Origin of the sequence: Methylobacterium sp. J-030, from assembly GCF_022829545.1 — a bacterium.
In the GTDB taxonomy this organism is placed as follows: Bacteria; Pseudomonadota; Alphaproteobacteria; order Rhizobiales; family Beijerinckiaceae; genus Methylobacterium.
In genome coordinates this window covers 56,622-149,631 of sequence record NZ_JAKSYM010000225.1, presented here as the reverse complement: position 1 = coordinate 149,631, position 93,010 = coordinate 56,622, and the positions used below count along the sequence as shown (strand labels likewise).

Here is a 93,010-nt window from a genome sequence, read left to right as displayed (position 1 = left end):
CACCGTCAGCTCGACCACGCCGAGCCCCGAGCCGAGATGGCCGCCGGTGATCGAGACCGCGTCGATCATCTCGGCGCGCACCGCCTCCGCCACCGCCGGCAGCTCCGATTCGGAAAGACGCCGCAGCGCGGCCGGGTTCGGAATGCGGTCGAGAAGCGCGCTCTGCTCAGGGGTCATCGTCACGGCATCAACCTCTATCGGACGGGATCGGTCGCACCGCCGAGCCTCAGGACATATCGAGCGGGGCCACGCCCTCGGGCCGCCCGTCAGAGCCGAGGGTGATCCGCTGGATCCGCGCCTCGGCCCGCTTGAGAAGCGCCTCGCAGTGCTTCTTCAGCACCTCGCCGCGCTCGTAGATCGCCACCGATTCGTCGAGCGGCACGTCGCCCCGTTCGAGCCGGCGGACGATTTCCTCCAGCTGCTCCAGGGCCTTCTCGAAGGGTAGGTCGCCGGCGGCCTGGGCCACCTCGGGTCTGCTCGCACTCATTCCAGATCCGTCCTTTGAACCGGTTCTACGGTGCCAGCCCCCGGCGCCACAACCCAGGGGACCAGGATGCCGGGCCGTTTTGAAGCGGCGCGGCGGCCTTTCCGCCACACCAAAACCGAACTCACGTCAGCGCGAGGCAGAACGGCACGCCCTCGAAGGCCTCCGCGCCGCGGCCGATCCGCGCGACAGCCGCCACCATGCGGCCGTCCCGTCCGAGCATCCGGTCGGCGATGGCCACGAACAGGGGATTGGGCGTCGCCGAGGGGGAGGCCGCCCGCAGGGCCTCGGCGATCGCGCCCTCGTCGCGCTCCGGCGCCAGCGCGCAGGCCGCGATGTAGGCCGCCGCGGTCGACCGGCTGATCCCGGCATAGCAGTGAATCACCAGCGGCTTCTCCCGGGGCCAGGCCCGGGTGAAGGCCAGGATGCCCTCGACGTGTTCCTCAGCCGGCAAATCGTGACCGTCCCGCGGTTCCGCGATGTCGCTGACCCCGATGACGGCGTGATTGTCGGCCGCGATCAAGGCGGGCCGTTCGAGGGGCGTGCCGACATTGACGAGCGTGAGCACGTGGCTCGCGCCGGTGGCGGCGACGGTCTCGGGCAGGCGCGCGAGCGGGCAGACATGGATGGTTGGCATCGTGGGCGCCTGTGCCGTGCGATCGTGACGGATCGAGGGCGGCCGGTCAGTTCGCGTGCAGCGCCTCGAACCGCGCCAGGAACCGCGCCTCGGCCACGGCGGTGGGCCAGGGCTCGGTCAGGGCGACGACCGCCTCGGGCAGGTCCGCAGGGTGGCCGAAATAGCGCTCGGCCTCCTCCGGCGCGAAGCCCGCCAGCCGCACGGCCTCCAGATGGGCGGCGGCCCGATCGGCCTGCTTCACGAGGTGGGCTAGGGCGGGGGCGGGGGCGGGCAGGTCGAAGCGGCGGCGCATGGCATCGAGCAGGCGCAGCTCGACGCCGCGATAGGCGTCGCCGATCACGGCCTTCAGGGGGGAGATGATGTCGCCGACGACATATTCGGGCGCGTCGTGGAGCAGCAGTTCCAAACCTTCGGTCTCGGTGCAGCCGGGCGAGAGATGGCGGCCCGCCGCCTCGACCAGAAGGCTGTGCTGGGCCACCGAGAACACGTGCGGCCCCCGGGTCTGGCCGTTCCAGCGCGCGACCCGGGCGAGGCCGTGGGCGATGTCGGCGATCTCGATGTCGCGGGGTGCCGGATCGAGGAGGTCGAGGCGGCGGCCGGAGAGCATCCGTTGCCACGCGCGCGGGGCCGGGGGGTTCACCGCGGCCCTCCCAGTTCGGCGCAGGGCCGGTGCCGGTGGCAGCCGACGAGGTGGTCGTTGACCATGCCGACCGCCTGCATGAAGGCGTGCACGATGGTCGGCCCGCAGAAGGAAAACCCCTCCGCCTTGAGGGCCTTGCCGATCGCCCGGGAGACCGGCGTCTCGGTCCGGATCTCGGCCCGGCTCCGGGCGCTGCCCTGGATCGGCTGCCCGTCCACGAAGTCCCAGAGGAAGCGCGCGAAGCCGGGGCCGCGCTCCTCGATCCGCAGCCACGCGCGGGCGCCCGCGATCGTCCCGACGATCTTGGCGCGGTTGCGGATGATGCGGGTGTCCTGCATCAGCCGGGCAACGTCGTCCTGCGTGAAGCGGGCGATCCGCTCCGGGTCGAAACCCGCGAAGGCGTCGCGAAACCCCTCGCGGCGGCGCAGGATGGTGATCCACGACAGCCCGGCCTGGAAGCCGTCGAGGATCAGCTTCTCGTAGAGCGCCCGGCCGTCATGCTCGGGCACGCCCCATTCGGTGTCGTGATAGGCGACGTAGAGCGGATCGAGGCCCGCCCACCAGCAGCGGGGGCAGCCGTCGGGATGATCGATCAGGCCGGTCTCTGTCATCGGACCGGTTTAATGAGAACAGGTGCGGAACGCCATCGCGGGAAGCGCTGTCGAGCCGCTGCGCGGCGCCCGTTGAACTCATCCGGCCGCGCCCGCGGCAACCTCCGGCATCGCGAAGGTCGCGTAGCCCGGCCGTTCGAGCCGCACCGGGCATTCGCCGGCCCGCGGCGTCTCGCCGGCGGCCAGCGCATCGCCCAGACGGTCGATCCGCACCAGGGCGAGGCCCCGCCTGCCGGCGGCGCTGCCGGTGGTGCCCAGAACCTTGCCGGCCGCCGTGATCTCGGTGCCCGGCGCGGGGGCGCCGTCCGGGTAGGCGGCCGCCAGGATGCGGGTCCGGGCCGTGCCCCGGTGCTGCATGCGCGACACCACCTCCTGACCGACGTAGCAGCCCTTCTTGAAGTCGACGCCGCCGAGCTGGTCCATCAGCGCCTCGTGCGGGAAGGCATCGCCGAAGGCGTAGTCGCGCCCGCCCTCGGGGATGCCGAGGGCGATCCGATGCGCGTGGTAATCGGCCTCCGCGGCATCGGCCGAGAAGGCGCCCTCGGCGGCGTAGAGCCGGGCGCCGAGATCGACATGGCGGGCATCGGCGACCGCCTCGGCGGCGGCCGGGGCGGCGCCATCCCAGGCGGCCGCGACCGCCACGGTCGGGTCGGCTGCGATCGTCGCCTGCGCGCGCAGGCGGTAGAGCGTCAGGCGCTTGGCGAGGTCGCCCGCGCGGTCCATCAGCACGTCGAACCGGAAGCCGTCCGGCAGACGCGACACGAGGAAGTCGAACAGGATCTTGCCCTGCGGCGTCAGCAGCGCGCCGAGGCGGGCCTCCGAATCCTGGAGCGTCTCGACATTGCAGGTCAGCACGCCCTGGAGCAGCGCGGCGGCGTCCGGCCCGGTGACGGTGACGAGGGCGCGGTCCGGCAGCAGGGCGACGGGCATGGCAGGCGGTTCCTCAACGACGGGGCGGCGAGCCGGGAGGTAAGGGCTCCCCGCCCGCGTCTCAACCGCTCCCGACGCCGGCCTTCCTATGTCATCGATGTCCGAGAAGCCGCAGACACCACGTACCGTACACGACACGACACCGAAGCGCTTTGGGTGAGATCACGCTAAGCCGCGTCATCGAACCCCGTCGTGCACCGTGACCAACTCGGCGGAGCGCGCCCTAATGCTGGAGCGTCGTGGTGAAGGCGCCCCCGCGGATGCGCTCGGGAAAACCTTCCGCGTAGCGCGCCGTGGCCTCCTCACCGTAGGTCATCACCAGTTCCTGGAAGGCCGCGAACAGGGCGGCCTGGGCCATGCAGTCTCCATCGAGCCCGTCCAGACAGCCTTCCGCGAAGGCTTCCGAGACGTAACTCAGCGCGACGCGCTTCTCCTCGACATCGACCTCGAGAGGGGCGGTGTGAGAGATGTGCTGCATGACAGATACTTCCGTTGCGCCGGGCACGCGACCCGGTGGACCAACGGATGATAGGCGGGTCCCGGCGGCTCGGCCAGCCGGGAATTTCGGATCGGTTAACGCCAGGGCTCAAATCCGAGGCTTCCCCGGCATCGCCGCGGGGTGTGTCGTGTGTGCATCACCCCTCTGCATCACCCGCCGAAGCGTCCGGCCAGGGCGTGCGACAGCCTGTCGCCCTCGGCGACGTAGTGGGCAGCCGCCTCGTGCGCGGCCGGGGTGCAGACCCGGTAGGTCAGCGCGTAGCCGCGATAGCCGCGGTTGTAGGCGCCGGCCAGCCGGTCGCGGCGGGCCGGCGTCACCCCCTCGGACTCGATCAGCGCCTTCATGCGGGCCGGCCAATCCGCGGCGTCCGGCGCCGCGCAGAGGCCGCGCAGGAAGGCGAGCGCCCCGATGATCTCGGACATGCGCATCAGGTCGCGGTCGTAGGGTGCGGGGATGTCGGCGGGGGCGCTCGTCTCCTTGGGCGCTTCCTTCGAGGCCTCCTTGGCCGGTGCGGGCGCCCGCCCGGTGCGCTGCTGGGCCAGGGCGGGCGCGGCGGCCGTCCCGGCGACGAGCGCCAGCAGGCACAGGATCGCCGCCGATCGCCTCACGCCGTCGCCTCCCCGTCCCGCGCGCCGATCCGCGCAAACGCCTCGCGCAGGGTGCCGATCAGGCCCGGGGTGGTCGGCAGGGTGGCGACCTCGTCCAGGCTGGCCCAGCGGGTGCCGAGCGCCTCCGGGCCGGCCACCGGCTCGCCGCCGCGCCAGAGGGCGGCGTGCGGATGGACGACGTAATGATGCCGGGCGCGGCCGGCCTCGTCCCGCACGATGATCTCGGTGGGCGAGAGCACGCCGACCACCTCCGCCGAGAGGCCGACTTCCTCGGACAATTCGCGCAACGCCGCCTCGGCCAGGGATTCGCCGGTCTCCACGAGGCCGCCCGGCAGAGTCCAGACGCCCCGCATCGGCTCGTTGGCCCGCGCCGCGAGCAGGACCCGGTCGTCCCGGATCACCGCGATCGAGGCGCCCACGAAGGGCCGCGCGGGGAACAGGCGGCTGTCGGATTCCGCGCTCACGGCGTCCCCCCGTCGGGTGCGACGACCGCCACCCGCCCGTCGGCGAGGCCGACCAGCAGCCGGGCCGCGTTCCCCTCGCCCAGAACGACGATGCCGGTCGCGGCCGGAGCCGGCAGCGTGACGCGCAGGCGCTCGTGCACGGAACCCTTCGCGGAGACGAGGGCGATCTCAGGGCGGCCCGCCACCGGCAGCACCAGCTCGGGCGGTGCCCCCCCGGCCGGAGCGGTGACGGCGAGGTCCGAATCGCCATCGCCGGCCGCGTAGCCCGTGGCCTCCCCGGCGGCCTCGATCGTGTCGGGCTGCAGCGTCCAGAGCTGGAGCCGGCCGCGCGCATCGACCGTCGCGGCCTGGGGCGTGCCGGATCCGGAGAAATCGGCGATGCCGGCGATCTTCAGGGGTGGGCCGGGCTGCGGCGGCGTGCGCGCCGCGACACGCCAGCTTGCCTCGGCGCCCGGGCGGGTGATCAGCGCGAGCCCGCCCGAATCGGCGCCCGACAGGGTCGCGGCCAGCAGGGCCGGCCGGCCGGCGAGGCGCAGCAGGCGCGGCCGCAGGGGCGCGAACACCGCCGCGTCCCCCGCCGGCACCGTCGCGGTGGCGACCGGCACCGGCTTCGGATCGGTGCTGACCGCCAGGGGCTGGCGCTCGCGGATCGTCAGGACGGCGGCGGCCGCGCTGCCGTCGGGGGCGCGGGCGCGGCCTGTGAGATAGGCGCTGAGCGGCCCGGAGAGAGCCCGCCGCGTGCCCGGCAGGGCGCCGCGCGGCGTCTCAGCGGCGCTCAGGCCCTCCACGGCCTCGCGCCCGATCGGCTTCACCGTGACCGTGCCGTCCGCCAGCGTGAGCACGGCGCCGCCCTCGTCGCCCCAGACCACGGCGACCGGCGCGCTCTCCTCGTCGCCCGCCTCGCGGCCGGTCCTCGCGCCGGCGATCGGCAGCAGCCCCGAGGTCGCGACCGACACCGCAATCTCGCTGCGGGGGCCGCGCAGCGTCCGCACCGTGAAGGGCAGATCGAGGATCCGGACACCGGGCTCCGCCCGCGCACCCGCGGGGGCCGCGCACAGGAGCAGGAGCAGGAGGAGCGCCCGGCTCCGCCCGCCCGATCGCGCCGCGCGACCGGCGTCCGAGGGGGGACGGGCTCCGGTCAAACGTGCTGGCCGCCGTTGATGTGGAGTTCGGCCCCGTTCACGTAGGAGGAGGCCTCGGTGCACAGGAAGTAGATCGCCTTGGCGACCTCGTCCGGCGTGCCGAGCCGGCGCTGCGGGATCTGCTCGACGAGCTTCTCGGTGCCGGGCGACAGGATCGAGGTGTCGATCTCGCCCGGCGAGATCGCGTTCACCCGCACGCCCAGGGGCCCGAAATCGGCGGCCATCTCCCGGGTGAGGCCGGCGAGCGCGGCCTTGGAGGTGCCGTAGGCCGCCCCCGCGAAGGGGTGGACGCGCGAGCCCGCGATCGAGGTCACGTTGACGATCGAGCCCCTGGCCCGGGCGAGCTCGTCGCACAGGCCGCGGGCCAGCAGGATCGTCGCGAAGAGGTTGACCTGAAACACCCGCTGCCACGTGGCGAACTCGGTCGCCAGGGCGCCCAGGCGCTCGCCCTCGGACCCCTTGGGCGAGATCCCGGCATTGTTGACGAGCGCGTGCAGCACACCGCCCTCGGCGGCGAGCCGGCCCCGGACCTCCTCGACGGCGCGCATCGTGTCCTGCGCGTCCGCGAGGTCGACCTGGAGATGGTCCTCGGGACCCATCTCCCAGGGGCAGTTCTCCGGGAAGGGGTGGCGCGAGCAGGTGATCACGCGCCAGCCCGCGGCGGAGAATCGTTTCACGGTGGCGTGGCCGATGCCCCGGCTCGCGCCCGTGAGCAGCATGATGCGCCGGCGATCGTTGACGGGGAGGGCCAAAGCCGTAAGCCTCGCTGGCGTGTCGGGATCGCGATCCGGTCGCGGGTCGTGCCGTTGAGCCTGAATGGTCTAGGCGCAGTGGGGCCGGAAATCCAGAGCGTGCTGCGGCGCGGGAAGCGGGGGGCGGTCATGGCCGGGGAGCAGGACAGCACGGAGCGCATGCCGGTGATCCCGGCCGAGGGACTGACCACGGCGCAAGCCGAGGCCGCAGCGGCGTTCGAGGCCGAGCGCGGCGTGCCGGTCTTCGGGCCGTTCGTGCCGCTCCTGCGCAGCCCCGAGCTGATGCTCTGCGCGAGCCGGATGGGACTCTACCTGCGCTACGGCAGCGCCCTGCCGCTGCGCATCAGCGAGTTCACGATCCTGATCGTCGCCCAGGCCTGGAGCCAGCCGGTCGAGTGGGCGATCCATCACCCGATCGCCCTGAAGGCCGGGGTCGCCCCCGAGACCGCGCAGGCGCTCTCCGAGGGGCGCCGCCCCGACACGATGAGCGCCGACGAGGCGCTGGCCTACGATTTTTCGACCGAGCTGACGCACCACCGCGCGGTGGGCGATGCCACCTACGCGGCCGCGGCGGCGCGCTTCGGCGAGCAGGGCGTGATCGATCTGGCCGGGATCAACGGCTATTACGCCTTGCTGGCCATGGTGATGAACGTCGCCCGCACGGCGGTGCCAGACGAGTGTTGATACCCTCTTGGGCCGAAGACGTCTCCGCGCGTCTCCCTCCCCCGCAGAGGGGGGAGGGCGCGTGGGTCCGGCGCTGGGCGGGAAGTTTTGGATAAGTGCTGCGCGACGGCCCCATGTCGGGCCGCCCGAAAACCTCACTCGTCGTCGTCGTGTCCGTTCGCGCCGTTCAGGCCGTTGATCCTGGCCTTGAGCACGTTCGAGGGCTTGAACACCATCACCTGGCGCGGCTCGATCGCCACCTCGACCCCGGTCTTCGGGTTGCGGCCGACGCGCTTGCCCTTGCTGCGCACCACGAAGGAACCGAACGAGGACAGCTTCACCGTCTCGCCGCTCGCCAGGCAACTGCAGATCTCCGACAGCACCGTCTCGACGAGGGCGGCCGACTCGGTCCGCGACAGGCCCACCTGATGGTAGACGGCCTCGCTCAAGTCGGCGCGCGTCACCGTCTTGCCTGCCATGCCGTATCCCCCTGCCAGCGTCTCTTATCCCACGGCGCCGGGCGCGGCGAACTGTACCGCACCCGATGCCGAAGACGTATCCCTATGATCCGGCACGCTAATCGGCGCTCCGCCCCCGGTCAACCGCGTGGGCCCATCGAATTGTTTCGGGGGCGTTACCAGCGGATCAGAGCCGCCCCCCAACTGAAGCCGCCGCCGATCGCCTCGATCATCACCAGATCGCCCGTCCGGATGCGCCCGTCCCGCCGGGCCACGTCCAGGGCCAGGGGGATCGAGGCCGCCGAGGTGTTGCCGTGGCGATCCACCGTGAGCACGATCTTCTCGCGGCTGATCCCGAGCTTGTCGGCCGAGGCCTCGATGATCCGCCGGTTGGCCTGATGCGGCACGAACCACGTCAGGTCGTCGGCCGCGAGGCCGGCCTGCGCGAAGGCCTCGACGATCACGTCGGTGACTTGGCCCACGGCGAAGCGGAACACGTCGCGCCCTTCCATGCGCAGGTGGCCCACGGTGCCGGTGGAGCCCGGACCGCCATCGACGTACAGCTTCCCGCGATGCCGCCCGTCCGAGCGCAGGCTGGTGCTCAGGACGCCCCGGCCTTCCGCATCGTCCCGCGCCTCCAGCACGATCGCCCCGGCCCCGTCGCCGAACAGCACGCAGGTGGTGCGATCCTCCCAGTCAAGGATCCGCGAAAACGTCTCGGCGCCGATCACCAGCGCCCGGCGGGCCGCCCCGGTGGTGAGGAACTTGTCGGCGGTCGAGACCCCGAACACGAAGCCGGCGCAGACCGCCTGCAGGTCGAACGCCGCCCCCTGGTGGATGCCGAGCGCCGCCTGGATCTGGGTCGCGGTCGCCGGGAAGGTGTGGTCCGGCGTCGAGGTCGCGCAGATCACGAGGTCGATGTCGTCGCCCGTCAGCCCGGCATCGTCGAGCGCCGCCCAGGCGGCCCGGGTCCCGAGCACCGCGGTGGTCTCGCCGGCCGACGCGATGTGGCGCTGGCGGATGCCCGTGCGCTGGACGATCCAGTCGTCGGAGGTGTCGATCCGCGCGGCGAGATCGGCGTTGGTCACCACCTGTTCGGGCAGGCACGAGCCGGTCCCGACCACCACCGAGCGCCGCTGGGGCGCACGCCGGCTCTGGTCGGGGTCAGTGCGGAGGGTTACCATCTCTGTCCTTCCCGGACTGCTCCAGCATCACAACCGTCAGGCGTGGCGCCGGAGCGATCCGTTTTCCATCCTGAACGGCGTCAGGCCGGCGCCAGGGCCGCCGTCTGGTCGAGCATCTCGCGGATCGTGCGGATCATGTCGTGCCGGGCCATGTCGTGCGCGAGATCGACCGCCGCAGCGAAGCCCTGCGCGTTCTCGGAGCCGTGGCTCTTGATGACGATGCCCTCCAGCCCGAGGAACACGCCGCCGTTGGACCGGCTCGGATTCATCTTGTCCCTGAGCGCCCGGAAGGCCTGCCGGGCGAAGAACGCGCCGATCTTGGCCGACAGCGTCCGGGTCATGGCGGCGCGCAGATAGGTGCCGATCTGCTTGGCGGTGCCCTCGGCGGTCTTGAGGGCGATGTTGCCCGTGAAACCCTCGGTCACCACCACGTCGACCGTGCCGCGGCCGAGATCCGTGCCCTCGACGAAGCCGTGATAGGCGAGCCCCGGGCTCTCCATCTCGCGCAGCATCCGGGCGGCCTCCTTGACCGCCTCGTTGCCCTTCATCTCCTCGGTGCCGACGTTGAGCAGGCCGACGGTCGGCCGGTCGAGGTCGAACACGATGCGGGCCATGGCCGAGCCCATCACCGCCATCTCGACGAGGTGCTCGGCATCGGTGCCGATCGTCGCGCCGACGTCGAGCACGACGCTCTCGCCGCGCACGGTCGGCCACAGGCAGGCGATGGCCGGCCGCTCGATGCCCGACATGGTCTTCAGGCAGATCTTCGACATGGCCATCAGGGCGCCGGTGTTGCCGGCCGACACGCAGGCCTGGGCCTGCCCGTCGCGCACCGCCTGGATGGCCTGCCACATGGAGGACTTGCCCCGCCCCTGGCGCACCGCCTGGCTCGGCTTGTCGTCCATGGAAACCGCCACGCTGGTATGGCGGATCTCGACGCAGTCCTTGAGCCGGGGCTCCTTGGCGACCAGCGGTGCGATCACCGCCTCGTCGCCGAACATCAGGAAGGTGGTGTCGGGATGGCGCTCGCGGGCCAGCGCCGCCCCGGGCACGACCGTGGAGGGCCCGTGGTCGCCGCCCATGGCGTCGAGCGAGATGCACACGCGTTGGGACATGTCGGTAGCGGGTCGCGGGTCTCGGCGGGGGAACAGGCGGGAGGGGTCCCGCCGGGCGCGGCGGACCATAGCGATACCGGCCCGGCGGGCAAATGAAATCGGGCGCCGGACGGTTCCGTCATTCGCCGGCGGGGGTGGAGGCAGCCTTGTCGGGGTGTTCGGCTGCGGGCGTCACGCACCCTCACTGCCCGCGCTTCTCAAGCAGACCCTTTTCCTGGACAGGTGGAGCGAAGCGGAACCTGATCCGGGATCCAGCACCAAAAGCGCCGCGCCAGCGGCACAGGTTGATCCCGTTAGACGCTTCGCGACGTCTCGTGCTGGATCCCGGGTCGCATTCCGCTGGCGCTCCATGCGCCCGGGAAAGGGCCGGCGCGCCGCGCCGCGAAAGATCAGCCCTCGCCGTCGCGCAGCTTGGCCAGGGCGGCGAGCGGACCCGCATCGTCGCCCGCCACCACCGGCTCGAAGGCGGTGCCGGGCTTGCGCGGATACGGATCGAGGCCCAGCGCCAGGAACTCCGCGGTGAGCGCGCCGAAATCGATGCGGCCGCCGACCAGGGGATCGGGGATATCGGCATCCTCGGCATCGGTGCCGGCGAGCTGGTCGGTATCGGTGAAGACGACCTCCACCGGCTCATGCACAGGTCCCTCGAAGGGTTCGAGGCTCACGGTGCAGATCTGCGTCACAAGGGCCTCCACGGTCCCGGTCACGACGAGGCGGCTGGTGGGACCCGAGATGGCGAAGTGCCCGACCAGATCGCGGATGCCCGGGATCTTGAAATCCGCCGCGAGCGCCGCGCACTCCGCCGGGCTCGCCTCCACGGTCACCGCGCCCCGCCCCTGGGGCAGGCGCTCGACATTGACCCAGCGCGCGAGCGGAAAGCTGTCCTGGGTACTCTCCCGGCGGCCGTCCCGGCTCATGCGATGGCTCCTTCTGCTTCTCTGTCCGGTGCGAAACCATCCGGCTCCGGGAAGGGCGGTCCGGCCCCGAGCAGCGCGTCGAGATCCGCCCCGGCGAGCGCTCCATCGGAGGCCTGCACGTAGGCGGCGAGCCCCGCCCCATCCCCTGCGCCGCCGAGAACGTTGCGGACGAGGGCCGTGCGCAGTGCGTCCGTGTCGCCCGCATCCAGGGCGGAATCGTAGCCGGCGGCCCGGCCGTAGAAGGCCGCGCCGAGCTTCTTCATCCGCTTCGCCACGCCCATGTCGCCGACGCCCAGTTCGCGCAGGGACGCGTCGAGCTGGGTGAAGATGGAATTCACGAGATCCTGCGCCACCTCGGCGGCCGGGGCCGGCAGATGGTTCAGCCGGCGCAGGACCAGGATGGCGTGCAGGCACAGGGCCTCGAACCGGCCCTCCACGGTGTCGGGTACGCCGAGCCGGGTGTAGAGGCCCGGGCGGCGGGCCGCCATGCTGAGCGCCACGTGCAGGTCCTCGACGGCCTGCCGCCGCGCATTCGCCCGTCGGAACAACCGCCCGATCATCGATGCCACGCTCCGTGCCAGTGTGGCCAAGCTTGCCTTGTCAAAGCCATAACCCCGCGGTACGGCAACCCACGCCCAGGGCGCAAGCGTCGCCGGAATTCTGTGCCGGCGGCATCGGTTGCGCCCCGTCCGTCCACACGTTTCCTGGGGTCCCGATGCGGCGCCGTCTCGTCCAGTCCTTCGCGCGCCTCGCCCTGCTCGGCCTCGCGGGAGCCGGCCTGTCCGGCTGCATCGGCGAGGAGCTGCGCCACGGCTATCAGGTCGATCAGGCGGCGCTCGCCACGATCAAGCCCGGCATGACCCCCGAGCAGGTGCTGCAGATCCTGGGCACCCCCTCCACGGTCTCCACGGTCGGCAACAAGTCCTGGTACTACATCTCCCAGAACACCCGCCGCACGATCATGTTCATGGGCGAGCAGGTCGAGGACCAGAAGGTCACGGCCGTCTACTTCACCCCCGCCTTCAAGGTCGAGCGCGTGGCGCTCTACGGCCTGCAGGACGGGCGCGTGTTCGACTTCATCGAGCGCACCACCCCGACGAGCGGCGCCGACCGGGCCTTCCTCAGCCAGCTGTTCCGCGGCCTGACCCGCTACGAGCCGTTCGGCAGCGGCAACGGTGCCAGCGTCGTGCCGGGCGCCAACCGCGGCCTGTGAGCCGGGGCGCCCGCCAGCAGGCGGGCGATCTCTTCGGGATCCGAGAACAGGTAGTCCGGCCTCTGCGCGGTCAGCGCCTTGGGGTCGGTATAGCCCCACGCGACCGCGCCGAACGGGCAGCCGAGGGCGCGGGCCGCCTCAAGATCGCGAATCTCGTCGCCGATGCATAGGGCCTGCGCCGGCGCCACCCCCCGGCGCGCCAGGAGCTGCCGCAGCCGCCGCGCCTTGCCGAACAAGGAAGCCCCGCAGGCATAGGCATCGATGCGGGCGGCGTTGTCCGGCCCGAGCACCCGCCGCACCGTGTCGGCCCGATTCGACGACAGGACCGCCATCGGCACGCCGGCCTGCGCGATCCCGGCCAGCATCTCGGGCACGCCCGGAAACAGCGCGATCTGCCCCGCGTCGCGAGCCGCGAGCATGTGCATGTGGCGGGCGATCAGCGGCAGCTTCCAGCGCGGGATACCGAGATGGGCGACGATCGCGCGTGCGCCCTGGAGGCGCAGGCCCTCGACCTCATGCGCCTCGACCTGGCGGAAGCGGTAGCGCGCGGCGACGCCGTTCATGACCGAGCAGAACCAGTCGAAGCTGTCGGCCAGGGTCCCGTCGAAATCGAGCACGACGAGGCGCGGCCCGGCACCCTCCGTCCGACCGGCCATCTCAGGCCCGGAGATTCTCGATCGGCACGCTGAGCCGCATCAGGAGGCCGCCGGGCGTCCAGTCGTGCTCCAGCACGCCGTCGAGCTGGCCGGCCACGCTGCGCTCGGCCAGCACCGTCCCGAACCCTTTTCGCGTGGGGGCGGCGGTGATCGGGGGGCCGCCGGCCTCCCGCCATGTCAGGGTGTAGCGCCCCGCCTCCCGCAGCCCGCTCAGGGACACGCCGCCCTCCTTGGTGGAGAGGCCGCCGTACTTCATCGCGTTGGTGGCCTGCTCGTGCATGATCAGCGCCAGCGCGGTCGCGGTGCGCTCGCCGATCTCGGTATCGTCCCCCGAGATGGCGACCCGCGCCTGCCCGCCCTCCTCGTAGGCGGCCATGATCAGGCGCATCAGGCCCAGCACCGTCTGCCCCGCGACCGCCGGGGCGCTGTCGGGGGAATGCGGCCGGACGTATTCGTGGGCCCGCGCCAGGGCGCCGAGGCGCTCGCGGAACGCCTTGGCGAAGGGCTGGGCCGCGGGGTCGCTCCGGGCGGTGAGGGCGGCGAGCCCGCCCACCACCGCGAAGATATTCTTGATCCGGTGCGACAACTCGCGGATCAGCAGATCGCGGGCCTCCTCGGCGCGCTTGGCCTCGCGCAGGTCGCGGGTGACGGTGGCGTAGCCGATCTCGGCCCCGGTCGGGTCTCGCACCGGGAAGATGTTGTAGGCCACCGCCACCGGCTCGCCGGTGCCGAAATGCCGGAAGGCCAATTCGCCCTCCCAGAACCCGTCCCGGCGCATCGCCGGCATCGCCGTCTCCTCCAGGATACGGCGGCTGTCCGCGGTGAAGAAGTCGGGGATCCGGTGCCGGCGGGCGGCGGCGAGGTCGGGCAGGCCGACAAGCGTCAGGGCCGCCTCGTTGAGATGGGTGATGGCGCCGTCGAGGGTGCAGAGGCCGATGAAGTCCTTCGAGGTCTCCACGATGGCGGCGAGCTTGCGCGCCTCGGCCTCGGCCCGCTTCAGGTCGTCGATGTCGGTGCAGGTGCCGAACCAGCGCTCGATCCGCCCTTCGGCATCGCGGATCGGCATGGCGCGGCCCAGCGTCCAGCGATAGGCACCGCTGTTGTGGCGCAGGCGGTACTCGATCTCGTAGGGCTCGCCGGTGGCCAGCGAGTGGCGCCACCGCGCCCAGGCCCGCTCCTGATCGTCGCGGTGGAACATGTCGTTCCAGCCCTCGCCGTCGGTCGAGCCGTAGGGCACGCCGGTGAACTCGTACCAGCGGTCGTTGTAGTAGTCGTGGAACCCGTCCGGCCGGGTGGTCCAGACCATCTGGGGCATCGCCGACGTCATCACTCGGAAGCGGCGCTCGCTCGCGGCGATCTCCGCCTCGCGGCTCGCCACCTGCGCCAGGGTCCGGCGGTGCTCCAGCAGGCTGGAGATCTGGCGCGCCAGGGCGGTGAGGGTGGCTTCCTGCTCCGAATCGAGCCCGTCCGGCCGTGTCGTCCGGTCGAGCACGCAGAGAGCGCCGAGGGGGATACCCTGGGCCCCCCGGATCACCGCCCCCGCGTAGAAGCGGAAGCCCTCGGGCCCGGTCACCAGCGGATTCTCGACCGTGCGTGAATCGGCGGTCAGGTCGGGGATGACGAGCAGCGCCCCCGCCTCGATCGTGTGGGCGCAGACCGAGCAGGTGATCGGCAGCTCGCGCTTGCCGAGCCCGACCTCCGACTTGAACCATTGCCGCTCGGCATCCACGAGGCTGACGAGGGCGACGGGCGCCCGGCAGACATGGGCGGCGACCCGGACGAGATCGTCGTAGAGCGGCTCAGGCTCCGTGTCGAGGATCGCGAGGTCACGCAGTTCCGCGATCCGTTCCGCGGTGCTCCAGGCGCCGCCGGTCGGTTGGGAAGCCGCGAGCGCGTGAGGTGCCGGCACATCCATGGTTCGGCCGTCACATAGGCTCGTTGGGGTCCCCTGCCTAGAGCGCGCTCTGTGCTGACGTGGATACCGGTTCGGTACCAGAGTGCGTCACCACAAAGACTGACGCGCCGCGCCCGCGACGGGCGCGGCGGCCGATCAAGCCGGGCCCTACGCGGCGCGGGCCTGCCCCAGCGTCGGGTAATCGATGTAGCCCTTCGGGCCCTGGCTGTACCAGGTGGCCGCCTCGTCGGTGTTGAGCGGTGCGCCCTTGGCGATCCGCTCGACGAGATCGGGGTTGGCGATGAAGGTGCGCCCGAACGCGATGGCGTCCGCCTGCCCGGCATCCAGCGCCTTCTGGCCGCTGATGCCGTCATAGTCGGCGTTGAGGATCATCGGGTTGCGGAACACGCGCCGCATCGCCGGGGCGATCGGCGGATGATCGGCCTTGCCGAAGGTCCCGTCCGGACCCGGCTCGCGCATCTCCAGGAACGCGATGTCGAGATCCGCCAGCGCCTGGGCGGCGGCCACGAACAGCGGCTCGGGGTTCGAATCGTTGCACCCCTGGATCGCGCCGTTGGGCGACAGGCGCACGCCGGTGCGCTCAGACCCCGCCACCTTCGACACCGCCTCGGTCACCTCGCGCAGCAGCCGCACGCGGTTCTCGATGGAGCCGCCGTACTGGTCGGTGCGGTGGTTGGTGCCGTCGCGCAGGAACTCGTCGATCAGGTAGCCGTTCGCCGCGTGGATCTGCACCCCGTCGAAGCCGGCCGCCAGGGCGTTGGCGGTGGCGCGCTCGTAATCGGCCAGCAGCCGCGGGATCTCGGCGACCTCCAGGGCGCGGGCCTCGGCGTAGGGCTTCTTGCCCGCGTAGGTGTGGGCCTGATCCGGCGCCGTCGTGGCGGAAGACGAGACGGGCTTGGCGCCGCCCAGAAAGTCCGGATGGACCATCCGGCCCATGTGCCAGATCTGGCAGACGATCTTGCCGCCCTTGTCGTGGACGGCCTTCACGATCGGCCGCCACGCATCGACCTGGGCGTCGGACCAGATGCCCGGGGCGTAGGGCCAGCCGAGGCCCTCCTGGGAGATGCCGGTGGCCTCGGTGAGGATCAGGCCGGCGCTGGCGCGCTGGGCGTAATACTCGGCCATGATCGGGGTCGGCACGTGCTCGCGTGTGCCGCGGCCGCGGGTGAGCGGGGCCATGAAGATCCGGTTCTTCGCCTCGATGGCGCCGATGCGGATCGGGTCGAGCAGGGACGGCATGGGATACCTCGTGCTGGTGCGGCGCGGGCCGCGTCCGTTTCGTTCCGGCGCCGAGGTGGCGCTGCGGCGCGGCGATGCCAAGGTGCAGCGCAATAACGCCGGCGGCGCCGTGCGGGGGCGCACATGGCGGAACCGCCGCTGAACTCAGCAGGTCACCACGTTGGATCGAACGGCAGCGCGCATTCCGCGGCGAGCCACCCGAGCCGGCGCTTCATTTCGGCCGATCCGGGAGCGGACGGGGGCATCCGAGGAAGATGGGCCGCCATCGCGTCGAGCGCGAAGAGCTTCGACCGGAGGCCGGATGCCAGCCAAGTCCGGTCCTTCTCCCTCCAGGCCACAGCCTTGGCCAGGGCCACGTCGGTGGGATCCGGTACGGTCACCGAGATGCCGGGACAGCCGGCACTTTCGTACAGGGTGGCGCGCTCCACCCAGTCCATCGGCATCACGGCCGTTCCGGCGGAGACGCCGTCACAATAGTAGCCGTACTTCTGGTGGAAGCTCGATCCCTGGCCGATATTGGCCTCGATGGTGTCGGACAACGCCTCCGCATCCAGCACGTCGGGCACGTAGAGATCCGCCTCGGGGGTCAGCAGCATGTCACCGGGGATGTTCCGGCATCGAATCAGGACGACGGCTGAACCGACCAGCACGAACCGATGCTGGCCCGTCACTGCGCCGGCCGCTCGCAGGATGTGGTCGAGCCTGTCTCTGCGCATCATCTGAGGAGATCCCCGGCACGCTCCCTCAACGCCGTTCTATGTCGCGAGGCGGCCTCCGCTCCTCGGGTGAGATCACGACGAAGACCGGCTGCGTGTCGCGCAGCAGGTCTCCCTGCGGGGTATCCTCCAGCATCTGCCGGACGATCTGCCGGACATCCCGACGGAGGAGTTCCACCCACAGGGCGTAATAACGAGCCTGCGCAGGGTCGGGGCGCACGCATCGCTCGAGGTAAGCCCTGCCGTGCTCGACCAGAGCGGGATTGTCGACGAGGTGGGCAGCGACACGCCGCGTCACATCATACGACCGACGCTTGCTGCGATCGTGGAAGTCCAGCTTCACCGGTAGGCTGCCGACGAAGCGTTCTCCCTCAGTCATGACAGGATCCCGAAGCGCAGGCCGTGACGCCCGCCGAGCATAGCGCGACTCCCCGGGACCACGAAGCCCGCCGGTCATCCGTCGTCGTCGATCCCGGCACGGTCGATGTTCCGGGCAAGGCGGCCGCCGCGGCGGGGTCCGAGAACCCCGCCGCGGGCGACATCTCTCTCAGCTATGCGCCAGCACCGCCAGCAGCAGCAGGGCGATGATGTTGGTGATCTTGATCGCCGGGTTCACGGCGGGGCCGGCGGTGTCCTTGTAGGGGTCGCCGACCGTGTCGCCGGTCACGGCGGCCTTGTGGGCGTCGGAGCCCTTGCCGCCGTGGTGGCCGTCCTCGATGTACTTCTTGGCGTTGTCCCAGGCGCCGCCGCCCGAGGTCATCGAGATCGCCACGTAGAGGCCGGTCAGGATCACGCCGAGCAGGCTCGCGCCCACCGTGGCGAAGGCCTGGTTCTTGCCCGCGATGAGCTGGATCACGAAGAACAGCACCACCGGCGACAGGACCGGCAGCAGCGAGGGCACGATCATCTCCTTGATCGCCGCGCGGGTCAGCATGTCGACCGCCCGGCCGTAATCCGGCCTATCCGTGCCCTGCATGATCCCGGGCTTCTCCCGGAACTGGCGGCGCACCTCCTCGACCACCGCGCCGGCCGCGCGGCCGACCGCCGTCATGGCGATGCCGGCGAACAGGAACGGGATCAGGCCGCCGAGCAGCAGCCCCACAACCACGTACGGATTCGAGAGCGAGAAATCGACGCTGACGCCCTGGAAGAAGCGGTACTGCGTCGGGCTCGCATTGGCGATGAAGTAGTTCAGGTCGGACGTGTAGGCGGCAAACAGCACCAGCGCGCCGAGGCCCGCCGAGCCGATCGCGTAGCCCTTGGTCACCGCCTTGGTGGTGTTGCCGACCGCATCCAGCGCGTCGGTCGACTTGCGCACGTCCTTGGGCAGGCCCGCCATCTCGGCGATGCCGCCGGCGTTGTCGGTGACCGGCCCGAAGGCGTCGAGGGCCACGATGAAGCCCGCGAGCGCCAGCATGGCGGTGACCGCGATGGCGATGCCGAACAGGCCGGCGAGCGCGTAGGTGCTGATGATGCCGGCCACGATCACGATCGCCGGCAGCGCCGTGGATTCCAGCGAGATCGCCAGCCCCTGGATCACGTTGGTGCCGTGCCCGGTCACCGAGGCGTCGGCGATCGACTTCACCGGCCGGAAGTTGGTGCCGGTGTAGTACTCGGTGATCACCACGATCAGCGCCGTGATGGCGAGCCCGATCACCGCGCAGCCGAACAGGCCGGCCGAGGTGAAGGTGACGCCGGTCGAGGTGGTGAAGGTGGTGGAGAAGCCGCCGAGCAGCGTCATGTTGACGGCGGCGATGGCCGCGATCGACAGCACGCCCGCGGCGATCAGGCCCTTGTAGAGCGCGCCCATGATCGACTGGTTGGCGCCGAGCCGCACCGCGTAGGTGCCCGCGATGGAGGTGAGGATGCAGGCCGACCCGATGGCCAGCGGGTAGAGCATCATCGGTTCCAGCACGTCCCGGCCGCTGCCGGTGGGGCCGGAGAAGAAGATCGCGGCCAGCACCATGGTGGCCACGATCGTCACCGCGTAGGTCTCGAACAGGTCGGCCGCCATGCCGGCGCAGTCGCCGACATTGTCGCCGACGTTGTCGGCGATGGTGGCGGGGTTGCGCGGGTCGTCCTCCGGGATCCCGGCCTCGACCTTGCCGACGAGGTCGCCGCCGACATCCGCCCCCTTGGTGAAGATGCCGCCGCCCAGCCGCGCGAAGATCGAGATCAGCGAGGCGCCGAAGCCCAGAGCCACCAGCGCGTCGATCACCTCGCGGCTCGACGGGTCGAGGCCGGCGCCGCGGGTGAGGACGAGGTAGTAGAGGGCGACGCCGAGCAGCGCGAGGCCGGCGACCAGCATCCCGGTCACCGCCCCCGACTTGAAGGCCACGTCGAGGCCGCCGCCCAGCGAGGTCGAGGCGGCTTGGGCGGTGCGGACGTTGGCCCGTACCGAGACGTTCATGCCGATGAAGCCGGCCGCGCCCGACAGGACGGCGCCGATCAGGAAGCCGATGGCGACCTTCAGGCCGAGGAACACGGCAAGGAGGACGAACAGGACGACGCCGACGAGGCCGATGGTCGTGTACTGCCGCCGGAGATAGGCCTGGGCGCCCTCCGCGATGGCGGCGGCGATCTCCTGCATGCGCTGGGTGCCGGCATCGCGCCGCATCACGTCGAGGATCGTGACGATGCCGTAGGCGATGGCGCAGAGCCCGCCCACGATGATCAGACTCAGGGGAATCATGCGACCGTCCTTGTTATTATCGTGCCTGGCGTGGGCTTGTGCTTGTCGAGCTTGACCGCCGAACGACGGCCATGGGACGCGGTGCTCGGATCCGGGGCTTTCCTTCCCAGAACAAGGCCTTGATTGCCAAACTTCGCCGCAGAGCGCAAACGCCACGTTTGGGGCGTGGCAGCTCGGACCGTGCCGTCTGCATGGTTCGACGCGGCCAACTTGGAATTATCGTGCAAATGCGGGGTTGGCCGAGGCGGGATATGTGTCTGTGCGCGGGTCCACCACGGGGCGGGTCATCCGGTGGATGTCGTGGAGCCCGCGTGGGCGGCTGGCTCCCGACTCGACGATATCGACTGTGGAAGGCCAATCCGATTCGTAGGTTTCAGCATGGCCGGGATCGAGGTCCCGAACGGAGATCACGACGATATCGGTGACCGGCGCGTCGTCGCGCGCGGGACGATTCCCCCGTGTCCGGGCGGCGTCCGTGACCCTTTCGCGGAACTCGTCGCAGCAGCCGAGGAGGCGCGTGCGGAGTTCGGCGTCAGCTGCTTCTGGAACGCCCCCGTCCTGCCCGATCCGATCGAGAACGCCCGATTGGTGGTCGGCAGGCTGCGCACATACGGTGGCCGCCGGGGATGGACCGTCGCAGCCCGCATCGAAAAAGCACTCCGCGAGGCCTCGGGAGCGAGCGATGGCGTTGACACCGTTCCAGCGCAAGGTGCTGACCCATCTCGCAGGCAACCGGTCGCCGGATAGCGTCTTCACCGGAGGCACTGTCGCGAATCGAGATGGGGCCCGCATCTCCAGTGACTTCGTATCGAGCATCAGACGGCCGATGCCGTACGGGTCTCCTTCGGCGAAGATGCAGCCACCTTGAAGGCTGCGGGCTACGTCGTGACCCCGACCTCCGCCAGCCGGCTCCAGACCGGCTTCGTAGAGGCCGTGGCCGAGCGGGACGGAGAGTCGGTTCTCCTCGACTGGACGCACGACACCGCGGTCCGATTCTTCCCGGCGATCCAGGATGCCGATTTCGGCTGGCGGCTTCACGACATCGATGTCGCTCTGAACAAACTCCTGGCGCTGGCTGGGCGCCGCGCGCCCCGCGACTACTACGATGTCGTTCGATTCCACGAGCGGGGTTTTCCGCGCGTGACACTTGCCTGGGCGGTGCTCGGGAAGGATGCCGGGATGACACCCGAGCTCGTGTTGGACGAGGCGGTCAGGAACTCCGGCTACAGCTTGGCGGAACTTCGTGCCGGCATCGTCCTTGAGGGCGAACTCGATCCGGTCGCCCTCAAGCGCAGCTTCCTCCAGGCTGTGGCTGAAGCGCGAGATCTTCTCCCGCGCCTTGTGTCCGAGATACCCGAGACCGTAGGCTGCATGGCCCTCGGGCCGGACGGCCGACTGGTCGTGCCGGATCCCGATGCCCGCGCCCACGGCGAGGTCACGTTCCGTCCCGCCTCCGTCGGTGGGGCTTGGCCAGAAGTGGACGACGGCAGCCCCAACCGTCCCTGATGGCGGTGGCACTCAGAAGTGGCTGAACGACCCGGCGGCGAACGCGCGCGCCGCGCCATCCGCCGTCTCGAACCGGGGCGGATCCTCCCCCGCGGTGACGGTGCCGATGGCGGTCAGCGGCACCCCGGCGGACTCCGCCTCGGCGCGGAACGCACCGAGGCCCCCCGGCGCCACCGTGCAGAGGATCTCGTAATCGTCGCCGCCCGTCAGAGCGACGTCGACCAAACCCGGATCCGCCGCGCAGGCGCGCCGCGCCGCCTCCGAGAGCGGCACCGCGGCCACGTCGATCCGGGCGCTTCGCCCCTCGCCCAGCATCTTGGCGAGGTCGCCCGCGAGCCCGTCCGACACGTCCATGGCGGCGGTGGCGTGGCGGCGCACCGCCGCGGCCGCGGCGAGGCGCGGGCGCGGGTGCAGGTATCGGTCGGCGAGCACCGCCCGCAGCCCCGGATCGAGGCCGGCCGCCCAGGACGCCTGCGGTTCCAGGCGCAGCCGCAGGCCGAGGGCCGCGTCGCCGATCGTGCCGGTGACGCAGATCCGGTCGCCGATGCGCGCGGTCTGGCGCCGGACGATCGCGCCGGTCGGCACCTCGCCGATCAGGGTGACGCCGATCAGCGCCGGGCCGCCGGAGCGCACCGTGTCGCCGCCGAGCAGCGGGCAGTCCGCCTCCGCGGCCGCCGCGCCGAGCCCGGCCGAGAAACCGGCGAGCCAGTCCTCGGTCCAGTCGTCGGGCAGCGCCAACGTCAGGAGAAAGCCCCGCGGCACCGCGCCCTTGGCGGCGATGTCGGACAAATTCACGCCGAGCGCCTTGCGGGCGATCGAGGCGGGCGGATCGTCCGGGAAAAAGTGGATCCTCGCCACGATGGCGTCCGCGGTGAGGACGAGGTCGTGGCCCGGGGAGGGGGTGAGCGTCGCGGCGTCGTCCCGGAGCCCGTCGGCGCCCGGCCCGGCCAGCGGGGCGAAGTAGCGGGCGATCAGCCCCTCCTCGGAGGCGCGGACCGGGCCGGCCACGGGTCAGGCCTTCCCGGGCGCCGGCTTTCCGGGCAGCGGCCGGGACGAGCCCGGCTTGCCGGAGGTCTTCGGGGCTCCGACCTCGCCGGGCCGAACCTCCCGGGCGAGCCGGTCGAGCACCGCGTTGACGAGGCCCGGCTCGTCGCCGGGATAGAAGCTGTGGGCGACGTCGACATATTCCGAGATCGCCGCCGCCGCCGGCACGTCCGGCCGGAACATCAGCTCGTAGGCCCCCGCCCGCAGGATCGCCCGGAGCACGATCTCGATCCGCCGGAGCGGCCAGCCCTGGGCCAAGGCCTGATCGAGCTTCGGGTCGATCGCCCGCTGTTCCGCGACGGCCCCGCGCAGGAGGTCGCGGAAGAAGGCGGTCTCGGCCTGGGGATGCGTGATCCCGTCGACCTCCTGGCCGATCCAGAACGCCTCGAACTCGGCGAGCGCGTCGAGGACGCCCTTGCCGGACACGTCCATCTCGTAGAGCGCCTGCACCACGGCGAGGCGGGCTCCGGTGCGCGGGCTGATCGCCTTGGCCGTCTCGGGCTTCGTGTCGGTGGTCCCGGTCATGGTGGTATCCGTCATCGCGGGCGCGCGGCGTCCGCGGCGCGCTTGAGGGCGAGCACCCCGAGCGCCGCCTCGGCCGCGCCGCCGCCCTTGTTCATCTCGGCCACCCGGGCGCGGGCGAGCGCCTGCGCCTCGGTTTCCACCGTGAGAATGCCGTTGCCGAGGGGGATCCGGCGGTCGACCGAGAGATCCATCAGCGCCCGGGCGCTCTCGCCGGCCACGATGTCGTAGTGCCCGGTCTCGCCGCGGATCACGCAGCCCAGCGCCACCACGGCGTCGTAGGCCTGCGCGTCGAGCAGGATCGCCACGGTGGCGGGGATCTCCAGGGCGCCCGCCACCGTCACCACGGTCGCGCGCGCGCCGGCCGCCTCGATCGCCGCGCGGGCGCCGGCCAGGAGCTCATCCGCGATGGACTCGTAGTAGCGCGCCTCGACCACGAGGATGCGGGCCCCGGCGAGCGCCGGGTCCTGGAGCTTCTGCGCCGCGTCGGCGCGGATATGGGCGACCATGGCTCTCGTCCGGCCGGGTTTTCGGGGGTCGGCAGGCGGCACGGGGCGCCCGCGAGGGGAGGACGGTTAGACCGAAGCGGCCGGCGCCACAAGCGGCGCGATCCGCTTGTGGCGCCGAACAGGCTTGAGCTTGGCCCCGTGACCCGGCAAGATCGGGCGATCCGCCGGACCGCCGCTGAACCCCCATGCCGCCAGCCCTCGCCGCCGCACACATCCCGGAAACCGGCGAGAAGAGCGCCCACGCGTTCCGCACGATCAGCGAGGTCGCCGAGGAACTCGACGTGCCCCAGCACGTGCTGCGCTTCTGGGAGACCCGCTTCGGCCAGATCCGCCCGGTCAAGCGCGCGGGCGGGCGGCGCTACTACCGGCCGCAGGATATCGAACTCGTCGCCGGCATCCGCCAGCTCCTGCACGTGCAGCGCTACACCATCGCGGGGGCGCAGCGGGTGCTCAAGGAGAACGGCGTCCGATTCGTCCAGGCGGTGGGCCGCGGCGAGGCCGTGGCGGCCGAGCCCCTGGTCCAGGAGGCGGATACCGGCGCCTTCGCGGATTCGGACCGCGCGGCCCTGGCCTCAGCCCTGGAGGAGATGCGCGCCTGCCGCGCCCTGCTGGACACGCTGTGCACGCCCCCGGATCCGGAGGCCTAAAGCGCCGCGCGCGGGCACGGCCGAAGCCTTGCAGGGCCCGGGCGAACTTTCGCCAGGACCCCGCGTTGTCGCCCGCATGGCCACGCCCCCATCCAAGCTGTCGCCCAGCCAGGAACTGATGGCCCGTCTCATGCGGATCGTCCGCACCTGCCCGCAGGCGGCCGGGGAGATGCTGGACCTCATGTTCCTCGTTAGCCAGATCGAGGCCGCCACCAGCGTCGACCGGGAGTACCGCGACGCCAAACGCGTGATCAGCCGCCTGCGCCATCCGCTCTGGGAGATGGGACCGGCCGACCGGGCGAAGCTGCTCACGGCCGCGGAGGCGATCCGCCGCGTCTGCCGCCTCGCCGAGGACGAGATCCCCTCCGCGCCGATCGCCGATGCCGGCGAGCGCGCCCGCGTCGAGGCGCGCCTCCACGCCGCCCTGGCGGGCGAGTTCGATGCCGCGCAGATCGCCCGCGTCACCGGGATCGTGGCGGCGGTGCTCCAGAATTAGGCAGAGTGCATCCGTGTCCCGGGGCTCTCGACGCCCGCGCCGGGCGTCCCCACATGCTCTGAACCGACGCAAGGGGCACCCGGAGCGTTTTCCGGAGATCGCGCCCGCCTCGGCACCGGAGAGACGCTGCCATGATCGCCCTTCGTCCGCTCGCCGCGCTGCTCGCAGGGAGTCTGGCCTTGGCCGGGCCGGCGCTGGCTGAAAATTCGACGAACCGATCCAAGACCGTCGCCCCCGGCAAGACGGTGCGGCTCGAGATCGCCCCCAACCTCAAGAAGGACTGCTCCCCCGGCCCGATGCCCGAGTTCAAGGTCTCCGGCCCGCCGAAGAACGGCTCGGTGATCACCAAGGTCGGCAAGCTGAAGACGCCGGCGAGCTATCGCTGCCCTAACAAGGAGGCCGCGGTCCAGGCGCTGTTCTACCAGCCCAACGCCGGCTTCACCGGCACCGACGAAGTCACCTTCGAGGTGAAGGCCTCCGACGGGCAAGTCCAGACGCAGACCGTGAAAATCACGGTCGGTGCAAACGGTGCCAAATCCGGAGACGATGCCAAGAAAGAGGGCACCGATTTGTGAGTCGCTGCGAACATCCGCGCGGCTTGCGCAGTTTTGCAGGTCTCGACACGCGCTCGGAGGCGGCTCAAGCTCTCGTTCGCGCCGCCTTCAGGCGCGAAGAGTGTTGCATGCAATCGACATGCCGGGCGCCAAGCTCGCCGCACTGCGACAAAAGCGGGCCTGTCGGTTGCATCCGAGCCGAGACAGGATGAAGCTGTCACGGTCTGAGAGGGTTATCGAATGCCGATGCATGCGACGAACGACCTTTTCCAGAGCTTCGCCCGAGGCTACGAGGCCCGCCGCGACACGGAGATGACACTCTCCGAGTATCTCGAAGCCTGTCGCGACGAGCCGCTGATGTATGCCTCGGCCGCCGAGCGCATCCTGGCGGCGATCGGCGAGCCGGAATTCGTGGACACCGCCAAGGATTCGCGCCTCGGCCGGATCTTCATGAACCGGACGATCCGGACCTACCCGGCCTTCCGCGAATTCTACGGGATGGAGGAGACGATCGAGCGGATCGTCTCGTTCTTCCGCCACGCCGCGCAGGGGCTGGAGGAGCGCAAGCAGATCCTCTACCTGCTGGGTCCGGTGGGCGGCGGCAAGTCGTCGCTCGCCGAGCGGCTGAAGCTCCTGATGGAGGTCCATCCGGTCTACGTCCTGAAGGCCGGGGATGAGGTCTCGCCGGTTTTCGAGAGCCCGCTCGGGCTGTTCGACCCCGAGACCATGGGCGAGGAGATCCAGCGGCGCTACGGCGTTCCGCGCCGGCGCCTCACCGGCCTGATGAGCCCCTGGGCGCTCAAGCGCCTCGACGAGTTCAACGGCGACATCTCGCGCTTCAAGGTGATCAAGGTCCGGCCCTCGCGCCTGCGCCAGATCGCCATCGCCAAGACCGAGCCGGGCGACGAGAACAACCAGGACATCTCCTCGCTCGTCGGCAAGGTCGATATCCGCCGGCTGGAGACCCTGTCGCAGGCCGATCCCGACGCCTACTCCTACTCGGGCGGGCTGAACCGGGCGAACCAGGGCATCCTCGAATTCGTCGAGATGTTCAAGGCGCCGATCAAGATGCTGCACCCGCTGCTCACCGCGACGCAGGAGGGCAACTATGTCGGCACCGAGAATATCGGCGCGATCCCCTTCACCGGCGTGATCCTGGCCCACTCGAACGAGGCCGAGTGGCAGACCTTCAAGACCAACAAGAACAACGAGGCCTTCATCGACCGGATCTACGTGATCAAGGTCCCGTACTGCCTGCGCGTCACCGAGGAGCAGCGGATCTACGAGAAGCTGATCTCCGGCTCGGAGCTGTCGGACGCGGCCTGCGCCCCCGGCACGCTGGAGATGCTGGCGCGGTTCTCCGTGCTGTCCCGCCTGCGCGAGCACGCCAATTCCAACGTCTTCTCGAAGATGCGGGTCTATGACGGCGAAAGCTTGCGCGAGGTCGATCCCCGCGCCCGCTCGATGCAGGAATACAAGGACACGGCCGGCGTCGACGAGGGCATGGACGGGATCTCGACCCGCTTCGCCTTCAAGGTCCTGGCCGCGACCTTCAACCACGACACCACCGAGGTCTCGGCCGACCCGGTGCACCTGATGTACGTGCTTGAGCAGTCGCTGCGCCGCGAGCAGCTCCCGCCCGAGACTGAAAAGAAGTACCTGGAATTCATCAAGACCGAGCTGGCCCCGCGCTACGCGGAGTTCATCGGTCACGAGATCCAGAAGGCCTACCTCGAATCGTACCACGATTACGGACAGAACCTGTTCGACCGGTACATCGATTACGCCGACGCCTGGATCGAGGACCAGGACTTCAAGGACGCCGAGACTGGCCAGCTGATGAACCGGGAGCTCCTCAACCAGGAGCTGACCAAGATCGAGAAGCCGGCGGGCATCGCCAACCCGAAGGATTTCCGCAACGAGGTGGTGAAGTTCGCCCTGCGCTCCCGGGCGCAGCACGGCGGCCGCAACCCGAGCTGGACCAGCTACGAGAAGCTGCGCGAGGTGATCGAGCGGCGGATGTTCTCCCAGGTGGAGGAACTGCTGCCGGTGATCTCCTTCGGCTCCAAGAAGGACGGTGACACCGAGAAGAAGCACGGCGAGTTCGTCGAGCGCATGGTGGCGCGCGGCTATACCGAGCGGCAGGTCCGCCGCCTGGTGGAATGGTACATGCGGGTGAAGCAGGCCGGCTGAGGGCTGACGGGGCTCGGTCTGGCCGGGCCCCGTTCCGACCCTCCGCCGCCACAGTTTCGGACGACCGGCCGGTGAGGATGTCGGCCTTGCTGCAAGGGAAGGATCCATTCCTTCCGCAACAGCATGGTACGACAAGGGTCGGGACCCGGCCGGCACACGCGGACGAGGGTTTTCGCAGCGGATGCACATCGTCGACCGACGCTTGAATCCGGGCGGCAAGAGCCTCCCGAACCGCCAGCGCTTCCTGCGCCGCGTCAAGGACGTGGCCCAGCGGGCGGTGCGCGAATCCGCCCGCGAGAAGGACATCAAGGATCTGGGCAAGGACGGCCGGGTGACCGTGCCGGCCGACGGCGTGCGCGAGCCGCGCTTCTCCCGCCAGCCCGGCACCGGCCTGCAGGACCACATCCTGCCGGGCAACAAGACCTACGTGGAGGGCGACACGATCGAGCGCCCGCCCGGCGGCGGGGGCGGGCGCGGCTCCGGCGAGGGCGGGGAGGGCGGCGAGAACAGCGAGGACGCGTTCCGCTTCGTGCTGACCCGCGAGGAGTTCCTGGAACTCTTCCTGGAGGATCTCGAACTGCCGGATCTGGCCAAGCGCCGCCTCGCCGTCGTGGAGACCGAGGGATTGCGCCGGGCCGGCTACACGGTGACCGGGTCGCCCGCGAACCTCGCCCTCACCCGCACCCTGCGCAACTCGATGTCCCGGCGGATCGCCCTCAAGCGGCCGAAGCCCGACGAGGTCGCCGCGCTGGAGGCGCGGATCGAGGCTCTGGCCGAGGGCGACACGGAGCGTTCGGAGCTGGAGGAGGCCCTGTTCCGGTTGCGCGAGCGCTCGAAGCGCATCCCCTATGTCGATCCGATCGACCTGCGCTTCCGCCGGTTCGAGCCCTATCCGCGGCCGATCGCGCAGGCGGTGATGTTCTGCCTGATGGACGTGTCCGGCTCGATGACCGAGCACATGAAGGATCTCGCCAAACGGTTCTACATCCTGCTGCACATCTTCCTGACGCGCCGCTACCGTCACGTGGAGATCGTGTTCATCCGCCACACCGACCGGGCGACCGAGGTGGACGAGGAGACGTTCTTCGGCTCCCGGGAGACCGGCGGCACGCTGGTGTCGTCGGCGCTGGTCGAGATGAAGCGCATCATCGCCGAGCGCTACGACCCGAACGACTGGAACATCTACGCCGCCCAGGCGTCCGACGGCGACAACGTCTCCTCGGACGGGCCGACCTCGACGGAACTCCTGCGCGCGCACATCCTGCCGGCCTGCCAGCACTTCGCCTATCTGGAGGTCGGCGACGAGAACGGCCCCCGCGCCGGCTTCGTGGAGCACCGCACCACCCTGTGGCGGACCTACGAGGCGATCGCCAAGGCGGGCGGGCCGATCGCCATGCGCAAGGTCAACCACCGCCGGGAGATCTACCCGGTCTTCCGCGAGCTGTTCGGCCGCAAGGACGCGAAGGCCGAGGCGGAGGCGTGAAGGCTCGCCACGGCCGAAGGCACACAATCGATCGGGAGGCCGCATGACGCTCGTCAAGGCACGCACGCCCCAGATCATCTCGGGTGGCCAGAAACCCCTGTTCACCGGGAACGACTGGGACTTCGACACCATCCGCCGCATCCACGACGCCTGCGAGGCTGTCGCCGGGCCCCAACTCGGCCTGTCGTGGTATCCGAACCAGATCGAGATCATCACGGCCGAGCAGATGCTCGACGCCTACGCGTCGATCGGCATGCCACTGTTCTACAAGCACTGGTCCTTCGGCAAGCACTTCGCCCAGCACGAGGCCGGCTATCGCCGCGGCCTGATGGGGCTCGCCTACGAGATCGTCATCAACTCCGACCCGTGCATCTCCTACGTGATGGAGGAGAACACGGCGACCATGCAGACGCTGGTCATCGCGCACGCCGCCTTCGGCCACAACCACTTCTTCAAGAACAATTATCTGTTTCGGCAGTGGACCGACGCGGAAGGTATCCTGGACTACCTGGATTTTGCGAAAGGCTTCATCGCGCGCTGCGAGGAGCGCTACGGCCACCAGGCGGTGGAGCAGGTGCTCGACGCCGCCCACGCACTGATGAGCCAGGGCGTCCACCGCTACCCGCGCAAGAAGCGGCCCGACCTCGCCTCCGAGCAGCGGCGCGAGCGCGAGCGGATCGAGCACGGCGAGCAGATCTACAACGACCTCTGGCGGACCCTGCCGCAGAAGATCGGCACGGTCCGGCCGGACGTGGCGGCGGAACGGCGCAAGGCGCTGCTCGAACTGCCGCAGGAGAATATTCTCTATTTCCTGGAGAAGGTCGCGCCCAGGCTTCGCCCCTGGCAGCGGGAGATCCTGCGGATCGTGCGCTTGGTCGCCCAGTACTTCTATCCTCAGCGGCAGACCAAGGTGATGAACGAGGGCTGCGCCACCTACTGCCACTACCGGATCATGAACGCCCTCTCGGAATCCGGGCAGATCACCGAGGCCGCCTATCTCGAGTTCCTGCAGTCGCACACCAACGTCATCCGGCAGCCGAACTACGACGATCGTTCCTACGGCGGCCACAACCCCTACGCGATCGGCTTCGCGATGATGCAGGACATCGCCCGCATCGTCGAGCAGCCCACCGACGAGGACCGGGCGTGGTTCCCCGACATCGCCGGCACCGGCGATCCCATGGCGGTGTTGCGCGATTGCTGGGAGAATTACCGCGATGAGAGCTTCATCCAGCAGTTCCTGTCGCCCAAGCTGATGCGCGACCTGCGCCTGTTCCACGTGGTCGACGACCCGGAGGAGCCGGAGCTGCGGGTGGAGGCGATCCACGACGAGCGCGGCTACCGCAAGATGCGCCGGTCCTTCGCACGCCAGTACGACGTGGCGTGGCTCGATCCCGACATCGAGGTGGTGGACGTCGATCTCGAAGGCGACCGGCGCCTGATCCTGCACCACAAGGCGATCAACAAGATCACCCTTCAGAAGGACGATGCCAAGCGGGTGCTCCAGCACCTCGCCGACCTCTGGGGCTACGACGTGGTGCTCAAGGAGATCGAGCCGGCCACCGGCACGGTGCTCGGTGAGATCACCGCCAGCGCGCGGCCGATCTTCTTCTGATCGGTTCGGCAAGCCGATCGTCCAACCCGCACCCCTCATCCTGAGATGCCCGCGTCAGCGGGCCTCGAAGGAGCCCTCCAGCCGGCCGCGCGATCCCTGGAGCCCTCCTTCGAGGCCTGCGCTGCGCTCCGGCACCTCAGGATGAGGAGGTGGGATGGGAGGCCCGACGATGGCCCCGCACCTCAACCCACGCTGCAAACAAGCATGACCGCCACGATCCTGACCCTCGCCGAAACGCAGGACTTCCTCGACCGCGAATTCCCGCAGATGCAGGCGGGCGGCCGCGCCTATCATCTCGAAGAGGTCGGCCCGCTCTCGGCGCGGATGCGGCTGGAGGCGCACGAGCGCTTCCTGCGCCCGGGCGCGACGGTCTCGGGGCCGGCCATGATGGCGCTGGCCGATTACGCGCTCTACGCGGCGATCCTCGCCAATATCGGCCCGGTGGCGCTGGCCGTGACCACCAGCCTGACCTTCAACTTCCTGCGCAAGCCCGTCTCGGGCGATCTCCTGGCGGAGTGCCGGCTGCTCAAGCTCGGCCGGCGGCTTGCGGTCGGCGAGGTTCTGATCTCCGCCGCGGGTAACCCCGATCTCGTCTGCCACGCCACCGGCACCTACTCGATCCCGCCGCGCTGAATGCCTGTTCGACGGGAGCGCGTGGTCTTGCGCATCTCAAGTCGTGGTGTCTGAAGGTCGAGACCTTTCGCGGGTCCAGGGCGGAGCCGGGGTGAACATCTCAGGGCTCTGCCCTGAACACCCGCCAAAGGGCTTCAGCCCTTTGGAAACCCTGGTCGATCAGGCCCGCGCCTCGGCGAGCCGGGCGGCGTAGCGGGCGATCAGATCGACCTCCAGGTTGAGCCGATCCCCCGCGCGCCGCGCGCCCCAGGTGGTGACCTGGAGCGTGTGCGGGATCAGCAGCACCGAGAACAGGTCGTCCTGAACCACGTTCACCGTGAGCGAGGTGCCGTCGAGGCAGACCGAGCCCTTCTCGGCGATGAATTTCTTCAGACCGGCCGGCGCCTGCAGGGTGAAGCGCTCGCTCGGCCCCCAGGCCCCCGCGGTGACGCTCGTGCGCTCCACGATCTCGGCGAGGCCGTCCACGTGGCCGGTGACCAGATGGCCGCCGAGCTCGTCGCCGACCTTCAGCGAGCGTTCGAGGTTGATCCGTGCCCCCGCGGTCCAAGAGCCTACGGTGGTCCGCGCCAGGGTCTCGGCGGCGGCATCTACCGCGAAGACGCAGCCGCCCTCGGCCGGCTCGACCGAGACCGCCGTGAGGCACGGGCCGGAACACGCGATCGAGGCGCCGAGCGCGATGCCGGCCGGATCGTAGGACGCCCGAATGGCGATCCGGCGCAGGTCGCCTTCGCCTGCGACCGAGACCACCGTGCCGACATCGCTGACCAACCCCGTGAACATCGCTCAGATCCTGTTGCGTTCGTAGGTCACGGCCTCGTCGGGGCCGCATTGCGCCCGTTCGGCCTCGCGGAAGCGGTCGCTTGCCAGCGCCTCCGCCAGGGCCGGCCCCAGCGCCGGGAGGCCGCCGGCCGGTCCGAGCGCGACCGGCCCGGTGATCAGCGTGCAGGTATCGATCAGATCGGCCCGCGCCAGCGCGTCCGCAAGGCGGGGGCCGCCCTCGCTGCACAGGCGGGTCAGGCCGCGGCTGCCGAGATAGGCCAGCGCCGCCGGCAGATCGATCCCGCCGGCCGCATCCGCCGGCACGGTCGCGGCCTCGACGCCCAGGGCCTCCAGCGCGCGCCGGGCATGGGCCGGGGCGGAGCGGGTGGTCAGCACCAGGGTCGGCGTGTCGCGGGCGGTCCGCGCCAGCACGCTGGCCGGCGAGAGCCGCAGATGCGTGTCGAGGACGATCCGCAGGGGCGAGCGCCCGGACAAGCCCGGCAGCCGCACGGTCAGCGACGGATCGTCGGCCCGGGCGGTGCCGATGCCCACCAGGATCGCGTCGGCATGGGCCCGCCAGAGATGGACCGCCCCGTCCGCCACCGGCCCGGTGATCCGCAGGCGTTCCGGCCCGGCCGCCGCGCAGAAGCCGTCCCGGGTGCGGGCGAGCTTCAGATGCAGGGCCGGGCGCCCCCGGGTCACCCGGGTGACGTGGCCGATATGGTCGCGGGCCGCCGCCGCGCGCATCAGCCCGGTCTCGACCGCCACGCCCCCCTGACGCAGGAGATCGTGGCCGCGGCCCGCCACCCGCGGATCGGGATCCTCCAGGGCGCTGACCACCCGGGCGATCCCGGCCGCCAGGATCGCGTCCGTGCAGGGCGGCGTCCGGCCGTGATGCGAGCAGGGTTCGAGCGTCACGTAGAGGGTCGCGCCGCGGGCGGCCTCTCCCGCGGCGGCGAGCGCCAGGGGTTCCCCGTGCGGGCGCCCGCCCGGCGCGGTCGCTCCGGTCCCGCGGATGCGCCCCGTGCCCGGCTCGACCACGACGGCGCCCACCGACGGGTTCGGCCAGGTGGTGCCGAGTCCCCGCTGGCCGAGCGCCAGGGCGAGGCGCATGAACGTGCCGTCATCGCTCATGTGCGTCCGGCGCGGCGGCGCGGCGGTTCGGGCTCGGGCTCGACCTGCGGCGCCTTCGCCGCCAGCAGCGGGCTGCCGCCGAGGGTGCCGAGCAGATCCTCGAAGTCCTTGGCCTCGCGGAAATTCTTGTAGACCGAGGCAAAGCGCACGTAGGCGACATCGTCGAGACCCTTCAGCCCCGCCATCACCAGTTCGCCGATCGCCTCGGAGGTCACCTCCGGCTCGCCCGCGCTCTCGAGCTGCCGGGTGATGCCGCTGACCAGCCGCTCGACCCGCTCCGGATCGACGGCGCGCTTGCGCAGAGCCACGTCGATGGAGCGCTGGAGCTTGTCCCGGTCGAAGGGCACGCGCTTGCCCGAGCGCTTGAGTACCACGACCTCGCGCAACTGCACCCGCTCGAAGGTGGTGAAGCGGCCGGCGCAGTCCGGGCAGACCCGGCGGCGCCGGATCGCGGCGCCGTCCTCGGAGGGCCGCGAGTCCTTCACCTGGGTCTCGGAGCCGCCGCAATAGGGACAGCGCATGGATCTGATACTCGGATATGGAAACAGCCGCGGACCGTTCGGATCCGCGGCTGTTTCCTAATCCACCGGAGGCCGGCCCGAAAGACCGGCCCCGCTCACGCCTCAGCCGTAGATCGGGAACCGGTCGGTCAGTGCGTGGACGCGGCGCTTGACGTCGGCCTCGACCGCGCTGTCGCCCGCCTCGCCCTTGGCGGCGAGCCCGTCCAGCACCTCGACGATGAAGCCGCCGATCTGCTTGAACTCGGCGACGCCGAAGCCGCGCGACGTGCCGGCCGGGGTGCCCAGCCGGATGCCCGACGTGATGGTCGGCTTCTGCGTGTCGAACGGCACGCCGTTCTTGTTGCAGGTGATATCGGCCCGCGACAAGGCGGCCTCCGCGGCCTTGCCGGTGAGCCCCTTACGCTGCAGGTCGACCAGCATCAGGTGGTTGTCGGTACCGCCCGAGGTGATGTCGTAGCCCCCGGACATCAGCGTGTCGGCGAGCGCCTTGGCGTTCTCCACCACCTGACGGGCGTAGATCTTGAACTCGGGCTTCAGCGCCTCGCCGAAGGCCACCGCCTTGCCGGCGATGACGTGCATCAGCGGGCCGCCCTGGAGGCCGGGGAAGATCGCCGAGTTGAACTTCTTCGCCAGCGCCTCGTCGTTGGTGAGGATCATGCCGCCGCGCGGGCCGCGGAGCGTCTTGTGCGTGGTGGTGGTGACCACGTGGGCGTGCGGGAACGGCGACGGATGGACGCCGGCCGCGATCAGACCGGCGAAGTGCGCCGCGTCGACCATGAAGTAGGCGCCGACCGAGTCGGCGATCTCGCGGAACTTGGCGAAGTCCCAGTGGCGCGGGTAGCCCGAGCCGCCGGCGATGATCACCTTCGGCTTGTGCTCCTGCGCGAGCTGGGCGACCTGATCCATGTCGATGCGCTGGTCATCCCGGCGCACCGTGTAGGAGACCGGCTTGAACCACTTGCCCGAGACGTTCGGCGGGGCGCCGTGCGTCAGGTGGCCGCCGGCCGCGAGGTCGAGGCCGAGGAACGTGTCGCCGGGCTGCATCAGGGCCAGGAACACGCCCTGGTTGGCCTGGGAGCCCGAGTTCGGCTGCACGTTGGCGAAGCCGCAGTCGAACAGGCGCTTGGCGCGCTCGATGGCGAGGTCTTCGGCGATGTCCACGAACTGACAGCCGCCGTAGTAGCGCCGGCCCGGATAGCCTTCCGCGTACTTGTTGGTCAGCACCGAGCCCTGCGCTTCGAGCACGGCGCGGGAGACGATGTTCTCCGAGGCGATCAGCTCGATCTCGTGCTGCTGGCGGCCGAGTTCCTTGGCGACCGCCTCGGCGATCTCGGGATCGGCCTCGGTCAGGGGGGCGGCGAAGAAGCTGTTGGAGAAGTGCTTGTCGGCGGCGGTACCGGCGCTCATGGTCTGCCTCTGTTCTGGTAGGGGCGATGCCCGGCCTTTCGTCGGCGTGCACGGGCGGGCGTTCGAACGGCGATTTCTACACGCGCCCGGCGTTCTGGCCAAGCACAGGCATTTTGGCCGGCGCCCAAGAATAATTTGCCGCAGGTCGGGGAACTTCGTCTCTGACCGATCAGGGACGCGCTGCTAAGCATCCCTCGAATCGCTTGACAATAAGAAAAAATTCATAGAATAAAAGGTGAACGTTCGGCAGACGAGGTCACCATGCAAAGTCAAGACCGTGATCTGGCTTTGAATTATGCCATTGCTGAACTAAGACTTAGTATTGCTTTCATCACCTTGCATTTTCTTGAGGTAAAGGCCGGCTTCAGGGAGGATCAGCCGCGCGGCAGTGATGGCCGATGGTCTGGAGGCGCCGGAACTGTTATCGTTACGCGAAAGGATAAGACGGGCGATCCAAAGATCGATAGAAATACGGATACGATAATTGACGTTGTGAGAGAAATTGTTGAAATTACTAATCCTGGTCGGGGCGCCCTGTACGGAGTTATCATTCACACAAAGGTTGCGGCGCGGTTGCGAGAACTTAATCTGCCTGGCATCGGAAGGCATGGGATCGAGCAAAGCTTCAGCGCTGGCGACCTTGTACGATACGGGCTGGATGGAAGCGTCCGCACTGATGTAATCCTTCGTGATGGCCGAACAGCGGCGGCACCCATCCGAGCGATTTGGGATCTCAAGACCGGCAATGCGCGATTGACACCTGCTCGTGCGCGCGAGTTGAGAGAAGCTGCCGGAGTCGATGATAGCGTTCCCGTGATAGAAGTACATGTGAGCCGTGGAATCACGGTCAAGAACTTGTCGCTCTCTTCAGCCATGATTGAGGTCGTTATCCCATGACCATGGAAGCTTACGCACTCTGTGCAAGACCAATGTCTAGCGTCACAGAATGGCAGAACGCTATCAATGCACTCGGTTTTGACTTGACGCTCCAAGTAAAACAAATCCCGCCGGTCACACATGGCCATTTGCCGGCCACATGGCAGGGTCGCCAAGCCGGTTTCGAATGCTCGGTGATCCCACTCTCGGATCTGACCGAAACCTATCCGGAGATAAGCTTCGGCGGCCCATGGGCTTGTATCTACGCGTTTTATTTCGCAACATTTTCCAGCTGCGCCGGTGTTTGGATTGCGGTTGCTGCCTGCGTACGACAGTTGGGTGGCATAGCCTTTGACCCGCAAGAGGGCCATCTACTCGTCGGCGAAGACGCCATTCGTTATGCCCACGAGACATTGGACAGTGTCACGAGGCTTGAGGCACAACTCGGCGGGCCGCCGGCTGGTTAGCGCCGGATGCACTCCGCAGTTGCCCGGACCTTTGTCAGCCCTGCGTTGAGAGGTTCGTCTCGATCAGCACCGTCTCGGTCTCAAATGTGGCAGCATGCCACGTTCCGGCCGGAAAGTGGAACACGCTGCCGGTGGTGAACGGCTTGCGACCCTGTTCGGTCTCCAGGGTTCCGGAGCCCGAGACGACCTGCACGAACTGCTCGTGGTCATGGCTGTGGCGCGGCGCCGCGACGCCCGCCGGCACCACCACCCGCACGAGGCTCACCCCCGCGCCCGGGATCGCGCGCTTGGCGACGCCGTTGGCTGCGACGCTCTCCTCCCGGTCGTCCCAGGCGGTCAGGTGGTTGGTCATCGTTGCCTCTCACGGGCGACAGAACGCAGCCGGTCGGCGACGAGATGCGGCGTGGATCCGCCGGGTCAACGGCCGCGGCGGCTTTGCCCCTGCGTCACCCGGTCCCGCCCTGCGGCGGGCGCCCGCGCTTGGCCTTCGCGGCCTGCGGCTCGGACGGCGGGGAGGCCTGCCTGTCCCGGGGGTCTTCGGCCGGCGTGCCTTTCGTCGGCCAAAAGGTCTCGAACAGGTCCTGCATCGCCCGGATGTTGTTGCCCTGCACCTCGGCCCCGGTGCGCAGCATCTGCTGGAGCATGTCCGAGCCGGCCTCGCCCGGCTTCGCCGCGGGTTTGGGCGCCGGCTTGGGGGGCGGGGGCTCGGCGGGCAGGAAGGTCCGGGCCATCTCGGCCCAGGCCGGTCCGAAGGGGAACGGCCCAGGTGCGGGCGGCGCGCTGGCCCGCGCCTGAGTGGGCGCGGGCTGCGGCTGGTTCAGCAGCACGTGGACGATGCTGGCCACCACGGCGCCCGCCATCATCGGCAGCATCTGGCGCAGCACCTGCGCGCCGACGCCGCTCGTGGCCGAGGCCTGCTGCAGCACCCCCTGCAGCAACTGGGCCGAACCGAACATCTGGCTGAGGGCATCGAGCCCCTGCGGTGCCGCGGGGCGCGACGCGTCGGGCAGGCCGAACATCCGGGCGAGGCCGGCCGGATCCATGCCGACGCTGCGTTGGAGGCCGAGGGTCAGGGCCGGCATCAGGGCCTCGAAGGCGCGGGTCGTCTGCTCGGTCGTCAGGCCGAAGGGCTGACCCAAAGCCTGGAACCCGGCATCGCCCTGGGCCTGGAACATCTCGAGCGGGTTGAACATGACGCCATGATCCTGGCCCGGTCAGACCGGCCGGGGAGAGCATCGTGACCCGTTGCGCGGGGAAATACCAGTTCCTACCCGGTTTACTTGTGCTCAGTGCAGCCCGACCGTCGCGTTCAGCTCGCCGGGCCGGGATGGGCATGGCCCACCGGCAGGGGCGCGGCGCGGTGGGGCGCCTCCGGCGTGCCCGAGGTCGGCAGGAGGTTCGGCCCTGCGCCCTCCAGCCGGTCGACCGTGCGGCGCGCGAGCAGGAATCCCAGCACCCCGAAGACCAGCGAGCCGAGCCCCATGCCGGCGACCACGCCCCGGGGACCGTAGAGCGCCGCGCCGAGCAGGCCGGGCGGGATCGTGCCCAGCGTCGCCCGGCCCCAGTTCAGCAGCGTCGAGCGCAAGGGGAAGCCGAGGTTGTTGAAGGCGGCGTTGCCCAGGAACAGCAGGCCGTTGAAGAACCAGATCGCGCCGCCGACCTGGCAGAAGAAGCCGAACAGATCGGCCGCGACGCCGTGCAGGCCGAACAGGGTGGCGATCGGGCCGCGGCCGAGCGCCAGGGCGAGCCAGACCACGCTCGCGTAGGCGAGCGTCACCCCGGCGGCATTGCGCAGGACGCCGCGCATCCGGTCGAACCGGCCCGCCCCCCAGTTCTGCGCGAGGATCGGCCCGATCGCCCCCGATAGGGCGAACAGGCCGCAGAACGCCACCGGCGTCAGGCGGTCGATCACCGAGGCGGCCGCGACCGCTTCGGCCCCGTAGCCGGCATAGAGACGCGCCAGGAAGGCGCTGGCCGCCGAGGGCGCGAGGTTGGTGAGGATGGCCGGCCCCGCGACGACCGCCAGGGCGAGGGCATCGGCCCGGAGGTCCGCGCCGCGGGGCCGGCCCAGGAGCCCGTGCCGGGCGACGTCGCGCAGGCCCACCGCCACGAAGGTCACCCGCGCGACGCAGACTGTGATCGCCGCGCCCTCCACGCCGAGGCCGGCGGCGAAGATCAGCAGCGGGTCAAGGAACGCGGTGACCATAGCGCCGGCGAGCGTAACCAGCATCGCCTGCCCGGCCGCGCCGACCGCCCGGAGCAGGCCGGTGAACAGCATGCCGGCGGCGAGCAGCGGGTTCGACGGCAGGGTGATGTGCAGGAACAGGGTGGCGACCCGCAGGGCCTCGCCCCGGGCGCCGATCAGGGTCAGGAGCGGCTCGGCGCAGAGCGCGATCAGAACCGCGATCAGGGTGGAGACGAGGGTGCCCAGCGCCAGCGCCGAGGTCGACAGGCGGCGCGCCGAGGCCGGATCGTGCGCGCCCACCGCCTTGCCCACCAGGGCGCCCGCGGCGATCATCAGGCCGATATTCACCGCGGTGGCGAAGAACTGCACGATGCCGGCGAAGCCGACCGCCGCGGTGAGGTTCGGATCGCCCAAAGTCGAGACGTAGAGCAGCGACAGCAGGTCGACGGCGAAGATCGCCATCAGCCCCACCGAGCCGGTGGCGCCCATCACCACCACGTGCCGGAGGATCGAGCCCGTGACGAAGCGGCCCGTCTCGGACGGGCTTGCGGAGTCACTCGTCTCGGTCGGGGAAGGCAGGCGCGCGCGGCTCCGCGGCTCCCCCTCCCCCCTCTGCGGGGGAGGGAGGGCGTGGCCGTCATGCATCCCGGATGCTGCCTTCCGTCTCCAGCTCCGCCTCCGGATCGCCCTCGATCTCCACCGTCTGCGGGGCGAGCGCCGGCTTCTCGAGCACACGCTCGGCCGCCTCGCGCCGGTCGCTGCCCACGAGGTCGCGGGTCTCGGTGCTGAGCGCCCGGGCGGGCCGGATCGGCACGGTCAGCGGCTCCGGCTTCAGCTCGGCCGCGGCCCCGCGCATCCAGCTGGACCCGTCCGGCAGGGCGCCCGCCTGCTGCAGGACGAGGCGGGCGATGTCGCGCTTGCGCACGTCGTCGGTCCGGGCCGCCGCGGCCTCCGGCGACAGGCCGAGCGCCTCCAGCGCCGCGCGCCCGAAGGCGAGGGCGGATTCCGCGGTCTCGCGGATCTGGTAGTCGACGTCCCGGTTCATCAGCTCCACCGCGTGCAGGCGGTCGTAGGCCCGCACGTAGGTGCGCACCTCGGAAAATTCCTCGTGCACGATGTCGACGATCTTCAGGGCCCCCTCCCGATCGTCGACGCAGATGCAGACCAGCTCGACCCGGCCGATCCCGGCGGCGCGCAGCACGTCGAGCCGCGTGCCGTCGCCGTAATAGATGCGGAAGCCGAAACGCGACGCCGCGCGCAGCTGTTCCACGTCCTTGTCGATGACGGTGGCGTTGATGCCCTCGGCGAGGAGCACCTGGGTCAGCAACTGCCCGAACCGCCCGAAGCCGATCACCAGGACCCGCGCGTCGCCGCTCTCTGCCAGCTCGGTGGAGGGCTCCTCCAGCGCCTGGGTGCTGCGCGTGTTGCGGCGCTCGATCAGCTTGTCGAGGCCCTTGGCGGCGATCGGCCCGATCAGCATGGTGAGCGCGGCGAGCGCCACCGCGAAGCGCGTCGCGGTGGCGCCGGTGAGGCCGAGATCCTCCGCCTGCGGCAGCAGCACGAAGGCGAATTCGCCCGCCGGCGCCAGGACCGCCGCACCCCGCAGGGCGCCCAGCGTATCCGAGCCGAACAGCCGGAACAGGCCCGCCACCAGGGCGACCTTCACCAGGATGGCGGCGAGCGTCGCCCCGAACAGCGCCGGCCAGACCTCGCGCACGAGGTGGCCGTCGATCGACATGCCGACGCTCATGAAGAACAGGCCGAGCAGCATGCCGCGGAACGGCTCGATATCGGCCTCGAGCTGATGGCGGAAATTCGACTCGGCGAGCAGGATCCCGGCGAGGAACGCGCCCATCGCCATCGACAGGCCGACCTGCTCCATCAGCAGGGCCGTGCCGAGCACGACCAGCAGGGCGGCGGCGGTCATCACCTCGCGGGCGCCGCTGGCGGCCAGCAGCCGGAAGAACGGGTTCAGGCCGTAGCGGCCGACCAGCACCACGGTCAGGATCGCCCCGAGCGCCTTGCCGGTGGAGAGCGCGGCCTCCCCCAGCCAGGACGCGTCGGTCCCCCCGCCGGCCGAGGCGAGCAGCGGCATCAGGGCCAGGATGCCCACCACCGAGAGGTCCTGGAACAGCAGCACCGCGAAGGCGCGCCCCCCGTAGGCGCTGTTCAGATCGCCCCGCTCCTCCAGGAGCTGCAGCGCCACCGCGGTGGCCGAGAGGGCGAGCGCGAGGCCGATCACCGCGGCCGCCCCGAAGCTCAGGCCGGCCAGCATGCCGGCACCGCCGAGCACCAGGGCGCAGACGACGAGCTGCGCGGTGCCCAGGCCGAAGATGTCGCGCCGCATCGAGACGAGCTGCGACAGGTGCAGCTCCAGCCCGACGATGAACAGCAGCAGCACCACGCCGATCTCGGCGACGCTGGCGGCGGTCTCCGGTTCGGCGATCAGCGACAGGCCGGAGGGCCCGATCAGCACGCCGGCCACGAGGTAGCCCAGCACGGCGCTCTGGCCGATCAGCCGGAAGATCGGCACGCCGATCACCGCCGCCGACAGGAAGGTCAGGACCGGCGGCAGGAAGCTCGCATGTTCGACGGGGCTCGCCATGAAGATCGTCCCGGCGTTTTTTTGGAAGGATCGCGCGCGAAGCCCTCGCTTAGCGCGGCCGGAGCCGGGATGCGAGCCGCAACCGGGTGCCGTTCGACACTGAAAGGGGGACCGGGCGGCCCGGATCAGCCCAGCAGCCGCGGCCGGGCCGGGCGCGAGCCGTCGATGAATTCCAGGCCGCCCGCCGCGCTCAGCATGTGCAGGCGCGAGCCCGGCCAGGCCGCACCGGGCCCGAGCCGGGTCTCGACCCGCTGGGCGTAGCCCTCCTCGTCGAGGCGTAGGATCCGGGCGAGCCCGAGCGCCGCGCCGTAGCCGCCGCGGCAATCCTGCACCGGCCGGATCAGGGCGCCGTCCCGCGCCACGACCGGTCCGGCGGCCCGGGCCGAGCCGACATCGATCAGCACCGGGTTGCGCTGGTGCGGCGTCCAGGGGCCGCGGAAATGCGGCGCGTGCCAGAGGTGCAGGGTGTCGGAATAGCTGCCCCCGCCGGCCCGGACCGTGGCGAACAGCCACCAGCGGCCGCCGTGGCGCAGCAGCGTCGCGTCGCTGGCCACGACCCCGTCCACCAGCACCGCCTCGTGGACCCAGCCCCGCGGGAAGGCTGTGGCCCGGTAGAGGTCGATCGTGCCGGAGGCGTGGGATTCCGGGATCATCCAGACCTGCCCGTCCGCCTCGAAGACGAAGGGGTAGGAGAGGTGCGTCTCGAGTTCGAGCACCGGCTCCGGCCGCCCCCGGGGGCCGCCCGCTTCGAACCCCACCGCCGAGATCACCCCCTTGCCCCGGCGATAGTCGAACTCCTCGACGAACAGGGTCACGGCCCCGTCCCGGGCGATGGCGAAGGGGTCGGCGTAGAAGCGGCGCCCGTCGTCGGGCAGGTCGTTCCAGCCGCCCTCCGGGTGGCGGCGCAGGTCGATCAGGTCGGGGCCGACGACCTGCCGCCAGCCCACCCGCCATTGCGGGCCCTGGAAGCAGAGCGCGTAGAGCCGTCGGGCGATCTGCCGGGCGAGCCCCCCGGCGGCGCGCCGCCCGGCTCCGAACCCGTCGAGGTCGAAGGCGCGGCCCGGCTGCAGCGGCGCCTCGGCGCCGTCGGGCAGCACCGGCGACCCGGCCCCGTCGAGGGCGGCGGCGATCAGCGTGATCGTCCGCGCGAGGTAATCCTCGAAGGCGGCGAGCATCACGGTGTGCGATTCCGCCCCGAGGCGGCCCACCGCCACCGGGGCGCCGTCCGGTCCGCGCAGGGCCGCCACCGGCGCTCGGCGGGCGAACAGGGCGGCGAGCAGGCCCGCCTCCCCGGGCAGGCCATCGAAGTCGAGCCGCCAGACTGGCCCGGCCGCCGGCGCCGTCGGCGCGCCCGCGAGGTCGAGGACGATGTCGTCCCCGATTTTCACAGGCTCGTCCGGCCCGGCCTCGTAGGGCGCGAGGGCGACGGGCTCGGCCGCGGTGGCCAGCCCCGGGCGCGGCAACCCGTGGATCGCCGCCTCCAGGCGGAACAGCAGTTCCGCATTCGCCGGCAGACCCCCGCTCTGGGTCACCCAGGCGATCCGGACGCGCCGGTCGGGCCGCTGGGCGATCTGGTCGAGGAGGCGGATATGCCAGCCGCGCAGGGACCGGCGGTCGAGGCGCACGGTCACGGACCGCGCAACGGCGCCCTGGCCGGTCGCGTGAGGTCCCGGCCCGGGCGGAGCCCGGCCGCCGGCCGCTGGCCGGTCCGGGCCGCCGATCACCCGCTCCATCAGCCGCTCGGCCTCGCGCTCGGCCTATCGTATTGCGTCACGACGCGCACGGTGAAGGGCCCTGAACAGTGCCGCCAGACGACCGGCAATACGATCGATGCGGGCTTGGAAGCTGTTTCTTGGAGGTACGATCCAGCAAGACCGATCTGTTGTCTACCGGAACAGGGCACCTGCACAGCGCGATTCCTGTCGACGTCATCAAAAATTGATGCGTTTCGTCCGGCATCGTAAATCTCTGTTGCGTGTCCGTGATACCGTGTCGCGCGAGAGTCCGGGGCCGCCCGGGAACTCCCTGTTCGGCTGAGCCGTTCGCTCAGTCAGAGGTTTTGGAGACGGGACATGACGCGCAAGACGCTGACGATACCGCTGGCCGCGATGCTGCTCGTCGCCGCCCCGGGTGCGGCCTTCGCGTTCGGTGGCGGCGGTGGCGGCGACAGTGGCAGCGGGCTCTCGCCCTACGCGGCGCTCAGCGGCAACGACCGCTCGGCCGGCGTGAACAACGGCAATTACCGCGACCCGGCGCTCGATCCCTACATCCGGGCCTACGATCCCGAGGCCGCCGCCCGCTACGTCGCCCCGCCGGCCGCCCAGCCGCGGCTGCGCATGCGGCCCTATTACGGCTATCCCTACTGAGGAGCTGCGCCGGCCCCGGCATGGGGCCGGTTGTCGTCCGGGGCGTTCGGAGCCTTCGCAGTCCGGATGCGCGTGAGCGCCCAGGCGCCGCCCGAGGGCTTGCAGCCGGTGCCGCGCACGAAGCGGCTGCGCTGCGGGCCGACCACGGAGGCCAGGAAGTTGCGGCAGATCAGGTCGTCGGCCACGTAAGGCAGGCCGGTGGGATTGATCGTGCCGTGCAGTCCGGTCTCCGGGTTGTCCCACTTCACGGGGCGCCCATTGCCCTGCGGATCCAGCGCGACCGCCAGGGCCGCCCGGGCCCGCCGCCAATCCTCCTCGACAAGGTCCTTGCCGAAGCTCAGGGGCCGCTTCTCGATGCTGCCGGTGACGGTGGGCTCCGCGATGATGGGCGGTGCCTCCGCCTCCCCGCGGAAGACGAGCAGCGGCTGGCTGCAGCCGCACAGGACCAGCATCATCGCGAGCGACAGCACGGGCGCGCCGAAGCGTGACCCTCGCCGTGACCCTTTACACGCGCATCGCCGCATTACACCTGACTCACGACGGGCTTTCCGCTCGACCGAACATGCCGATGTCGGTGCCCCCTCAGGCCCTGGACGCGGCAGGCAGGAGTCTTGGCGTGGATCAGTTAAGGACCGATGACCCGCAGGCTGCGGATTTCACCCGGAGCGACGACCCCGTCGCGCTGTTCTCCGCCTGGATGAAGGAGGCGGAGGCCGCCGAGCCGGAGGATCCGAACGCGATGGCGCTCGCCACCGCGGGATCCGACGGGCTGCCCGATGTCCGCGTCGTGCTGCTGAAGGGTTTTGACGCGCGCGGCTTCGTTTTCTACACCAACGCGCAATCCGCCAAGGGGGAGGAGCTTGCGCAGAACCCGCAGGCGGCCCTGGTGCTGCACTGGAAGAGCCTGCGGCGGCAGGTGCGCGCCCGGGGCGCGGTCTCGCCGGTAACCCCGGAGGAGGCGGATGCCTATTTCGCGAGTCGGCATCCGGAGAGCCGCCTCGGCGCCATCGCCAGCCAGCAATCCCGCCCGCTCGCCGACCGCGCCACGCTGATGCGAGCCGTGGCCGCGTTGTCCGAGCGCTACGGCGACGGGCCGATCCCCCGGCCTGCGCACTGGACCGGCTTCCGCATCGCGCCGGTGAGCATCGAGTTCTGGCAGAACGGCGATTACCGCCTGCACGACCGGGTCCGCTTCACCCGGGCCGGCGACGGCTGGAGCCGCGCCCGGCTCTACCCGTGAGTGCCCTTCCCCGAAACGAAGAGAGCCCCGGCAGGGCCGGGGCTCTCGGTCTGGCTGGACGGTGCGTCGAGGCTCAGGCCTCCGCATCGTCCTTCTTCTCGTCCTCGGCGGCCCCGGCTTCGGCTTCGGCCTTCTCCTCGGCAGCCTCGGTCGCCTGCGCCTCGGCGATGGCGGCCTCCTCGGCCTCCACCTCGGCGCCGAGCACGGTCGGCGGCACGATGTTGGCGACGGGATCGGTCTGCTCGCCGGTGTAGGTGCCGGCCGGGATCTTGATGTCGGAGACGTGGATCACGTCGCCGATCGCGCGGCCGGTGAGGTCGACCTCGATCGCGTCCGGGATCTGGTCGGGGGCGACGTCGAGGCTCAGGGTGTGGGCCACGATGTTGAGGGTGCCGCCGAGCTTCTTGATGCCGGGAGCCGCGTCCTCGTTGACGAAGTGCACCGGCACCTCGACCGTGACGGTCTGGCCCGAGACGACGCGCAGGAAGTCGACGTGCAGCGGCACGCCGCTGACCGGGTCGAGCTGGAAGTCGCGCGGAATCGCGCGGATCTTCTTGCCGCCGGCGTTGATCTCGAACAGCGTGGTCTTGAAGCCGCCGGCGTAGATCAGGGTGCGGGCGCGGATGAGGTCGACCGCGATGGATTGCGGCGGCTGGCCGCCCCCGTAGATGACGGCGGGAACTTGGCCCTGGCGACGAACGGCCCGGGCGGCCCCCTTGCCGACCCGGTCGCGTGCCACGGCCTCAAGCGTCTTCACAGCGCTCATGGCGTGATCCTTCAGATGATGACGGGATCCGGAAAACGAAAAAGCCGCCCGACGCGGACGGCTGTGACCTTCCCGGTGCGCCCCTGCCTCCAAGGGTGTCGGGGGGCGCGCCGTGCGCATACACGGATGGGGCGGGGTTGGCAATGTTCGGGCCGTGCCGCTACGCGGCCGCGAGGCCTCGGCGGAGGATGATGCCGATCGCCTCCTCCCGGCTCGGCGGTTCCGGCCTCGACAAGCGCCATGAGTCGATCGCGCGCAGCACATCACCGGGGATCGTGGGCGCATCGTCCGGCTGCGGCGCGGACGCGGCCACACCGAAGTTGCCGAGGGCGAATGGCGAGTAGCCATCGGGCGTCAGGTGCAGGATCACGGAAACCCGTTCGCCCCTCGCAAGGCGATCAACGGTGTCGTGCGCGTCTGGCAAGTCCAGGCCGAACGTCATCAGCGCCCGCACGAGGTCGACAGGTCGCTCGATCGGGGCGGAAACCTGAAGCACGAGTTCAACGGGAATACCGGAAGGGCGGTGGTCGGCGCCCGCGTTTCGGTCCCGCCCCCGTCGTTCGAGCGCCTCCTTCAATGACGACCGCATCGACTTCAGCCTCTCTCAGGATCTCGGCACCGATCGCGTTGAGCCCCGCCCGCCCGAGGGCGCCCTTGCGCAGCCCCTGAATATGGGCACGGCGAAAATACAGGGTTTGGCCGATCTGCTCCAGTTCGCCGACCGCCTCCAGGCGCCCGACAGGTGTCTCGATCTCGATCAGAACGGTATTTCCGCGGCCGTAATCGAGGATCGCGATCGAACCGGCCGGCCACATCCGTGAACCTCGTCGACTCGCATGCGATGGCGAGAGGGTAGGCTGCCTACCGCAACCCCGCCAGCGCCCGCCGCGCCCGGCGCTTCTGCAGCCACAGCGTCAAACCGAGGGCCGTCCCGATCACCAGCGCCGAGACCGCCGTGGTTACCGTGCCCAGCGCGTAGATCTCCGGCGTCGTCACCGTGGTGGTGAGGCCCTGGAGCTCCAGTGGCAGGGTGTTGCGGCCGCCGATCGCCTGGCTGGTGCGGGCGAGTTCGTCGAACGACAGGGTGAAGCCGAACAGCGCGACGCCGACGAGGGCCGGCGCCAGGATCGGCACAACCACGTGGCGGAGCGTCTGGGCGCCGCTGGCGCCGAGGTCGCGGGCCGCCTCCTCGTAGGCCGGGTCGAACCGGTTGAACACCGCGAACAGGATCAGCAGGTCGAAGGGCAGCGTCCAGGTGAGGTGCGCCCCCAGCGCCGAGCTGTAGAGGCCCATCAGCGTGCCGTGGTCCTGCAGGAACCCCCAGCCGGTGGCGGCGGCGAGGGCGTTGACGGCGTCGTCGAGCAGCCGGAATTCCAGCCCGATCCCGAGCGAGACCACGATGGAGGGCACGATCAGGCTCGACACCGCCAGGGCGAAGACGAGGCCGGCTCCCCAAAACCCCCTCCGGAAGGCGAGGCCGGCGTAGAAGGCGATTCCGACGGTGAGTGCCATCACCACGAGGCCGAGCGAGAGAGAGCGCCGGAACGCCGCCCAGATGTCGACCACCCCGACTCCCTCCCACAGCTTGGCGAACCAGTGGGTTGAGACGCCGTTCATCGGGAAGGTCAGGCCGCCGGACGGGCCCTGGAAGCTGAGCGCCAGGATCGTCAGCGTCGGCCCGTAGAGGAACAGGACGTAGAGGGCGAAGACCGCCGCCAGTAAGTAGAAGGCGAGGCCGCGGGGCTGGTCCATCCTAGAGTTCCCGGCGCAGGTCGATCATCCGGGTGAGCCCGAGGATCATCAGCAGCACGGCGGCGAGCAGCACCATGGCGTTGGCGGCGGCGGCCGGGAATTGCAGGTAGGCCATCTGCACCTGGATCACCTTGCCGACGCTGGCGATCTGCTGCCCGCCCATCACGCCGACCGTGACGAAGTCGCCCATCACCAGGGTGGTCACGAAGATGTTGCCGATGGCGAGGCCGGGCTTGGCCAGCGGCAGCACCACGTTCCAGAGGATCTGCGCGCCGGAGGCCCCGGCATCGCGCGCCGCCTCGATCAGCCGGCGGTCGATGCGGGCGAGGCTGTTGAAGATCGGCACGATCATGAACACCGTGTCGAGGTGCACGAAGGCCAGCACCACCGCGAAGTCGGAATAGAGCAGGCCCTCGATCGGCTGCCGGATCAGCCCGAGGGCGCGGAGCGTGTCGTTGACGAGGCCGTTGCGGCCGAGCAGCGGGATCCACGAGATCATGCGGATCACGTTCGAGGTCCAGAACGGGATCGTGCAGAGCAGGAACAGCCCCATCCGCACGGTGCCGGAGCGGATGTGGAAGGCCAGGAAATACGCGATCGCGAAGCCGAGCGGCAGGGTGACCGCCAGCGTCAGCACGACAAACTTCACCGTCGAGAGGTAGGTGCGGACCGTGGTGCAGAGATCGGCCGACAGGCAGCCGTCGAACAGGTCGGCGTAGTTCTGCAGGGTCAGCGCCGGGATGATCGCGTACTCGTTGTACTCCCAGAGCGAGACGATCCCGGTGAGCACCAGCGGCACCACCAGGAAGATCAGGAAGACGAGGGTGAGCGGCGCGGCCTGAAGATAGGCCAGGCTGCGGCGGCGCGGGGGCACGGCCGCGACTGGCGCGGCAACGGTTTCAGCGGTGTGGGGGAGGGCGAGGTCGTTCACCGGATGGCCCTCGACCCACGCGCGCCTCCCTCCCCCCTCTGCGGGGGAGGGTACCCTGCGAAGCAGGGGGGGAGAGGGGCGGCGCGACGGGTCAGGGTTTCACGCCTGTCGTGCCCTGTTCGGATGCGTCGCTCCCCTCTTGCGGGACGAAGTCCCGGCCCGACCCGCTCCGCGGGCCACCCTCCCCCGCAGAGGGGGGAGGGAGCGCGGGCGCGCAGACCGCTCACGCGGCGATGAACTCGTTCCACTTGCGCACCATGTAGGTGTTCTCGTCCATCACGGCGTTCCAGCAGGCGACCGCGCCCATGCGCTGGTCGAAGGAGCCGCCGTCGCGGGTGGCGCCGGCCTTCTCGATCAGCGTGCCGTCCGGGCCCAGGATGTCCTTCTCGGCGGGCTTGCCCTCCATCCAGAAGGCCCATTCGTAGGGCTGCATGTTCTCCCGGGCGGTCTCCAGCACCGCGGAATAGTAGCCCTGCCGGTTGAGGTAGGCCCCGGCCCAGCCGGACAGGAACCAGTTGATGAAGTCGTAGGCGGCGTCGAGCTTCCGGCCGCTCAGGGTCTTCGGGACGCCAAAGCCCTGGGCCCAGGCCCGGTAGCCCTCCTTCAGCGGCTGGTAGACGCACGGCACGCCCTGCGCGCGCACCTTGGTCACCGCCGGCGACCACATCGACTGGATCACCGTCTCGCCCGAGGCCATCAGGTTCACGGATTCGTTGAAGTCCTGCCAGAAGGCCCGGAACTGGCCGGCACGCTTGGCCTCGATCAGCACCTTGATGGTGCGGTCGATCTCGGGCTTGGTCATGTTGCCCTTGTCGCCGTAGGTGTAGTCGCCGCTGGCCTCCACCACCATGGCGGCGTCCATGATGCCGATCGACGGGATGTTGAGGATCGAGGCCTTGCCCTTGAACGCGGGGTCGAGGAGGTCCTTCCAGCTCGTGACCGGCCGCCTGATTAGGTCGGGCCGGATGCCGAGCGTGTCGGCGTTGTAGGTGGTGGGGATCAGGGTCAGCCACTCGGTCGGCGCGGCCGCGAAGGTCTTGGCGTTCTGCCCTTCGAGGTAGAACACTTTTCGCGGGGCGGTGCCCTGGTCGCCGATCCGCTTCCCGTTCACCTCGCCCTTGGTGAACACGCCGGTGATCCTGTCGGCGAGCTTGATCCGCTTGGCGTCCAGGCCGGCGAGGTTGCCCGAGGGGATGATCTTCTTCAGGCTGAAATACTCGGTGTCGATCAGGTCGAAGGAGTTCGGCTGCGTCACCGCGCGCTTCGTCACCTCGTCGGTCACGACCGGCATGTATTCGAGGGTGATGCCGAGATCCTCCTTCACCTTCCGGGCGATGTCGGACGATTGGCTCACCGCGGTGCCGAGGTAGCGCAAGGTCACGGGCTCGGCGGCGTGCACGGCCGGGAAGCCGGTCACCGGCATGGCGGCCAGCGCTCCGGCACCCTTCAGGAGCGTGCGCCGGCTCGGGGAAAGGTCCATCGTCGTCTCCGTGACTGTTACGCGTCGAGGCGGTGGGCGGCGGCCGTGTCCCACCCGACCGGGATCGTGTCGCCCAGGTGGAGCGGGCGGGCGGCGAACGCCGCGTCGCTGAGGATCGCCGTGAGGGCGGCCGGGCTCTCGGGCGGGCGCTCCAGCCCGTCGGCGTCGAGGCCGACATGGACGCTGGTGCCCTGATACTCGACCGCCACAACCCGGGCCGGCAGGGCGGCGGGGCCGGCCTCGGCGCCGAGGCGCATCCGGTCGGCCCGCACGGCGACGAGCCCCTCGGGCAGCCGGATCAGGTTGTGGCCGCCGATGAACCGGGCCACGAAGGCGGTCGCCGGCCGCTCGAACACGGTGCGCGGGTCGGCCGCCTGCTCGATCCGACCGGCATTCATCACCACCACGAGGTCGGACAGCGCCATCGCCTCCTCCTGGCTGTGGGTGACGTGGATGAAGGTGAGGCCGAGTTCGGTCTGGATCCGCTTCAGCTCCACCCGCATCCGCACCCGCAGGAACGGATCGAGGGCGGAGAGCGGCTCGTCGAGGAGCAGCACCTTCGGGCCGGTGACGAGGGCGCGGGCGAGCGCCACGCGCTGCTGCTGACCGCCGGAGAGCTGGGCCGGCAGGCGCGCGGCGAGGTGGCTCATCTGCACGAGGTCGAGCATCGCCATCGCCCTGGCGCGGCGCTCCGCCTTGCCGACCCCGCGCATCTTCAGACTGAAGGCGACGTTGTCGCGCGCGTCGAGATGCGGGAACAGCGCGTAGCTCTGGAACATCATGGCGGTGCCGCGTTCCGCCGGTGGCGCGTCGCCCACCGCCTTCGGGCCGATCACCACCGCGCCCCCGCTGGCGCGCTCGTGGCCGCCGATCATGCGCAGGGTCGTGGTCTTGCCGCAGCCGGAGGGGCCGAGCAGGCAGCAATAGGCCCCGGACGGCACCTTGAGGTCGATCGCATCGACCGCGAGAGCCGCGCCGTAGCGCTTGGTCAGGCCGATCAGCTCGACGTTCATGCGAAGCTCCCCCCGGAGTCCAGGCAAGCGGCGGGCCAGCGCGGCCGTCAGACGTCCCGTCGCTCGGCCGGGTCGACCGCCCGGTCGAGCACCCGCCCGCGGCCCGGCGCGGACAGGACCTTGCCGTCCTCGGCGATCACCTGCCCGCCCGCGATGGTCATCACCGGCCAGCCGGTGACGTCAAAACCCTCCCAGGGGGTGTAGTCCGAGCCGTGATGCAGGGTCTCCTGGCGGATGGTCTCGCGCCTGTTGGGGTCCCAGAGGGTCAGGTCGGCGTCGAAGCCCGGGGCGATCGAGCCCTTGCGCGGATACAGCCCGTAGAGCTTGGCGTGGTTCGTGGCGGTCAGCGCGGCGAACTGGTTGAGGCTGATCCGCCCCTTCGAGACGCCCTCCGAGAAGAACACCGGCAGCCGCGTCTCCACGCCCGGGATGCCGTTCGGGATCCAGCGGAACGAGGTCTTTCCGCGCGGGTTCAGCTTGCCCTGCGGGTCGTCGTAGCGGAACGGCGAGTGGTCGGAGGAGACCACGTCGAAGATCCCGCGTCGGATCCCCGACCAGACCGCCTCCTGGCTCTCTTGATCCCGGGGCGGCGGCGAGCAGACGTACTTCGCCCCGGCCATCGGATCGTCGAGGCCGAGCCCCTTCATGTGCTCGGCCGTGAGGGTCAGGTATTGCGGGCAGGTCTCGGCCCGGATCTTGAGCCCCCGTGCCTGCGCCCAGGCGATCTGCTCGGTGGCCTCGCGGCCCGAGACGTGGACGATCACGATCGGCAGGTCGATCAGCTCGGCGTGGCTGATCGCCCGGTGGGCGGCCTCCCGCTCGACCACCTCGGGCCGCGACAGGGCGTGGCCGTAGGGCTTGGTCTCGCCCGCCCGCTCCAGCCGGTCGCTGAGATAGCGGATCGCGTCGTAGCCCTCGGCGTGGACCATCACCCGGGCGCCCTGCCGCCGGGCGACGTGGAACACGTCGAGGAGCTGGCGGTCGTTCAGGACGAGGTCATCGTAGGTCATGAAGACCTTGAACGAGGTGTAGCCGTCGGCCACCAGCGCCGGCAGTTCCTGGCCGAGCACCGCCTCGCTCGGGTCGGAGATGATCATGTGGATCGCCACGTCCACGTGGCACTGGCCTTCGGCCTTGGCCCGATAGGCGTCGACGGCTTGGCGCAGCGAGCCGCCCCGCGGCTGGACCGCGAAGGGCATCACGCAGGTGTTGCCGCCCGCCGCCGCGGCCCGGGTGGCGCTGGCGAAGTCGTCGGCCATGACGATGCCCGGCCCCGGGTCCTGGGCGATGTGGACGTGGCTGTCGATCCCGCCGGGCAGGACGAGCAGGCCGGAGGCGTCGATCACCCGGGCGGCGTCGGCGATGCCCTCGGCCACCGCGACGATGCGGCCGCCGCACACGCCGATATCGGCCCGCACCGTGTCGCTGGCGGTGACCACAGTGCCGCCGCGGATCGCCAGGTCGAATTCGGGCATCCGGTTCCTCCTCTGCGCCGAGGGGCCGATGCACGGTCCGCGCCGATTCGGGCGGCCGTCATCGCGGCGGCAGGAGGTCACAGCCGGTCGTCGTGGTCCAGCGTTTCCCCGTCACGGGTTTCCAAAGGGCGCGGCCCCAGCCCTTTCAAGGTGTGTGACGCTGGACCTGGCCGCGACCGCTCGCCGTCATCGCGAGCGCAGCGTAGCGACCCAGGGCAGCGCGACCTCGGGGAGCGTGCGCCACCCTGGATTGCTTCGCTGGCGCTCGCCAGGACGACGGCAGCGCATAGGGCGTGATAACCCTTTGACTGATGTGAAGAAAACTTCACTCGGGGCGGCCGTCGGCAACACTTTAACAGGGCTGGGTCTGGACCTTTCGGATCCGATCTCTCGATACGAGGGTGAACGGTCGCCGTTCCGGAGAACCGGAGCTGGCGGGAACCCTGGACATCGAGGATCGGCGGCGCAACATCGGATCCGTCCGGATACCGGAGCACGCGCATGACGGAACAACCCAAAACCATCTTCGTGCTGACTGGGGCCGGCGTCTCGGCCGAGAGCGGGCTCGGCACGTTCCGGGACCGCGGCGGGATCTGGGCGCGGTTCGATCCCATGAAGCTCGCCACCCCGGAGGCCTATGCGGCGGATCCCGATACGGTGCTCGACTTCTACGACCATCGCCGCCGCGGCGTGATCGCGGCCGCGCCGAACGCCGCGCACGTCGCCCTGGCCCAGGCCGAGGCCCGGCTCGCCGCACGGGGCGGGCGGCTGTTCCTGTGCACGCAGAACGTCGACGACCTGCACGAGCGGGCCGGCTCCCGGGCGGTCGTCCATATGCACGGCGAGCTGCTCAAGGCCCGCTGCTGCGCCTGCGGGGCGGTGACGCCCTGGCGCGCGGACCTGACCCGGGCGGAGTCCTGCCCGGCCTGCGGCACGCTCGGCCGGATGCGGCCCGACGTGGTCTGGTTCGGCGAGATGCCGATGCACCGCGACGCGATCGAGGCGGCGCTCGCGGAGGCCGACCTGTTCGTGGCGGTCGGCACGTCGGGGGCGGTCTATCCGGCGGCCGGCTACGTGCGGCAGGCCCGGGCCCTCGGGATTCCGACCTGCGAGATCAACCTCGAACCCTCCGACAATGCCGACGCGTTCGACGACGCCCGGTACGGTCCGGCCAGCGAGGCGCTGCCGCGCTATCTGACCGATCTGGAGCTGTGACCGTATCTGAGCCGGCAAAGCCCTCAAAAGGTTGTGTATTTCGGCCTCAAAGGCATTGCGGCCGTCAAGGATCGATGTCCTAATTTTCGCGAATCACGTCCCTGCGAGCTGTCAAGAACTGTTCGGAGAGTTGCCGACCGGCTACAACGGTCAAGCTTGGGCTCGGCGTCGCGGCCCTCCCGAGCGTTCGTTGAAGCCACAAGGGGAAGCAACACCCATGCAGCACTTCACCGTAACCGACCGCGAGCGTGACACCGTCCTGGCGGCGTTGCGCTATTATCAATTCTACCGGATGCAGGGACATCCCTTCGACCCACGCCAGGACCACCTGATCAACACGATCGCCGGCCAGACCGGCGAGGCCCTGAACCTCACGGAGATCGACGATCTCTGCGCCGGCCTGAACGGCCACCGCCACGCCCTGGCGGCCAAAGCGGCCTGAGGCTGCCGGGAGCGGTTCGGCCGCCCCCATATCCCGGGCGCGGGGTACGTCCGGGACGATCCACTCCGAGACGAGCGGGAGCGCCGCCGGAGTCGGATCCTCGCCGATCCTCCTCTCCCCCGAAAGGTCGGTTTCACCGTGACTTGAAACGTGCCCTAACGATCCCGCGTGGCCCTCCGGCCGCGCGAGGTCCGGGGACACCCATGCCGAGGATGCGGACGGGTTCGGGATGGCTGTTCCGCGGCGCGGCGCGGGCGGCCGCCCCGATCCTCGCCCTCATCCTGGGCCTGCCGCCCGCCTCCGCGGCCGAGAGCGTGGCCACCGCGCTGGTGGTCTCCGTAGACGTCTCGCAATCCGTCGACGACACCCGCTTCCGGCTTCAGATGGAGGGCATCGCCGAGGCCCTGGAGGATCCCGCCGTGGTCGGCGCGATCACGGGCAATCCGGGCGGCATCCTGTTCGCGATGGTGACCTGGGCGGACCGGGCCAGTCTCGCTGTCGGCTGGCGGCGGATCGCCAGCCGGGTCGACGCCATCGCCACCGCGGCGCTGGTCCGGGCCACGCCCCGGCAGGCGGGCGAGTTCACCTGCCTCGGCCAGATGTTCCGGACTGTGACCGTGGGGGTGCTGCCGGCGCTGCCGGTCCCGGCCGAACGCGTGGTGATCGATGTCTCGGGCGACGGCATCGACAATTGCACCGACGCCGACAGCTTGACCGACGCGCACCGGGCCCTGCTCGACACCGGGGCGACGGTCAACGGCCTGCCGATCCTGGTGCCAGGGGAGAACGACGTGGTCGGGGCCGGCGCCTACCGGGCACCGGGCTACGGCCTGCTCCCGACCCCGCTGCCGCAGGAGCGCACGAGCCTGGAGCAATGGTATCGCGCCCACGTCCTCGGCGGTCCGGGCGCGTTCCTGCTGGCGGCGGCGGGCTATGGCGATTTCTCGCGGGCGCTGCGGCGGAAATTCGTGATCGAGATCAGCGCGCTTGGGCGATGAGGGCAGCCGGGGCGATCGTCATCCCACCCACGCCCTCATCCTGAGGCCTCCGCTTCGCGGCACCTCAGGATGAGGGCGCGGATTGGATCCGAGTGGCTGGCCAAGTCCGCGTACCGGTTCGACCGGGCCGGCTTTCCTCAAAGACCGGCCATTGGGCTATGCCTCAGGGCGCCTTCTTGAGCTGCTGCTCGGCCCGCGACACGGCCGCCTCGCAGGCCTTGGCGTCGCCCTTCGAATCCGCCGTGCGCGCCTCGTCCAGGGCGACCTTCGCCTGCTGGGCGGCATCCGCCCCCTGGCCGGCCTGGGCCGACTTCTCCGGCGGAGCCTGGGGCGCCTCGTTCGCGCGCTGGCCCTCCGTGCCGGTCAGCCCCTCGCCGCCGCGCTTGGCCGCGCTGCCCTGGCCGCTGGTCGAGGCGGAGATCGATTGCGTCACCTCGGACTGGACCCGCTTCGATACGCTGTCGATCCGGTCGCCACAGGGTGAGGCGAGGGCGGGGGCCGCCGTCAGGATCAGGCAGGCGGTCAGGGCGCAACGCATCATCGGATCGGGTCTCTTTCCAGAAAGAAGGGGCCGCGGGTTTCCCCACGGCCCCAACGTGTCGCGGCTGGCGACGGTTCAGGCGCTCAGCTGATCGCGGATCGGCAATTGCCGGACCCGCCGGCCGGTGGCCGCGAAGATCGCGTTGGCGATCGCCGGCGCCACCGGCGGCACGCCGGGCTCGCCGACGCCGCCGAGCGGCCCGTCCCAGGCGCCGGTCGGCACGAGGTGCACGCGGACCACCTTCGGGGCGGCGTCGATCCGGATGATCTCGTAGCCGTCGAAGTTGTTCTGCACCGCCCGGCCCTGCTTGAAGGTGATCTCGGAGGTGAGGGCGAGCCCCATCCCCATGACGACCGCGCCTTCCATCTGCGAACGGATGCGCTCCGGGTTCACCTGCGGGCCACAATCGACCGCGATGTCGATCGCCTTCACCTGGACCTGGCCCTTGTCGTCGACCTCCACCTCGGCCGCCACGGCCGTGTAGGTGACGAAGCTGTAATGGCCGGCGATGCCGAGGCCGCGTCCCTTCGGCATATCCCGACCCCAGCCGGCGCCCTTGGCGGCCGCCTCGATCACGCCGCGCAGGCGGCCGGTGTCGATCGGGTAGCGCTTCGGATCCTCGCCGTAGTTCCAGACATCGCCGATCTCGGTCGGGCTGATCTTGCGATCCGGGCCGATGAGTTCGAGCAGGTACGCCTTCGGCTCGCGGCCGGCGGCGTGCGCCAACTCCGACACGAAGGACTGGATCGCGAAGGCGTGCGGGATGTTCGACACCGAGCGGAACCAGCCGACCCGGACATGGGCGGCGGCCTCGGGGTTCTCCAGCCGCATGTTCGGGATGTTGAGCGGCGTGTTGACCAGCCCCATCCCGAGCTCGAACGGCAGCTCGTGCTTCGGATCGGGCGCGAAGATCGAGCCGATCGTCGGCGCCACCGAGCGGTGCAGCCACGCCACCGGCATGCCCTTCTCGTCGAGGCCGGCCTCTAGGTGCTCCACCGAGATCGTGTGGTAGAAGCCGTGGTGGATGTCGTCCTCGCGGGTCCAGGCGAGCTTCACCGGCGCGCCGCCCACGGCCTGCGAGCAGAGCGCCGCCTCGACCACGTAATCGGGCTTGGACTTGCGGCCGAACCCGCCACCGAGCAGCGTGACGTTCACCTTGACCTTGTCGTCGGGGAGCTTGAGCGCTTTCATCAGGCGGTCGTTGGCCGCCTGCGGACCCTGGACGCAGGCCCAGGCCTCGCAGAACCCGTCCTTCACGCGGGCCACCGCCGCCGGGGGCTCCATCGGCGCCTGGGCGAGGTGGGGCACGAAGTACTCGGCCTGGACCTTCGTCTTGGCCTTGGCCAGGGCGCCGTCGACGTCGCCCTGGTTGCGCACGACCTTGCCGGGCTTGCGCGCGGCGGCCTCCAGCTCCTTGCGGAACGCGTCGGTGTCGTAGCCGGCGTTCGGGCCGTCGTCCCAAGTGATCTTGAGGGCATCGCGCGCCTTCAGGGCCGCCCAGGTGTTCTTGGCCACCACGGCGACGCCGCCGAGCGGCATGAACTCCGTGGGAATCGGGGTGGCGTCGATCTTGAAGATCTTGACGACGCCCGGGACCTTCATGGCCGCGCTGTCGTCGAACGACTTCACCGTGCCGCCATAGACGGCAGGCCGCGCGACGACCGCGTACAGCATCCCGTCGAGCTTGGTGTCGAGGCCGTAGACGGCCCGGCCCGTGGTGATGTCGAAGTTATCGATCAGCCCGATCTTGCCGGTGCCGATGTAGCGGAAGTCCTTCGGGTCCTTCAGCGTGACGTCGGTCGGCACCGGCAGCTCGGCGGCGGCCTGCGCCACCGCGCCGTAGCCGAGGGTGCGGCCCGACTTGGCGTGCGTCAGCGTATGGTTGACAGCCGTGACCTCGGCGGCCGGCACGCCCCATTGCTTGGCCGCGGCCTGGATCAGCATCAGCCGCGCGGCGGCGCCGGCGTGGCGGAAATGCTGGAAGAAGTGCCGGGTCGAGCGCGAGCCGTCCGTGTCCTGGTTGCCGAAGCGGGTCTCGTCGCCCCAGGCCTGGACCACCTTCACCTTCGACCAGTCGGCCTCCAGCTCGTCGGCCACCGTGAAGGCCACCGAGGTGCGGATGCCCTGGCCCATGTCGGAGCGGTGATTGGTCACCGTGACGGTGCCGTCCGGCGCGATGGCGACGAACACCTTCGGATCGTCGCGCCAGCCGTGGGGCATGCCGTCGGCGCCGAATTTTTGTTGTTTCTGCTCCTCGGTCTGGGTCTCGTCGGCCTTCGCAGGACGCAGCGAAAGGGCCAGAACCAGGGCTCCGGCGCCGCCGAGGATGCCGCGGCGGCTGACGTTGTCGAGGGCCGGCTTGGTGCCGGCGGCGCGCTCGGCGGCGAGCTTGGCGTCGTGGATCACAGGCGCTCTCCCTTGCTGGCGGGCGCCGTCTGGCCGGCGGCCTGGTGGATCGCGGCGCGGATGCGCGGGTAGGTGCCGCAGCGGCAGATGTTGCCGCCCATCGTGGTGTCGATGTCCTCGTCGGAGGGTTTTGGCGTATCCTTGAGGAGGGCGGCGGCCTGCATGATCTGGCCGCACTGGCAGAAGCCGCACTGGGCGACGTTCTGGTCGCGCCACGCCACCTGCACCGGGTGGTTGCCGTCCGGCGACAGGCCCTCAATGGTGACGACCTCCTGGCCCTCGGCCGCCGAGACCGGCGTGATGCAGGCGCGGGTCGCGGCGCCGCCGAGGTGGATCGTGCAGGCCCCGCAGAGCGAGACGCCGCAGCCGAACTTGGTGCCGGTGAGCTGGAGCTCGTCCCGCAGGTACCACAGCAGCGGCATGTCGGGGTCGCCGTCGAAGCTGCGCGCAGCCCCGTTCACGGTGAGTTTGATCATCGTTGCGTCCTGTCTGGCGGCGCCGGAGCGGCGTTCAGTCGGGTCCGAGCCGGGCCTTGAAGCCGATGCCGGCTGTGCCGGCTCACGTCCGCCGGTGTCGTGTCGCGACCGGACCAACGCTCAAGCTCAGAATGATAAGTATTCTAAAGCAGGCCTCGGGCCCTGCGCAACGCAGGGATCCGGCTGGTCATCCTGCCATGGTTGCGTTCCGGGTATGCCACGTGCGGTGACGCACATAGTCGGATCACGGGGCGGCGGTCGCCACATCGAGGCTGAGCACCATCGTTGTCCGCCCACTGTGCTGAAGACCGCTCTTGAGAATCGATGTCTCTACGGGACGGTCTCCAGATCCGTCCTGCGAAATTCGTCGGCTGTGGCGAGGATCGGCATGCAGAAGAACCGCACCGCCGCGTCGTGGAGGCAATCGCCGAGATTGAGTCCGTGGCGGCCGGCCCGGTATCGATGCGCGGCCGACAGGGCGAGCGCCGTCGTCTCGCTGGCCGGCGGGAGATCGCAGATCTCGATGCCCCTGGCATCTAGAAATTCGAGGACGATTGGACCGACCGCCTCGACCGTCATGTCGAACTTGTCGGGCCGCGCGAGCGCCAGCACGGTTTCGAGAACCGCAACGGGTGAGGTTCTGCAATGGCTGGCCGAGGCGAGCGCTGCGGAGATCCGGTCGGCCTCCGGCTCGTCCGCCAGCAGGGCGACGATCGCGGAGGCATCCACGAACATCAGCGGCTTTCCCACATCGCGTCGTAGACCTCCCGCGGCAGAGGCTCCCGGGCGGTGTCGCCGAGCGTGATCCCATGCTGCGCGCGCAACCGGGCCGCGGTCTCCCGCGGCGTCTCTACCCGGTGCCTGTGCTCGATCGCCTCTCGCATGGCGATGACGATCGCCTCGGTGATGCCGACGCCCGCCATGGCTGCGAACCGACGCGTCAGCGCATCGGCTTCGGGATTGTTGACGTTGATCGGCATGCGGGTTCGCCTTGATCTGATGTAGATAACCAGTCGCACGGATCTACACCAGCGGAGCGCGCTACACCGTCACTTGCCTCACCCTTCGAAGACCTTGTCCATGCCGATCAGGAAATCGCGGCCGTTCTTCGGGATCGGAAAGCCGTATCCATCGCCGGGCTTGTCCCACATCAGGATGCCGGCCTTATGGGCTTCGCTGACATAGAGGTCGATGCCAATCTTCTGCATCGTCAAATGGAGCGCCTGCAACGCATCGACGCCCGCTCCGAAGCTGTCCCGCGGCTGTCCGGGCCAACCGATCGTGTAGCGGCAGATCCAGTGGCCGTCGTCGTACTCCGGCGCGCAGAGCCGGACCGGAACGGCGATGTCGCCGTCTGGACTCCGGATCGTCAGGATGCGCGTGCCGATAACCATGGCGGCGCACGCCTCACACCGTCACCTGCGTGCCCACCTCCACCACCCGTCCCGTGGGAATCTGGAAGAAGTCCGTGGCATCGTTGGCGTTCTTGGCCAGCGTTATAAAAATCCGATCCTGCCAGAGCGGCATGCCGGAATGCGCGGCCGGCCGAATCGAGCGGCGGGACAGGAAGAACGACGTCGCCATGATGTCGAACTTGAAGCCCTGGCGGCGCAGCAGCACCAGGGTCTTCGGAATGTTCGGCGTCTCCATGTAGCCGAACTTCATCACGACCTTGTAGAAATGCGGGCCCACCGGCTCGATCCGCACCTTGTCGGCCTCGTTGGAGCGGGGCGTGTCCACCGTCTCGACGGTGAGGATCACGTTCTTCTCGTGCAGCACCTTGTTGTGCTTGAGGTTGTGCAGGAGCGCGGCCGGCGCGATCTCGGGGTCGCTCGTCAGGAACACCGCGGTGCCGCGGACATGGTGGGGCGGGCTCTTCTCCAGCATGCCGACCAGCTCCACGAGGGGCACGTCGGTCTTGCGGGTCTTGTTGAACAGGATCGTGACCCCGCGCACCCAGGTCCACATCACGATGACGAGGGCGCCGGCGAGCAGCAGCGGCACGTAGCCCCCCTCCACCACCTTGATCAGGTTGGACAGCAGGAACAGGAACTCGAGCACGATGAAGGGCAGCATCACGGCCGCCGCCGCCACCGGCGACCACTTCCACATCCGCCACATCACCAGGAAGGTCAGCGAGGCGGTGAGCAGCATCGTCCCGGTCACCGCGATGCCGTAGGCCGAGGCGAGGGACGAGGAGGTCTTGAACAGCACCGCCAGCAGCACGACGCCGATCATCAGGAGCGAATTGATCTGCGGCAGGTAGATCTGGCCGGCATGCGATTCGGAGGTGTGGCGGATCTCCAGCCGCGGCAGCAGCCCGAGCTGGATCGCCTGCCGCGACAGCGAGAAGGCGCCGGTGATCACCGCCTGGCTCGCCACCACGGTGGCGATCGTGGCGAGCAGCACCATCGGCAGCAGGCCCCAGGCGGGCACGAGCTGGAAGAACGGATCGGCCGTATCGGGCTTCTCCAGCACCAGCGCGGCCTGTCCGAGATAGTTGAGGGCGAGGGCCGGGAAGACGAGGCCGATCCACGCCACCTGGATCGGCTTGCGGCCGAAATGCCCGAGATCGGCGAACAGGGCCTCGGCCCCGGTCACCGCCAGGAACACGGCGCCCAGCGCCACGAGCGCCCCGGTGCCGTGGCCGAGGAGGTAGACCACCGCGTGCCAGGGATTGACCGCCCGGAACACCTCCGGGTGCAGGGCGATGTGCGGCACCGCCGCCAGCGCCATCGCGACGAACCACACGACGGTCACCGGGCCGAAGAAGGCCGCGACCTTTCCGGTACCCCGGTTCTGCACGAGGAACAGGGCCACGATGATCACCACGGTGATCGGCAGGACGTAATCGTCGAAGGCGGGGGTGACGAGCTTCAGGCCCTCCACCGCCGACAGCACCGAGATCGCAGGCGTGATCACCGCGTCGCCGTAGAACAGCGAGGCGCCGAGCAGCCCCAGCATGAACACGATGCGGGACCCGCCCAGCGCCTTCCGGGCGAGCGCCATCAGCGAAAGGATGCCGCCCTCACCGTTGTTGTCCATGCGCAGCAGGATCGCGACGTACTTGATCGTCACGATCATGAAGAGCGCCCAGAGGATCAGGGAGACGGTGCCGATCACCTCCTCGGGCAGCAGGATGCCGTCGGTCCGGGCCGGGACCAGGGCCTCGCGGAACGCGTAGAGCGGGCTGGTGCCGATATCGCCGTAGACGACGCCGACGGAGCCGACGAGCAGCGTCCAGAAGCCCGCGTGCCCGTGCCGGGTCTCGGCCTTCTCGGGGGAATCGAGGGTGCCGGAGGTCGCCGGCCCCTGGACGGGGCCCTCACCCTCGGCCACCGGGGCGGCTTCGCGCGCGGTGTCGGACGCTGCGGGCGCGGGCTGGGCGGCTACGCCGGGTGCGAAGGTGTGGCTCATGCGGATGTCGGAAGCTCGGGCGTGGCCGGCGCTTCGCGGTTCGGCTCAGGGGCCAATCGGGCCGGGCAGAAAACGCGAACACTCCGCCGAACCGCGCGGGCCGGCCACCCGGCCGACCACTCACGGGATCGTGCCGCGTTGCTATCACGGTCGCGGGCGGGCGGAAACCGTGTGCAGATGCGAAGACCGGGGGGCTGGGTCTCGGCTTGGGGAGGTTGATTGACGCGGATTACGAGACGCGAGCTCTCCCTCTTCCCTCTGCGGGGGAGGGGGAGCCTCGCGCCTCACTCCGCCGCGGTGCGCGTCCCGCCGCCCTGGCCGAAGCGGCGCTGGATGTAGTCGATCACGATGCCCTCGAAGTCCTTGGCGAGCGTCGCGCCGCGCAACGTCATCGCCTTCTTGCCGTCGATGAAGACCGGGGCGGTCGGGGTCTCGCCGGTGCCGGGCAGCGAGATGCCGATATCGGCGTGCTTCGATTCGCCCGGGCCGTTCACGATGCAGCCCATCACGGCGACGTTCAGCCCCTCGACGCCCGGATAGGTCTTCTTCCACTCCGGCATGGAGGTGACGATCCAGTTCTGGATGTCGCGGGCGAGCTCCTGGAACGTGGTCGAGGTCGTGCGGCCGCAGCCCGGGCAGGCCGCGACCATCGGCACGAAGGTCCGGAACCCCATGGTCTGCAGGAGTTCCTGGCTGGCCTTCACCTCCACGCTCCGGTCACCGCCCGGCTCGGGCGTCAGCGAGTAGCGGATCGTGTCGCCGATCCCCTCCTGGAGGAGCACGCCGATGGCGGCCGAGGCGGCGACCAGACCCTTCGAGCCCATGCCGGCCTCGGTGAGGCCGAGATGGATCGCGTAGTCCGAGCGGCGCGCCACCTCGCGGTAGACCGCGATCAGATCCTGCACCGCCGAGACTTTGGCCGAGAGGATGATCTTGTTCTGTGGCAGGCCGAGCTCCACCGCGCGGTCGGCCGAACTGATCGCCGAGCGGACCATCGCCTCGCGCATCACCGCGCGGGCATCGATCGGCCGGGGCAACTTGGCGTTCTCGTCCATCAGGTGGGTAAGCAACTCGCCGTCGAGCGAGCCCCAGTTGGCGCCGATCCGCACGGTCTTGTCGTGCTTGATCGCCTGCTCGATGATCGCCGAGAACTGCGTGTCCTTCTTGTCCTTGAAGCCGACGTTGCCGGGGTTGATCCGGTACTTGGCCAGTGCCTCGGCGCAGGCCGGATGGTCGGCGAGGAGCTTGTGGCCGATATAGTGGAAGTCGCCGACCAGCGGCACGTGGACGCCGATCCGGTCCAGGCGCTCGCGGATCTTCGGCACCGCGGCGGCCGCCTCGTCCCGGTCGACGGTGATGCGCACCAGCTCCGAGCCAACGCGGGCGAGCTGGGCCACCTGCGCCACCGTCCCGTCGATGTCGGCGGTGTCGGTGTTGGTCATCGACTGGACGACGATCGGCGCGCCGCCGCCGACCATGACGGCGCCTTCACCCTCGCCAACCATGACGCCGACCGTGCGGTGGCGCGGTGCGGGGCCTGCGATCTCCGGGCCGCCCGCGGCCAGGGGGTTCTCGGCGGCGGGGATCTCGGAGCGGGTGGTGGCTTCCATGACTTCCATCGTGGACCTTCGCGTGCGCGCCTCGCGAGGCGCCGGCGCCCACCGGGGCTGCCGGGCCTGTCCCGGGGACACGCCTCGCCGGAACTTCGGGTCTGCCGCGGGTTAGCTGCGGACGACCCGGCGCCGCGTCAAGCGGGCGCCGCGCAGGGCAGCGTCGCGCAGGGCAGCATCGCGGCTGTCATGTCGTATCCGGATGCGGATGTCGAGTTTGGCGTGCGGCATGTCGGGTTTTCGTGCGTCGCTGTTGCCGATCCGCTCCGCTCGGTTCAGCGCGCCATGCGGTGGGACGCAACAACCCTGCCGTGCAGTTGATGCTGCACCGCAACATGCCCATCTTGTCGCCTCGACACAGGAGGCCGAGATGAGCGAGCACTTCGGCGGCACCGAGCCGCACAATCCCGTCACCGCGGTACCGGAGACCCCCGTCTCCGACGCGATCGACGCCCAGCCGGCCTCCACGCCGAACCACATGCTCGCGGGGCCCCGGGCCGAGAAGCCGGTCGCCCTCGCACTTCAGGGCGGCGGCGCGCACGGCGCCTTCACCTGGGGCGTGCTCGACGCCCTGATCGAGGACGGGCGGCTCGGCTTCGAGGCGGTGACCGGCGCGAGCGCGGGGGCGATGAACGCCGTCGTCCTGGTGGACGGCTGGCTCAAGGGCGGCCCGGACGGGGCCCGGGAGGGCCTGGAGCGCTTCTGGCGCGAGGTCAGCCTCGACGGCGATCTCGGGCCCGCCCAGCGCCACGTCGTCAGCGGCCTGTTCAGCCTGTGGAAGGGCAATCCGGTGGCCGAGTTCTGGGCCAAGATGCTGTCGCCGAGCCCCTACGTGTCGAACCCGCTCAACATCAACCCGCTGCGCAGGGCGCTCGCCGAACAGGTCGATTTCGAGCGCCTGCGCGAGGCCGAGACCGCGGGCCTGTACGTCTCCGCCACCAATGTCTGGACCGGCAAGCTCGCGGTGTTCGAGCGCGAGCGCCTGACCGTCGATCACCTGATGGCCTCGGCCTGCCTGCCCACGGTGTTCCAGGCGGTGGAGATCGACGGCGTGCCCTATTGGGACGGCGGCTATCTCGGCAATCCGCCGCTCTATCCGCTGCACCGGGGCGCCCAGACCCGGGACATCCTGCTCGTGCAGATCAACCCGGTGGAGCGGCGCGAGACCCCGCGCACGGAGAGCGAGATCCGTGATCGCCTCAACGAGATCACCTTCAACGCCAACCTGATGCGGGAACTGCGCGCCATCGATTTCCTGGACGGGCTGATCGAGGAGGGAACCCTCGGCCAGGGGCAGTACCGGCGCGTGCTGGTGCACCGGATCGACGGCACCGACGCCCTGGAGGCGTATAACGCCGCCTCCAAGCTCGACGCGCGCTGGACCGTGTTCAAGCGCCTGCGCGACAAGGGCCGCGCCGCGGCGCAGTCCTGGCTCGCCGAGAACTATGACGCGATCGGCCGGGATTGCACGATCGACTTGCAGCAGGCGTATCAGTGAGCGGCCGATCCGAAGCCCGCGCCGCGGCGATCGGGTATCGAGTCATCGTACCGATCGCGACTCACAACTGAAAGTAAATACGACGGCGTGGAGAAAAAGATTCACGACCCGGGCCGCGCGCAGGGGGCGGCCAATGTGAAGTTCAATGTCAATTATAAGACCTTCATGTGCGGACTCTATGAGTCTCGATCCGGATTCAAGATCGATAGACTCGATGGGATCCGTGCCGGAGGGACGTGTCATGCCGTTTCGTTTGGTAAAGATGAGGATCAGCATCAAGATCGCGCTCGTCATGAGTGCATTGCTCGCTGTCATGCTGGTCGTCTCCGCTGTCTCGATCGCCAACATCGACCGGATCCGGGAGGCCGAGGAATGGAACCTGCACACGCAGGCGTTGCTGGCCGAGGTCGAGCGTATGAGCGCCGCGATGATCGACCGCGAGACCGGGCTGCGCGGCTACCTGATCTCCGGTGATCCGCACTTCCTCGAGCCCGAGACGGCGGGTCGACAGACTTTCTCGACCGCGTTGGCGGCGGTCCAGCGCCTGACCGCGGACAATCCGGTGCAACAGGCGCGCCTCGCCGCCCTGAGGAGCGCGGCCGAACGGTGGAGCCGTGAGATCGCTGACAGGGAGATCGCGCTCATGAGCGATGCCGCGACCCGGGACGAGGCCCGCCGTATGGCGGGCGCGGGGACGGGCAAGGCGTTGATGGACATCGTCCGCGCGCAGACGGCGGAGATCGCGCAGACCGAGCGGGCCTTGATGCAGGCGCGCGCCGCCGCCTCCGCGGACGCCATCGCGGCGTCGCGCCTGGCCAGTTTGGGCGGCCTCGGCACGATGGCGGTGATCGCCCTGATCGGGTTGGTGCTCCTCCAGCTCGGCATCGCCAAGCCGATCCGCGCCATAACGGCGGCGATGGGCAAATTCGCCGCGGGCGACCTCTCGGCCGCGGTGCCCGGCGTGGGCCGGGGCGACGAGATCGGGGCCATGGCCGATGCCGTGCAGGTGTTCCGGGACGGACTGGCCCGCGCGAAGGCCCTGGAGGATGAGGCCGCCCAGGCGCGTGCGGCCCACGAGGCGCAGCGCAAGGCCGCGATGCGCGCGATGGCCGACAGTTTCGAGGCGGCGGTCGGGGGTGTGGTGCGCGCCGTCGGCGCCGCGGCGACCGAACTCCAAGCCACCGCCGAGACCATGAGCGCGGCCGCCGCCGAGACGGCGAGCCAATCCACCTCGGTGGCCAGCGCGGCCGAGCAGGCGGCCGCGAATGTCGGGACGGTGGCGGCCGCCGCCGAGGAACTCGGCGCGACGGTCGGGGAGATCGGCCGTCAGGTGCAGGCTTCGACCGACGTCGCCAACGCGGCCGTGACGGAGGCCGGGAAATCCTCCGACCTGATGCGGAGCCTGCAGGCGAGCGCGGCACGGATCGGCGACGTCGTGGGTCTCATCTCGGGCATCGCGGCGCAGACGAACCTCCTGGCGCTCAACGCGACCATCGAGGCGGCGCGTGCCGGCGAGTCCGGCCGCGGCTTCGCCGTGGTGGCGACAGAGGTCAAGGAACTGGCGGCCCAGACCGCCAGGGCGACCGAGGAGGTGGCGCGCCAGATCGAGGAGATCCGATCCTGCACCGGAGACGCCTCCGGAGCGCTCGTCGCGGTCGTCGCCCGCATCAACGAGATCAGCCGATTGGCCGATGGAATCGCCGCCGCGATCGAGCAGCAGGGCTCGGCGACTCAGGAGATCGTCCGGAACGTCGGGCAGGCGGCGACCGGCACCGGCGCGGTGACCCACAACATCGCGGGCGTCGCCCGGTCGGCACAGGGGGCGGGGGAAGCCGCCGCGCACGTGCTCGGCTCGGCCTCGGACCTTTCGATCCAGGCGCGGCGGCTCGACGCGGAGGTCCGCGGCTTCCTCGACACGGTCCGGGCGGCCTGAGCCGATTCCCTGAGCCGGGCCTGCGACGAAGCCGCCGTGTCGGCGCACGAAACCTGGGCGGGCACGGCACGTTTTGGCTTGGCCGGGGTGCCGAACCCGCACTCCGCGCGAACCGAGGCCGCTGTCATGACGCTGCTGCGCCGCGAGGCCCTGATCCTGATCGGCGCCGGTCTGGCCGGAAGCGCCCGCGCCGCCGGGGCCGCGCGGGCCACCGACTTCGCCTTCGAGACGCCGGAGGGCGGACCGATGCCGCTCTCGGCCTATGCGGGCAAGCCGATCCTCGTGGTCAACACCGCCACGGCCTGCGGCTATGCCGGGCAGCTCGCCGGTCTTCAGACCCTGTGGACCCGCTTCGGCGACCGGGGCCTGACGGTGCTCGGCGTGCCGTCGCCCGATTTCGGCAACCAGGAGCCGCTCGACGGGCCCGCCATCGCGGAGGCCGCCCGGAAGAATCACGGCGTCACCTTCCCGCTCACCGCCAAGACGCACGTGAAGATGCCGGCGGCCCATCCGTTCTATCGCTGGGCCGCCTCCGAGCGCCCGGCCGAGACGCCGCGCTGGAACTTCCACAAGTACCTGATCGCCCGCGACGGCACGCTCGCGGCCGCCTTCGCCACGCAGGTTGAGCCCACCGACCCGCGGGTGATTTCCGGCATCGCCGCCACCCTCGACCAGACCTGAATAACGCCGCCTCGGCGGGCGGGATTAAAGCGCCGGGCCGCCGCGTTCACGCTTCATGGCATCGGACAAGCACAAGCGCGCTGACCTCCTCGACCTGCTGGTGCCCCTGCGGCGCTACGCCCGGTCGCTCACCCGCGATGCGCTGCGGGCCGACGATCTCGTGCACGACACGCTGGTGCGCGCCCTGGAGATGCAGGGCACGCTCCGCCCGAACACCAATCTGCGCACCTGGATGATGACGGTGCTGCACAACGCCTTCATCGACGAGCAGCGCCGCCGGCAGGTGGAGGCGCGCCATGCCGACACGCTGGTGCGGATGGCCGACGACATGGCGCCCCCGGCCCAGGAGGGACAGGTCCGCCTCTCTCAGATCCGGAAGGCGTTCCTCACCCTGCCCGAGGAGCAGCGCGCCGCCCTGCACCTCGTGACCCTGGAGGGCATGGCCTATGCCGACGCGGCGGCCGTGCTCGGCATCCCGATCGGGACGCTGATGTCCCGCCTCGGCCGCGGCCGGGCCGCCCTGCGGGCCTTCGAGGAGGGCGCGCGGGGCGATCGGGCCTCCGGAGAGGATGCCGGTGGCCAAGCATCCGGCAGGGCGGCGGAGACGCGGCGCGGGCCGCCCTCCGCCCTCAGGCTCGTCGTGTCGGACGCGCCGCAGGGCCGGTCCGCGTGGCCCCTCCGGCGTGCCGCAGGGGAGTCTTGAGGACGGCTCAGGCCGATCGGTCAGTCCCCGGCGTCGGCGCGGACTGACGACGACGACCGGCGGATCGCTCTGCGGCATGGTGCGGGAAAGCGGCCTCCGATCGTCCGAATCCCCCATGCGGGAACACAGGCCCCGGGCCACGACCGTTGTAGGGCGGCGCGATCCGGGGCACGCTGGCACCGAGGACTTCACGATGATTGATCCGATCACAGACGACGATCTCATCGCCTTCGTCGACGGGCAGATCGACCCGATGCGCCGCCTGGACGTCGAGGCTCATCTGGCGGCCGATCCCGCCTCCGCCGCCCGGGTGATGGCCGAGATGCACGACCGCGATGCGCTACGGGCCTGTTTCGAACGCGTCCCGGGCCCGGGGCCGGACCGGACCGTCGCGCTCGCCCGCCGCTTCGACCGGAACCTGCGCTGGCGCCGGGTCGCCTCGCGCCTCAAGCGGGCCGCCGCCATCGCGGTGCTGGTCGGCGCGGGCTGGCTCGCCCATGACGAGATCGGCCGCTTCGGCGTGCCCGACACCCTGGCGGCGACGCCGGACCCGGCGCTGATCGCCGATGCCCGGCAGGCCAGGGCCGTGGCGCTGCTGCGCAAGAGCATCAGCGGCGCGGCCGACGGGCCGGTCTACGACCGGACGCGCCTGCATACCGTGACCGGCATCGACCTGCCGGCCTTGCCGGAGGGCTGGCGGGTGCGCGACATCCAGATCTTCCCGGCCCGTCACGGCACCGGCATCGAGATCGCGCTGGAGGCCGGGGGCTACGGCGAGGCATCGCTGTTCGCCACCCGGGGCATCCACGGCGGCCCGGCGGTGCTCACCGGCTCCGAGGACGGCGACATCGTCTCCTGGAACGCGGGCGACACCGCCTACGCGTTGATCGGCCCGCGGGACGACGCGGCGCTGCGGCAGGTGGCGGGGCTCCTCGGCGCGGGGCCGGCGTCGCGCTGAGGCGGCGCAATCCGACGCCCGGAGCCATTCGCGACCGAAGAGCGAGAGGCCGCGCCCGGCTCAATCGTCATAGTGCCAGCGGCACTGAGCGATCTCAAGGACTTGATCCTCCCCGACGCCCGTGACGCGATACACGAGGCGGTGGTTCCCCGTGATCCTGCGCGACCACCACCCTTTGAGATTGCCGCGCAAAGGCTCGACCTTCCCGATGCCCGCGAACGGCGTTCGCATGCTGGCGTTGATCAGATCATTGATGCGAACGAGCGTGTCCCGGTCGGTCGCCTGCCAGTGCAGGTATTCCTGCCAGGCGCTCGCCGCCCAGACGAGCTTCACGGCTCGATGAGGCCATGCTCCGTGCCGGCGCCGGTATCGAGCTGTGCGACACTGTCGAGGAGACGCTTGGCGTTCGCCGGCGTCGAGAGCAGGTGCAGCGTCTCGCGGAGGCTGTTCAGCTCGGCCAGCGGCATGACCACCATGTCCGGGCGGTTCTGCCGGGTCACGATCAACTCCGCCCGATCCGCCTCGACACGGTCCAGTGGGTCGCGAGGTGCGCACGGAATTCCGTGTAACTGACCGGACCCATCCGTATCCTCGGCTGTACAGACGGCGGGCGCATATCCGCCGCAAGACGGATGACTGCCGGCCTCCCCAACCTCCAAGGCGCCTCGACATCCCGCCCCGGCGGGTGCCAAAGATCGGTCATGCGAGCTGCGGATTCGGCACGGGCGGATGACGGGGCGGCGCTGCTGGCGGCCGCCCGGGCGGTCCGCGAGCGGGCGCACGCGCCCTATTCCCGCTTCCGCGTCGGGGCGGCGCTCCGGGACGAGAACGGCGCCATCCATGCCGGCTGCAACGTCGAGAACGCCGCCTACCCGGTCGGGACCTGCGCGGAGGCCGGGGCGATCGCCGCCATGGTGGCGGCCGGGGGGCGGCGCATCGCGGCGATCCTCGTCTGCGGGGAGGGCGCGGGCCTCGTGACGCCCTGCGGCGCCTGCCGGCAGCGCATCCGGGAATTCGCCGCGCCGGACACGCCGATCCACGCCGCCACCCCGGAGGCCATCGCGAAAACCTTCACCCTCGCCGAGCTGCTGCCGGCCTCCTTCGGCCCGGAGACGCTGACGTGAGCGAGGCCGCCGCCCTCGACGCGCTGCACGCCGCCGGCTTCGCGGGGGACTACGCCTGCGCCCTCGTGACCGGCACCGGGCTCGGCGGGATCGCGGGTGCCCTGGAGGATCCCGTCACCCTCGCCTATGCGGCGATTCCCGGCTTCCCGGGGGCGGGGGTCAGCGGCCATGCCGGGCGTCTGCACCGCGGATCCCTGGCGGGGCGGCCGGTCCTGATCTTCGAGGGGCGGGCGCACGCCTACGAGCGGGGCGATCCGGCGGTGATGCGCGTGCCGCTGGCCTGCGCGCGACAACTCGGGGCGCGGCGCCTGCTGCTCACCAACGCCTCCGGATCCCTGCGGCCGGAGACCGGCCCGGGACGCCTGGTCCTGCTCGCCGACCACATCAACCTGTCGGGCCTCAACCCGCTGATCGGCGAGGCGAGCGACGCCCGCTTCGTGCCGATGACCGAGGCCTACGACCCCGACCTGCGGGCGCGCCTGCGCGCGGCGGCCGAGACCTGCGGCGTGCCCCTGGGGGAGGGGGTCTACGCGTGGTTCCCGGGCCCGAGCTTCGAGACGCCCGCCGAGGTCCGGATGGCCGGCATCCTGGGGGCCGACCTCGTCGGCATGTCGACGGTGCCGGAGGTGATCCTCGCCCGCTTCCTCGGCCTGCCGGTGGCGGCCATCTCGGTGGTGACCAACCTCGCCGCCGGGATCGCCGGGGGCGCCCCGCACCATGCGGAGACGAAGGCGGTGGCGGCCCGGGCCGCGCAGGATCTCGGCCGCCTGATCCGGGCCTTCGTGGCCGATCTGCCCGACGGAGATGCGCCGTGATGGATTCGGAGATGGACGCGGTCGCCCGCCGGGCGCTGCCGCTCCTCGACCTCACCGATCTCGGCGAGACCTGCACCGAGACGAGGATCGACGCCCTGTGCCGGGACGCGAAGGCCGGCCCGGTGGCGGCGATCTGCGTCTGGCCGCGCTTCGTCACGCAGGGGGCCCGGGCGCTGTCCGGCACCGGCATCCGGATCGCCACGGTGATCAATTTCCCCGACGGCGGCGAGGATTGCGCCCGGGCCACCGACGACACCGCCGAGGCCCTGCGCGACGGCGCCGACGAGATCGACCTCGTCCTGCCCTACCGCGCCCTGAAGCGGGGCGACGCGGCGCTCGCCCGCGACATGGTGGAGGCCGTGCGCGACGTCTGCGGCAGCGTGACCCTCAAGGTGATCCTGGAGACGGGCGAGCTCGGCAACCCCGAAAGGATCCGGGCGGCGAGCCGGATCGCCCTGGAGGCGGGCGCCGATTTCCTGAAGACCTCCACGGGCAAGAGCCCGGTCTCGGCGACCCCCGAGGCCGCGGACCTGATGCTGACCGAGATCAAGGCGAGCGGCCGTCCCGCCGGCCTGAAGGTGTCGGGCGGCCTGCGCAGCGTCGCCGACGCGGCCAGCTATCTCGCCCTGGCCGACCGGATCATGGGTCCCGACTGGGCGACTCCAAGAACCTTCCGGCTCGGGGCGAGCAGCTTGTACGGCGCCCTGATGCAGGCGCGGGGGCTCTGAGCATGCGGCTGCCGCAGGAGATCATCCGAGCCAAGCGCGACGGCCTGCCGCTCGATCCGGAGGCGATCACGGCCTTCGTCCGGGGCCTCACGGACGGCACCGTGGGGGAGGGGCAGGCGGCGGCCTTCGCCATGGCGGTGTTCTTCCGCGGGCTCGCGCTGCCCGAGCGGGTCGCGCTCACCCGGGCGATGGCGGACTCGGGCACGGTGCTGACCTGGGCGCTGCCGGGCCCGGTGCTCGACAAGCACTCCACCGGCGGCATCGGCGACACCGTGAGCCTCGTGCTGGCCCCGATGGTGGCGGCCTGCGGCGGCTACGTGCCGATGATCTCAGGGCGCGGCCTCGGCCATACCGGCGGGACCCTCGACAAGCTCGGCAGCATCCCGGGCTACGACGCGACGCCGGGGCTCGACAGCTTCCGGCAGGTCGTCCGTCGCGTCGGCTGCGCGATCATCGGCCAGACCGCAGACCTCGCTCCCGCCGACCGGCGCCTCTACGCGATCCGCGATGTGACCGGGACGGTCGAGTCGCTGGATCTCATCACCGCCTCGATCCTCTCGAAGAAACTCGCGGCCGGGCTCGACGGGCTGGTGATGGACGTCAAGCAGGGCTCCGGCGCGTTCATGGCGAGCCTGCCCGAAGCGCGGGCGCTGGCCGAGAGCATCGTCACGGTGGCGGAGGGCGCGGGCCTGCGCACGGCGGCGCTCATCACCGACATGGACGCGCCGCTGGCGAGCGCCGCCGGCAACGCCGTCGAGGTCGCCTACGCGATCGACTACCTGAAGGGCCTGCGCCGGGAGCCGCGCTTCCACGCGGTGACGCTGGCCCTGGCCTCGGAGATGCTGGTGGCCGGGGGGCTCGCGCGGCACGCCGACGGCGCCGCGGAGCGGCTCGAAGCGGTCCTGGCCTCGGGCCGGGCGGCCGAGATCTTTGCGGAGATGGTGGCGGCGCTGGGCGGCCCGACCGATCTGCTGGACGAGCCCGAGAAGCACCTGCCCGTCGCGCCGGTGCGGCGGCCGGTCCATCAGGCCGGAACGGTCGCGCGCATCGAGACCCGGGCGCTCGGCCTCGCGGTGATCGAGCTCGGCGGCGGCCGCACCCACCCCGAGGATGCCATCGATCCCCGGGTCGGCTTCACGGATCTCGCCGCCCCGGGATCCTCCGGCGGCCTGCTCGGGATCGTCCACGCGGCCGACGAGGCCGCCGCCGATCGGGCGGAGGCGGCCCTGCGGGCGGCCTACCGGATGGGCGCGGCGCCCGCCGAACGGCCGGCGATCCTCGAATCCGTGCGGGGCGAGGGGACGGCCGCGCCCTGACGCATCGGCCGAAGCGGATTTCTGCGCACTCGGTCTTACGATCGCCGCGAAGCGCTGCAACGTCCATCCATAAGCCGCACGCGGCGCGCAGATCCCGCGCTCCGGACGCAGCGGCACAGCCCCGGGGCGGAGGATAAGATGGCTCGAACGTTCCGCCGTGTCGCGGACCTTGCGCGTGCGCTGACGCGGCCAAACCAGATCCCAGTGCGCGATCCCGCGGCGCCGCCCCCGCCCACCCCCTTCGTGGTCGATGCCGACGTCCCCGTGGATATCGGCTGCATCAAGGTGTTCCGGGCCGAGAATTTCCCGGAATCCGGGCCGAGCCCGTGGCTCGACCAGCCGGACGCGCAGGCGATCATCGCGCGGCGCGTGGCGCGGCGGGAGATCACCCCGCGGCAGGCCGAGATCTGCCGGTCCTGGGAGGCGCACGGCTACTACGTCCTGCGCGGCGCCATCGACGCGGAGACGATCGACGAGGCCTGGGGCGCCTACGAGGCGGCGATCGCCCGGGGCGACGTGACCCTCGCCCCCGAGAAGGCCGCCGAGGACGATCCGCATCCCGGCCGCTATCTCAACCCGCACCTGAAGGTCGAGGAGATCGAGCGGCTCCTGAAGCACCCGGTCTTGGTCAACTTCAGCAGCATGGTGCTGGGCCGCCCGGCGATCCCGTTCCAGACCATCGCGTCGCACAAGGGCAGCCAGCAGGCCGAGCACTCGGACTCGATCCACATGACGACCTACCCGGTCGGCTACCTCGCCGCCTGCTGGATCGCCATGGAGGACATCCACGCGGATTCGGGGCCGCTGGTCTATTACCCCGGCACGCACCGCCTACCGTACCTGTTCAGCCACGATGTCGGCATCTCGCCGGAGGATTTTAAGCAGCGCGGCTACGGCGCCTATGTCGATCACTACGAGCCGGCGATCCAGCGGGAGATCCGGGACCACGGGGCGAAGCCGGAACACTTCACGGCCCGCAAGGGCGACGTGCTGTTCTGGCACGCGAACCTGCTGCACGGGGGCTCGGCTCGGGCCGACATCCGGCGGTCCCGCAAGGCGCTCGTGCATCATTACTTCGCCGAGGGCTGCGTCTGCTACCATGATCTGTCGGCGACGACCTCGGCGGTCCACGGCCCGGTCGAGAGCCTGCCGACCTGCGGGGCATCGAACCCGGATATCCAGATCCGCGATCGGATCGCCTCATAGGGCGGGCCGGGCAAGCCGTGGAGGCGGCTGCCGGGCCCAGACGAACGGGGACGCGTTACCAGCGGCCGTAACCGTGGCGCGGGCCGAAGCCGCCGTGATGATGGTGACGCGGCCCGAAGCCGTGATGGCGCCAGCCGTCATGGTGTCCGCGGCCCCAGCCGTGATGGTGGTGGCGTGGGCCGAAACCGCCGAAGCCGTGGTGGCGGGGGCCGTAACCGTGGCCATAGCCGTACTGAACCGCCATCACGTCGTCTGCGCCGCGGCGCAGCCCGGCATCGACCCCGAGGGGCGCGGCCATCGCCGGCGCCACGACGACCAAGCCCCCGAATGCCAGGGCGGCAGCCGCGAGGTGTGTACGGACGGTCTTGATGAACATCGGCGTCCTCCTGCTCCAGCCCGGTCGCTGTGCCGCGACCGGCGATGGCCCAGGTGTGACACCCAGCAGTTGACGCAAATGTGAGCCGTTCGCTCAGGCCGCGTTCAGCTCAGGGCCGGCGGTAGACCCAGACCCGGGCCGGTGGCAGGTTCAGCCAGACCCGGTTCGAGCGGTCGGCCGTGTAGCTGCCGGCCTCGCAGCGGGCGGGGATCGGCGGCACCACCGCGTAGGTGAACTGCACGAACGGCGCGCCCGGCTGCATCAGGTCGTGGGCGGTGTTGAGCAGGTCGAGCCGCTGCTCCAGGGGCTTGGTGAACAGCGGCAGGCTCGAGATCGTGGCTGCGGCGGGCTGCGTCAGCACGTCCCGCAGGCTCGCCCGCATGTCGTAGGCGTCGCCCCGGATCACCGTCACGCCGGGGAAGCGGCGGCTCAGGAGGCCGCAGAAATCGGGATTGAACTCGACGAGGATCAGCCGCTCGGGTGCGATGCCGCGCCGGATCAGCGCCTCGGTGACCGGACCGGTGCCGGGGCCGAGCTCGACCACCGGTCCCTCGCGGCGCGGATCGACGTAGGCCGCCATGGTGCGGGCCAGCATCTTGCCGGACGGCGTCACGGCGCCGGTGACGAGCGGGCGCTCCAGCCAGGAGCGCAGGAACCGCGCCTCGTCCTCCAGGGGGTCGCGCCGCGGCCCGAAAAACGCGCTCCGGGTGGCAGGAGCCTTCGCGGTGGAACGGCGCAGCGGCGGCAAGTCTCGGATTCCTTGATGCCGAATGAGAATGAAAGGCTAGGGAACACGCTGTCTTACAGCCAAGCCACGGCGGCGCCTAGGGTACGCGTGCCACGCCGGGGCCGGATGCATAACGGGCCGCCGGGGTTTCGGATCCGACCCTGGAGCGCTCCCCGCCGAACTGGAACCGGTTCGCGTCAGAGAGCGCGTCACAACAGAGGCTTAGGACCACGCCTGGTCGCAACGCGCGCGGGCAGGGCGCTAGGGGCGGACCGCCCCCCCGAAGAAGTCCCGCACCTTCGAGAAGAAGCCTGCGGATTCCGGGTGGTTCTCCGGCGAGGCCGATTGGTCGAACTCCTGAAGCAGCTCGCGCTGGCGCTTCGTCAGGTTCTGCGGGGTCTCGACGAAGACCTGGATGTAGAGGTCGCCGACCTCCCGCGAGCGGAGCACCGGCATGCCCTTGCCCTTGATCCGGAACTGCTTGGCGGTCTGCGTGCCTGCCGGGATGCGCACCTGCGTCTGCGAGCCGTCGATCACCGGCACGGTGATCTCGCCCGAGAGCGCCGCGGTGACCATCGAGATCGGCACCCGGCAGAACAGGTCGGCGCCGTCGCGCTGGAAGAATTCGTGCTGCTTGATCGACAGGAAGACGTAGAGGTCCCCCGGCGGGCCGCCCCGCAGCCCGCTCTCGCCCTCGCCGGCGAGCCGGATGCGCAAGCCATCGTCAACGCCGGCCGGCACGTTGATCGAGAGCGAGCGCTCGCGGTTGACCCGGCCCGCGCCCTGGCAGGCGGTGCAGGGATCGTCCACGATCTCCCCGCGGCCGTGGCAGTTCGGGCAGGTGCGCTCGATGGCGAAGAAGCCCTGCGCGGCCCGCACGCGGCCGTAGCCCGCGCAGGTCGGGCAGGTCCGCGGCTTGGAGCCCGGCTTGGCGCCCGAGCCGTCGCAGGCCTCGCAGGTCACCGAGGTCGGGATCCGGATGGTCTCGGCCTTGCCGTTGAAGGCCTCTTCCAGGGTGATGTCCAGGTTGTAGCGCAGGTCGGCCCCGCGCTCGCGCCCTGGTGCCCCGCCGCGCCCGCGGGCCGGGCCGCCACCGCCGCGGCCGTCGCCGAAGAAGTTGTCGAAGATGTCCGACATGAAGTCGCCGAACTCGTTGCCGAATCCGGGACCGCCCCCGCCCTGGCTGAAGGCCGCGTGGCCGAACCGGTCGTAGGCGGCGCGCTTCTGGCCGTCGGAGAGGCACTGATAGGCTTCGTTGATCTCCTTGAACTTGATCTCGGCGTCCTTGTCGCCGGGATTGCGATCGGGATGATAGGTCATCGCGAGCTTGCGGAAGGCGACCTTCATCTCGCTTTCCGTGGCGGTCTTCGTGACCCCCAGGATCTCGTAATAGTCCCGCTTCGACATCCCACACCGTCTCCGGACAATCCGACCCGCGCGTCATCGGGATTCCAAAGGGCTGGGCCCTTTGGTGGGGCGTCGGGGTGAAACCCCGACATACGATCCTTCCAACCCAACGTGCGGGGATGGAAGGATCGTCTCGCGGGGCTCCGCCCTGCACCCGCGAAAGGGACTCGTCCCTTTCGAAACCCATGACCGCACGACAGCGAACGAGGCCGGATCGCTCCGGCCTCGCTCCCGAACCTCGCGTGCCCTTATGCGCGCTTCTTCTGGTCCTTGTCGTCGACTTCCTGGAAGTCGGCGTCGATGACGTCGTCCTTCTTCTCGCCGGCATGCGCCTCGGCCCCGGCCTCGGGGCCGGACGCCTGGTTGGCGGCGTACATCGCCTCGCCGAGCTTCATCGAGGCCTGCATCAGGTCCGTGGTGCGGGCCTTGATCGCCTCGACGTCCTCACCTTCGAGGGCGGTCTTCAGCGCGGTCATCGCGGTCTCGATGGCGCCCTTGTCGGCGGCCGGGACCTTGTCGCCGTACTCGGTCACCGACTTCTCGGTGGCGTGGATCAGGCCCTCGCCCTGGTTCTTCACCTCGACGAGCTCGCGCCGCTTCTTGTCGGCCTCGGCATTCGCCTCGGCGTCCTTGACCATGCGCTCGATGTCGGCATCCGAGAGGCCGCCCGAGGCCTGGATGCGGATCTGGTGCTCCTTGTTGGTCGCCTTGTCCTTGGCGGTCACGTTGACGATGCCGTTGGCGTCGATGTCGAAGGTCACCTCGATCTGCGGCATGCCGCGGGGCGCCGGCGGGATGCCGACGAGGTCGAACTGACCGAGCAGCTTGTTGTCGGCCGCCATCTCGCGCTCGCCCTGGAAGACCCGGATGGTCACCGCGTTCTGGTTGTCCTCGGCGGTGGAGAAGGTCTGGGACTTCTTGGTCGGGATCGTGGTGTTGCGGTCGATCAGCCGGGTGAACACGCCGCCCAGCGTCTCGATGCCCAGCGACAGCGGGGTCACGTCGAGGAGCAGCACGTCCTTGACGTCGCCCTGGAGCACGCCCGCCTGCACGGCCGCACCGATCGCCACGACCTCGTCGGGGTTGACGCCCTTATGCGGCTCCTTGCCGAAGAAGGACTTCACCACCTCCTGGATCTTGGGCATGCGGATCATGCCGCCGACCAGCACCACCTCGTCGATCTCGGCAGGCGTGACGCCGGCATCCTTGAGCGCCTTACGGCACGGCTCGATCGTGCGCTGCACCAGATCGTCCACCAGCGACTCGAACTTGGCGCGCGAGAGCTTCAGCGCGAGGTGCTTCGGGCCGGTCTGGTCGGCGGTGATGTAGGGCAGGTTGATCTCGGTCTGGGTCGCCGAGGACAGCTCGATCTTGGCCTTCTCGGCGGCCTCCTTGAGGCGCTGGAGGGCGAGCTTGTCCTTGGTCAGGTCGATGCCCTGCTCCTTCTTGAACTCGGCCGTCAGGTACTCGACGATCCGGTTGTCGAAGTCCTCGCCGCCCAGGAAGGTGTCGCCGTTCGTGGACTTCACCTCGAACACGCCGTCGCCGATCTCCAGGATCGACACGTCGAAGGTGCCGCCGCCGAGGTCGTAGACCGCGATCGTGCCGGACTTCTTCTTGTCGAGGCCGTAGGCGAGCGCCGCCGCGGTCGGCTCGTTGATGATGCGCAGCACCTCAAGGCCCGCGATCTTGCCGGCATCCTTGGTGGCCTGACGCTGGGCGTCGTTGAAGTAGGCGGGGACGGTGATGACGGCCTGCGTCACGGGCTGGCCGAGATGGGCCTCCGCGGTCTCCTTCATCTTCTGCAGCGTGAAGGCGGAGATCTGCGAGGGCGAGTACTTCTTGCCGTCCGCCTCGACCCAGGCGTCGCCGTTGTCGCCGCGGGCGATCTTGTAGGGGACGAGACCCTTGTCCTTCTGGGTCATCGGGTCGTCGTAGGTCCGGCCGATGAGCCGCTTGATGGCGAAGAACGTGCGCTCGGGGTTCGTGACCGCCTGGCGCTTGGCCGGCTGGCCGACGAGCCGCTCGCCGTCATCCGTGAAGGCGACGATCGATGGCGTGGTGCGCGCGCCTTCCGAATTCTCGATGACCTTGGGCTGCGTGCCATCCATCACGGCCACGCAGGAATTGGTGGTGCCGAGGTCGATACCGATAACTTTACCCATGGTGGGATCCCTCTTTGTGTCGCGTTCAAGCAGACCGCCGAGCCCCGAAGCAGCTCGGCCCATGGCGGTGTACGAAGGTGATGTGAGTATGGGACCCGGGCCGGATCAAGGGCCGTGAACGGCTGAAATCCAGCGCGCAATCCCGCGTCGAGGGCGATATAAGAAGCCCCGGACGGGCTCGCAAGGCGAAGCCTGTCCGTGCGGGCCGGGGGCACGCGTCCTCGCTAACGCGTTCGACGCCCTGGATAATCCCTCCGCGCACCGCGCTGGCTCCGGTTGGCGTGGTTGCATTTTGTTGCTTCGCTGCCACGTCGGCGCCATCGCGGGCGTGTTAACGGTTCGACAAGGGGTTGCGCGTGGCCCCGCCACTTCGTGTCCCCGTCGTAGAGCCCGATGCGCCCGACCCGCAGCCTCCTGCTCCCCATCCTGGCGCTTGCCGTCGCGGCTCCCGCCCTGCTCGCCGCTCCGCCGGCGCAGGCGCAGAACTTTCTCGAACGCCTGTTCGGGATCAAGCCCGAGCGTCCGCCGGTCCCGCCAAGGGGCCTGCCCGAGGCGCCCCCGGCCCCGGCTCCCGCGGCCCCCGGCGAGCCCGGTCAGGCTCCGGCCGCCCCCGAGGCGCCGCGGCCCGCGCCTGTCCCCGCGCGCCCTGTGGTGCTCAAGGCCCCCTCGGAGGACGGCATCATCGGGCAGGATCTCCTGCTCAACGGAACCTCGGGGTCCCTGAAGCTCGAACGGTCAGGCAATGCCGTCACGGCCCGGATCACCCTGCCGGGCACCAAGATCTCCCAGCCGGCGGAATCCTGCACGGTGCCGCTCGGCGGAGGCAGCCCCGTCACGCTGAGTGCCGAGGGCAAGCCCGAAGGGGTGCCGCGCTACGAGGCGGCCGGGGCGGAGTGCCCCCTGCGCCTCGACGTCACCGAGGGCGGCGTCCTGGTCTCGACGCTGGGCTCGGGTCCGGTCTGCACGTTCTCGACCGCCGATTGCGCCACGACCCCGACCGGCCTGTGGGGGCCGGTCCCCGCCACCCTGATCCCGCGGGCGGGCGAGTTCGACACCGCCCGGGGCGCCGCCGACAAGGCGGTGCGCGACAATTACAAGCTGATGACCCAGCGGGCCCGGCGCGAGGACGTGCGGCCGATCGTGACCGAGCAGGCGGCCTTCTCGGCGGATCGGGAGCAGTTCTGCCGCGGCTACGCCCGCGAGGGCACGCACGGCTTCTGCCATCTGCGCTTCACCGAGAACCGGGCGCTTGCCCTGGCGACCCGGCTCGGCGCCAACACGGCGGTGCCCACCGCGGCCGTGGTCCCGCGCAGCCGGCCCCGGCCGAAGCCGGCGGTGGAGGGCCTCAATCCCGACGCGGCCGGCGGCGACGCCGTTCCGGAGTAACCGCCGGCGGAGCCGGTCAAGCCCGGCCGGCGGTCATGGACAGCATGGCGGGGTCGATGCCGTTGGCCCGGAGCGCCCGTTCGTACTTGGCGTCGAGATCCGTGTTGAAGATCAGCGCGGGATCGGCCGGGCAGTTGAGCCAGCCATTGGCCATGATCTCGCTCTCAAGCTGGCCGGCCTGCCAGCCCGCGTAGCCGAGCGCCAGGACGGCGCTCGCCGGGCCCTCGCCGCTGGCGATGGCGCGCAGGATCTCGACGGTGGCGGTCAGGCAGATGCCGTCGTCGATGATCAGCGTCGATTGCTGGATGTGAAAGTCGTCGGTGTGGAGCACGAAGCCGCGCCGCCCCTCCACGGGGCCGCCCATCAGGACCGGCATGTGCCCGACCCGCTCGCGCAGGCGAATCGCATCCGCTTCGGGGGCCACGTCGAGCTGGACCAGCAGGTCCGGCATGCTGATGTCGGTGGCCGCCTTGTTGACGATGATGCCCATCGCGCCGTCTGCGGAATGGGCGCAGACATAGATCACCGAGCGGGCGAAGCGCTCATCGGCCATCCCGGGCATCGCCACGAGGAACTGCCCGTCGAGGAAGTCCGGGCCGGAGAGCGCGGAACGCGTGGGCGACGCTGGCTTCTGCATGCGCCCATGCTACGCGGCGCCCCCAGCTTGTCCAGCGGACAAAGCGCACATCCTCCGGTCCCGGCAGGACCCGGAAACCCCTGTCGAATCTGCGGGCGGGAGGTTACATTGAGTTCCTACCGTCGCGTCGAGCTGTCCGCAGGCCTGAACCGGCGGGGACTTTTAAGGAGCCATCCCGATGGGGGATGCCGCAGCACCGGCTGCCTTTGACATCGAGGCGCAGCGTGCCCAGATCCAGCGGGCGCAGGAGGAGACGAACAAGTTCGTCGCCGAGCAGCACAAGCTCATGGCCGAAGCGGCGAAGCTCAACCGCGACCGCGCCTTGGCGCCCTGGCAGGTCGCCCTCTCGGGCATGGCCGCCGGTGCGGCCTTCTTCGGTGCCGGCGCCGCCTTCATCAAGCTCCTGGGGGCCTGACCGCATCGGCGCAGCCCCGATCCTCGACAGGCCCGACCGACCACGCTAGGTCAGGCGCGCGACCGCATGGGCGCAGCACGATGCGCAGCAACGAGGGACCCGCGATGATCCAGGTCGGCGACCACCTGCCCCAGGCCACGTTCCGGGTGAGCGGCCCGGAGGGCCCGATCGCCCGGACCACCGACGACGTGTTCAAGGGCCGCCGCGTGGTGCTGATCGGCGTCCCGGGCGCCTTCACGCCGAGCTGCCACCGCAACCATCTGCCGGGCTTCGTGACCCACAAGGACGAGATCCGCGGCCGCGGCGTCGACGCCATCGCGGTCACCAGCGTCAACGACGTGTTCGTCCTCGACGCGTGGTCGAAGGCGAGTGGCGCCGAGGGCCTGGAGTTCCTGGCCGACGGCAACGCCGACTTCGCCAAGGCGCTCGGCCTGGAGATGGACGGCACGGGCTTCGGCCTCGGGATCCGCTCCAAGCGCTATTCCATGTTGGTCGAGGACGGGGTCGTGCGGATCCTGAACGTCGAGGAGACGCCCTCGAAGGCCGAGGCTTCGGGCGCCGAGGCGCTGCTGAAGGTGCTCTGAGCCGGGTCTCGGCCGCCCGGCGGACCGTTCATCACACCTGCGCGAGGTCGAGGGCGTCGAGCCCGTCGTGATGCAGCAGGAGCACGCCGGTGGCCGCCGCGAGCCGGCGGGCGGCCGGGGTGAAGCCGGCGTTCGAGACCACGGCGGCGCGGTCGCCCGCCCAGTAGCGCTGGGCCGCGGCCGCCTCCTGCACGGCGGCGTTGCCCACGGGCTTGGTCAGGCGCTTGCACTGCACGACGAGGCGCCGGCCGTCGCGATCGGCCACGATGTCGGCGCCCTGGTCGCCGCTCGCCGGGGTCCTGTGCGCCCGCCATCCCGCCCGGGCGAGGCGCTCGGCGCAGTAGCGCTCGTAGTCGAGCCCGTCCGCCGGCGCGTCCTCCTCCTCGGGCAGGTCGACGGACGCCGCCTCGGCCTCGACGATCGCCAGCATCCGATCCCGCTCGGTCGCGAACAGGTCGGCGTCGCGCGGGCCGATCTGCGGCAGAACCGTGCGGTCGAGGAAGTAGTCGCGCTCGCGCAGCCAGCCGTCCTCGATCCAGTTGCCGTAGGCGTCGCGAAAGCTCTCCTGGCGCCGCCGCAGGGCCAGCGTCTCCCCGTGCGCCCGGGCGATGCGGCGCACCCGGGCGCGGAACCGGCGCGGCCGTCCGAGATGGCGCAGCCACACGCACAGGAGCGCGAACCCCGTGGCCGCCAGGGCGGGCGGACCGTACCAGAGCGCGAACGGGCCGCCGATCACGGCCGTCCAGAACAGGCGGGCGACGGGATTGGGCTGGCCTTGCATCGGGTCTCGAGGGCGCGGACGGGCCGGGAGACCTTCGCAAGCACCCCTTGCCCGATGCCTAACCGCGGCCGGAAACCTGTGGACGCGGACGCGCCCTCAACCCTTCCGGCGCTGGTGGCCGAGGCCCATGCTCTTGGCGAGGTTCGACCGGGCCGCGGCGTAGCTCGGCGCGACCATCGGATAGTCTGCGGGCAGGCCCCATTTCTGGCGATACTCGTCCGGCGTCAGATTGTAGTGCGTGCGCAGGTGACGCTTCAGGGATTTGAACTTCTTCCCGTCCTCCAGGCAGACGATGAAATCGGGCTGGACCGAGCGCCGGACCGAGACCGCCGGCCGCAATTCCTCGGCCGGCGCGGAGGTGGGCTGGCTGAGCTCGTGCAGGGCTGCGTGAACCTTGGCGATCAGCCCGGGCAGCTCCGGTGGGGGGACCGGATTGTTGCTCACGAAGGCCGACACGATGTCGACCGAGAGCGTGAGAAAGTCCGGTTGCCCTTCGACCGTGGAATCCATCCCTCGAACCTCCTGGCGGTTCCGGGCTCGCGCCGTCACTCGGCAGGATGATCGGAACCTGTTTCCGGTTTGCCTGATACAGGCATATGTCGCGCAGTTACTATTGTGGTGCGACTTTCATGGCAAGAACAAATTACATGTGGCCATAGCGTCCGTTTTGGCAGGGATAAAAAGTGGCGGATATTTGATCGACAGGCTTGCCGGTAGGCCCGCCAGGTAGGGTTAGATGGTACGGCGACGGAGCCTGGGCGGCCAGGCGTTGCCCGAAGCGGCCGACCGCGCGATGTGGTAGACGCATCTGAGAGGACGGTGGGCGCCCGGGATCGCGCGCCCGATCCCGACGTGAGCGAGGGGCACCCCATGCACGCCGGCACGATGGGCCCGCGGGACCGAAATCCCGTGATGGCTACCCCGTGAGCACCTACCGGTTCGACAAGCTGCTGGCGCCCCGCGCGATCGCCCTGGTCGGCGCCGTGGCGCGCGAGGGCTCGGTGGCGCGCAGCGTGCTGGACGGCCTGCGGGCGTCAGGCTTTCCCGGGGCGATCCTGCCGGTGCAGCCCGACCACGCGGCGGTGGACGGCCTGCCCTGCGTCCCGCAGGTCGCGGACCTGACCACAATTCCCGACCTCGTGCTGATCGCGGTGCCGCCGCCGCGGGTACCCGAAGTCGTCGCGCAGGCGGCCGAGGCCGGCGCGGGGGCGGCCGTGATCCTGACGGCCCGGCTCGGCTCCGGTCCGGACGATCCGGGCCCGGCGGCGCACCGGATCGCCCGCGCGCACGGCCTGCGCCTGCTGGGGCCCGACAGCGCCGGCCTCGCGGTGCCGGGGGCCAAGCTCAACGCCAGCCTGTTCGCCCATGCGCCGGCCGCTGGCGACCTCGCCCTCGTCTCGCAATCCGGGACGGTCGCGGCCGCCATCGTCGAATGGGGCGCCCGCCACGGGACGGGGTTCTCGGCGGTGCTCTCGCTCGGCAGCGTGCTCGATATCGGCGTGGCCGATTGCCTCGATCACTTCGCCGCCGATTACCGCACCCGCGCGATCCTGCTCTGCCTCGATCGGGTCGCGGATGCGCGCCGCTTCATGTCGGCGGCCCGCGCGGCCGCCCGCGCCAAGCCCGTGGTGGTCCTGCGCGCCGGGCGGCACAGGCCCGATACCCGGGCGCCCGAGACCCACACGGGGGCGCTGGCCCGGCCCGACGCGGTCTACGCCGCGGCCTTCCGGCGGGCCGGCCTGCTGGCGGTGCAGGATCTCGACGAGATGTTCTCCGCCGTCGAGACCCTGGGGCGCCAGCGTCCGTTCCCCGGCGACCGGCTCGCGATCGTGTCGAACGGCCGCGGCATCGGACTGCTGGCCGCCGACCGTCTGATCGAGCGCGCCGGCACCATGGCCGAAGCCGCCGAGGCGGAGGGCCGCCCGGCCGGCAACCCCCTCGATCTCGGCATCGACGCGGCGGGCCCGGCCTTCGCGGCCGCCCTGGGGCCGATCCTGACGGACCGTACCAGCGACGCCGTGCTGGCGATCCACGTGCCCACCGCCCGCTCGGACGCGGGCGCGGTCGCCGAGGCCATCGCCGACACGGTCAAGGGTGTCCGCGCCGGCCAGACGCGCAAGAAGCCGCTTTTCGCCGTCTCCCTCGGGGATGCCGAGGCGGCGCGCGAGGCCTTCGCGCGGGCCGGGCTGCCGCATTTCGCCACCGATTCCGAGGCGATCGAAGGTTTTTTGCACCTCGTGCGCTACCGCGAGGCGCAGGACGACCTGATGCGCACGCCGGACTCGCTGCCGCGCGACTTCTCCCCCGACACGGCCCGCGCCCGCACGATCATCGCGGGCGCCCTGCGCCATGGGGCCGCCTGGCTCGATCCGATCGCGGTGAACGGCCTGCTCGAGGCCTACGGGATCCCGACCGTGCCGATCACGCTGGCCCCCGACAAGGACGCCGCGGCGGCGGCCGCCTGGCCGATCATCGCGGCCGGGGGCACGGTGGCGCTGAAGGTCGTCTCCCCCGACATCGTGCACAAATCCGACATCGGCGGGGTCCATCTCGATCTCACCAGCGAGGCCGATGTCCGCGAGGCCGCGCGCCGCATCCTGGCCCGGGCGCGTCGGGAGCGGCCGGATGCGCGCGTCACCGGCTTCGCGGTGCAGCCCATGGTGCGCCGGGGCCGGCGCCGGGAGCTGATCGCGGGCCTCGCGGAGGATCCCGTGTTCGGCCCGGTGGTGGTGTTCGGCCGGGGCGGCACGGCCGTCGAGGTGATCGACGACCGGGCGCTCGGCCTGCCGCCGCTCGACCTGATCCTCGCCCGCGACCTGATCGGCCGGACCCGGGTCGCCCGGCGGCTCGAAGCCTATCGGGACGTGCCCGCCGCCGATCTGCCCGCGATCGCGCTGACGCTGGTGAAGCTGTCCCAGCTCGCCGCCGACCTGCCGCAGGTCCGCGAGCTCGACATCAACCCCCTGCTCGCCGACGAGACCGGCGTGCTCGCCCTCGATGCACGGGTGCGGATCGGGCGCTCCGAGCGGGGGCGGCACGGGCGGGGCCATCCGCGCTTCGCGATCCGGCCCTATCCGGCGCAATGGGTGCGGACCCTCAACCTGAAGGACCGCACCATCCGCGTCCGGCCCGTGCGCCCGGAGGATGAGGGGTTGTTCCTCGGGTTCTTCCAGGGGCTCGACCCGGAGGATCTGCGCCTGCGCTTCTTCGGGCCGGTGCGCGCCTTCAGCCACGCCTTCCTGGCCCGCCTGACGCAGCTCGACTACGCCCGCGCCATCGCGTTCGTGGCGACCGAGGTGGATGCGGGAGGAGGCGAGCGCATGCTCGGCGCGGTCCGCCTGCACGCCGACGCCAATCACGAGAGCGGCGAATACGCGATCGCGGTGGGCCGCGACGTCCGGGGCACGGGGCTCGCCTTCGCGCTGATGCGCCTGATGATCGACTGGGCGCGCTTCGAGGGGATCGGCCGGGTCGAGGGCTCGGTGCTGGCCGAGAACCGGCCGATGCTGGCGGTCTGCCGGCGCCTCGGCTTCGCGCAGGGGCGCGATCCGGAGGATCCGGGCTTGGTGAAGGTTCACCTGCCGCTGGCGGGCGGATCACCGACCGGGGGTTAGAGCGTCGCGCCGCGTTTGACGCCGTCTCCGATCGATGACGTCAGGGCGGCCGTCTTCGCGAGCGGCGCGACGCGATCCAGTCGGCGCCACGCCCGCAGGCCTCGCGCTGCCCTGGGTCACTTCGCTTCGCTCCTGATGACGAAGGCGCCGCATCGATCGAACCGTTCGCACCAGCTCGGCGTCACTCGATTCGGGCCGCAGGCTCCGGCAACCGGTGCTCCGCCCGGCTCTTCACCGGATCAAGCTTGGCCGCCGAAGCCGGCTTCGCGACGATGGGCGTGGCGTCCCTCCGGGCGGAGGCATTGGCCACCGCCGGCTTCACCACGGGCGGTGCGGCCACGGTGTTGGCAGGCGGCGGGATCGTCCCCGTAGCGGCCGGCTCCGCGGCCGGCGTGTCGAGCTTGTAGATGTCGTCGCGAAAGTGCGCCTTGCCGTCCGGGGTGGCGTAGCCCGTGAGGTACACGAAGGTCACCGGCACGGGCTTCGGCAGCTTGATGTCGCGGCGCTCGCCGTCGGCGATGCCGGTCTCGATCTCGATCGGCCCCCAGGTGCTGCCCGGCCCGTTCGGCCCGTCCGTGCCCTGCAGCAGCCAGCCGACCAGCTCCTTCACCTGACCGACCCGGACGCAGCCGTGGCTGTGGAAGCGCACGCTCGCGGCGAACAGGGATTTCGCCGGCGTATCATGCATGTAGACGGCAAAGCGGTTCGGCATGTCGATCCGCACCTGGCCGAGCGAATTGTCGAAGCCGGAATCCTGGCGCAGCGTGTAGTTGACCGCCTTCTCGCCCGCCCAGTCGATCCGGGTTGGGTCGACCTCGCCGGAGGGCCCGAGAATGCGGATGTGGTTCTTGGCGAGATAGCCCGGATTCTTACGCATCTGCGGGATGATCTCGTTCTTCACCACCGAGGCCGGCACCGTCCAGGTCGGGTTGAAGTTGATGTCGGTGATCCGGGTCTCCACCGGGGGCGTCGCCTTGTCGGGCGAGCCGACGACGGCGACGTAGCGGCGCACCACCGTGCCGTTCTCCACCGCCTCGACGGCGGCCGAGGGGATGTTGACCACGATGTAGCGCTCGCCGAACGGGAATTTCGAGCCCATCAGCCGGGCCGCGGAAGCCGAGAGCTGTTTCTGGCGCACCGCCGCCGGCACGTTGAGCGCGTTGAGGGTGAGCCGGCCGAGGATACCGTTGTCGGGCAGCCCGTGGCGGCCCTGGAAGGCGGTGACCGCCGCCACGAGCGGCGGGTCGAGGTGGTCGCTCGGCGGCGCATCCGCCGGCAGGTCGCCGGTGAGGGTGAGGTGGTGGCGCAGGGCCGGGATCGACGGGCTGCGCGCGCCGGGTTTCAGGCGCGCGAGATCCTCGGGCAGGCGCTCCCAGCCCCCGGCTTCCGCGAAGGCCGCGTAGCGCTCGGCGGCCCGCAGCGTGTCGAGGAAGGTGCGCGCAGTCAGCGTCGGGCTCGGGTCGGCCGAGACCCTGGCGTAGACCAGGGCGGCCGGCTCGCGCGACCGCTTGGCGGCCTCCTGCGGCTTGCCCGGAGCCGGCTTGGTATCCGGCACCGCGGCCTCGACGGGCTTTGCTTCGCTCGATCCGGCTCCGCTGGGCTTGGGCTCGGCGGCTTTCGACTCCGCCGCCTTCGGCTCCGGAGCCCTGATCTCCGGTCCCTTCGCGGCCGCGCCGTCCGGAGGGATCGGGGATGCGATGGCCGGGGAAACGGGGGGCGGAACGGGGGCGGGGCTCGCGCTGGCCGGCGCTGCGGGCGCCGGAGCGCCCTGCGCCCGAGCATCGGGAGAGGCGCCGAGCAGAGTCAGCAGCGACAGGCCCGCGCTGAGCGCGGCCCCCGGGCTGGCATGACGGCGGGGACGGACCGGGCCCATACGCAACACTCCCGACGGCGCCCGACTCGGCGCGGACCCGCGGCATCATGGGGGGGCGTAGTTACCAATCTCCTCCTCTCCGAAGCGCGGCTCCAACAGCCGATTCACCATCCGGCGATGTCTTTCGAAGTACCGCGTCGTCTACGGATGTCGGCGAGGCCGAAAATACCGCTTATTGATCGGGGTAAGGTCGTCCTCGCCGGGAAGGAGAAGCCGCCCCGTCATGCCGGAATCCGGGAAACAGGTCCCCGCATCGATGCCCTACCTGCCGCAGCTCGACGGGGTGCGGGCGCTCGCCATCCTGATCGTGTTCGCGGCCCATTGCGGCTACAGCCACGTCGTCCCCGGAGGTTTCGGGGTCACGGTCTTCTTCTTCCTCAGCGGCTACCTGATCACCACCCTGCTGCGGATCGAGCGGGCGCGGACCGGCGGGGTCTCGCTCCCGGCCTTCTACCTGCGGCGATCCCTGCGCATCCTGCCGCCGATGTACCTCACCCTGCTCGCCGCGGGCGGGCTCTACGCCGCGGGGCTGCTCGACTGGATGCCGGTCGAGCCGGCGGCGATCCTGGGGCAGGCGACGTTCCTGACGAACTATCCCGGCCTGCTCGGCACCGAGGCGGTGCTGCCGGTGCCCCTCTGGAGCCTCGCCATCGAGGAGCACTTCTACCTGGTTTTCCCCCTGGCCTATGTGCTGTGGCTCGGGCGTCTGCAGCCGCGCCGAGCGGCATTCGCGTGCCTCCTCATCTGCGGGGTGGTGCTGGCGATCCGGTGCCTCAACGTCTGGCGGCTCGCCGACTACAGCCTGAACTATTCCTGGACCCACACCCGCATCGACGCGATCCTGTTCGGCTGCTGCCTCGCCTTGTGGAACAACCCGGTGATCCCGGCCGACGCAGCGTGGCGGCCGCGGGCGTGGCATGTCGGCCTGAGCCTTGCGGTGATCCTCGGCACCCTGGCGGTGCGGGCGCCCGCCTTCCGCGAGACCCTGCGCTACAGCCTCCAGAGCGCGGCCCTGTTCGTGCCCTTCGCCTACCTGCTGCACGGGGAGGGACCCGCGGTACGGATGCTCGCCAGCCGGCCGATGCGCCAGCTCGGGCTGTGGTCGTACAGCTTCTATCTCGGCCACATGGCCGTGGTGGCGCTGGTGCTGCACCTGAAGCCGAGCCTCCACGGCCTGGCGCTGATGCTCGTGGCCTTCCCGCCAGCGCTGCTCTGGTGCTGGGCGCTGTACAACCTCGTCGAGCGCCCCTGCGCGCGCCTGCGCCGCCGGCTGCTGGTGGACCGGCCGCCCGAGCCGATCCTCGCCGACGGAGCGCGGCAGGCCGGGGTCACGCCCGCCTGAGCTTGTCCCGCGCGGCTTTGTGGTCCGGCGCCGCCGCGAAGGCGGCCTTCATGGCGTGCCAGAGGGCCTTGCGCCGGAACTGCGAATCCAGCGGCAGGGCACGCTGGGGCAGGCCGTCCGGCCGCTTGCGGTAGGGATGGTCGTTCAGCCACGTGTCCGGGTCGTAGATGTCCCAGGTGAGCACGTCGAGGAGGGCCGGCTCGTCCAGCGCCACGTCGAGGTAGCGCCGCGCGAAATCGGCCACCATCCGGTCGCGGGTCGGCACATCGGAGGGGAAGGCCCGGTCGTCGATGTCGAGTTCGGTGATCGCGATCCCAAAACCCATCTGGCCGATCTCGCGCAGGAAGCGCCGCAACTGGTTCTGGTCGATCGGGATCGTGCTGGTGAGGTGCGATTGCAGCCCGAAACGCCGGATCGGCACGCCGCGGCTGCGCATCGCCTCCAGCCGGCGCAGGACTTTTGTGCGCTTGGCCTCCATCCACGGCGCGCCCTGCTCGACCGCATCCTCGTTCCACGTGCCAGCGGCGGCCGGATCGGTCTCGTGCAGGATGCGGAACGCGAGGTCGACGTAGCCGGGGCCGATCGAGGCGAGCCAGGGCGAGTCGCGCAGGCCCCCGCCGCGGTCGGGATCCGCCTCGTTGCCCAAAATCTCGTTGACCACGTCCCAGGCGACGATCTGCCCGCGGTAATGGCCCGCCACGGTCTCGATCCAGCGGCGCATGAAGTCTTCGCCCTGCGCGGCGCTCGCCCGTCCGAGCAAGGGGCCGACCCAGGGCGGGAGCGCCGCGTGCCAGACGAGCGTATGGCCGCGCATCGTCTGGCCGTTCGCCCGGGCGAAGCGCAGGATCGCGTCGCCCCGCGCGAAGTCGGTCCGGCCCGGGGCGGGCAGCACCTCCTCCATCTTCATCTCGGTGCCGCAGACCAGGATCCCGCATTCCCGCGCCACCGCCTGCCGGTAGGCAGGGCTCGCGTCGAAGCGGTGGAACGGCACCTCGCAACCGTAGAGCAGGCCCTTCGCTGCAGCCGCTGCCTGGAGGCTGTCGCTCGACCAGGACGGGCGGCCGAGCGGCCCGAACTCCGCCGCGTACGTCGTCCTGGCCAGCCCCGCGCAGGCCGCCCCGGCGAGAAGGGATCGGCGGCTCGGATGAAACGGCATGCCGCATCCTCTGGGTTCGGCGGGAACACCGGTATCAGAGCATGCGGCGGCGGAGGTTACGATCCGCTGAGTCTGCGGGCGCGTCTGTCCGATCCGGCGCGCCAACTCGCCTTCATCCGGGCTCGCCCCATCTGAAGGGCGCCATCCAGCCGAGGATTCGTCATGAGCCAGCACCCCGCCATCAGCCCCGGCCGCAGCGCGGTCGTCACCGGCGCTGCGAGCGGCATCGGGCTCGCCGCCGCGCAGGCCTTCGCGCGGGCGGGCATGAACGTCTGGCTCGCCGACCTGCCGGGGCCGGCCCTCGACGCCGCCCGCGCGGCCGTCGCCGAACTCGCCGCCGTCGAGGTCCGCGCGGTGCCGACCGACGTCTCCGACCGGGGCGCCGTGGAGGCCCTGGCGGGCGCCGTCGCGCGGGGCGGGCCGCCTGCCCTCGTCATGCTGAACGCCGGGATCGAGGCCGGCGGCAAGCTGTTCTCGGACGCCGAGACCTGGCAGCGGATCCTCGGCACCAACCTCTGGGGCGTGGTCAACGGCATCCACGCCTTCGCGCCCGGCATGATCGAGGGGGGCAAACCCGGCGCCGTCATCGTGACCGGCTCGAAGCAGGGCATCACCACGCCGCCCGGCAACGCGCCCTACAACGTCTCGAAGGCGGGGGTGAAGGCGGTCACCGAGGCGCTGGCCCACGAGCTGCGCACCCGGGAGGGCTGCCGGACCACCGCGCACCTGCTGATCCCGGGCTTCGTCTACACCGGGCTGACCAAGGCCCGCGGCGTCGCCGAGAAGCCGGCCGGCGCCTGGACGCCGGAGGAGACCGTGTCGTTCCTGTTGGAGCGGCTGGCGGCGGGGGATTTCTACATCCTCTGCCCCGACAACGAGACCACCCGGGCGCAGGACGAGAGGCGGATTGCCTGGGCGGCCGGCGACATCATCGAGAACCGGCCGGCGCTCTCGCGCTGGCATCCGGATTTCGCCGAGGCGTTCAAGCGGTCCATGGAGGGATAGATGGCCCGCCGGGCCCGCCCGTCGGCACGCGTCAAGGAGCCGATCGTCGGCCCGACGGCCACGACGGCCAGGGGGCCGCCTTCCTCCGCTTCGGCAACGCCCTGCACGGGCAGGCGTAGGTCGCCAGGTCGGTCCGGGTCCGGCCAGGGGTCCGGCCAGGGGTCGGGTCGGGAACGATGACCGGGCGCTCCTCGCGGCCGCGCTCAAACAGTTGCGGAAGGCGGAGCATCGCCGCGTTTATCACCGAGCTGACGGACGGCACCGTGACCTTCGCCCAGGCGCAGGCGATCTGGCGGGAGACGGTATGCGACACGGTGCGGAGCGTGTGGAACGACCCAGAAGCGTTCGCGCGCTTCCGCCTCACCGTGCGGGACCGGATCGATCCCCGTGTCTGGCCAGCCAGCACGCCGCGGTTCCGTCCGGATCCGGCTCGGCGATAGGGAAAGTCGTGGAGCGTCCTCCACGGGTGTGCAGCAATTCAGTCCGCGCCTCGCTCATTCATATCGCGCTGCCCTGGAATGCTTCGCTGCGCTCGCAAAGACGCTGTCTGCGACCGTCCTTGTACGGCCGTATCGCTTCGGCCTGTCGCACTGAACCGCACTGCCGGGGCGGCCGAAGGCTTGCATCGGATCGGCGCGGGCACCATTCGCGTGTCCGTTATCCCGGAGTCGCCATGGCCTTCGCCTGTACCATCCCGGCCACGCCCACCGTCCAGCAGGACGACGCCACCGTGCGCATCACCCGCTGGGATTTTCCACCGGGCGCGGTGACCGGCTGGCACGAGCATGGCTGGCCGTATTTCGTGGTGATGCTGGTGGACGGGGTGCTGCGCGTCCACGACGGCGCGGCGGTCAGCGAGACGGCGCTCGCGGCCGGCCAGTCCTACATGCGCCCGGCGGGCATCCGGCACGACGTGATGAACGGGTCGGACCACCCGATCGCGTTCGTCGAGATCGAGGTGAAGCGGCCGGACGCGCTGGTCACCCTGCCGGCGGCCTGAACGCGAAAGGGCCGACCTCGCGGCCGGCCCTCTCCAAAGGTCCCAAAACGAATCAGCGCTGGACGATGACCTTCGTGCCGACCTTGGCGTGCGTGTAGAGGTCCATCACGTCCTCGTTGGTCATGCGGATGCAGCCCGAGGAGACGGCGGTGCCGATGGTCTCCGGCTCGTTCGACCCGTGGATCCGGTAGATCGAGCCGCCGAGATACATGGCGCGGGCGCCGAGCGGGTTCTCGATCCCGCCCTTCATGTAGCGCGGCAGGTCGGGCCGGCGCTTCAGCATGGTCGACGGCGGGCGCCAATCCGGCCACTCGCGCTTCATCGTGATGGTCTGCACGCCGCCCCAGGTGAAGCCCGGACGGCCGACGCCGACGCCGTAGCGCAGGGCCTGACCGCCGCCCATCACGTAGTAGAGCCGCCGCTCGGCGGTGGAGACCACGATCGTGCCGGCACCGTACGGGCCGTTATAGGCCACGATCTCGCGCGGGATCGCCGACATCTGCGGAACGGCCGCGTCGGCGCTCAGCGGGTCGGCGGGGTTGAGGGCGGCGTTGGCCACGGGCACCGCGACGGTCTCGACGGCCTGCGGGCGGACGCGCACGGAGAGCGCGTCGTTCAGCGGCTGGCGGGTCAGCGGGTCGATCTCGTAGGCGAGGGCCGGCGCGGCGCAGGCGGCCACGCCGAAAAACCCGATCAGGGCGGGAAGAAAACGACGCATCAAAGCCTCTCGGGCAGGCGCGGACTCTAGAGGGAACGCGGCG

The 93,010-nt window shown here is 70.6% G+C and carries 99 protein-coding genes; 35 read left to right on the top strand and 64 right to left on the bottom strand.

Going from position 1 to position 93,010, the window contains the following annotated elements:
* From MKK75_RS15635 to MKK75_RS15585, 11 genes are all read right to left on the bottom strand, one after another.
* Positions 1-177 (bottom strand): 1-deoxy-D-xylulose-5-phosphate synthase N-terminal domain-containing protein (locus tag MKK75_RS15635; protein ID WP_244043474.1); only part of this gene is annotated, 177 nt, incomplete at its 3' end.
* Between the two features lie 49 nt (positions 178-226).
* Entirely contained in the window at positions 227-487 is a 261-nt protein-coding gene (locus tag MKK75_RS15630) for an exodeoxyribonuclease VII small subunit (protein WP_160534058.1), read from the bottom strand.
* A gap of 121 nt (positions 488-608) precedes the next feature.
* The gene (locus MKK75_RS15625) at positions 609-1,121 is read right to left on the bottom strand and encodes a tyrosine phosphatase family protein (RefSeq protein WP_244043466.1); all 513 of its coding nucleotides are present in this window, start codon (positions 1,119-1,121) and stop codon (positions 609-611) included.
* A 46-nt stretch (positions 1,122-1,167) separates the two neighbouring features.
* A complete protein-coding gene (locus MKK75_RS15620; protein WP_244043473.1) occupies positions 1,168-1,728 on the bottom strand; it encodes a hydrolase in 561 nt (186 codons plus the stop codon).
* 29 nt (positions 1,729-1,757) lie between these two features.
* Entirely contained in the window at positions 1,758-2,372 is a 615-nt protein-coding gene (locus MKK75_RS15615) for a DNA-3-methyladenine glycosylase I (protein WP_244043465.1), read from the bottom strand.
* 78 nt (positions 2,373-2,450) lie between these two features.
* On the bottom strand, positions 2,451-3,302 hold the full coding sequence (locus MKK75_RS15610; protein WP_244043464.1) for a YgfZ/GcvT domain-containing protein: 852 nt from the start codon (positions 3,300-3,302) through the stop codon (positions 2,451-2,453).
* Positions 3,303-3,525: 223 nt separating this feature from the next.
* On the bottom strand, positions 3,526-3,780 hold the full coding sequence (locus tag MKK75_RS15605; protein ID WP_160534062.1) for a hypothetical protein: 255 nt from the start codon (positions 3,778-3,780) through the stop codon (positions 3,526-3,528).
* A gap of 170 nt (positions 3,781-3,950) precedes the next feature.
* Positions 3,951-4,409: a TIGR02301 family protein gene (locus MKK75_RS15600; protein ID WP_244043463.1), complete on the bottom strand. Its 459-nt coding sequence runs from the start codon at positions 4,407-4,409 to the stop codon at positions 3,951-3,953.
* On the bottom strand, positions 4,406-4,873 hold the full coding sequence (locus MKK75_RS15595) for an NUDIX hydrolase (protein ID WP_244043462.1): 468 nt from the start codon (positions 4,871-4,873) through the stop codon (positions 4,406-4,408). Before MKK75_RS15595 ends, MKK75_RS15600 begins: the two co-directional genes overlap by 4 nt.
* Positions 4,870-6,015 carry a hypothetical protein gene (locus MKK75_RS15590; protein WP_244043461.1) on the bottom strand — a complete coding sequence of 382 codons (1,146 nt, stop codon included), beginning with the start codon at positions 6,013-6,015 and terminating at the stop codon, positions 4,870-4,872. The genes MKK75_RS15595 and MKK75_RS15590 overlap by 4 nt, the downstream gene beginning before the upstream one ends.
* Positions 6,012-6,734, bottom strand: coding sequence for an SDR family NAD(P)-dependent oxidoreductase (locus MKK75_RS15585; RefSeq protein WP_244043460.1), 723 nt, complete (start codon positions 6,732-6,734; stop codon positions 6,012-6,014). The genes MKK75_RS15590 and MKK75_RS15585 overlap by 4 nt, the downstream gene beginning before the upstream one ends.
* Positions 6,735-6,896: 162 nt before the next feature.
* Between MKK75_RS15585 and MKK75_RS15580 the strand changes: the two genes are divergently transcribed.
* Positions 6,897-7,451 carry a carboxymuconolactone decarboxylase family protein gene (locus MKK75_RS15580; protein WP_244043472.1) on the top strand — a complete coding sequence of 185 codons (555 nt, stop codon included), beginning with the start codon at positions 6,897-6,899 and terminating at the stop codon, positions 7,449-7,451.
* Positions 7,452-7,585: 134 nt separating this feature from the next.
* Here MKK75_RS15580 and MKK75_RS15575 read toward each other — a convergent pair whose 3' ends face one another.
* From MKK75_RS15575 to MKK75_RS15555, 5 genes are all read right to left on the bottom strand, one after another.
* Positions 7,586-7,909, bottom strand: coding sequence for an integration host factor subunit alpha (locus MKK75_RS15575; RefSeq protein ID WP_244043459.1), 324 nt, complete (start codon positions 7,907-7,909; stop codon positions 7,586-7,588).
* A gap of 155 nt (positions 7,910-8,064) precedes the next feature.
* On the bottom strand, positions 8,065-9,072 hold the full coding sequence (locus tag MKK75_RS15570) for a beta-ketoacyl-ACP synthase III (protein WP_244043458.1): 1,008 nt from the start codon (positions 9,070-9,072) through the stop codon (positions 8,065-8,067).
* Between the two features lie 80 nt (positions 9,073-9,152).
* On the bottom strand, positions 9,153-10,187 hold the full coding sequence (plsX, locus tag MKK75_RS15565) for a phosphate acyltransferase PlsX (RefSeq protein ID WP_244043457.1): 1,035 nt from the start codon (positions 10,185-10,187) through the stop codon (positions 9,153-9,155).
* 389 nt (positions 10,188-10,576) lie between these two features.
* Positions 10,577-11,104 carry a YceD family protein gene (locus tag MKK75_RS15560; protein WP_244043456.1) on the bottom strand — a complete coding sequence of 176 codons (528 nt, stop codon included), beginning with the start codon at positions 11,102-11,104 and terminating at the stop codon, positions 10,577-10,579.
* Positions 11,101-11,664: a ubiquinol-cytochrome C chaperone family protein gene (locus tag MKK75_RS15555; RefSeq protein ID WP_244043455.1), complete on the bottom strand. Its 564-nt coding sequence runs from the start codon at positions 11,662-11,664 to the stop codon at positions 11,101-11,103. Before MKK75_RS15555 ends, MKK75_RS15560 begins: the two co-directional genes overlap by 4 nt.
* Positions 11,665-11,819: 155 nt before the next feature.
* On the opposite strand from MKK75_RS15555, the gene MKK75_RS15550 reads away from it, so the two are divergent.
* Positions 11,820-12,317, top strand: coding sequence for an outer membrane protein assembly factor BamE (locus tag MKK75_RS15550; RefSeq protein WP_244043454.1), 498 nt, complete (start codon positions 11,820-11,822; stop codon positions 12,315-12,317).
* On the opposite strand, the gene MKK75_RS15545 is transcribed toward MKK75_RS15550, so the two are convergent.
* The 3 genes from MKK75_RS15545 to MKK75_RS15535 form a co-directional block, all read right to left on the bottom strand.
* Positions 12,254-12,973 (bottom strand): HAD hydrolase-like protein, encoded by a 720-nt coding sequence (locus tag MKK75_RS15545; protein ID WP_244043453.1) that lies wholly within the window; start codon positions 12,971-12,973, stop codon positions 12,254-12,256. The two genes, MKK75_RS15550 and MKK75_RS15545, sit on opposite strands and share 64 nt — an antisense overlap.
* A 1-nt stretch (position 12,974) precedes the next feature.
* Positions 12,975-14,888 (bottom strand): PAS domain S-box protein, encoded by a 1,914-nt coding sequence (locus MKK75_RS15540; RefSeq protein ID WP_244043452.1) that lies wholly within the window; start codon positions 14,886-14,888, stop codon positions 12,975-12,977.
* A 147-nt stretch (positions 14,889-15,035) separates the two neighbouring features.
* On the bottom strand, positions 15,036-16,127 hold the full coding sequence (locus MKK75_RS15535; protein ID WP_244043451.1) for an alkene reductase: 1,092 nt from the start codon (positions 16,125-16,127) through the stop codon (positions 15,036-15,038).
* Between MKK75_RS15535 and MKK75_RS15530 the strand changes: the two genes are divergently transcribed.
* Positions 16,126-16,269 carry a hypothetical protein gene (locus MKK75_RS15530; protein WP_244043450.1) on the top strand — a complete coding sequence of 48 codons (144 nt, stop codon included), beginning with the start codon at positions 16,126-16,128 and terminating at the stop codon, positions 16,267-16,269. The genes MKK75_RS15535 and MKK75_RS15530 overlap by 2 nt on opposite strands.
* Before the next feature lie 10 nt (positions 16,270-16,279).
* Here the strand turns inward: MKK75_RS15530 and MKK75_RS15525 are convergent, their stop codons facing one another.
* From MKK75_RS15525 to MKK75_RS15510, 4 genes are all read right to left on the bottom strand, one after another.
* Positions 16,280-16,846: a DUF6036 family nucleotidyltransferase gene (locus MKK75_RS15525; RefSeq protein ID WP_244043449.1), complete on the bottom strand. Its 567-nt coding sequence runs from the start codon at positions 16,844-16,846 to the stop codon at positions 16,280-16,282.
* Positions 16,847-16,871: 25 nt separating this feature from the next.
* Positions 16,872-17,222 (bottom strand): hypothetical protein, encoded by a 351-nt coding sequence (locus tag MKK75_RS15520; RefSeq protein ID WP_244043448.1) that lies wholly within the window; start codon positions 17,220-17,222, stop codon positions 16,872-16,874.
* A gap of 168 nt (positions 17,223-17,390) precedes the next feature.
* Complete coding sequence (locus tag MKK75_RS15515) at positions 17,391-19,535, bottom strand: sodium-translocating pyrophosphatase (protein ID WP_244043447.1); 2,145 nt, start codon at positions 19,533-19,535, stop codon at positions 17,391-17,393.
* 216 nt (positions 19,536-19,751) lie between these two features.
* Positions 19,752-20,351 (bottom strand): hypothetical protein, encoded by a 600-nt coding sequence (locus MKK75_RS15510; protein ID WP_244043446.1) that lies wholly within the window; start codon positions 20,349-20,351, stop codon positions 19,752-19,754.
* Between the two features lie 48 nt (positions 20,352-20,399).
* Here MKK75_RS15510 and MKK75_RS15505 point away from each other — a divergent pair, with 48 nt between their 5' ends.
* A complete protein-coding gene (locus MKK75_RS15505) occupies positions 20,400-21,041 on the top strand; it encodes a hypothetical protein (RefSeq protein WP_244043445.1) in 642 nt (213 codons plus the stop codon).
* 12 nt (positions 21,042-21,053) lie between these two features.
* Here MKK75_RS15505 and thiL read toward each other — a convergent pair whose 3' ends face one another.
* The 3 genes from thiL to ribH are packed head-to-tail and all read right to left on the bottom strand — an operon-like array spanning position 21,054 to position 23,116.
* Positions 21,054-22,049: a thiamine-phosphate kinase gene (thiL, locus tag MKK75_RS15500; RefSeq protein ID WP_244043444.1), complete on the bottom strand. Its 996-nt coding sequence runs from the start codon at positions 22,047-22,049 to the stop codon at positions 21,054-21,056.
* Between the two features lie 3 nt (positions 22,050-22,052).
* Entirely contained in the window at positions 22,053-22,610 is a 558-nt protein-coding gene (gene nusB, locus MKK75_RS15495; RefSeq protein ID WP_244043443.1) for a transcription antitermination factor NusB, read from the bottom strand.
* Between the two features lie 11 nt (positions 22,611-22,621).
* Complete coding sequence (gene ribH, locus MKK75_RS15490; protein WP_244043442.1) at positions 22,622-23,116, bottom strand: 6,7-dimethyl-8-ribityllumazine synthase; 495 nt, start codon at positions 23,114-23,116, stop codon at positions 22,622-22,624.
* A gap of 185 nt (positions 23,117-23,301) precedes the next feature.
* On the opposite strand from ribH, the gene MKK75_RS15485 reads away from it, so the two are divergent.
* From MKK75_RS15485 to MKK75_RS15455, 7 genes are all read left to right on the top strand, one after another.
* Positions 23,302-23,763 carry a MerR family transcriptional regulator gene (locus MKK75_RS15485; protein ID WP_244043441.1) on the top strand — a complete coding sequence of 154 codons (462 nt, stop codon included), beginning with the start codon at positions 23,302-23,304 and terminating at the stop codon, positions 23,761-23,763.
* A 76-nt stretch (positions 23,764-23,839) separates the two neighbouring features.
* Positions 23,840-24,259, top strand: a complete 420-nt coding sequence (locus tag MKK75_RS15480; protein WP_244043440.1) for a hypothetical protein — start codon at positions 23,840-23,842, stop codon at positions 24,257-24,259.
* A 131-nt stretch (positions 24,260-24,390) separates the two neighbouring features.
* A complete protein-coding gene (locus MKK75_RS15475; RefSeq protein ID WP_244043439.1) occupies positions 24,391-24,834 on the top strand; it encodes a cadherin-like domain-containing protein in 444 nt (147 codons plus the stop codon).
* A 219-nt stretch (positions 24,835-25,053) separates the two neighbouring features.
* A complete protein-coding gene (locus tag MKK75_RS15470; RefSeq protein WP_244043438.1) occupies positions 25,054-27,006 on the top strand; it encodes a PrkA family serine protein kinase in 1,953 nt (650 codons plus the stop codon).
* 181 nt (positions 27,007-27,187) lie between these two features.
* Entirely contained in the window at positions 27,188-28,489 is a 1,302-nt protein-coding gene (locus tag MKK75_RS15465) for a YeaH/YhbH family protein (protein ID WP_244043437.1), read from the top strand.
* A gap of 43 nt (positions 28,490-28,532) precedes the next feature.
* On the top strand, positions 28,533-30,104 hold the full coding sequence (locus MKK75_RS15460; protein ID WP_244043436.1) for a SpoVR family protein: 1,572 nt from the start codon (positions 28,533-28,535) through the stop codon (positions 30,102-30,104).
* Between the two features lie 204 nt (positions 30,105-30,308).
* On the top strand, positions 30,309-30,737 hold the full coding sequence (locus MKK75_RS15455) for a PaaI family thioesterase (RefSeq protein WP_244043435.1): 429 nt from the start codon (positions 30,309-30,311) through the stop codon (positions 30,735-30,737).
* 159 nt (positions 30,738-30,896) lie between these two features.
* Here MKK75_RS15455 and MKK75_RS15450 read toward each other — a convergent pair whose 3' ends face one another.
* From MKK75_RS15450 to glyA, 4 genes are all read right to left on the bottom strand, one after another.
* Positions 30,897-31,517, bottom strand: coding sequence for a riboflavin synthase (locus MKK75_RS15450; protein WP_244043434.1), 621 nt, complete (start codon positions 31,515-31,517; stop codon positions 30,897-30,899).
* 3 nt (positions 31,518-31,520) lie between these two features.
* Entirely contained in the window at positions 31,521-32,630 is a 1,110-nt protein-coding gene (gene ribD, locus MKK75_RS15445) for a bifunctional diaminohydroxyphosphoribosylaminopyrimidine deaminase/5-amino-6-(5-phosphoribosylamino)uracil reductase RibD (RefSeq protein ID WP_244043433.1), read from the bottom strand.
* The gene (nrdR, locus tag MKK75_RS15440; RefSeq protein WP_244043432.1) at positions 32,627-33,151 is read right to left on the bottom strand and encodes a transcriptional regulator NrdR; all 525 of its coding nucleotides are present in this window, start codon (positions 33,149-33,151) and stop codon (positions 32,627-32,629) included. The genes ribD and nrdR overlap by 4 nt, the downstream gene beginning before the upstream one ends.
* Positions 33,152-33,253: 102 nt before the next feature.
* Positions 33,254-34,558, bottom strand: coding sequence for a serine hydroxymethyltransferase (gene glyA / locus MKK75_RS15435; RefSeq protein WP_244043431.1), 1,305 nt, complete (start codon positions 34,556-34,558; stop codon positions 33,254-33,256).
* Positions 34,559-34,819: 261 nt separating this feature from the next.
* Between glyA and MKK75_RS15430 the strand changes: the two genes are divergently transcribed.
* Positions 34,820-35,455: a hypothetical protein gene (locus MKK75_RS15430; RefSeq protein WP_244043430.1), complete on the top strand. Its 636-nt coding sequence runs from the start codon at positions 34,820-34,822 to the stop codon at positions 35,453-35,455.
* The gene (locus MKK75_RS15425; RefSeq protein ID WP_244043429.1) at positions 35,452-35,901 is read left to right on the top strand and encodes a hypothetical protein; all 450 of its coding nucleotides are present in this window, start codon (positions 35,452-35,454) and stop codon (positions 35,899-35,901) included. Before MKK75_RS15430 ends, MKK75_RS15425 begins: the two co-directional genes overlap by 4 nt.
* A gap of 34 nt (positions 35,902-35,935) precedes the next feature.
* On the opposite strand, the gene MKK75_RS15420 is transcribed toward MKK75_RS15425, so the two are convergent.
* The 5 genes from MKK75_RS15420 to MKK75_RS15400 form a co-directional block, all read right to left on the bottom strand.
* The gene (locus MKK75_RS15420) at positions 35,936-36,253 is read right to left on the bottom strand and encodes a cupin domain-containing protein (RefSeq protein ID WP_244043428.1); all 318 of its coding nucleotides are present in this window, start codon (positions 36,251-36,253) and stop codon (positions 35,936-35,938) included.
* A gap of 94 nt (positions 36,254-36,347) precedes the next feature.
* Positions 36,348-37,094, bottom strand: coding sequence for a DUF937 domain-containing protein (locus MKK75_RS15415; protein ID WP_244043427.1), 747 nt, complete (start codon positions 37,092-37,094; stop codon positions 36,348-36,350).
* Between the two features lie 116 nt (positions 37,095-37,210).
* A complete protein-coding gene (locus MKK75_RS15410; protein ID WP_244043426.1) occupies positions 37,211-38,731 on the bottom strand; it encodes an MATE family efflux transporter in 1,521 nt (506 codons plus the stop codon).
* Positions 38,724-40,691, bottom strand: a complete 1,968-nt coding sequence (locus tag MKK75_RS15405) for a monovalent cation:proton antiporter-2 (CPA2) family protein (protein ID WP_244043425.1) — start codon at positions 40,689-40,691, stop codon at positions 38,724-38,726. The genes MKK75_RS15410 and MKK75_RS15405 overlap by 8 nt, the downstream gene beginning before the upstream one ends.
* 125 nt (positions 40,692-40,816) lie before the next feature.
* Positions 40,817-42,424, bottom strand: a complete 1,608-nt coding sequence (locus MKK75_RS15400) for a formyl transferase (RefSeq protein WP_244043424.1) — start codon at positions 42,422-42,424, stop codon at positions 40,817-40,819.
* Positions 42,425-42,763: 339 nt separating this feature from the next.
* On the opposite strand from MKK75_RS15400, the gene MKK75_RS15395 reads away from it, so the two are divergent.
* Entirely contained in the window at positions 42,764-43,057 is a 294-nt protein-coding gene (locus MKK75_RS15395) for a hypothetical protein (protein WP_244043423.1), read from the top strand.
* On the opposite strand, the gene MKK75_RS15390 is transcribed toward MKK75_RS15395, so the two are convergent.
* Positions 43,051-43,581, bottom strand: a complete 531-nt coding sequence (locus MKK75_RS15390; protein ID WP_244043422.1) for an RT0821/Lpp0805 family surface protein — start codon at positions 43,579-43,581, stop codon at positions 43,051-43,053. The two genes, MKK75_RS15395 and MKK75_RS15390, sit on opposite strands and share 7 nt — an antisense overlap.
* Positions 43,582-43,673: 92 nt before the next feature.
* Between MKK75_RS15390 and pdxH the strand changes: the two genes are divergently transcribed.
* Positions 43,674-44,297, top strand: a complete 624-nt coding sequence (pdxH, locus tag MKK75_RS15385; RefSeq protein ID WP_313901863.1) for a pyridoxamine 5'-phosphate oxidase — start codon at positions 43,674-43,676, stop codon at positions 44,295-44,297.
* Between the two features lie 73 nt (positions 44,298-44,370).
* Here pdxH and MKK75_RS15380 read toward each other — a convergent pair whose 3' ends face one another.
* From MKK75_RS15380 to hydA, 8 genes are all read right to left on the bottom strand, one after another.
* On the bottom strand, positions 44,371-45,063 hold the full coding sequence (locus MKK75_RS15380) for a 50S ribosomal protein L25/general stress protein Ctc (protein ID WP_244043421.1): 693 nt from the start codon (positions 45,061-45,063) through the stop codon (positions 44,371-44,373).
* A 160-nt stretch (positions 45,064-45,223) separates the two neighbouring features.
* Positions 45,224-45,559: a hypothetical protein gene (locus MKK75_RS15375; protein ID WP_244043420.1), complete on the bottom strand. Its 336-nt coding sequence runs from the start codon at positions 45,557-45,559 to the stop codon at positions 45,224-45,226.
* Positions 45,560-45,563: 4 nt separating this feature from the next.
* Complete coding sequence (locus MKK75_RS15370; RefSeq protein WP_244043419.1) at positions 45,564-45,878, bottom strand: hypothetical protein; 315 nt, start codon at positions 45,876-45,878, stop codon at positions 45,564-45,566.
* 46 nt (positions 45,879-45,924) lie between these two features.
* Positions 45,925-46,815 carry an ABC transporter permease gene (locus MKK75_RS15365; RefSeq protein WP_244043418.1) on the bottom strand — a complete coding sequence of 297 codons (891 nt, stop codon included), beginning with the start codon at positions 46,813-46,815 and terminating at the stop codon, positions 45,925-45,927.
* A gap of 1 nt (position 46,816) precedes the next feature.
* On the bottom strand, positions 46,817-47,746 hold the full coding sequence (locus MKK75_RS15360; RefSeq protein WP_244043417.1) for an ABC transporter permease: 930 nt from the start codon (positions 47,744-47,746) through the stop codon (positions 46,817-46,819).
* A 223-nt stretch (positions 47,747-47,969) separates the two neighbouring features.
* Positions 47,970-49,226: a PotD/PotF family extracellular solute-binding protein gene (locus tag MKK75_RS15355; RefSeq protein ID WP_244043416.1), complete on the bottom strand. Its 1,257-nt coding sequence runs from the start codon at positions 49,224-49,226 to the stop codon at positions 47,970-47,972.
* 17 nt (positions 49,227-49,243) lie between these two features.
* Positions 49,244-50,239 (bottom strand): ABC transporter ATP-binding protein, encoded by a 996-nt coding sequence (locus tag MKK75_RS15350; protein ID WP_244043415.1) that lies wholly within the window; start codon positions 50,237-50,239, stop codon positions 49,244-49,246.
* 47 nt (positions 50,240-50,286) lie between these two features.
* On the bottom strand, positions 50,287-51,714 hold the full coding sequence (gene hydA / locus MKK75_RS15345) for a dihydropyrimidinase (protein ID WP_244043414.1): 1,428 nt from the start codon (positions 51,712-51,714) through the stop codon (positions 50,287-50,289).
* 501 nt (positions 51,715-52,215) lie between these two features.
* Here hydA and MKK75_RS15340 point away from each other — a divergent pair.
* The 3 genes from MKK75_RS15340 (at position 52,216) to MKK75_RS15330 (ending at position 54,369) form a co-directional block, all read left to right on the top strand.
* Positions 52,216-52,929, top strand: a complete 714-nt coding sequence (locus tag MKK75_RS15340; protein WP_244043413.1) for an SIR2 family NAD-dependent protein deacylase — start codon at positions 52,216-52,218, stop codon at positions 52,927-52,929.
* Positions 52,930-53,146: 217 nt separating this feature from the next.
* On the top strand, positions 53,147-53,371 hold the full coding sequence (locus MKK75_RS15335) for a hypothetical protein (RefSeq protein WP_244043412.1): 225 nt from the start codon (positions 53,147-53,149) through the stop codon (positions 53,369-53,371).
* A 212-nt stretch (positions 53,372-53,583) separates the two neighbouring features.
* Positions 53,584-54,369 (top strand): DUF1194 domain-containing protein, encoded by a 786-nt coding sequence (locus MKK75_RS15330; protein ID WP_244043470.1) that lies wholly within the window; start codon positions 53,584-53,586, stop codon positions 54,367-54,369.
* Between the two features lie 163 nt (positions 54,370-54,532).
* Here the strand turns inward: MKK75_RS15330 and MKK75_RS15325 are convergent, their stop codons facing one another.
* The 8 genes from MKK75_RS15325 to ispG form a co-directional block, all read right to left on the bottom strand.
* Positions 54,533-54,910: a hypothetical protein gene (locus MKK75_RS15325; RefSeq protein ID WP_244043411.1), complete on the bottom strand. Its 378-nt coding sequence runs from the start codon at positions 54,908-54,910 to the stop codon at positions 54,533-54,535.
* Positions 54,911-54,985: 75 nt separating this feature from the next.
* Positions 54,986-57,316 (bottom strand): xanthine dehydrogenase family protein molybdopterin-binding subunit, encoded by a 2,331-nt coding sequence (locus MKK75_RS15320; RefSeq protein ID WP_244043410.1) that lies wholly within the window; start codon positions 57,314-57,316, stop codon positions 54,986-54,988.
* Positions 57,313-57,792, bottom strand: a complete 480-nt coding sequence (locus tag MKK75_RS15315; protein ID WP_244043409.1) for a (2Fe-2S)-binding protein — start codon at positions 57,790-57,792, stop codon at positions 57,313-57,315. The genes MKK75_RS15320 and MKK75_RS15315 overlap by 4 nt, the downstream gene beginning before the upstream one ends.
* Before the next feature lie 330 nt (positions 57,793-58,122).
* Positions 58,123-58,527, bottom strand: a complete 405-nt coding sequence (locus MKK75_RS15310; protein ID WP_244043408.1) for a type II toxin-antitoxin system VapC family toxin — start codon at positions 58,525-58,527, stop codon at positions 58,123-58,125.
* On the bottom strand, positions 58,527-58,772 hold the full coding sequence (locus MKK75_RS15305) for a type II toxin-antitoxin system VapB family antitoxin (RefSeq protein ID WP_244043407.1): 246 nt from the start codon (positions 58,770-58,772) through the stop codon (positions 58,527-58,529). The genes MKK75_RS15310 and MKK75_RS15305 overlap by 1 nt, the downstream gene beginning before the upstream one ends.
* Before the next feature lie 78 nt (positions 58,773-58,850).
* A complete protein-coding gene (locus tag MKK75_RS15300; RefSeq protein ID WP_244043406.1) occupies positions 58,851-59,186 on the bottom strand; it encodes a DUF6968 family protein in 336 nt (111 codons plus the stop codon).
* Positions 59,187-59,199: 13 nt separating this feature from the next.
* A complete protein-coding gene (locus tag MKK75_RS15295; protein ID WP_244043405.1) occupies positions 59,200-61,209 on the bottom strand; it encodes a potassium transporter Kup in 2,010 nt (669 codons plus the stop codon).
* A gap of 284 nt (positions 61,210-61,493) precedes the next feature.
* Positions 61,494-62,828 (bottom strand): flavodoxin-dependent (E)-4-hydroxy-3-methylbut-2-enyl-diphosphate synthase, encoded by a 1,335-nt coding sequence (gene ispG / locus MKK75_RS15290; RefSeq protein WP_409567572.1) that lies wholly within the window; start codon positions 62,826-62,828, stop codon positions 61,494-61,496.
* Positions 62,829-63,189: 361 nt separating this feature from the next.
* Here ispG and MKK75_RS15285 point away from each other — a divergent pair, with 361 nt between their 5' ends.
* The 5 genes from MKK75_RS15285 (at position 63,190) to MKK75_RS15265 (ending at position 68,592) form a co-directional block, all read left to right on the top strand.
* Positions 63,190-64,317: a patatin-like phospholipase family protein gene (locus tag MKK75_RS15285; protein ID WP_244043403.1), complete on the top strand. Its 1,128-nt coding sequence runs from the start codon at positions 63,190-63,192 to the stop codon at positions 64,315-64,317.
* Positions 64,318-64,558: 241 nt separating this feature from the next.
* Positions 64,559-66,250, top strand: a complete 1,692-nt coding sequence (locus tag MKK75_RS15280; protein ID WP_244043402.1) for a methyl-accepting chemotaxis protein — start codon at positions 64,559-64,561, stop codon at positions 66,248-66,250.
* A 126-nt stretch (positions 66,251-66,376) separates the two neighbouring features.
* Positions 66,377-66,931: a glutathione peroxidase gene (locus tag MKK75_RS15275; protein ID WP_244043401.1), complete on the top strand. Its 555-nt coding sequence runs from the start codon at positions 66,377-66,379 to the stop codon at positions 66,929-66,931.
* A gap of 55 nt (positions 66,932-66,986) precedes the next feature.
* Positions 66,987-67,634 (top strand): sigma-70 family RNA polymerase sigma factor, encoded by a 648-nt coding sequence (locus MKK75_RS15270; protein WP_244043400.1) that lies wholly within the window; start codon positions 66,987-66,989, stop codon positions 67,632-67,634.
* Between the two features lie 193 nt (positions 67,635-67,827).
* Positions 67,828-68,592, top strand: coding sequence for an anti-sigma factor family protein (locus tag MKK75_RS15265; RefSeq protein ID WP_244043399.1), 765 nt, complete (start codon positions 67,828-67,830; stop codon positions 68,590-68,592).
* A 60-nt stretch (positions 68,593-68,652) separates the two neighbouring features.
* Here the strand turns inward: MKK75_RS15265 and MKK75_RS15260 are convergent, their stop codons facing one another.
* Together MKK75_RS15260 and MKK75_RS15255 are read right to left on the bottom strand one after the other, a co-directional pair.
* On the bottom strand, positions 68,653-68,925 hold the full coding sequence (locus MKK75_RS15260; RefSeq protein ID WP_244043398.1) for a Txe/YoeB family addiction module toxin: 273 nt from the start codon (positions 68,923-68,925) through the stop codon (positions 68,653-68,655).
* On the bottom strand, positions 68,922-69,092 hold the full coding sequence (locus MKK75_RS15255) for a type II toxin-antitoxin system Phd/YefM family antitoxin (RefSeq protein WP_313901862.1): 171 nt from the start codon (positions 69,090-69,092) through the stop codon (positions 68,922-68,924). The genes MKK75_RS15260 and MKK75_RS15255 overlap by 4 nt, the downstream gene beginning before the upstream one ends.
* A 201-nt stretch (positions 69,093-69,293) precedes the next feature.
* On the opposite strand from MKK75_RS15255, the gene MKK75_RS15250 reads away from it, so the two are divergent.
* The 5 genes from MKK75_RS15250 (at position 69,294) to MKK75_RS15230 (ending at position 73,781) form a co-directional block, all read left to right on the top strand.
* Positions 69,294-69,716: a cytidine deaminase gene (locus MKK75_RS15250; RefSeq protein WP_244043397.1), complete on the top strand. Its 423-nt coding sequence runs from the start codon at positions 69,294-69,296 to the stop codon at positions 69,714-69,716.
* A complete protein-coding gene (locus MKK75_RS15245) occupies positions 69,713-70,531 on the top strand; it encodes a purine-nucleoside phosphorylase (protein WP_244043396.1) in 819 nt (272 codons plus the stop codon). The genes MKK75_RS15250 and MKK75_RS15245 overlap by 4 nt, the downstream gene beginning before the upstream one ends.
* The gene (deoC, locus tag MKK75_RS15240; protein ID WP_244043395.1) at positions 70,531-71,259 is read left to right on the top strand and encodes a deoxyribose-phosphate aldolase; all 729 of its coding nucleotides are present in this window, start codon (positions 70,531-70,533) and stop codon (positions 71,257-71,259) included. The genes MKK75_RS15245 and deoC overlap by 1 nt, the downstream gene beginning before the upstream one ends.
* A 2-nt stretch (positions 71,260-71,261) precedes the next feature.
* Positions 71,262-72,575, top strand: coding sequence for a thymidine phosphorylase (deoA, locus tag MKK75_RS15235; RefSeq protein WP_244043394.1), 1,314 nt, complete (start codon positions 71,262-71,264; stop codon positions 72,573-72,575).
* Between the two features lie 138 nt (positions 72,576-72,713).
* Positions 72,714-73,781 carry a phytanoyl-CoA dioxygenase family protein gene (locus tag MKK75_RS15230; RefSeq protein ID WP_244043393.1) on the top strand — a complete coding sequence of 356 codons (1,068 nt, stop codon included), beginning with the start codon at positions 72,714-72,716 and terminating at the stop codon, positions 73,779-73,781.
* A 55-nt stretch (positions 73,782-73,836) separates the two neighbouring features.
* Here MKK75_RS15230 and MKK75_RS15225 read toward each other — a convergent pair whose 3' ends face one another.
* The 4 genes from MKK75_RS15225 to dnaK form a co-directional block, all read right to left on the bottom strand.
* On the bottom strand, positions 73,837-74,157 hold the full coding sequence (locus MKK75_RS15225; RefSeq protein ID WP_244043392.1) for a hypothetical protein: 321 nt from the start codon (positions 74,155-74,157) through the stop codon (positions 73,837-73,839).
* Positions 74,158-74,266: 109 nt separating this feature from the next.
* Positions 74,267-74,905: a class I SAM-dependent methyltransferase gene (locus MKK75_RS15220; protein WP_244043391.1), complete on the bottom strand. Its 639-nt coding sequence runs from the start codon at positions 74,903-74,905 to the stop codon at positions 74,267-74,269.
* A gap of 240 nt (positions 74,906-75,145) precedes the next feature.
* Positions 75,146-76,291 (bottom strand): molecular chaperone DnaJ, encoded by a 1,146-nt coding sequence (gene dnaJ, locus MKK75_RS15215; RefSeq protein WP_244043390.1) that lies wholly within the window; start codon positions 76,289-76,291, stop codon positions 75,146-75,148.
* A gap of 248 nt (positions 76,292-76,539) precedes the next feature.
* Positions 76,540-78,456 carry a molecular chaperone DnaK gene (gene dnaK, locus MKK75_RS15210; protein WP_244043389.1) on the bottom strand — a complete coding sequence of 639 codons (1,917 nt, stop codon included), beginning with the start codon at positions 78,454-78,456 and terminating at the stop codon, positions 76,540-76,542.
* A gap of 393 nt (positions 78,457-78,849) precedes the next feature.
* Here dnaK and MKK75_RS15205 point away from each other — a divergent pair, with 393 nt between their 5' ends.
* On the top strand, positions 78,850-79,842 hold the full coding sequence (locus MKK75_RS15205; RefSeq protein WP_244043388.1) for a hypothetical protein: 993 nt from the start codon (positions 78,850-78,852) through the stop codon (positions 79,840-79,842).
* A gap of 16 nt (positions 79,843-79,858) precedes the next feature.
* On the opposite strand, the gene MKK75_RS15200 is transcribed toward MKK75_RS15205, so the two are convergent.
* Positions 79,859-80,479 carry a YqgE/AlgH family protein gene (locus tag MKK75_RS15200; protein ID WP_244043387.1) on the bottom strand — a complete coding sequence of 207 codons (621 nt, stop codon included), beginning with the start codon at positions 80,477-80,479 and terminating at the stop codon, positions 79,859-79,861.
* Between the two features lie 178 nt (positions 80,480-80,657).
* On the opposite strand from MKK75_RS15200, the gene MKK75_RS15195 reads away from it, so the two are divergent.
* Together MKK75_RS15195 and MKK75_RS15190 are read left to right on the top strand one after the other, a co-directional pair.
* Positions 80,658-80,894: a hypothetical protein gene (locus MKK75_RS15195; RefSeq protein ID WP_244043386.1), complete on the top strand. Its 237-nt coding sequence runs from the start codon at positions 80,658-80,660 to the stop codon at positions 80,892-80,894.
* A gap of 104 nt (positions 80,895-80,998) precedes the next feature.
* Positions 80,999-81,478 carry a peroxiredoxin gene (locus tag MKK75_RS15190; protein WP_244043469.1) on the top strand — a complete coding sequence of 160 codons (480 nt, stop codon included), beginning with the start codon at positions 80,999-81,001 and terminating at the stop codon, positions 81,476-81,478.
* A gap of 31 nt (positions 81,479-81,509) precedes the next feature.
* Here MKK75_RS15190 and MKK75_RS15185 read toward each other — a convergent pair whose 3' ends face one another.
* Positions 81,510-82,259, bottom strand: a complete 750-nt coding sequence (locus MKK75_RS15185; RefSeq protein WP_244043385.1) for a restriction endonuclease — start codon at positions 82,257-82,259, stop codon at positions 81,510-81,512.
* Between the two features lie 96 nt (positions 82,260-82,355).
* A complete protein-coding gene (locus MKK75_RS15180; protein WP_244043384.1) occupies positions 82,356-82,769 on the bottom strand; it encodes a MucR family transcriptional regulator in 414 nt (137 codons plus the stop codon).
* A 413-nt stretch (positions 82,770-83,182) separates the two neighbouring features.
* Here MKK75_RS15180 and MKK75_RS15175 point away from each other — a divergent pair, with 413 nt between their 5' ends.
* Positions 83,183-85,873 (top strand): bifunctional acetate--CoA ligase family protein/GNAT family N-acetyltransferase, encoded by a 2,691-nt coding sequence (locus MKK75_RS15175; RefSeq protein WP_244043383.1) that lies wholly within the window; start codon positions 83,183-83,185, stop codon positions 85,871-85,873.
* A 181-nt stretch (positions 85,874-86,054) separates the two neighbouring features.
* On the opposite strand, the gene MKK75_RS15170 is transcribed toward MKK75_RS15175, so the two are convergent.
* Positions 86,055-87,746 (bottom strand): L,D-transpeptidase family protein, encoded by a 1,692-nt coding sequence (locus tag MKK75_RS15170; protein WP_244043382.1) that lies wholly within the window; start codon positions 87,744-87,746, stop codon positions 86,055-86,057.
* A 223-nt stretch (positions 87,747-87,969) separates the two neighbouring features.
* Between MKK75_RS15170 and MKK75_RS15165 the strand changes: the two genes are divergently transcribed.
* Positions 87,970-89,088, top strand: coding sequence for an acyltransferase family protein (locus MKK75_RS15165; RefSeq protein WP_244043381.1), 1,119 nt, complete (start codon positions 87,970-87,972; stop codon positions 89,086-89,088).
* On the opposite strand, the gene MKK75_RS15160 is transcribed toward MKK75_RS15165, so the two are convergent.
* Positions 89,075-90,244 carry an endo-1,4-beta-xylanase gene (locus MKK75_RS15160; protein ID WP_244043380.1) on the bottom strand — a complete coding sequence of 390 codons (1,170 nt, stop codon included), beginning with the start codon at positions 90,242-90,244 and terminating at the stop codon, positions 89,075-89,077. The genes MKK75_RS15165 and MKK75_RS15160 overlap by 14 nt on opposite strands.
* Positions 90,245-90,406: 162 nt before the next feature.
* On the opposite strand from MKK75_RS15160, the gene MKK75_RS15155 reads away from it, so the two are divergent.
* Positions 90,407-91,249 (top strand): SDR family NAD(P)-dependent oxidoreductase, encoded by an 843-nt coding sequence (locus tag MKK75_RS15155; protein WP_244043379.1) that lies wholly within the window; start codon positions 90,407-90,409, stop codon positions 91,247-91,249.
* 673 nt (positions 91,250-91,922) lie between these two features.
* Entirely contained in the window at positions 91,923-92,249 is a 327-nt protein-coding gene (locus MKK75_RS15150; protein WP_244043378.1) for a cupin domain-containing protein, read from the top strand.
* 52 nt (positions 92,250-92,301) lie between these two features.
* On the opposite strand, the gene MKK75_RS15145 is transcribed toward MKK75_RS15150, so the two are convergent.
* Complete coding sequence (locus MKK75_RS15145) at positions 92,302-92,967, bottom strand: L,D-transpeptidase (protein WP_244043377.1); 666 nt, start codon at positions 92,965-92,967, stop codon at positions 92,302-92,304.
* Positions 92,968-93,010: the final 43 nt, after the last annotated feature.

Coding starts and splice junctions, on each gene's coding strand:
- MKK75_RS15630 (WP_160534058.1), bottom strand. CDS start 487: ATGAGTGCGAGCAGACCCGAGGTGGCCCAGGCCGCCGGCGACCTACCC.
- MKK75_RS15625 (WP_244043466.1), bottom strand. CDS start 1,121: ATGCCAACCATCCATGTCTGCCCGCTCGCGCGCCTGCCCGAGACCGTC.
- MKK75_RS15620 (WP_244043473.1), bottom strand. CDS start 1,728: ATGCTCTCCGGCCGCCGCCTCGACCTCCTCGATCCGGCACCCCGCGAC.
- MKK75_RS15615 (WP_244043465.1), bottom strand. CDS start 2,372: ATGACAGAGACCGGCCTGATCGATCATCCCGACGGCTGCCCCCGCTGC.
- MKK75_RS15610 (WP_244043464.1), bottom strand. CDS start 3,302: ATGCCCGTCGCCCTGCTGCCGGACCGCGCCCTCGTCACCGTCACCGGG.
- MKK75_RS15605 (WP_160534062.1), bottom strand. CDS start 3,780: ATGCAGCACATCTCTCACACCGCCCCTCTCGAGGTCGATGTCGAGGAG.
- MKK75_RS15585 (WP_244043460.1), bottom strand. CDS start 6,734: ATGCTGCTCACGGGCGCGAGCCGGGGCATCGGCCACGCCACCGTGAAA.
- MKK75_RS15580 (WP_244043472.1), top strand. CDS start 6,897: ATGGCCGGGGAGCAGGACAGCACGGAGCGCATGCCGGTGATCCCGGCC.
- MKK75_RS15575 (WP_244043459.1), bottom strand. CDS start 7,909: ATGGCAGGCAAGACGGTGACGCGCGCCGACTTGAGCGAGGCCGTCTAC.
- MKK75_RS15570 (WP_244043458.1), bottom strand. CDS start 9,072: ATGGTAACCCTCCGCACTGACCCCGACCAGAGCCGGCGTGCGCCCCAG.
- plsX (WP_244043457.1), bottom strand. CDS start 10,187: ATGTCCCAACGCGTGTGCATCTCGCTCGACGCCATGGGCGGCGACCAC.
- MKK75_RS15560 (WP_244043456.1), bottom strand. CDS start 11,104: ATGAGCCGGGACGGCCGCCGGGAGAGTACCCAGGACAGCTTTCCGCTC.
- MKK75_RS15555 (WP_244043455.1), bottom strand. CDS start 11,664: ATGATCGGGCGGTTGTTCCGACGGGCGAATGCGCGGCGGCAGGCCGTC.
- MKK75_RS15550 (WP_244043454.1), top strand. CDS start 11,820: ATGCGGCGCCGTCTCGTCCAGTCCTTCGCGCGCCTCGCCCTGCTCGGC.
- MKK75_RS15545 (WP_244043453.1), bottom strand. CDS start 12,973: ATGGCCGGTCGGACGGAGGGTGCCGGGCCGCGCCTCGTCGTGCTCGAT.
- MKK75_RS15540 (WP_244043452.1), bottom strand. CDS start 14,888: ATGGATGTGCCGGCACCTCACGCGCTCGCGGCTTCCCAACCGACCGGC.
- MKK75_RS15530 (WP_244043450.1), top strand. CDS start 16,126: ATGGGATACCTCGTGCTGGTGCGGCGCGGGCCGCGTCCGTTTCGTTCC.
- MKK75_RS15535 (WP_244043451.1), bottom strand. CDS start 16,127: ATGCCGTCCCTGCTCGACCCGATCCGCATCGGCGCCATCGAGGCGAAG.
- MKK75_RS15525 (WP_244043449.1), bottom strand. CDS start 16,846: ATGATGCGCAGAGACAGGCTCGACCACATCCTGCGAGCGGCCGGCGCA.
- MKK75_RS15520 (WP_244043448.1), bottom strand. CDS start 17,222: ATGACTGAGGGAGAACGCTTCGTCGGCAGCCTACCGGTGAAGCTGGAC.
- MKK75_RS15515 (WP_244043447.1), bottom strand. CDS start 19,535: ATGATTCCCCTGAGTCTGATCATCGTGGGCGGGCTCTGCGCCATCGCC.
- MKK75_RS15510 (WP_244043446.1), bottom strand. CDS start 20,351: ATGCTCGATACGAAGTCACTGGAGATGCGGGCCCCATCTCGATTCGCG.
- nusB (WP_244043443.1), bottom strand. CDS start 22,610: ATGACCGGGACCACCGACACGAAGCCCGAGACGGCCAAGGCGATCAGC.
- ribH (WP_244043442.1), bottom strand. CDS start 23,116: ATGGTCGCCCATATCCGCGCCGACGCGGCGCAGAAGCTCCAGGACCCG.
- MKK75_RS15485 (WP_244043441.1), top strand. CDS start 23,302: ATGCCGCCAGCCCTCGCCGCCGCACACATCCCGGAAACCGGCGAGAAG.
- MKK75_RS15480 (WP_244043440.1), top strand. CDS start 23,840: ATGGCCACGCCCCCATCCAAGCTGTCGCCCAGCCAGGAACTGATGGCC.
- MKK75_RS15475 (WP_244043439.1), top strand. CDS start 24,391: ATGATCGCCCTTCGTCCGCTCGCCGCGCTGCTCGCAGGGAGTCTGGCC.
- MKK75_RS15470 (WP_244043438.1), top strand. CDS start 25,054: ATGCCGATGCATGCGACGAACGACCTTTTCCAGAGCTTCGCCCGAGGC.
- MKK75_RS15465 (WP_244043437.1), top strand. CDS start 27,188: ATGCACATCGTCGACCGACGCTTGAATCCGGGCGGCAAGAGCCTCCCG.
- MKK75_RS15460 (WP_244043436.1), top strand. CDS start 28,533: ATGACGCTCGTCAAGGCACGCACGCCCCAGATCATCTCGGGTGGCCAG.
- MKK75_RS15455 (WP_244043435.1), top strand. CDS start 30,309: ATGACCGCCACGATCCTGACCCTCGCCGAAACGCAGGACTTCCTCGAC.
- MKK75_RS15450 (WP_244043434.1), bottom strand. CDS start 31,517: ATGTTCACGGGGTTGGTCAGCGATGTCGGCACGGTGGTCTCGGTCGCA.
- ribD (WP_244043433.1), bottom strand. CDS start 32,630: ATGAGCGATGACGGCACGTTCATGCGCCTCGCCCTGGCGCTCGGCCAG.
- nrdR (WP_244043432.1), bottom strand. CDS start 33,151: ATGCGCTGTCCCTATTGCGGCGGCTCCGAGACCCAGGTGAAGGACTCG.
- glyA (WP_244043431.1), bottom strand. CDS start 34,558: ATGAGCGCCGGTACCGCCGCCGACAAGCACTTCTCCAACAGCTTCTTC.
- MKK75_RS15430 (WP_244043430.1), top strand. CDS start 34,820: ATGCAAAGTCAAGACCGTGATCTGGCTTTGAATTATGCCATTGCTGAA.
- MKK75_RS15425 (WP_244043429.1), top strand. CDS start 35,452: ATGACCATGGAAGCTTACGCACTCTGTGCAAGACCAATGTCTAGCGTC.
- MKK75_RS15420 (WP_244043428.1), bottom strand. CDS start 36,253: ATGACCAACCACCTGACCGCCTGGGACGACCGGGAGGAGAGCGTCGCA.
- MKK75_RS15415 (WP_244043427.1), bottom strand. CDS start 37,094: ATGTTCAACCCGCTCGAGATGTTCCAGGCCCAGGGCGATGCCGGGTTC.
- MKK75_RS15410 (WP_244043426.1), bottom strand. CDS start 38,731: ATGCATGACGGCCACGCCCTCCCTCCCCCGCAGAGGGGGGAGGGGGAG.
- MKK75_RS15405 (WP_244043425.1), bottom strand. CDS start 40,691: ATGGCGAGCCCCGTCGAACATGCGAGCTTCCTGCCGCCGGTCCTGACC.
- MKK75_RS15400 (WP_244043424.1), bottom strand. CDS start 42,424: ATGGAGCGGGTGATCGGCGGCCCGGACCGGCCAGCGGCCGGCGGCCGG.
- MKK75_RS15395 (WP_244043423.1), top strand. CDS start 42,764: ATGACGCGCAAGACGCTGACGATACCGCTGGCCGCGATGCTGCTCGTC.
- MKK75_RS15390 (WP_244043422.1), bottom strand. CDS start 43,581: ATGCGGCGATGCGCGTGTAAAGGGTCACGGCGAGGGTCACGCTTCGGC.
- MKK75_RS15380 (WP_244043421.1), bottom strand. CDS start 45,063: ATGAGCGCTGTGAAGACGCTTGAGGCCGTGGCACGCGACCGGGTCGGC.
- MKK75_RS15370 (WP_244043419.1), bottom strand. CDS start 45,878: ATGTGGCCGGCCGGTTCGATCGCGATCCTCGATTACGGCCGCGGAAAT.
- MKK75_RS15365 (WP_244043418.1), bottom strand. CDS start 46,815: ATGGACCAGCCCCGCGGCCTCGCCTTCTACTTACTGGCGGCGGTCTTC.
- MKK75_RS15355 (WP_244043416.1), bottom strand. CDS start 49,226: ATGGACCTTTCCCCGAGCCGGCGCACGCTCCTGAAGGGTGCCGGAGCG.
- MKK75_RS15350 (WP_244043415.1), bottom strand. CDS start 50,239: ATGAACGTCGAGCTGATCGGCCTGACCAAGCGCTACGGCGCGGCTCTC.
- hydA (WP_244043414.1), bottom strand. CDS start 51,714: ATGCCCGAATTCGACCTGGCGATCCGCGGCGGCACTGTGGTCACCGCC.
- MKK75_RS15340 (WP_244043413.1), top strand. CDS start 52,216: ATGACGGAACAACCCAAAACCATCTTCGTGCTGACTGGGGCCGGCGTC.
- MKK75_RS15335 (WP_244043412.1), top strand. CDS start 53,147: ATGCAGCACTTCACCGTAACCGACCGCGAGCGTGACACCGTCCTGGCG.
- MKK75_RS15330 (WP_244043470.1), top strand. CDS start 53,584: ATGCGGACGGGTTCGGGATGGCTGTTCCGCGGCGCGGCGCGGGCGGCC.
- MKK75_RS15325 (WP_244043411.1), bottom strand. CDS start 54,910: ATGATGCGTTGCGCCCTGACCGCCTGCCTGATCCTGACGGCGGCCCCC.
- MKK75_RS15315 (WP_244043409.1), bottom strand. CDS start 57,792: ATGATCAAACTCACCGTGAACGGGGCTGCGCGCAGCTTCGACGGCGAC.
- MKK75_RS15310 (WP_244043408.1), bottom strand. CDS start 58,527: ATGTTCGTGGATGCCTCCGCGATCGTCGCCCTGCTGGCGGACGAGCCG.
- MKK75_RS15305 (WP_244043407.1), bottom strand. CDS start 58,772: ATGCCGATCAACGTCAACAATCCCGAAGCCGATGCGCTGACGCGTCGG.
- MKK75_RS15300 (WP_244043406.1), bottom strand. CDS start 59,186: ATGGTTATCGGCACGCGCATCCTGACGATCCGGAGTCCAGACGGCGAC.
- MKK75_RS15295 (WP_244043405.1), bottom strand. CDS start 61,209: ATGAGCCACACCTTCGCACCCGGCGTAGCCGCCCAGCCCGCGCCCGCA.
- ispG (WP_409567572.1), bottom strand. CDS start 62,828: ATGGAAGTCATGGAAGCCACCACCCGCTCCGAGATCCCCGCCGCCGAG.
- MKK75_RS15285 (WP_244043403.1), top strand. CDS start 63,190: ATGAGCGAGCACTTCGGCGGCACCGAGCCGCACAATCCCGTCACCGCG.
- MKK75_RS15280 (WP_244043402.1), top strand. CDS start 64,559: ATGCCGTTTCGTTTGGTAAAGATGAGGATCAGCATCAAGATCGCGCTC.
- MKK75_RS15275 (WP_244043401.1), top strand. CDS start 66,377: ATGACGCTGCTGCGCCGCGAGGCCCTGATCCTGATCGGCGCCGGTCTG.
- MKK75_RS15270 (WP_244043400.1), top strand. CDS start 66,987: ATGGCATCGGACAAGCACAAGCGCGCTGACCTCCTCGACCTGCTGGTG.
- MKK75_RS15265 (WP_244043399.1), top strand. CDS start 67,828: ATGATTGATCCGATCACAGACGACGATCTCATCGCCTTCGTCGACGGG.
- MKK75_RS15250 (WP_244043397.1), top strand. CDS start 69,294: ATGCGAGCTGCGGATTCGGCACGGGCGGATGACGGGGCGGCGCTGCTG.
- deoC (WP_244043395.1), top strand. CDS start 70,531: ATGGATTCGGAGATGGACGCGGTCGCCCGCCGGGCGCTGCCGCTCCTC.
- deoA (WP_244043394.1), top strand. CDS start 71,262: ATGCGGCTGCCGCAGGAGATCATCCGAGCCAAGCGCGACGGCCTGCCG.
- MKK75_RS15230 (WP_244043393.1), top strand. CDS start 72,714: ATGGCTCGAACGTTCCGCCGTGTCGCGGACCTTGCGCGTGCGCTGACG.
- MKK75_RS15225 (WP_244043392.1), bottom strand. CDS start 74,157: ATGTTCATCAAGACCGTCCGTACACACCTCGCGGCTGCCGCCCTGGCA.
- dnaJ (WP_244043390.1), bottom strand. CDS start 76,291: ATGTCGAAGCGGGACTATTACGAGATCCTGGGGGTCACGAAGACCGCC.
- dnaK (WP_244043389.1), bottom strand. CDS start 78,456: ATGGGTAAAGTTATCGGTATCGACCTCGGCACCACCAATTCCTGCGTG.
- MKK75_RS15205 (WP_244043388.1), top strand. CDS start 78,850: ATGCGCCCGACCCGCAGCCTCCTGCTCCCCATCCTGGCGCTTGCCGTC.
- MKK75_RS15200 (WP_244043387.1), bottom strand. CDS start 80,479: ATGCAGAAGCCAGCGTCGCCCACGCGTTCCGCGCTCTCCGGCCCGGAC.
- MKK75_RS15195 (WP_244043386.1), top strand. CDS start 80,658: ATGGGGGATGCCGCAGCACCGGCTGCCTTTGACATCGAGGCGCAGCGT.
- MKK75_RS15190 (WP_244043469.1), top strand. CDS start 80,999: ATGATCCAGGTCGGCGACCACCTGCCCCAGGCCACGTTCCGGGTGAGC.
- MKK75_RS15185 (WP_244043385.1), bottom strand. CDS start 82,259: ATGCAAGGCCAGCCCAATCCCGTCGCCCGCCTGTTCTGGACGGCCGTG.
- MKK75_RS15180 (WP_244043384.1), bottom strand. CDS start 82,769: ATGGATTCCACGGTCGAAGGGCAACCGGACTTTCTCACGCTCTCGGTC.
- MKK75_RS15170 (WP_244043382.1), bottom strand. CDS start 87,746: ATGGGCCCGGTCCGTCCCCGCCGTCATGCCAGCCCGGGGGCCGCGCTC.
- MKK75_RS15165 (WP_244043381.1), top strand. CDS start 87,970: ATGCCGGAATCCGGGAAACAGGTCCCCGCATCGATGCCCTACCTGCCG.
- MKK75_RS15160 (WP_244043380.1), bottom strand. CDS start 90,244: ATGCCGTTTCATCCGAGCCGCCGATCCCTTCTCGCCGGGGCGGCCTGC.
- MKK75_RS15155 (WP_244043379.1), top strand. CDS start 90,407: ATGAGCCAGCACCCCGCCATCAGCCCCGGCCGCAGCGCGGTCGTCACC.
- MKK75_RS15150 (WP_244043378.1), top strand. CDS start 91,923: ATGGCCTTCGCCTGTACCATCCCGGCCACGCCCACCGTCCAGCAGGAC.
- MKK75_RS15145 (WP_244043377.1), bottom strand. CDS start 92,967: ATGCGTCGTTTTCTTCCCGCCCTGATCGGGTTTTTCGGCGTGGCCGCC.